We start from the raw sequence: 115,343 nt of genomic DNA, 5'->3' as shown, positions 1-115,343 counted from the left end.
TAAAGATCATTTTTCGTCTAACAACCATTTTGCCTTCCAAGCAGGTAGTTGGTATTGGCACTTTGTGGATGTGGTTTGGTTATGTCTGTTTGTGTTTGTGTACGTGCTGTAGGTGCATTAGTAAGGACGGGGATTCGGAGACAGCCAGCCTGAACTGAGCGCAATAAGTAGAAGGATAACTACTAAAGCGGAGAACATGACTCGACGGCCTAAGTAATGACTCATAGGTTTGTCTCTTTTTTCGGGATTATCTGGGTCTTCACGAACCATTTCGATAAGCGCTTTTGCGAGGTTGAAGATAATGAAAAGCAGCAAAAGGACAAGCGTCAGTTTGAATAGAAATACGGTGGACATAGCACCTCCGGTTTCATCGTTGTTGTTATCAAGACAATTATGGCTATCGAAACGGTTTTGGGTTGCAGTTGGTTTAACTGTGGTTGTGTTTTCTCTTTTGGTCAAACTGGGTTTTTGGCAGCTTGAAAGAGGGCAAGAGAAACAGGCTTTGGAACAAGCCATTCTTGCGCGAGCGGATAGTGCGTACCAAACATTAGGCGAAGTTCTTGAAGAAAACGATTGGAGAGAAGGCAGCATCCTCGGGAAAAAAGTGGAAGCTAATGTTGTTCCTCAGGCGTTTCCCGTGATTTTACTGGATAACCAAACGCATCAGGGCAATGTGGGCTATTTAGCATTTCAGATTGTCTCTATGAGTGATGAATCAGGAACCTATGCATTATTAGAGCTTGGTTTTTTGGAGGGAATAGCAGATCGTTCAGTATTACCAACCGTCACAACACTCGAAGTCTCGACCTTTATCACGGGACGTCTGTACCGAAAATCTGCTAACCCGCTGAGCTCTGAATTAATGCCAGAAGTTGGCGATGCCATTCGTGTGCAGAACCTGAATATCGCGCAACTGAATCAGCTACTTAATATTGAACTTATGCCCGCAGTCTTGCAGCCAGACAATCTAAAAAATTGGCCTTACGACTTTCCTTGGAACCCATTGCCGCTCAACAGCGCCAAGCATTTCGGTTATTCGATTCAGTGGTTTTCGATGGCGGGCGTTTTCTTATTATTGACCTTAATTGTTTTTGTTCGTTGGCAAAGAAAGTTGCGTCACATGGAGGTGAAGCATGACATCTAAAGTAACCAAAGGGCGGCTAATGTTGATTGCGTTGGTGTGTACGTTTGCGCTTCCTGCCGTCATCGCTAAGGTCATTCTCACCCAAGGGTGGTATCAAAGCGGTGTGACCAATATAGGTGTGTTAGTTGAACCATACACAACGTTAGAGCTACTTGGTCAAGAGTCACCACTCAAGGAGCACAGGTGGCAACTCGCTTATGTTTTACCTAATGAGTGCACAGAACAATGCAGGCAGCAGCTTTACCTGCTTCAGCAAAGCCATGTCGCTTTAGGAAAATATCAAGAGCGTGTGGTGCCGGTGCTTTGGCAGACAGAGTTGTCCGATACCGTAGATGTATCGATGACGACAATGCAAATGAATCAATCGGTTACCGCCAAAGTGAAATCCGGACAAATATTAATCGTTGATCCTCTGGGGCAATTGGTGATGTCTTACTCGCCGCAACCGAATGAAGATTTAGTCTCGTTCAACAAAGGTATGTTGGCGGATTTACGCAAGCTCTTAAAATTGTCACGAGTTGGTTAGAAAGGGGCGTATATGAAGTTAATTCAGTTGGTTAAATTCAGTTTGCTCCTAACTTTCGTGGTGATCATGTTAGGCGCATATACTCGCCTTTCTGATGCAGGGTTAGGTTGCCCTGATTGGCCCGGCTGCTATGGGCATCTTGCTGTGCCTCATCAAGAAGAAGACGTAATACGTGCCAATCTTAATTTCCCTGAACGGGCTGTCGAGCATGAGAAAGCATGGCTTGAAATGATTCATCGCTATTTTGCAGGAACGTTGGGTTTGGTCATTTTTGCCATGACAGTGATATCAATGAGGTCTGAGCGCGTGAATCCTACTATTCCGATGCTTCTCAGTATACTGGTGGTCGGGCAAGCACTTTTGGGGATGTGGACCGTGACGCTCAAATTAATGCCAGTTATCGTAATGCTTCATCTGCTTGGTGGCTTTACTTTACTGGTTCTGCAGGCGATTTTTTACTGTCAGTTAAAAGCGCAAAATAATCTCTATTTCTCTCCATCTTCCAGCTCGCTGCGAGGCTTCTCATTATTGGTTTTTCTGGTTGTTTTTATGCAGGTGCTGCTAGGAGGGTGGACTTCGTCAAACTATGCCGCGCTCATGTGCACCTCACTGCCGATTTGTGAGGGAGATTGGATGAGTTATCTCTCATGGAAAGAGGCGTTTTCTTTCTGGCAAACCGGATTCGAGAATTACGAGTTTGGTGTATTGGAGTATCCGGCAAGAATGACCATACATGTTACGCATCGCCTCGGTGCGATGGTCACCGCCACCGTCGTATTGGCTTATAGCATTATGCTCATGAGGCAAGATTCCCATCATTCACAGCGCATTGGAGGATGGTTACTACTCACTTTAGCGTGTCAAATTATGTTGGGCGTGAGCAACGTTGTATTCCAACTTCCTATTTATGTCGCCGTGGCACATAACTTGGGTGCCGCCATTATGTTGAGTCTTGTTTGTGTGAGTCAGTTTTATTTGTGGCAGGGCAAAAAAGCTTGGAGTTACACCGCGAAAGGAGTTCGCTATGAGTAAAGAAATCGCACTGTCGTTAAATGAGCGAAAGCGACTAAGTTCCGTTTATTTGAAGTTAACGAAGCCTAAAGTAGTCGCATTAATGCTGGTGACGGCCGTTGTCGGGATGAGTTTAGCGCCTGTTACTGAGTTTCCTTGGTTGCAGGCGGCGGTTGGCCTAACAGGCATTGGTTTGATGGCAGGCTCCGCGGCAGCGTTTAATCACCTGATTGACCGCCGCATTGATGCGAGAATGGCTCGCACACACAAACGTCCGTTGCCATCGGGTGAAGCTAAGCCGTTATCGGTGATAACCTTTGCGACGGCGTTAGGCGTCATAGGGTTTGTTCTTTTATATGCGCTGGTCAACCCACTGACGGCATGGCTGACTTTGATGAGTTTACTCGGCTATGCGATGGTGTACACCATGTACCTCAAACGCGCTACTCCGCAAAATATCGTAATTGCAGGTATTGCGGGTGCGATGCCGCCTTTTCTCGGTTGGACTGCCGTAACAGGGCACTTGCATGCGAATGCTTGGCTGCTTGTGATGATCATTTTTATCTGGACGCCACCACACTTTTGGGCACTCGCAATTCATCGCGTAGAGGACTATCGTAAGGTGGATATTCCAATGTTGCCAGTGACACATGGTATCGAGTACACCAAAACTTCCATTCTGTTGTATACAGTATTGTTGACGTTGGTTTGTGTGCTGCCGGTGTTGGTTGGAATGGTCGGCGTAGTTTATCTTTTTGCCTCGTTACTACTTAACGCTGGCTTTATGTACCATGCATGGAAGCTAAAATACGCGCCAGAGCCCAATACCGCGATGGAGACGTTTAAATTTTCTATCTATCACCTTTTTGCGTTATTCATTGCATTGCTTTCGGATCACTATATTGGCTTGTAGCCTCTCTTTAAACAGAAAACGCCGCGTGGTTCGCGGCGTTTTTGGTTTTGATAGTTGGGCTTTAATGCAAAGTTTCTAGAGTTATTGAATCTCTAACAATTCAACATCAAAGATCAACACACTTGCTGGTGGAATTGGGCCTGAGCCACTTTTGCCATAACCGAGCGTGCTTGGTACGAAAAGGCGGATTTTTTCACCTTCGACCATGTATTGTAGGCCTTCTTGCCAGCCTTTAATGACTTGGTTAAGACCAAACGAAATTGGCTCACCGCGATTAACGGAGCTATCAAACACAGTGCCATCAATCAACGTACCGTGGTAGTGCACTTTGACTTTGCTTGTCGCGGTTGGGTGAACCTCACCTTCGCCTTTTTCAAGAACAATATATTGAAGACCACTTTCTGTTGTAATGACGCCTTCTTTCTTCGCATTCTCGAGCAAGAATGCTTGGCCTTTCGCAAAGTTTTCATCCGCTACTTTATGGTTTGTCCAAGTACGGTAAATGAAAAAGCCCGCCAGAATGAAAATAATGAGAGGAAACAAAAATTTAGACACATAAGCTCCTTGTCTATTTAGGTTGTTTTAGCAAATAGTTAATGGTTTCTGCCATGGCTTCGACGCTGTCATGACCACCAGTAATGACTTGGTATTTTCCATTAACGATAAAGGCTGGAACGGAGTTAATTTGGCCGCGAGTCGTGAGCGCTTCTGCCTTAGTGATGTACTCAAACAGCGTTTTTTGCTGTGCTTCATCTAAATGGTAAGGGCTGATAAGGTTGCGAGACTCAAAGGCTTTCTCTACGGCGATTTGACGTTCCTCAGCAGTCGCATCAGGACCCATTTGTACGGCAGCAAAAAGATCCGCCATAAATGCTTTGTCAGGTGTCGACTCTAGTTGCATGACTGCAGTGTAGAAGATGATGGCGCTTACTTGTGCACTCTCATTGAAAGTTACATGCATTTTTTCAACGCTTTGCTCAGTTAGCGATTCGATTTGAGGGACAAACTCTTCCATTGAGCGACAGTGGCCGCAAGTTAGGGCAAAAGCTTCTGTCAATGGCGCCAAATCATATTCTTGAAGAGATACAGGCAAAACTTCGTATTGTTTGCCTTGCTGAGGCTGAGTGTTGCCGCTATCGCATGCCGACAAGGCCATCATGGCGGCAATCACAGCAAAGCCTTTCGATATGGTTTTTAACATAATAATGCTCTAAGTAAGAAATTTGCGTTAGTTTATCGGTTAACGATAGTGACTAAAACCATTAAATAACAATAAAGTGAGACGATTGGTAACAGACTTTTCCTGATGTGTAGGCTGCAGGGAGGTATTTTGGCATCGCTTTTTATTTGAGAGATACTTGATATTGATTCCAGTGGCATGAACGCTGCATATACAAACCAATCGGTGGATAAAAGCGCTAAAGATTCGGCGTGTTTTGTCGACACAATGGACAAGAGTTTTTCTAAGTTGGTAGTGGTATGAAGCAGTGGTTTTTAATTGTTTGCGGCATTCTGACTGGGTGCAGTAGCCTTGATCAAGACATGGTTCCTGGCGGGAACATTTTAGATACAGCTCCTAAAACAAACACCGAGCTGAGACATCCTGAGTGGGGCTATCCGAGTGCTTCCAGTGTGGCTTCTTCACCTCGCACGTATCAGACTGAGAGGGCATCAGTAAAAAAGTCGCAAAATGTGACCTCTCTGGAAATGTTTCTGAACAGGCACAATATTCCTCATGAGACACTCAGTGGCGGTCACTTAATGATACGTTTGAAAGAGCAAGTGCATTTTCAAACTGGCTCTGCTCAGTTATCAGCGCAATCTCAAGACTGGATTCGAAACATTGGTCACTATCTAGCAGGAAGAACGGATGTGGATGTCGTGATCGATGGCCATGCCGATAGCACAGGAGCTGCCAACTTTAATGACACGTTGTCAGAAAAGCGAGCTCGTGAAGTGGAAAAGCAACTACTGGCGACGAGTATTCCACGTCAACGCGTGTTTTCTAGAGGTTTTGGCGAGTATGTGCCGCAGTGCAGTAATGCGACAGTCAGTGGCAAAGCTTGTAATCGACGCGTAGAGCTAACGCTGATCGTTGATGAGTAAGGCGGTGGCTGGTCGATAAACTACGTCGTGTTGTTTTCACTGAGCCCTTATGTGTTTACTGGCGTTTCCGTCTGGGAATGAGCAAGAAGAGTGACCCCAAAGGCTAGGCATAGCGCCGAGCAGCTAGACTGAATAGAAAAGAGGCACCTGTATGGTGCCTCTTTTACATCCGCCAATGTTCATAGGGGGAACTTAGGCAAATTCTTTTTCAACGTAAGCGACGATGTCAGATGACTCGTATAGCCACTGTGTTTCGCCATCTTTTTCGATACGCAGGCAAGGGACTTTAATTCGTCCACCGCCTTGCTCTAGTTCAGTTCGATGAGTCGGGTTATTTTTTGCATCACGTAGCTCAATGTTCACTGACTGACGCTTCATTGCACGGCGGACTTTTACGCAAAAAGGGCAAGCTTCAAATTGGTAAAGTGCGTATTGCTTTGCTTTTTCATCAATACGTTGTTGTTCTTCTGCATTGCGTTTAATACCACGAGGTGAGAACACGGCGTTCAGCAATAAGATAACCTTGCCTAAAATCCAACGGATAAACTTCATAATGATCCCTTGATGTTCATTGGGTAATTGTCCTTTAAAAATGCAATCATGATGCTTGTTGCATTGAGCGTGAAGTCTATCAGTTGTTTGAAATGGATAAAACCATGTATTTTATGCGGAAAACAAGCGTTTTAACCTGCCCCAAAAACCGCTAGTCGAAGCTGGACTGGCTTCTCTACCTAGATAAAAGCTTTGCATCAGTTCGGTTCTGAATGCATCAACATCCATGCGTTTTACAACAAGCTCGTGTTGTAATGTATTCTGAGTTTGCTCGGCATGATCGTGCGCCAAGCTAAAGTCCATATTCAAATAGCCTTGAGTATAAAGCCAAAGGTGGGTTATCAAGATAAGGTCTTCTGCGGACTGGTTAGTGAACTTATCCGCGTGCTCATCACCCAAGGAGTCAGTCAGCACTTGCTGCATTTGCTGGGCAGAATGCGCATGTTGCTCATAGTTAGCGCTGGCTTCAATATGCGACTTAGTCAAAAGACCAAGCAGGTGAAGAGTAGGCGCTGTGGTGGGTTTGTTCTCACAAACTTTTGTAAACAGTTGTGACTGTTCTTTTAACCAACGTCGCTTTGCCGCTTTATGTTCTTTAACGAAGGGAATTTCTTTGAATCCCATCTCTTGACTCAGTTCACTAAGAGACGTCATGGCTTTTTAGTTCCTTCACCGTTACTTCGACGTGTTGATCGTTGATATCAACAAAAATAGAGCTGCCGGTAATCATAACAGAAAGGCTAGTGCCTCGGTCAAGGTGCTGACAAATCAAGTCGATAGCGTCGTAGTCAAAGCTTTCTACATTGACGGGAAGCATTGAGAACTTTCCTGACATTTTATCCCACCATACCGTCGCTTTAGTGTTATAAGTGTAAACTTTCACATGCTTTGCTAGGCGAGAGGCTTTCTTGATTCTTTCTGGTTCTGGTTCGCCAATTTCAATCCAGTGAGTAATGCTTTGATCATCGCCAACATGCCATAAATCAGGCTCTTCAATTGTAGAAAGCCCTTTCGTAAACTCTAAATTACTTTGAGCGTTTAAGCAGTAAGCTAAAACACGAGCCAGCATTCGTTGAGGTTTTTCTGAAGGGTGAAGGGCGATAGTTAGATTTTTAGAATCGTAATAGTCGTTATTCATATCGGAAATGGCGATACGAAATTTATAAATAGTCGGTTTAAGAGCCATGGATTTATATCGTTTTTGTTGGCAAAAATAAGTTATAGACAAAAAAATAGCCAGCTTTAGAAGCTGGCTATCGTATCAAATTCTTTAAGAATTAAAGTACTTTGATTTGCTCTGCTTGAGGGCCTTTTTGACCTTGAGAGATAACAAATTCTACTTTCTGGCCTTCAACTAGAGTACGGAAGCCGTCACCAGTGATTGCAGAGAAGTGAGCAAATACGTCAGGACCGTTTTCTTGTTGAATGAAACCGAAGCCTTTAGTTTCGTTGAACCACTTAACTGTGCCAGTAGCTGTGTTAGACATGTCTATTTCCTAAATATCTAAATAATGTAATCTTTCGCCTCAACGGCGCTTATAGCGTGGAAAAATAAATTGCTATTGCGTACCACAGGACGACGGGTTACAAGTAATCCAACGAAATGTGAAAACAAAGAACTTTCTTTCTAGCCGTGTTTGAGTCTAGGTTAATTCCACGAAGAGTCAACATATATTAGTGCTTTATGGACAAATATTTGTATTTAGTCACTATTTAACCAGCATGTTTTTGATTAAATTTCAAATAAATGACGGTGATGTGAAGTTTTTCAGCATAAAATTCAACTAAATCTATAAATTTGACTTATTTATATAATTATTGTCCAATCTGGTTCGACCATTAAGGAGGATTTATGGCAAAACCTAAAACCAGTCCTCAGCCAAATGAGTTACAACACGAGACCGATTTCGGCAGAGGTGAAATCAAGGACAATGCGTTAAAAGCGGTTGTCACCAGTCAATTGTTCAGAACACGAGTCGTAAAAGCGAAAAAAGGTAAAGGCAGCTTCAGTCGGAAAATGAAGCATAGAGGCAAAGAGCCCTATTCAAAGTTCTCCCCGATGTGGATTTTGAATAGGGCTTTTTTATTGAAGCTGGTTTTTATCAAACTATTCAAATTCAATGGTTTAGTGTTAGTTAAATCACTCTTATCTCACCTTATACTGGCTAGCTTTCTTCTTAAAACTAGACGCTGAAAAGTACCAAATAAGTACTAAAACCTACTAAGTTAGATTCATATCAATAGGAGCCGCTTCCTGTCCGACACCGCTCTGCTATATCTTTAGATCAGACAAAACAGCCGAGATTATGGTTTAAAAAGACTGGTGAGAAGTAGGTATGTCATCGACGAGTTATGGTACTTATGGTTGCAAGTGTACAAAAGCGTGTGCTTCTTTGTTACTACTATGGCTGTCTATTTGCCCGATGACGTATGCGCACAAGTCAGAGTCTCATTCTTTAATTGTTGCTAACTCCAAAGCTTGGAAGCCATTCTCTTACCTTAGCCCAGACGGTGAACCCAAAGGCATTTTGATCGACTTCTGGAAAGCGTATGCGGCGGACAACCAAATTGATGTTCAGTTTCTGCTTCTTGATTGGGAGGCTTCTTTACAGGCCGTAAAAGAGGGGCGTGCTGACTTTCACGCGGGATTGGTTTACTCATCGGAAAGAGCCGATTACTTGGATTTTGGCGCAGTTATCATGCCCATTCAAACTAAATTATATGTCAATCAAGACGTGCTTTCGATTGATGTCAAAAGTGTTTTAGCTGGTGAAATGACGTTGCCAATTGGTGTCGTTAAAGGAAGTTACGAGTCTGAGTTTATTAAGACGAATTATCCTAATGCGCCTATTGCAGAGTACATTAATAACGACACGATGATACGGGCCGCTGTCGATAAGAAGGTGCTGTATTTTGTCGCGGACCTTCAAGTGGCTAACTTTTATATGGCAACTATGCCGGGAGCAGGCATGTTTGTTCCTGTAATAAATTTATATAGTAAAGACCTTCGGATTGCAGCAGGGTTGCATAGTTCTGCTTCCATTTTAGATGTCTCTCGAGCGTTTGAAAAAGTTATCGATACAGATCGAGAAAGGATCCTCAATCGGTGGAGTGTGGTGAAAACGGTCTATCCTCTTTATCTCCTACCTATTGCGATTTTCGTTATGGCGGTCGCGACGCTGTATCATATCTTCGCACTCAAACGCATGGTTGCGCTGCGCACAAGACAATTGACGATTGCTAACCAGCAATTGCTGGAGATGACGTTAACGGATTCCCTAACAAAACTCTACAACCGTAGACACTTGATTGAACAATTGGCGATCTTGAATCACTTGCAGCGAAGCTTGACGGTAATGGTATTTGATATTGATGATTTTAAATCAATTAATGACCAATACGGTCATCTTGTCGGAGATAGAGCGATAGTGGCCGTGGCTGAAACAGCAAAATCAATGACTGATGAACGTATGACATTGGCGAGAATTGGCGGAGAAGAGTTCGCACTCGTGACGGCATCGCTCTCTGAGCGAGAAGCGCGCAACTTTGCTCAAATGCTCTGCAAAGCCGTGTACGAACAACCTATTATCCTTGGTGGGCAAGCGATTCATTTGAGCATTAGCTTAGGCTGCGCATACTACCCTGAATTTACTCACATCGTGAATTTACAAGACGCTGATCAACTGATGTATCAAGGTAAGTCTGAAGGTAAAAATCGCGCGGTGTTTCAAGTCATAACAGACAGCCAGGTTCAACCTGAGCTTCGTCAAGTGAATTAGGTCTCGCTAATTCAACTTATACTTCAAATCATCCTCAAGCCTCAAAGTTTTAGTCAGAGTAACGTGGTAAGCGTTAACGATCACGTTGCGTTGTTTTCTTTGAGGCCAATTTGCGTACAAATACTTGCACTTTCATATATATAACCCCCCACCTGCTCACGTTTTTATCATAGAAGCAGTAATTGTTTTAAAGTGATAAGTGATTTCTTGGTAAAGATCAGAACCCCTGTCTACACTCAGTGTAAAGTAATGCATATAAAGCATGATGCATACGGTGTTGTACAAAAATAATTAAAGAAGATAAGAAATAAGTTGGCTTGAGAAGGACGGGGAATGAACAACGAATGCTTTGCTAGGTTCCGAGCTGTCACGGATGAACTGTCAATGAAAGAATCGTTGTCAGTTGGGAAAGACCCTTATGCTCACTATCTCAAAGATATTGTGGGGATTGATTTGTTGTCTCGTGAAGAGGAGTTGCATTACGCCAAACTTAATCGAGCTGGTGATGAAGAAGCGCGCGAAATGTTGATTGAGTCTAATCTTCGACTTGTTGTGAAAATCGCAAAAGGCTACCTCAAACGGCCAGGCAATAACTTTACTCTGCTCGATTTAATAGAAGAAGGTAATATTGGTTTGATAAAAGCGGTCGATAAGTTCGATCCTGAGCCAGGCTACCGTTTTTCTACTTATGCGGTATGGTGGATTCGCGAGAATATAGAAGCGGCATTAATGAACAATGGCCGCACGGTACGTTTACCTGCTCATGTGTGCAAAGAGATAAATAGCCTGGCTTTAAAAAAGCTCGATGCGTCAAAAAGTGAGAGCAAGGAGTTGTCTATTTCTGAACTCTCACGCTGCTCAGGGGTGAAAGCAGAGCGCATAGATGAACTTGTTGCTCTTAGTGGTTTTATTGATGTATCGACCACTGCGGATCTACATCGTGTTCCATTTGTTCTTGAACTGTGTGAAAGTGAGTATACGCCAGATCCACAACAAGACTGTGAAAACCAGTGCTTTACTCAAGCTATTGAAAATATTATTAAAACCTTGCCAGCTAAGTTGCAGAAAGTCTTGATCCATCGATTCGGATTATTTGACCAGAGAGTGAAAACCTTGTCGGAAATAGGCCTGTTATTAAACGTGTCTAACGAGCGTGTTCGTCAGATGCAGATAGAGGCGGTTGAACGCGTGCAGAAACGTCTCCGATTCGATGGTTGGGTTTAAGATTTTTAGCCTCTTATCCTAGCCGATTAATTTACTGGCTTGCTACTCTGTTCTTCCGTAAGTAACAGCAGCTCAAGCTGTGCTTTAGCTGCTGCTTCCAATCTCCATACACTCAATAATCGGTTAAGCGCTGCGCGATAAGCACGACTTTTGAGTAAAAAAGCGAGCGTACTAGTGTAGTTGTTTACGACTCGCGCTTGTGTCTCGACCAATGCGGTTTTGTTTTCGATGTCGATGTGTTGAAGGTTAAAGTCAGGAAGAAACGCACACTCATACCATACCTCTACAATTTCACGAATTTCGAGTTCTTCTTCAGGCACGTCGAAGTCTTGTAAATGGTAGTTTTCTGGTATTGTTGATAAATAAACCACATCCAATTTGTCTGCAACAAATGTATACATCGGATTCCTTAGTGTACGCGCTTACAGAGTAAATAGTCTCATCGTTTACATTTTTGTCAATGACCGTGCTCAATTATGAATGATGAACCACACCACATTCCGAACTTAACTTAGACTTTTTAAGTACTTATCGGTTAACCCGAAATACTTCAAGTTGCCATCTGGCTCCAAGACTAAGCTCATATTGGATGTAGAGATCATGCCCGGATCATTCGTTGAGAAAATAACGGTCTTATTGAGTAGTTTGTCGCTGAATAACCGCTTGAAGTAGTGGGAGTTTTCTTGCTCTGCACCATTAAATGGCTCGTCAATGATAATCAAAGATTGTTCGCAGTTGCCTAGCCCTAATGCGAGCCGCAGTCTTTGTTGAATACCATTTGGTAAACTTTTACAGATATCAACGCTCAATTGAGTGTCCAGGCCTTGTGGCAACCATGTATCGAGCTCAAAGAAACTCACCATTTCACGCATTTTTTCTGTTGGGATTAACCCATTATGCAAGATGAAGTTAGTCTCCAAGGAGCCTTCAAAAATATGCAGGTTAAACGGGATGTAGTTAATCGAGGTTCGGTAGCGATAGCTGTTGAACTGTTTGATGTTATAACCGTCCACCGACACTGAGCCTTGATAGCGTTCCTCTAGCCCAGCGATAATAGAAATGAGCGTCGTTTTACCGCAACCTGTTGGTCCACAAATCACGACTTTTGCGCCCGGTGGAATTTTAAAACCAAGATTAGTTAAACCTGTCGCTGCACCACTATAACGATGGCTCACACCAGAGCCGACGATACTACCTTGAAAGAGGCGAATAGGGGGGCTTTTCTCTAACGTTAGCTTATCGTCATTCATCGCCATAAGGTTGTTGATTTGCGCAGAAGACGCCTTAATGGATTGGAACTTAGAAATAGAGTTGTAGATGCCCATAATAGGCCCCAACGCCTTCCAGACTAAAATTACGGTAGCAAGCATTGCACCTGCATCGGAGGTGCCGTCCATCACGCCGATAACGGCCGCGACGATACTTGCGGTACCAATAACCTGAATCAAACTCCCGCCTGCTGCCTGAACCCTGCTATTAGTCACTGAAACATGTTCTGCATCGTTGGTGCTTTGTAAATGCGATGCGCTAAAGCGGGACTGGATAACACGCAACAATGGCAAGCCTTGGATGGTTTTTATACCACGAAGAATCTCATTCCATTGGTAAGAAACCATGGCGTTGGCGCGAGAGCTCTTGGACGTGGCTTGCGAGTAGATGTAACGAGAATAAACACAGAACACCAACATTAGAATCAACCCAGCCATAACGACTAGCGCCGCGGTACCAGACATAAGAGCAATGGCAATAATGAATACGATAACAAACGGCATGTCGAAGTAGCTTAATGTTGACTCTGCGGTTACCAAGCGGCGGAAAGTGTCGATGTCTTTCAAACGCGCTAACTGAGAAGAGACACCTGCGGTGGATGTCATCGAATAAGGAAGCCACAACAGTTTGGATATTACGTTTTGAGAAATATGCACCGCCAAATCCTTCCCTGATGTGGCGATGATGTTGACCCGCATTTTCTTGAAAAAGTATTCCGAAAACCCAACAATCACAGCAAATAAAGTGAGCCAATAAAGTGTGGCTTGCGAGCTAGACGTCAAGGCGAAGTTGTACACACTCATAATAAAAAAGGGCTGGAGTGCGCCGAGAATACTGACCACGAAGCTGAGGATAATCAGGCTCTTGAGTTCATTGTTGTAGCGATAAAACGCGTATTTAATCCAGTTACTGCGGTCTTGAGATTCTGGTGGTGGCTCTCGGAACAAGCGGGAGTATTCGCTGATCGAGACCAACAAACATGGCTTCTTGCAGAGCGGGTATTCAATGGTGTTGTTATTGGTGTAATCAAACAGGATCAGTTTGCCGTCTTTAGTGCCCAAGAAAATCGCAGTGAGGTTTTCTATCTCAATAAAACAAGGATGAGGGTGCCCCTCGATGTGCTCCAGTGTTTTTAGTTTGGTGACGTCGCAACGGTAACCAAGGCGTTCAATCGTGGCAATAAAACTGTCGCTGTCTTTTGGTTTAGGGATAAAAGCGTCGCTGAGGATAGAAGGTGTGCCTTCCCATTCAAGCGCTATGAGGGTGTAAGCTAAACCACGAATCAAAGGTGACTGATTGTATCGCTCGTCATAACTGCGAGCCTCAAAGTCTAACAAGCGCTGAGGGACATTATTGAAATCAACCAAAATACTCATTGGTCACCTCCGGTAAGTTTGACGCGTTTGAGGCGATGGTTGAGTTTGTCCATCTTATTACTGACGATGATGAGGATTTTGTCGTTGGCGCGATAGGCGGTACTGGTCAAAACCAATCGAGCAAAGTCGTCATCATAAACACAGTCGATGTCGTCGAAGATCAACACACTTTTGTTCGCAAGTAAGGCTCGCACCAACAACAAGGCATAAGCGACTTGGCGAGAGAATGGGTTGCGTAAATGTCCTTTTAGCTCGGTGTAAAAACCAGCGGGAAGGGAATCGATTTGTGCTTTGATGTTCATGGTTTCGCAAAGCGCAAATGCGGTGTTGTTTAAGCTCGGGCGGAAACAAGTCAAGTTGTCGATGATGGTGCCTTCGACGAACGAGCTGGTTTTGTCGACCATGAGCACGCTATTTCGCCAGACGTTGTAGTTGACATCATCGAGCGGTGTCTCGTTGATTTGAATATCGAGCTTGCTGTCGGTGTTTTGCCGCGTAATGCAATTGGCGAGATGGGTTTTGCCTGCGCCGCTTTTCCCCGTCAGCAAGTAAGCCTGACCGTGTTCAAACTCGATGCGTTGCTTTTCCGAATACTTCACCGAGATGCGCTCGACTTCTGTCGTGTCATTTTGTTGTTCTACAGATGCAGCAAGCTCAAGCAGCTCGGCGATACGTTGAATATGAAGCTTGTTCAACTCCCAGCGGCTCACTGTGCGCATCACTTGCTGGTATGGCGCGAAGTAGCGGTTGGTAAGCATGATGATGGCTGCCATGATGCCTTGGCTCGATTGCATGTTGATAACTGCCGTTGCCAAAACCACCACCACACAAGCAATGGAGAGCTGTTGTATGAGCGAAAGGATAAGGCTGAAGTTCGATTCGATCTGCTCGTATTTGATGTTTTCGACTTCACGCTCTTCCACCATTTGTGTCATCAAGCTCTCAACGCGATATTCCATATTGCGCGCTTTGATATCGAGTGGGCTAGAGATGATCTCGATGATTTTCGAAGTAGTTAAGCCTTCGATGTCGGATTTGTTTTCTAGGCTGTTGATTTTTTGCTTGGAAAGGCTGAGTGCGAACACCGCCAAAATGATGGAGGCGAGCAAGATGGTCACCCCTGCCCAGATGTTGATCAGACCGATAATCAGAATGGTCAGTATGCTGACGGCAAGGTTGATCAATGCCCGTACAGATTCTCCGCCAAAGAAGGATTTAATCTCTGGAATGGTGGCAATACGCTCTAGGTATTCACCGGGTTCTAGGCGACGAAACTTCGATATCTCAGCCAAACAGATGGATTGAAACACCTTGTTGGTTAAGTTGGTTTCGAACTGCTTCATGATCACCGACGAAATCTTCTCTTCCTGATTCTTTAAGTGATAGTCGAGGAAGATGGTGATCAAGATAATGGCAAACAGAAGAAATAGCGTGTCTTTGGCTTGGTTAGGTAAAACACGGTCAAAGATAATCAGAATCGAAAAGGGCAGCACCAAACCAAACAGCGTTGAGATCACCGTGGAGAAAGTCAGGTAACACTTGTCAGCAAAGTTAATCTTCTGGGAAAAATGCTCAGTTTGCATTACGACCTCCTTTCTTAATCGATGGTTTGGAGAGAAGGTGTTTCGGAACTAAGTCCTGATTGCTTCTGCCTTCGATATCGCTCATCAACTGCATAATGTTTTCGATGGATTGCACCGACAGCATGCCTTTGATTTGCTCAAGATTGATCGATTCAATGATGTAGTCATAGCGCGCGCTCTCGTAATCACGTAGCGCGCTAAACAGTTTACTTTCCGCTGCCAGTAAGTCGGTAATGGTTCGCGTACCAAGTTGGTAGGCGCGTTGAATGCCTTTGTAGGAAGCGTAGTTGGCTCGGATGATGTTCTCGTAACTGCTAATAGCGCGGGAGAAGTCATTAATGTTGAGCACCGAGGTGTTAACGCTATTGCGCGTCGTGAACAACGAATCTTGGTACAGTAGCTCGGTTCGCTCGATGGCTGTCGACGATTTTTGATAACCGTAGTAATCCGAACCGCCGGAGAAAATCGGCACATTCAAGTTCAAGCCGACACTGGTGGAGTTACTGTCCCCTGTTGCGGTTGGGTCGGTTCGGTCATAGTTGTTCGCATCGTCGTAACGGTAACTGGCAGAGAGCGATACGGTCGGCACAAAGTTTGAACCGCTTTCTTTCAAGCCTCTTCGGCTGCGCTCGACGGTTTTCTTCGCAACCAATAAGTCGTTATTGAGCTTCAAAGCTTGTTCAAGAATCGCGCGTTGTTCGGATTCGCTGATTTCCGCCAAGGGCACGCTTTCGTAGATGTCCTGTGATGGGTTGACTGGGTATTGAACTTGAATCTCTAAACCGTTCAAAATTACGCGTCGGTCTTTCTCTAAGGTTCTTAAGCGATTGGCAATGCCTTCTTTCTGGGCAATTACCTCATACAACTCGCTCGCCGCAGTGTTGCCAAGTTCCACGTTGCGACGCATTTGGCGCTCACGTGTTTCAGACGATTTAAGCTCGACTTTTGTGGCTTTGATTTGCGCGTTGTTTTTGAGGTACTCGAAATATTGCGTCGCGATTTCAGAAATGGTGCTCTGGATTTTGTTCTCATGTTTGATTTCTTCAATGTTGAAATCAAGCTTCGCGGTGCCATATTTGAAGAGGTCGCCAAGGTTAAACACCGATTGGGATAAAGACACGCTGTAGCTGTTCGAGTTGTAGCTTGAACGCGTATTCGGTGTTCCCGTTAATATGGTCTCGTTTTCATTCCATGTGGTATCAGCGGCACCGTTTAAAGAGGGCAGAAACTTAGAACGGCTAATGTCGATGTTGTATTCGTTTTCTTCCACGCCTTTATCACTAGCGCGCAGAGATAAATTGTTTTCCAAGCCGAGCTTGACCGCCTCAAGCAAGGTGGTCGCCATTGCCGAAGGAGCATTGCTCAATGTAAGCGCTGCCAATACGCAGCTAGTTAAGTTTCTGTACCGCCACATACTTGTTGATCACCTTGATGATTTCGTCGTTTTTATAAGGTTTGCTGATCACGTAATCCATTCCAGCTTCGATACAAGCTTGGTGTTCATTACTGCTGGTCAATGCTGTCGCACCTATAATGGTGCAAGGGTGTTGTCCGCTCTCTTGTTCGTATTGTCGAATGCGTTTGGTTGCTTCAATCCCGCCCATGCCCGGCATGATGCAGTCCATAAAGATGATGTCCGAGCGCTGGTTCATGAAGTGCTGAACAGCGTCTGCGCCATCGCCAACGGTATCAGCTTCGTACTCTTGCTTGCTCAAAATACGTTTGAGTAGAATCTGTTGAACACGGTCATCTTCCACAATCAGGAATGAGCTGTTCTCCATCTGATCTTCTGAGGCTTCCGCTTCCATGATTGCCAATAGGTTAGGGATGAACTCATACGGAATCGCAGGAGAGTTCAGAATCTTGTCGACAAAGGTATGGCTCTCTTGTGCTTGCAGAGTGCTAGTAACTGAAAGCAACAACTTGGTGTTCGGGTGATTGCGCAGTTGCGACTTCACCGTTTTGCTCAGTGAGGGCAGCTTGTTTGGCTCGAACGTGTCGGTCAACATGATGGCATCGTATTCGCCAAAGGTTTTTGCAGCAGAGAAGAGCTCGTTCGGCGTACGAATTGGCGTGATCTCTAAGCCCAAGTTGACTAACATTTTGTTCATCACATCAATGCGCAGCTGAGAGTTGGCACACAGCAACAAACGTTTATTGTCGAAGCGAGTTTTCTCGGTGTGGAAGCTCTTGGCTTTTAAATCGAGCTGAATTTGAAAACGTTCCTGATTGCCCGATTGATACCAATGGCTCTCGTAATAGCCATAATCTTTCAGTACGCTTTTCGCCAAATCGTCTTTGGTTGCGGTGTGCTGTTTATGGTCGCTCCAGTGTAGTGTATTGAGCTTGGCAAACGGCACATCCAGTGTGGTTAAGAAGTTTAGATTGATGGTCAAGCGGGTGTTTTCAATGTCTGACGCTGCGCCTGACTCAATGGTGACAAACAGTTTCTTATCGGCTTTGAGTTGGATGGCATTCGATAGCTGTAGGAACAACACCCAGAATAAGCTGGTGGATTGCCCTTCAACACGGTTTGGTAGGTTATCCGAGATAAAGCAGTCTAGCTCACCTTCATTTCGCTGCACTTTGGAACTGATGTGAATCATCAATTCAGACAGCACATTAAGCAGTGAAAACTCTTTCGATTTGCTCTCAGTTCCTTGTGAAATGAGTCGGTTGTAGTTCTCTGCCAATTCAGACAGGGTATTGGCAGCCGAGGTTATATCTTGCGCCATCAACACGCCGCTCTCATCGGTCTCTTGAACAAGATATTGCACGCCGCCGTTAATGGTGTTGGTGATGCCACGAATCTCGTAACCAATCAGAGCATAGAGCTGTTTGTACAGATCGTTATTGCGTTTTTGCTCTTCGAGTTTGCTGAAAATCAGTTTTAGGTGAGAGTAGATCTGACGCTGCTTCGGATTGATGCTCACTTCATTCAGCAATTCTTCCAACCTTTGTAAATCCAGTTGTTTGAGCTCTTGATAAAGCCCATCGAATTCTTGGTCAATGTCGCGCTCATTCGAGCTGGATTTTTTCAGTTTAAGGATTGCCACCAAATTCGATAGCACTGCGATACCAACCAGTGCGACAACGACCACAAACAACCAAATGAAGAACTCGTTTTTCTCCATCATTAGGTCGCTCGCATGGTTGTTAAATATGGTCCGGTAGTTGTCGTCCATTTGTAGGTAGTTATTGGTGAGCGAGAGGTACAGTGCCAACACATCGTCGCGTGTTTTTGAGCTGTCCGAGAAGCGATTGATTGCCAGTTCAAGCTGCGTGTATTCGGTCGCGCCCACCAAGCTAAACTCGGTTTTGTTGAGTGACGCGAGCGACTTAAACTGGTCAACTTCGTCTTTCAGAACCTCAAAATCAAGCTCTGTTGTACTACAATAACGTGCGGTTAAACAGCGTTGAAGCGTTTGAATATCAAACTCGATAGTTTGGTTGAGTTGTTGAGCTTGAACCAACAGAGGCGCGTTTTGCACTTTCTCGACTGAATCCACTCTTTCCCAAGATACATATAAATAAAAGGCGAGGGCAGCCAGCATCAAGCTGAAAGCAATGCTTAGGCGCATAACAGGAACGGAAATATTGTAAGAAGGTTTGCTACTCACCCATTACCTCTCATCGAACGCGTCTTCGATAGCCGACATAACCGGCTTCGCTGCGTATTCGATAACCCGGCGTGAGCCTGTTTTCACGTCTGCGGTAAACTCCATATAAGGGGATAGCTTGTATTGTGTGCCTCCGCGCTCTAGATAGTTTTGACTGATTTGGATCTCGGCGAGGTAGAATTCAGCGTCCTCTTCTTCATAAGAAGAACGGCTGATCGACGCAATTTGACCTTCCAAAAATCCGTATTTGGCAAAGTTGTAGGTATCCATCTTCACTTTGACTGCTTGCCCGATTTCTACAAAGCCCATGTCTTTGCGCGGGATCTTCGCCTCTCCGTGAAGGGCGTTATTGATCGGTGCAATGTCCGCGATGCTTTCCCCCGGCGGTATCACCGCAGAACGGAAGTTGAAATGCACTTTATCCACTACACCGTCAATAGGGGCGTAAACTACTAGGCGATCCACTTTATCTGAGTGTTGAGGACGTAATATACGTTTCAACTTTAAATCCTTGTTTGCTTGAATGATTTGCGCTTGATACTCGGCATTACGATTCTCCACCAAGTCTCGGTACTGCTTCTCTAGTTTGTCGAGTTGGAAGCGCTCATTCATGACCGACTCATCAAGGTTTTCAATCTCACGCACCATGTTTGACTCTTGAACCTGCATATTCAGAACATCGACGTAAGATGCCATTTCCTCTTTGTACAAGGTGTTCTTAATATTGAGTTGCTTGCGGATCAAAGAAAGCTGGTTCTCGGAGCTTTTACGGCGTTTGAGCATTGAATCAATAAGCGAATTCTTATGTTGGATATCGTGAGTGATCAACTCTTCATTGGAACGGTTTTTAGAAAATTCTTGCTGCCAGGTATTCATGTTGACTTGCACTAATTCTGGGTACTTTTCGATGTAGGCAGAAAAATCGGGTTCCACCATATCGCGCAGGCTTTCGTAACGAATCTTGTCTAGCTCAAGCTGAATGATCTCTGTGTTTACCGTATCAAGTTGAGTGTTTCTATCCAGAGAGCGAAGGCGTGCAATAGGCTGACCTTCATAAACCACTTCGCCCTTGCGCACTAGCATTTCATCTAGAATACCGCCTTCAAGGTGTTGCACTTTTTCGATGTCAGATTCGAGTAATAGCTCACCGCGCACCGACACCACAATGTCGATACGAGCCTGAGATGCCACGGCGATAGCCACCATGGAAAGCAAAAAGATAACCAGCAAGGTTTTATGTACGCTGGTCATTGCACTGGCTAGCACGATTGTATCGTCTGCCGTTACCTTCGAAGCTTCGTTGTTCGAAACGAGCGCCTTTTTGAGGTGATGTTCTATTTGCTTATTACTCATGAGCCACCCCTACGATTCACTACCTGTGCGGCTATCGATTGAATTTTCGATTTTTAACAGCTGGCTAATTTGTTTGTTCACGTTGTTAAGCTCGGTTTTAACGTCCTCGATCAATTCATTAGGAGCAGGGAAATGGTGTTTGTTTAAGTGTTCAAGTTTTGCCAACTTTGGTGGTAAGTCGTCATCACATAACAAGACGAGAATGGTCTTTAGTCTTTTTGAATAACATCTGAGTGCTTCAAAACGGTTTTGTTTATGCAGCATCTCAATATCAATCCCTGCGTCACTGAAATCTTGGTAAAAATCGCCTAATAGCAATTGCAGCCCCTTATGGCTGTTGTCGACTGAGCGCAACAGATTTGTCATATTTATCATTATCCCACCGCACTAATTGTTTTAATGACAACAAGTAAGGATCTTTATACTGGGTTTTCAAATTTTTTTGTTTTTATGGAACTCGAAAGGTATGAAAAAAGTTGTATAAAAAAGTTGGTTTCTAAAAATGGTGTCCTTTACTGCCTCTAAATACGATCAGTTAGCTAAAAGCAACGGAGGCTGTAATGGCAGGCGACACTAATCAAGAAAAAGACAATGAAAAGCTTAACGATGCGGTAGAGCAAACAGAAACGAAGGATACGGGGACAAAAGAAGAAAAACAGCAGTCGACCGTCTCTTCGACTGTAGCGACCGGTGCTGAAAGTGCAGATGCTGTTGATGAAGCCAATCGTGCGATGGAAGAAAATCCTAGTGGAGCGGGTACGGAAGAAGAAGCAGTAAGCTCGGGTGGCGCAGTTCAAGAAGAGGATACTGAAAGTAGCAGCGACTCTGACGCTGCACAATCCAATGTTGTTGATAGTGTAGCTTCTAGCGGAGAATCTGGTGACGAGGCTCTGGGCAGCGGTGGTTCAGATTCTGGGGCGGGTGCCCAAGCGGTCGGTGGTGGTGATGCCTCTGGCTCTGAAGGTGGTTCGGACGCAGAAGGCAATGAAGCGCAAGGACAAGCGGTACAAACTTCATCTGCGCCAAGTGCTTCTTCAGACTCTGAAGGTTCTCAAGGTGGTGACGAGCTAGATTCAGAAACCACTGAAGAGAGCTTCGCGGTGGATGTACAAGACACCAGTGAAGAAACCACGACGCAAGTAGAAGACGATTTCGACTCCGAAACTACGAGCGAAACGTTCCAAATTAAAGTCGAAGGTGAAAATGACGCGCCAGAAGTAGGGCAAGATCTGGCATACATCATGGATGAAGATGGCACTATTACCTTCACTCAAGAACAACTTCTTGGGTACGCGAGTGATGTTGATGGCGATGATCTTGCCGCATTCAACGTGCAAGTGGGGGCTAATGCATCGGTTGTGGATAATGGTGATGGCACTTATACCGTCACACCTGAAGCTGATTTTAATGGTGAACTCGACTTAACGTTTGATATCAGTGATGGTCAAGAAACCATTTCTAGCTCGATTGATTTAACTGTTCGTCCAATCAATGACGCACCAGTGCCGGAAGATAAAGCCTTTGAGGTGGAAGAAGACGGCACGCTGATCTTCACTGATGCTGACCTGCTTGCTGGCGCAACGGATATTGAAGGCGATAACCTAACGGTTGAGGGCGTAAGCTACGACGGTGGCGACGGCATCCTGACCGACAACGGCAATGGGACTTACACTTTTGCGCCAAATGAAAACTTCAATGGTGATGTAAACTTCAGCTTTGATGTGTCCGACGGCACAGATACGGTTTCTGCCAACATTGATGTCAGTGTTACGCCAGTCGATGATGCGCCAGTATCTGGCAATCTTGCTTACTCGGTGGACGAAGATGGCTCGATTCGTTTGAGCCAAGAACAGTTGTTGTCGCAAGCTTCCGATGTGGACGGCGATGCACTGACGGCGTCTAACCTTTCGGTAGATGGCAATGCGACGGTGACTCAAAACGACGATGGTAGCTTCACCATCACACCAGACGCAGATTTCAATGGTGATATCGACATCAGCTTCGATATTTCAGATGGCACGAATACCGTTCAAGCAACCGCTGACCTGACGGTTAATCCAATCAACGATCTGCCTGTTCCTCAAGACCAACAATTCAGTGTGGAAGAGGACGGCACGCTGCAATTTACTGATGCGGATCTGCTTGCTGGCGCGACCGACATTGAAGGCGATGACCTTTCTGTAACGGGAATCAGATACGAAGGAACCGACGGCGTCCTAACTGACAATGGCGATGGCACGTATAGCTTTGCACCAAATGAGAACTTCAATGGCGATGTAAACTTCAGCTTTGATGTGTCCGATGGCACAGATACAGTTTCAGCGAGTGTAGATGTGAGCGTTACGCCGGTGAACGATCCTCCGGTGGCTGGTTCAACGTCTTACACGGTTCACGAAGACAACTCTATTACTATTTCTGACGCGCAACTGTTGGCAAACTCTTCGGATTTAGAAGGGGATGTCTCGATTGATAGCGTGAACTATTCTGGCAGCGATGGTGTGTTGCAAATCAATGGTGATGGTACTTACACCTTCTCACCAAACGAAAACTTCAGTGGCGAGGTGAGCCTAGATGTTGTCGTTGTCGATGAAGAAGGTGCGACGGATTCCACTACCGCTGGCATTACTGTTCTTGAGGTGAACGACCCGCCAATTGCAGGCGCGACCAGCCACTCAGTTAACGAAGACGAAGTCATCACCATTAGTTCTGCGCAGCTATTGGCGAACGCTTCTGACGTTGAAGGCGAGGTGGCGATTGATAGCGTGAGCTATAGCGGCTCCGACGGTATCTTTACCGATAACGGTGACGGTACATTCAGCTTCGCACCAAACGAAAACTTCAACGGTGATGTCAGCCTTGATGTGGTCGTGACTGATGAAGACGGTGCAACGGTAGCAACCAATGCGAACATCGATGTATTGCCAATCAACGATGCGCCAGTATCGGGCAACTTGGCTTACAGTGTCGATGAAGATGGTTCTATCACTCTCAGCCAAGAGCAGCTTCTTGCTCAAGCTGGCGACGTGGATGGTGATGACCTAACTGCATCCAACCTGACTGTTGACGGCAATGCGACCGTTACAGCGAACGATGATGGCAGCTTCACGATTACACCAGATGCGGACTTTAATGGTGACATTGATATCCAATTCAACATTACAGATGGCACAGACACTATCCAAGCAACGGCGGATCTAACGGTTAATCCAGTTAACGATCTTCCTGTTCCTCAAGACCAGCAGTTCAGCGTTGAAGAAGACGGCACGCTTCAGTTTACCGATGCAGACTTGCTTGCTGGCGCGACCGACATCGATGGCGATAACTTAACGGTTGACGGCATTAGCTACACAGGCAGCGATGGTGTGCTGACTGACCACGGTGATGGTACTTACACCTTTGCACCAAATGAAAACTTCAACGGTGATGTCAGCTTTAGCTTTGGTGTTTCTGACGGCACTGAAACCGTACCTGCCAATGTGGACGCGAGCGTCACTCCAGTGAACGATCCTCCGGTTGCGGGTTTTACGTCTTACACGGTTGATGAAGATAATGTGATTACGATTTCTGACGAGCAGCTTCTGGCTAACTCTTCGGATGTGGAAGGCGCAGTGTCCATCGATAGCGTGACCTATTCAGGCACCGATGGCGTATTCCAAGACAACGGTGACGGCACTTACACCTTCATGCCGAATGAGAACTTTAGCGGTGATATCAGCCTTGATGTGATTGTGGCGGATGAGCAAGGTGCGATTGACGAAACGACCGCAGGCATTACGGTCATTGAAGTGAATGACCCTCCAGTTGCCGGTCCAACGTCTTACACGATTGATGAAGATTCAGTACTGACATTCAGTGAGTCACAAATTCTTGCCAACGCATCTGATATCGAGGGCGATGTAGAGCTTGTTGGCATCAGCTATGAAGGCTCGGATGGTATCTTTACCGTTAATGGCGATGGTACTTGTAGCTTTGCGCCAAACGAGAACTTCAATGGCCAAGTTCAGTTGGATGTGACCATTCAAGATGAGAATGGGGCCACCGTTGATACGCACATCAATGTCGATGTATTGCCAATCAACGATCCACCAGTATCGGGTGATTTGGCTTACACCATCAACGAAGACAGCTCAATCACGCTAAGCCAAGAGCAGCTGCTTGCCAAAGCGGGCGATATTGATAGCGAGAACCTTGAAGCCATCAATCTATCGACAGATGACAACGCGACGATTCAATACAGCGATGATGGCAGCTACACCATCACACCAGATGAAAACTACAACGGTGACCTAGATCTGACCTTCGATATCATTGATAACGATGGTGGCTCGGTACAAGTTGGTCTGGATATTACGGTTAATCCTGTAAATGACTTGCCACAAGCGCAAGATCAACAGTTCACGGTAGAAGAAGACGGCACCTTGCTGTTCACGGATGCAGACCTATTGGAAGGCGCATCGGATATTGATGGCGATGATCTGTCTATTGAAAACGTACTCTACACAGGTGCGGATGGTGTGCTTACCGATAATGGTGATGGCACTTACAGGTTCGCGCCGAATGAGAACTTCAACGGTGATGTTCAGTTCACATTCGATGTGTCTGACGGTACAGGTTCAACACCAGCATTCATTGATGTCAGCGTAACACCAGTGAACGATCCACCGGTGGCAGGTTCTACGTCGTACACGGTTCAAGAAGATGGTCAAATCACCATTAGTGACGAGCAGTTGTTAGCCAACTCTTCTGATATGGAAGGCGATGTAGCCTTGGCGAATGTTAGCTACTCTGGTAATGACGGTAGCTTCGTGGACAATGGTGACGGCACATATACCTTCACGCCATATGAGAACTTTGACGGTAACATTTCGCTCGACGTTACGGTTATCGACCAAGATGGTGCAACGGATACAACAACCGCAAGCATCGATGTTATCGCGGTGAACGACGCACCAGAAACGTCAGGTATTCAAGCTGAGGTGGATGAAGATAACTCCATCACCATCACTCAAGAACAGTTGCTTGCGAATGCGACAGACATTGAAGGTGATGACCTTGTTGCTAGCAACCTACAAACCAATGATCCAGATGCGACGATCGTAGCCAACGATGATGGTTCTTTCACCATTACGCATACGGAAAACTTTAACGGTGAGTTGGACTTCACTTACAACATCAGCGATGGCGAAAATGATGTTCTGACCACGCTGGATCTGACCGTTAACCCTGTCAACGATGCGCCAGAAGCGGGCGACGAAATATTTATTCAAGCGGAAGAAGACCAAACAGTGGGTGTTTCTCTGCGTGAAGAGCCTGCGTTACGTCTCGACCAAGCTCCTGAAAACGGCATCATTGAAGCAAATCTAAATGACGAATGGGTACAGCTAGAAGTCGGGCAGGAGGTTCCTGTAGACACGGAAGTGCGCTTCATTCCAAATGATGATGCGTTGGCGAACGGTACGCATACCACTCAAATCGGTACCTTTGATGACAATGCAAGTGTTGATGATTGGGGTGATGAAATTGACCCATATACTCGCCAGTTCACTGATGGTGATTTGACCGTAACGGTGCAGAGTAATGATGATCCGCTAGGTGCGTGGAATGGTAACACACACATTGGGCATGGTATTGGCGATACTGACCGCCAAGGCTTGAGTGGTGATGAAAAACTAACTGTGACCGTTGAAGGTCAAGACATCAACGAAATCAGCTTCCACCTAGATGGTCTAGGCGGCTGGTTTATGGAAGAGTCTCGCCACTTTACGGAAGTCGAAATTCGCGCATTCAACTCCGATGGTGACTTGATCGACTCGATGACTTACCACAAAGAAGATCGTGGTAGCTATGAGACGGATTACACCCTAACGGTGAATGAGCCTGTATCTTACTTTGAGTTAGGAACGATTCAAGGTAACGGTACTTACGTGGTTCAAAACATGACGGTATCGCAAACTTGTCATGATGAAGCGGTGTTCACATCTATTGGCGTGGACGGCACGGAAATCACTGAAACGGTAGAACTGAATATCCGAGAAGGTGACAGTGAAATCGAACTGACCGCTGACCTGCCAAATGTGACCATCGATACCGAAGGTTCTACGCAGTTTGCCTCTGTGGTTATCACAGAAGAACAGCTTCTCGCACAAGCGAGTGATATCGATAGCGATGTTCTTGATATTCAAAACCTAGAGCTGGTGGGGGATAACGCGGAGCATGCTACGTTAACCGACAACGGCGATGGTACATGGACAGTCACACCAGATGAGAACTTCTACGGTGAGATTGAGCTTGGCTACCAAGTCACTGATGGTGAGCTAACCGACGACAACATCATCAACATCAACTTCGAAGCAGTAAACGATGCGCCAATCGTTTCTGGTCCGATTGTGTTGTCGACTGATGAGGATGTGGGCATTACGTTTAGCGCGGATGATTTGCTTGCCAATGCAAGTGACGTGGAAGGCGATGCACTGTCTATCTCTGACATCTCTTACAGCGGTGATAACGGTGAGCTTGTCGACAATGGTGACGGCACTTATACCTTTATGCCGAATGAAAACTTCAATGGTGAAGTCGACATCGATTACAAAGTCTTCGATGGCACCGATGAAGTCGATACCCATCTAGATCTGACCGTTATTCCGGTCAACGATGTGCCAGTTCCTGGTGCGCCGCTGCATACTCAAATGCTAGAAAACGGCACCATCATCATCGAAGCAAAAGACCTGTTATCAGGTGCGACCGATGTGGATGGCGACATTCTGCATATCGAGAATCTGCTGCTTGTTGACCAGTCACAAGGTACGTTGACAGACAACGGCGACAACACCTTTACCTTCGAGCCAACTTCGAACTTCTACGGTGAAGTGAACCTGACCTTTGATATCAGCGACGGTCAAGCAAGTGCACCAAGCACTGCGAAGATCGATGTTGAGATCGTCAACGAAGGTCCAGAGGTTAGCGGTCCTGTTGATGCGGTCGTGGATGAAGATGGCTCAATTACCATCACTCAAGAAGACTTGTTAGCGAACGCGACGGACGTGGATGGTGACAACCTTGAAGCGGTGAACCTATCGACCAACGATCCTAATGCAACCATCGTTGAGAACGCTGATGGTAGCTTCACGATTACACCGAGCGAAAACTTCTTTGGTGAAATCGAATTTACTTATGACGTAACTGACGCGATTGAAACCGTCGCTGCGGATCTAAACCTCACCGTTAACCCAGTGAACGACCTGCCAGATGTACCTGATTTGTCCTTCACCACAGAAGACGGCGAAGCCATCACGATTACTGAAGCAGAGCTGCTGGCTCAAGCGACGGACATCGAAGGCGATGACTTATCTGTTGTGAACGTGACGAGTTTAAGCGACACGGTTCAAGTGACAGACAATGGCGATGGCACATACACGTTAACGCCAGAGCAGGGCTTCTTTGGTAATGTTGACCTCACGTTTGATGTAAGTGATGGCACCGATGTGGTGGCGGCAAACATCGACTTGAAAGTTGAGTTCGTCAACGATGCACCAGAAGCAGCACCAATCGTGGCAGACGTGGACGAGGATGGCTCTATCCTCGTGACACAAGAAATGCTGCTTGAAAACGCCAGCGATCAAGATGGTGATGACCTATACGCATCGGCACTAGAAACCAATGATCCGAATGCCTCTATCGTGGATAACGGCGACGGCACCTTTACCGTTACGCCTTCACAGCACTTCAATGGAGACATAGAGTTTACTTATGAAGTAAGCGACGGTGAATTGAGTGTTGCCAATGAAATGACATTGACGGTGAACCCAGTCAATGACATTCCAATTGTTGCGCCTGGCATGTACCACATTGAAGAGGATGGCAGCATCCTGTTCACGCAAGAAGATCTTCTAAGTGGCGCGATTGATATTGATGGTGATGACCTCACCGTTACCAGCATTAACTACTCGGGTGATGAAGGTACTGTAACGGACAACGGTGACGGCACATTTAGCTTCGTACCAGAAGAGCACTTCAGTGGTGACTTGCAGTTCAGCTTTACGGTTTCTGACGGTACTGATGAAGTTGAGCAAGACATTAATGTCCATATCGAAGCCGTGGCAGATGCGCCAGACCTAGTCATCACTGATGGCGATGGTCGAAACGTGGATGATCAAGCAATCTTGGTCGAACCAGGCGGTATTGTTGAAGTGAACATCGCCGCAGCATTGGTTGACCAAGACTTGTCAGAAACGCTGACTGTGACCGTTGATGGTGTTCCAGAAGGTTCGGTGATCAGCTACGACAACGAAGGGGTGCTTAACGATCAAGACAACGGTATCACCAGTTTCAACGATACTGAAATCACGGTTACGTTTGAAGGTGAAACCGCGGGTTACCAAAACACAGCTGGCTATTACAAAGTTGATGAAGACGGCAATATCACGGGCGTTGAAGTGGTGTACGAAAACGCCTCTCAAGTTGGCGGAGGCGGTGACCTAGTTCCGGGACAAGATCAGTTCAGCTTCCAAATCTCGGAAGGGGAAAGCTTCAACCTATTCTTGATCCCTAACGGTCACAACTTCAATGACTTTGCGTCCATGCAAGATGGTCAGTACGAGTTCCGTGCATCAGATGGCTCTCCTGCGAACATGGATACGGTCGACCCACAACTCGTGTTTGTGGGTGCTGATGGTTCTGAAACCGTGATTCAAAGCCAATTTGGTGATGCAGTCTTCCATGGCGGCACAAGCTCAGAGCTCAACCAAGATGGCATTGAACATACTCGAACTACTGTGAACGAAGACGGTGAACTGGTTTACGGCTTTGAAGATCTCTACGGTGGCGGCGATGCCGATTATAGTGACTTCAACTTCACCATTGATGTAGGTGAAGTGAACAGCCAGATCTACAGCGGTGAAGTAACAGTAGGTCCAGATGGTTCTGTAACGCTTCCAACCACAGCAATTGAACAAGAACTACAGATTCAATTGCCAGAAGACTTTAACCAACAGCTAGAAATCAATGTAACGGCAACGGCAACAGAGCTATCAAATAATGATTCTGAAACCGTTTCTCAAACCATCTATGTGAATGCAACAGGTGCCCACATTGAACATGCGCCTGAAGCATTGCCTGTTTCAGCGATGGTTGAAGAAGATGGTTCAATCCTAATTACGCAAGAAGATTTACTCGCTAATGCGCGTGACTTGGATGGAGATCAACTGACAGCACTGAACTTGGCAACGGATGATGAAAACATCACCATCACAGACAATGGCGACGGTACTTACACCTTAACGCCAGATGCGGACTTTAATGGTGATATCACCTTTACGTTCGATGTGTCTGACGGCGATGATGTTGTCTCTACCAACCTTGAGTTATTGGTTTCACCAGTTAATGATGCGCCTGAACCACAAGATCAAGCGTTCACCGTTGGTGAAGATGGTGTGCTGACCTTTACTGATGCGGATCTGCTAACAGGTGCTACCGATATTGAAGGGGATGACCTATCTGTTGAGGGCGTCACTTACACAGGCGCAGACGGTGTTCTTACTGACAATGGTGATGGTACCTACAGCTTTGCACCGAACGAAAACTTCAATGGTGACGTAAACTTTACCTTCGATGTTTCTGATGGCACGGATACTGTGACCGCGAATATCGATGTAACAGTGACGCCAGAGAACGATCCACCGGTTGCAGGCAGTACGGCTTACACCGTTCATGAAGACAATTCGATTACCATCAGTGACGAACAGCTATTAGCGAACTCATCGGATATTGAAGGCGATGTGTTGATTGATAGCGTGAGCTACAGCGGTAACGATGGTGTGTTAGAAATCAACGGTGATGGTACTTACACCTTCTCACCAAACGAGAACTTCAGTGGCGAGGTGAGCCTAGATGTTGTCGTTGTCGATGAAGAAGGTGCAACGGACTCTACCACTGCTGGCATTACTGTGATTGAGGTAAATGACCCACCAATCGCAGGTCCTACCGCATACACTATCGATGAAGACCAAGTTCTAACCTTCAGTGAATCGCAAGTGCTACTGAATGCTTCGGATGTTGAAGGGGATGTTGAGCTAGTTGGCATCAGCTACGACGGTCCAGATGGTATCTTCTCAGTAAACGGCGATGGTACTTGTAGCTTTGCACCGAATGAAAACTTCAACGGTCAAGTACAGTTGGATGTGACCATTCGCGATGAAGATGGCGCAGAGGTCGATACTTACATCACAGTCGATGTCTTACCAATCAATGATGCACCAGTTTCGGGTAACTTGGCGTACAGCGTCGACGAAGACAACTCAATCACACTGAGCCAAGAGCAGCTTCTTGCTCAAGCATCGGATGTAGAAGGTGACGCATTAACCGCATCTAATCTAGTGGTTGATGGCGATGCAACGGTTACGGCAAACGACGATGGTAGCTTCACTATCACGCCAGATGCGAACTTTAATGGCGACATTGATATCACGTTCGATATCAACGACGGCAGCGATACTATTGTTGCAACGGCGGACCTAACCGTTAACCCAGTTAATGACTTGCCGCAGCCGGAAGATCAAGCGTTCACCATTGGTGAAGATGGCGTGTTGACCTTCACTGATCAAGACCTGCTTGATGGTGCAACGGACATCGATGGTGATGACCTATCGGTAGAAAGTGTGAGCTACACTGGCGCAGGTGGTGTCCTAACCGAAAACGGTGACGGCACATACAGCTTCGCTCCAAACGAAAACTTCAATGGCGACGTGAACTTCACCTTCGATGTTTCTGATGGCACGGATACCGTGACTGCGAATATCGATGTGACAGTCACACCAGAGAACGATCCACCAGTGGCAGGTAGCACATCTTACACAGTGCATGAAGACAACTCGATCACCATTAGTAACGAACAGCTGTTGGCTAACTCGTCTGATATAGAAGGCGAAGTGGCGATTGATAGCGTGAGCTACAGCGGCACAGATGGTGTGTTCCAAGACAATGGTGACGGTACGTACACCTTCTCGCCAAACGAGAACTTCAATGGCGAAGTGAGCCTAGATGTTGTCGTGGTCGATGAAGACGGTGCGACGGATTCAACTACCGCAGGTATTACAGTACTTGAGGTGAACGATCCACCAATTGCAGGCGCGACCAGCTACTCAGTGAACGAAGACGAAGTCATCACCATTAGCTCTGAGCAGTTATTGGCGAACGCTTCTGACGTTGAAGGTGAAGTTGCGATTGATAGCGTGAGCTACAGCGGCTCCGACGGTATCTTTACCGATAACGGTGACGGCACATTCAGCTTCGCACCAAACGCCAACTTTGATGGCGATGTGAGCCTAGATGTTGTGGTTGTTGATGAAGACGGCGCAACTGCGGCAACTAACGCAAACATCGATGTATTGCCAATCAACGATGCGCCAGTATCGGGCAACTTGGCTTACAGTGTCGATGAAGACAATTCAATTACGCTAAGCCAAGAGCAGCTTCTTGCTCAAGCATCGGATGTAGAAGGCGACGCGCTAACCGCGACTAACCTAGTGGTTGACGGTGATGCAACGGTCACGGCAAACGATGATGGCAGCTTCACCATCACGCCTGATGCGAACTTCAATGGTGACATTGATATCACGTTCGATATCAACGATGGCACCGACACTATTGTTGCAACGGCAGACCTAACGGTTAATCCAGTTAACGACCTACCACAGCCAGAAGATCAAGCGTTCACCATTGGTGAAGATGGCGTCTTGCTGTTCACTGATGAAGATCTGCTTGATGGTGCAACGGATATCGATGGCGATAATCTTTCGGTAGAAGGTGTGAGCTACACTGGTGCAGATGGTGTCCTAACCGACAATGGTGATGGCACTTACAGCTTCGCGCCAAACGAGAACTTCAATGGCGACGTGAACTTTACCTTCGATGTTTCTGACGGCACGGATACCGTGACCGCAAATATCGACGTAAGCGTGACGCCAGAGAACGATCCACCGGTAGCAGGCAGCACGTCTTACACGGTGCATGAAGATAATTCGATCACCATCAGTAACGAACAACTATTGGCTAACTCATCTGACGTAGAAGGCGAAGTAGCAATCGACAGCGTGAGCTACAGTGGCGCAGATGGCGTGTTCCAAGACAATGGTGATGGTACTTACACCTTCTCGCCAAACGAGAACTTCAATGGTGAAGTGAGCCTTGACGTTGTGGTTGTCGATGAAGACGGTGCGACGGATTTAACCACCGCAGGTATTACGGTACTTGAGGTGAACGATCCGCCAATTGCCGGCGCGACCAGCTACTCAGTGAACGAAGACGAAGTCATCACCATTAGCTCTGAGCAGCTATTGGCGAATGCTTCTGATGTTGAAGGCGAAGTCGCGATTGATAGCGTCAGCTACAGCGGCTCTGACGGTATCTTTACTGACAACGGCGATGGCACATTCAGCTTCGCGCCAAACGAAAACTTCAACGGTGATGTCAGCCTAGATGTGGTCGTGACCGATGAAGACGGTGCAACGGTAGCAACCAATGCAAATATTGATGTATTGCCAATCAACGATGCGCCAGTATCAGGTGATTTGGCTTACAGCGTGGATGAAGATGGCTCTATCACGCTAAGCCAAGAACAGCTTCTTGCACAAGCAGGCGACGTAGATGGCGATGACCTAACCGCGGCGAACCTCACTGTTGACGGCAATGCGGCCGTTGTTGCGAATGACGATGGCAGCTTCACTATCACACCAGATGCGGACTTCAATGGCGACATTGATCTGAGCTTCGACATTACGGACGGCGATGCGACCATTCAAGCCACTGCCGATCTGACTGTGAACCCAGTGAACGACCTACCAACGGTTGGTCAACCACAGTTTGTTACGCAAGAAGACACCAGTTTCACCTTCACCGAAGAGCAACTGCTGCAAAATGCAGGTGATATCGATGGTGATAACCTAACGGTTGAGAACGTTGCTTCTGACAGTGGTACGTTAGTCGACAACGGTGACGGCACGTACACCTTCGCTCCGAATGAAAATTTCGATGGCAACGTGAACGTAACGTTTGATGTCAACGATGGAACCGCTACCGTGCCAGCAGAAGCGAACATTGATGTTCAATCTGTGGTTGATATGCCAGAGCTTTCGATTGCTTCGGACTTGGTGATTGCGTCTGATAACTTCGAGTCTGGCTCGAACGGTTGGAACGCGAACACTGAGAGCTCACAAGGCTTCGAAACGGGCGACATGTTGGGTCGTATTGGTGGCACTGGCGGTGATGAAGCGGTCAGCAAAACCTACGAGATCCCAAGCGATGTCAACGAAGTGAATATCTCGTTTAGCTTCTACGAAATCGATTCTTGGGATGGCGAGTCGTTCCAAATCTTTGTCGGCGGCGAACAGCTAACCACCTTGGAAAACTCCGCGTTCCGTACTCAAGATGGTACGACAACGCTTTACGATTCTGACGGTAACGAAGTAGGTGAAGTGATCCACGGAGCTTCTCAACGTGAAGGCTTCAGTGGTTGGAACGACCAAGCTCACCAAATCAATCTGACGGTTCCTGTCGAGGATGGCGAACTGCAACTTGGCTTCGGTTCAACCTTGAATCAAGACGTTTGGGATGAATCGTTTGGTATCGACAACATCGAAATCACGGTAGCGGACGCGGATTACCAAATCATTGGTACCGAAGATACACCAGTGCCGCTTGATATTGATGCCGCATTGACCGATACCGATGGTTCAGAAAACCTCGCTATCTTGATTGAAGATGTGCCAGAAGGCAGCTCATTATCAGCGGGTGTTGATAATGGCGACGGCACTTGGTCACTACAACTAGGCGAGCTAGAAGGGCTAGAGTTTATCCCTTCTGCGGACTTCAATGGCGATGTGACGCTAACCGTGAATGCAACCTCTACGGATGTGGATACAGGTACAACGGCGACAGCAACGCAGGATGTGACGATTCATATCTCGCCAACCAATGATGCACCAGAAGTAACGGGTGATATCAGCGCCGTCACTGCCGAAGACAACAGCATCACGCTAACTCAAGAGCAGTTACTGGAGCACGCTGTTGATATCGATGGTGACGACCTAAGTGCAATCAACCTGAGCACCAATGATGAAAATGCGACGGTTGAAATGAACGAGGATGGCAGCTTCACCATTACTCCGAGCGAGAACTTCTACGGTGATATCGAATTCACCTACGATGTGACTGACGGGGAAGAAGTGGTTGCTGCTGGTCTCGACTTAACAGTAACACCAGTCAATGACGCTCCAGAGCCACAAGATCAAGCGTTCACCGTGGGTGAGGACGGTCTTCTTACCTTTACAGATGCAGACCTGTTAACAGGCGCGACAGATGTAGAAGGTGACAACCTAACAGTTGAAGGTGTGACTTACACTGGCGCGGACGGTGTCCTAACCGACAATGGCGATGGCACGTACAGCTTCGCACCGAATGAGAACTTCAATGGCGATGTGAACTTTACGTTCGATGTGTCAGACGGTACGGATACGACCTCTGCCAACATTGATGTGAGTGTGACGCCAGAGAACGATCCTCCGGTTGCGGGCAGCACGTCTTACACGGTGCATGAAGATAATTCGATCACCATCAGTGACGAGCAACTACTGGCTAATTCGTCGGATATTGAAGGCGACGTAGACATCAGTAGTGTGACTTACAGTGGCAACGATGGTGTGTTCCAAGACAATGGCGATGGTACGTACTCCTTCTCTCCAAACGAGAACTTCAATGGCGAGGTCAGCCTAGACGTTGTGGTTGTCGATGAAGAGGGTGCTACGGACGCAACCACTGCGGGTATTACCGTTCTTGAGGTGAACGATCCACCAATCGCAGGTGCGACAAGCTACTCTGTTAATGAAGACGAAGTCATTATCTTCACGGAAGAGCAACTGCTAGCGCAATCAAGCGATGTGGAAGGCGACGTGAGCCTAGAGAGCGTCTCTTACAGTGGTAGCGACGGTATTCTAACGGCGAATGACGATGGTACTTACAGCTTCGCGCCAAATGAAAACTTCAATGGTGGCGTAAGTCTAGACGTAGTAGTGGCTGATGAAGACGGTGCAACTGCGACAACCAACGCGAATATTGATGTATTGCCAGTCAACGATGCTCCGGTATCTGGCGATTTGGCTTACAGCGTCGATGAAGACAACTCAATCACGCTAAGCCAAGAACAATTGTTGGCACAAGCAACGGATGTAGAAGGTGATGCACTAACCGCTTCTAACCTAGTGGTTGACGGTGATGCGACGGTTACAGCTAATGACGATGGTAGCTTTACCATTACGCCTGACGCGAACTTCAATGGCGACATTGATATCACGTTCGATATCAATGATGGCAGCGATACTATCGTTGCAACGGCTGACTTAACGGTTAACCCAGTCAATGACTTGCCGCAGCCGGAAGATCAAGCGTTCACCATTGGTGAAGATGGCGTGTTGACCTTCACTGACCAAGATCTGCTTGATGGCGCAACTGATATCGATGGTGATGACCTATCGGTAGAAGGTGTCAATTACACTGGCGCGGACGGTGTCCTAACCGACAATGGTGACGGCACTTATAGCTTCGCTCCAAACGAAAACTTCAATGGCGATGTGAACTTCACTTTCGATGTGTCAGACGGTACGGATACAACCTCTGCCTACATTGATGTGAGTGTGACGCCAGAGAACGATCCTCCGGTGGCGGGCAGCACGTCTTATACAGTACATGAAGACAACTCGATCACTATCAGTGATGAGCAACTACTGGCTAATTCGTCGGATATTGAAGGCGACGTAGACATCAGTAGTGTGACTTACAGTGGCAACGATGGCGTCTTCCAAGACAATGGCGATGGTACGTACACCTTCTCTCCAAACGAGAACTTTAATGGCGAGGTCAGCCTAGACGTTGTGGTTATCGATGAAGAGGGTGCTACAGACTCAACCACTGCGGGTATTACCGTTCTTGAGGTGAACGATCCACCAATCGCAGGTGCGACAAGTTACTCTGTCAATGAGGACGAAGTCATTATCTTCACGGAAGAGCAACTGCTAGCGCAGTCAAGCGATGTGGAAGGCGACGTGAGCCTAGAAAGCGTCTCTTACAGTGGTAGCGACGGTATTCTAACGGCGAATGATGATGGTACTTATAGCTTCGCGCCAAATGAAAACTTCAATGGTGGCGTAAGTCTAGACGTAGTAGTGGCTGATGAAGACGGTGCAACTGCGACAACCAACGCGAACATTGATGTATTGCCAGTCAACGATGCTCCGGTATCTGGCGACTTGGCTTACAGCGTCGATGAAGACGGTTCAATCACATTGAGTCAAGAGCAGTTACTGGCTCAAGCGGGTGACGTCGACAGCGATAATCTAGAAGCAGTGAACTTAACCGCGGTAGCCAATGCAACCGTTGTTGAGAACCAAGATGGTAGCTTTACGATTACGCCTGATGCGAACTTCAATGGCGATATCGACCTAAGCTTCGACTTGATTGATAACGATGGTGCGAGCGTGGAAGTAGGCGTTGACCTAACGGTGAACCCAATTAACGATGCGCCGCAATCAACGCCAGTGATCTTAGTTGGCACCGAAGATACCACCATTCTTATCACGCAGGACATGTTGCTTGCTAACGCGACAGACATCGACAACACCTACGACGAACTGTCTGCTGTCGACCTAGTGATTGATGAGCAATACGGTGACTTGCTAGACAACGGTGATGGTACTTGGTCATTCACTCCGGCTGAGAACTTCAATGGTGATGTGCCAATGTCGTTCGGCGTCAGCGATGGTGATTTAGTGACGCCGGTTGAAGGCAATCTAAACATCGAAGCGGTTAACGATGCACCAGAAGCGCCAACCATCCAGATGCAGGGCGAAGAAGATGTGGTCATGGTGATTGACCCAGCTTACATCGCTGATCAAGTCACGGATCTTGATGGCGACGAAATCAGTGTAGAAAGCATCACGGTTCGTGCTCCTGCAAACGCGACATTAACCCAGCAACCAGATGGTATGTACCACTTGGTGACCACTCAAGACTTTAATGGTTTGGTGGAACTGGGCTACACCGCGACGGATGGTGAAGAAGTGGTTGAAGGCTCGTTGAATGTGGATGTCATTCCAGTCAACGATGCTCCATTCAATGTGGGTAATGCCTTTATGGCTACCGACGAAGATGGCGCATTCACGTTTGACGCTGGCGACTTGATGAATTTGTTCGGCGACATCGACACTGAAAACCTAGTCGTATCACGCATTATCACCGCAGAAGGTGAAGATGGTGGTGAGGTAACAGACAACGGTGACGGTACTTGGACATTCACACCGACTGGTGATTTTTCAGGGGTTTCTGACTTGCAAGTTGTGGTAAGTGACGGTGAGTTTGAAACAGTACTTGATGTACCAGTGTTTGTTCGCCCTGTTGCGGATGGCGCAGTCATCACAACCGACCATGATGGTCCGTTAGTCTTCGGTGAGGACGAAACGGGTCATCTAGGCTTGAATGTCGGTCTAATCGACGATTCAGAAACGCTAAGTAACCTAGTGATGACTGGTTTCCCTGTTGGCTTCGAAGTTACGGATGGTGTGAACACCATTACCATTACGGAACCGGGTCAATACATCGACTTGAACGAGTGGGATATCTCAGACCTTCAAATGACGCCTCCGGCTGACTTTAATGGCGAGTTCTTCGTAACCGTGACCGCAACGACGGTGGATTATGGTGATGAGCCAGAAGAGTTCGAAGATGGCATCGATTCAGGTGACTTCGAAACCCTAGCAGGTGAGCCCGTTATCTTAACCGCTGATGACCTAATCGGATTGGCAGAAAACGTAGACGCTGACGCGGGTGATGAAGTGAAATTCGTTCACCTAGCTGATCGCAGCCAAGGTGAGATTGTCGATAACGGTGATGGCACATGGACATTCAATCCAGCACCAGGCTTTACTGGTGAAGCGGATATCGCTTACGTGATTGATAAAGACGGTGTGCTTCATGATGAGCAAACAGGCGTGGTCGTGAAAGAAGACGCACCACAAGAGAATGCTTCTCCAGAAATCGACAGCATTTCTACCACAGAAATGGCAGCGGATGGCACCTTGTCGTTCACCAATGATGACATGCTATCGACCTTGAGCGATGCAGAAGGCGACAGCTTGAGCATTGAGTCAGTGAGCCTAATGGAAGGTCAAGGTGTAATAGAGACCGATAACCAAGGTAACTACCAATTCACACCAGCAGAAGGTTACACCGGAGATGTTCAAGTTGGCTTCATTGCAACTGACGGTGAAAACCGCATTGAGAGCTTCTTTAATGTCGACATCCAAGGAGAAGGTGAAACCACAACCAGCGAAGGCTACGCACTGGCTGATGATGGTTCACTAACACTCACGGAAGCACAGTTGATTGATGAGCTTGGCATTAGCCCTTCTGCAGAAGTGTTGGATGTCGCCGATGCAAACGATGCTGGTTTCTTCGCGAAATCAGGTGATGAAGAGTGGACATACTGGCCGAATGATGACTTCGATGGCAATTTGGCTATGGATGTTCAGGTTAACGACAACGGTGAGGTATCGACTCAGAATCTGAGCATCCAAGTTGCGGACGATTCAGCGCAAAGCGACGAGCCACAAATCCAAACTGCTCAAGCATCATCAGAGCAGCAAGTCGGCGAAGCGCAACAGCCTGAAGAGCAAGCAGCAAACGGTGCAGACAGTGAAGAGGAGAGCGCAGCTGATGTGACTGCAGCACCAGGCGATACCATTTCTATCTCGGTTCCAGATGAGGTCAGTGGCAACGAATCGGTGGATTATGCAGAAATGTCCGGTCTACCTGATGGCGCATCGGTAAGCAACGCACTGGATAATGGCGATGGCAGCTTCACATTAAGTGGCAACCTGAACCAACCAGTATCGGTTGACCTACCAGAAGGTTACGAAGGTACGAGCGAAATCCAATTCCAAGGTTACGACGAATTGGGCAGCGCGGTAGAAGGTGCGAGTGGCACAGTTGAAGTTGAAGTCGATGATCAATACACCATGCAAGGTTCTGCTCAAGATCAGCAACCAGACATGGCGGGTATGGAATCTGGCGGCAGCGACTGGACAAGTGCAGGAGGTCAAGAGCAAGGTGTTGACTTCACGGATGACTCTGGCAGCTTCGACTCGGATACTCAAACGGGTACTGACCAAGGCAACGATTTCGATCAAAGCTCAATGTAACCAACCATAGACGAGGGCAGTGTCATTGCTGCCCAAACCAAAGCCATGCAGAGCCTACTTTGCATGGCTTTTTGTTGAGTTTCTTTCTGTGAGCTGTAGAAAAAACTTGGAAATTGAAAAAAGTATTCTTAGCTAGTTAAAGAATGAATCACAAGGAGGAGCGACATGTACCGTTATGTCAGTTCGCCAAAAGCATCGAAGTACATAGTGCCACCACCACAGCATCGTGAGTTGTCGAGTATCGATGTGCCGGAGTCAGAACTAGAGATGCGTGAAATTCTGAACAATTGGTTTGCCGATGGATTGGCGCCCATCATTCAAAATGAAGACAATTACATCTCTGCTAATGAGCAACAGCGCTTTGAGCAGCTCAGCCGTACGGTGGGCGTGCTACTGCGTAATAAAGATTACTACTTTGCCACCAAGCGGATTCTTTCATTGTGGGAGCAAGACTGCTTAGAAACGACTTACGTTAATTATCTGATTTTACGTAGTGAGCGCATACCATACTTCGAATAAGTCCCATTTATTGGCTTGAAATAGTGGTTTACATGGTTTTCTTAGTAACTTTTGATACTTGTATTTAACATTTTTGTAAACATCGTTATATTTAAGGCTCATCGTTGTCAGGAGTTTATGGATGAACCTTACGATATCAGGGAAGTTGCAGCTCAGTTTTGTGCTGCTAGCCGTACTTTTTATGGCATCAGCGGTATTCACGTATCGCAACGTCACCACCGTAGAGCAATACGCCTCTTCGCTACTTAAATCCGATTTACCGACCGTAGACACCAGTCGCGGTATCCAACAGTCCGTTCAAGCGTCGTTGTCTTCTATTCGAGCCTACATGTTGTTAGGTGGCGATGAAGAGGCGAGCGCACGTCTGAGTGAGGACGTGCGTAATATCATGGCGTCAACAGACGAGTCGCTTCCGACTTTGCAAGCTTTGATATCTGAACAGGATTTTCAAGCGATTCAAAGCCAGTGGGACGCGGTAAAAGTTTCTTTAAACAAGCTGATTGAACTTAGCCACAGTGATGAGAACTTACCCGCGCACAACCTCTTTATTAACGAAGCGGCACCGATTGCAGAAGTGGCACTTGATCAGCTTCAAAGCTTAATCAATGAAGAGTCAGGAAACCCATTTGGTGGAGACAGAAAACGTCTGTTTAAAGTATACGCAGACAGTTATACCTCGCTCGCCAATGCTCTGTCTGCTCTGCGAGATTTCCTGTTGTACGGGCAGCAAGATCATCTGGACAAATACCACGACTTGATTAAGTACCACAATCAGTCTGTAGCGGAAATCGACAGCAAACTCGACAGACTTACCGATAACGACCAATCACTGTGGTCACTGTTTAAAGAAATGCAGCAACTGTACTTTCCTTTAGCAGAGCAGGTAATTGCATTGCGTCAGTCACCAGAGTGGAACGAATCAAACTTGCTGATGGCGAACGAACTGTTGCCAGCAGCGGATGCCCTAGACCAAAGTTTAGAAACGATCGTATTGGCTCAGCAAAGTCGTGCTGATCAAAGCGGGCAGGGCATTAATCAGTCAATCAAGAACGTACTCACTACCATGCTGATTGCGGCCGCGTTGGTTTTGTTTGCTGCAGTAGCGATTTCAAAATACATGGGCAACACCATTGGTCGCCGAGTGAAAAACTTATCGGAGCGAGCAAAGACGATCGCTTCAGGGGACGTTTCTCAGCCTCCGCTCACTGTTGTTGGGAAAGATGAATTGGCAGACCTTACCGATTCGATTAACCGCATGAACCAATCGTTAGCGAGCATTGTGGCAGGGGTGAGTGAGAAAGCGCACCAAGTGGATACCAGTATGGGGGCTTTGTTGGAATCGGCGCAAGTCACTTCATCGAATGTTGAACAGCAACAGACCAGCATTGTTGAAATGGGAAGCCAATTGGATGAAATCGCTTTAGCCGCGCGAAACACTCTAGATCAAGCCAATCAATCGGTGCAGAAGCTTTCTGATTCAAAAGGCGAGATTGAACAAGGTCGTGATGCTTTAGAGCAAAACAAAGTCACCATGGAAAGCTTGCACGGCAGCATTGAAACCGCGAGCACGCAAGTAACACAGTTAAGCAAAGAGAGCGAAGCTATTGGTCGAGTGACTGAAGTGATTGAAGGCTTGGCAGAGCAAACCAACTTACTGGCATTGAATGCGGCGATAGAAGCGGCGCGTGCAGGTGACCAAGGGCGAGGCTTTGCGGTGGTGGCGGACGAAGTGCGTATGTTGGCGACTCGCACTACTCAGTCGACGACAGAAATCAACGGCATCATCAATGCGATTCAACGCTCGACTAATTCGGTAGTTGAGGAAATTGAACACAGCCAATCACTTGCGGAGCAAGGCGCGGAGCACATTGAAAAAGCGGTAACTCGTTTGCTTGTTACTACTGAGCAAATTGGTTCATTGAATGAACAAATGGCAGAGCTTGCGGCAGCGGCAGAGCAGCAATCTCATGCGACCAATTCGATCACTGGATTAATGTCCGATATTACTCAATCAGTGGATGAGGTTTCGAATAACAGCCAACGTGCATCAGAGACATCATTGCAAGTAAAAGAGCAAGTTACCGAGCTGAATCAACAGATGGCAACTTTCAAAACGGCGTAGATAAGGTTTACATCTGTTCATCGACTTTTGAACGTTAACCAAATAGTAAAAAAGCCCCAATCCTTTTTACACAAAAAGGGTTGGGGCTTTTTGTTGGATGATACGCCGATATTCGTCTACTTGCTCATTGGATTTAGCTATTTAAATCATAGCTAAAACCAAATTTTCTTCACCGAGGTGGAATCGTAATATGACTCCATCGGCAGCAAATACTGCAAAAGAATTTTTAAACTTTATACCAATCCCGGTAAGAGAATCGTTCGTTACTACGATTGGTATCATCCTTCTAGGAGCAAGATTATGAACAAACAAGTAAGCCTAATTGGTCTAGACAGCGAACAATCAGCACAACTAGCTCAACAGCTAAATCAACTGCTAGCACATTACCAAGTGTTGTACATGAACTCACGCGGTTACCACTGGAACATCAAAGGTGCGCAATTCTTCGAACTGCACGTAAAATTTGAAGAGATCTATACGGATCTGCAAACCAAAATCGATGAGCTTGCAGAGCGTATTCTAACTTTGGGTCATACGCCAGCGCACGCCTTCAGCCACTACTTGGAAGCAAGTGAAATTAAAGAACATCAAAACGCGACTTCTGGTGAGGAGTGTATACAAGGTCTGGTTCAAGGCTTTAGCGTTCTACTTCTAAAACAGCGTGAGATTCTACAAAACGCGGGTGAAGCAGGCGACGAAGGTACCGCGGCATTGATGGGTGACTACATCCGTGAGCAAGAAAAATTAATGTGGATGCTTAACGCTTACCTACAAGGCTAAGCGACGCATCACCCGAGCACTCACTTGGGGGCGCATAAATAAATCGGGAATAAGTCAAAGGAGCACGCGAGTGCTCCTTTTGTTTATGAAAGTGCCTAGTTAGTCGTGAATGTGCTTAAAAGACTGAAAATGTTCGAGTAAATCGGTCAGTTCTGTTACAGCAAGAGAGGCGGAGTCGTGGAATTGTGCAGTCGTATTGTGGTGAACAAGACAGGATGGCATTTGGGCGTTGTATGCGGCTTGTAGGTCATAAAGGAAATCGCCCACATAAAGTACTTCATCTGGCATTAATCGCCACTCTTTGGCTAGGACTTGGAGCGATAAAGGATCAGGTTTTGCTGGGTAGCATTCACGAGTGAGGACATGTTCAACATCAATTCGGTTATGTTCCAACTTACGCTGCGTAGCGATCAAACAGTTGCGCGTTACTATCGCGGTTTTAACTTTATGCTGATGTAAGTATGCCAAAAGCTCGTGGCAACCCAGCATCGGAGATGATTGCTCAGCATCAGAAATTTCATGATCAAAGATAACATTGTGGGCATGCTCTCTCTGATGTGGATGGTCAAGCTTATCAACAAAATCCAATAAATCTTCGTTTTGTGGACAGCCTAGTTGCTGACGAAGATCTTTGAAGTTCATATCGGAGCTGACGAGTGTATTGTCTAAGTCGAAAATAACGGCTTTGACTCTTTCAAGTTTTAATGGAAAAGGAACCATGATGACCTCGTACGACTTAAACCAAGCTATCTTTCTAAAAACAAAAGGTTACTGTTAATTTTAGATTCAAACGTGTTACTTGTACGAAAATAAATCACTGATACGTCACAAATTAAATAGTCTCAATGATGTTGGTGTTTGATTACTTCTCTTCAAGACGGAAAATTTTGCCTGTATCTGTTGAAAAATAGACATAGCCATCCGGACTGATGGTGATATCTCTGACTCGCTCGCCAAGATTCTCCATCAATCTTTTTGATTCGGTGAGCTTGCCATTCTCAATAGAAACCACGTTGATGTGCGCCAGCTTCAAGGCACCGGCGAGGATTTTTCCATCCAACTCTGGGTACTTATCACCACGATACACCACCATATTGCTTGGCGCGATAGACGGAATATAAACCAACTTTGGGTCTTCCATATTCGGTAAGCTTTTCGCTTCTCCAACGTCTAACGGTCCCCAATACTCTTTACCCTGAGAGACTCTCGCCCAGCCGTAGTTTGCACCTTTCCTAATCAGGTTGATTTCATCACCACCACGAGGGCCATGCTCAATCGACCAAAGCTGTTTTGTTGCTTTGTCGTAAAACATGCCTTGTGGGTTACGGTGCCCGTAGCTCCATATTTCAGGGCGAGCCTCAGAAGTCTTGAATGGATTATCTTGTGGTACCGAGCCATCAAGATTGAGGCGAAGAATAGTGCCTGCATGGGTTTGAGTGTCTTGCCCATTATCGCGTTCGCCACGGTCCCCAATTGAGAAGTAAACCTTGTCATCGACAAACGCAATACGGCTGCCGTAATGACGGCTGGTGTCCGTGATGGCGTCGGCGACAAAGACGTCTTTCCAATCCACAAGTTGATTGTTTTTCAATTGTGCGGTCGCTAAGGCCACAGTATTTCCTTTATCGGTACGTTTGCTGTAAGTAAAGAAAAGTTGTGGATTTTGTGGAGCGGTATTCGGCACTAGAGCTACATCTAATAAACCAGCTTGCCCACTGGTGTTCACATTCGGTACTTTGAAGAGGGTTTGCTGTTTTCCCGACGCAATATTAAGTAATGAAACGGTGCCGTTTTTTTCATTCACGATCATTTGTTGCTTATCGAGAAATTCAATTCCCCATGGGATTTGAAACCCATTGGCAACCTCATTGGCACGATAGTCCGCAGCATCGATAGAAAAAGCTAGGCAAGCGAGTAGGGTCGCAGTGATAGTTCTCATGGTTCCTTCCAATATGAATCCAAGATACTTAAAAGCTAACACTAAAAGAGGACGTTTGGCAGGGTATGCGAATATAAAAAATCCCCAATACGAGATCGGGGATTGAATTAAGACTAGAGAATTGTTTACTTAGCGAGCCTACATCGCTTCTTCGAAGATCTTAGAGATCTCTTCGTGCGTTGCTTGTTTCGGGTTAGTGAAACCACAAGCGTCTTTTAGCGCGTTGTCCGCTAGGGTTGGGATGTCTTCTAGCTTCGCACCAAGTTCTTTAATGCCTGATGGGATGCCGACATCTTTAGCGAGCTCAACGATAGCATCAATGGCCGCCGCAGCACCTTGCTCTGCTGACATACCTTCAACATCAACACCCATTGCTTTAGCAACATCACGTAAACGCTCTGGACATACTTGCGCATTGTAACGTTGTACGTGAGGTAGAAGAATTGCGTTACATACACCGTGTGGCAGGTCGTAGAAGCCGCCTAGTTGGTGCGCCATTGCGTGAACGTAACCAAGAGATGCGTTGTTGAATGCCATACCTGCCATGAACTGTGCGTATGCCATTTGCTCGCGAGCTTCAAGGTTTTCACCGTTTTTCACTGCTGTGCGAAGGTGAGCTTGAATCAGTTCAATTGCTTTGATTGCTACCGCGTCAGTGATTGGTGTCGCAGCGATAGATACGTAAGCTTCGATTGCGTGTGTTAGCGCATCCATACCTGTTGCGGCAGTAAGAGACGCAGGTTTAGCAAGCATCAACTCGGGATCATTCACTGACATCAATGGTGTTGTGTGTTTGTCCACAATCGCCATCTTAATGTGGCGCTCTTCATCTGTGATGATGCAGAAACGCGTCATTTCAGAAGCAGTACCAGCCGTTGTGTTGATTGATACGAGAGGCAGCATTGGTTTTGCGGATTGGTCAACGCCTTCGTAATCGCCGATCTTGCCGCCGTTTGACGCTACTAAAGCGATACCTTTTGCACAATCGTGCGGTGAGCCGCCTCCGAGTGAGATAACGAAGTCACATTCGTTTTCTTTTAGTAAAGCTAAGCCATCATTAACGTTGGTGATAGTAGGGTTTGGTTGAGTGCCATCGTACACAACGGTTGCTACGTCGCGTTCAGTGAGAAGGTCTTGAACTTGTTTGACTACACCGATTTGGTTAAGGATCTTATCCGTAACGATCAAACCTTTTTTAAAGCCTTGAGATTGGATGCTGTCTGCTGCGTCTTTTAAACAACCAGCGCCCATTAGGTTTACCGTAGGGATAAAAAATGCACTTGTCATATTGGATAGCTCCGTCGTTATTTTTAATAATCTTTCTTAATTTGCCATTTACTGTCGCACACTCGTTTCCAGATTGAAGTTGATCTGAAGCAAGTTTACCTATTTAGAGGTATTTGCAAGAGAAAAACTGTGACAGTGATCTTGTTGCACAGCGTATAGGTGCAACACAGATATAAAGTAGAACAAATATGAAACCATTGACGCAATCGATTGGCAGAAATTGATATCTAATACGGATATATCTCTAAATTAGACTAAAGTATAAAAAATCCCCATTAATAACTTAACTATCAATGGGGATGGGAGGTAGGTTTATAAGTTATCTATCAATAATTAGGCAATTTCAATCAGCTTTGATACTAACTTTTCGATACCTGATGCCGCTTGAGAGATATTCTCTGCCAACATATAAGCAGGGGTTGAGAGAACGAGGTGTGTTTCATCAAAAACGATATCCTCGACAGAGCAAGTGATGTGTTCACCGCCCATTTGATTAAATGCTATCGAGATCGCTTCATCGTTGCCTACGGTGCCTTTCACGCCTTGATCATAAATCATCGGAATAATGACAGGAGAAATACACAGATAACCTGCTGGCTTTTTCGCATGAGCGAATGAGCGACATGCTTGAGCTACGTGTGTATTAATCGAGCACTCAGCCCCTGATACTGCGAAGTCAGTGAGGTTTTTAGCGGCACCAAAACCGCCAGGTAAGAGTAGGGCATCAAACTCATCTGGATTCAATCTTGCAACATCATCAATATTGCCACGTGCAAGGCGTGCAGATTCCACCAACACATTTCGTGTTTCGTCCATCTCTTCGCCAGTTAGATGATTAATCACGTGTAATTGATCGATGTTAGGAGCAAAGCAATGCCATGATGCACCTTCTTTTTCAATGGCATGGAGTGCTAATACGGCTTCATGTAGTTCTGTGCCATCGTAAACACCTGAACCACTGAAGATAACTGCGACTTTTTTCATTTGAGAATTCCTTTAGTCTGAGGTTTCCGTTTGTTGCTCTGTTTCTTTTAGATGCTGAGTGCTCGAATCAGTTTCGGCGATTTCGCTATCGTCGTCTTCTTCATCATAGTAGCGCACAACAAAAGGTGTAAGCATAACACTCGAGGGCAGAAAATGTTTCATATCGACTCCAACTGCGTAATGGAGTGATTTTTATACTGATTTTTATAAAACAGTACGTTGAACCTGATCATTTTTGAGTTAAGCTGATGTTTCCTTTGGCATTCGTGAGTGGTAGGTCACATGAAATCAGTGCAATTTCGTTTCACACTTTATGGTTGTATTGCCATCCTCTCTTGGAGTTGTTTACTTGGCATTGCCAGGTTGGTAACCGAGAGCCTAGGTCCCGTGGGCGGGGCGGCCATGTTGTACTCTCTCAGTTCTATTTTCCTTCTTATCGTAGTTGGCATTCCGAAGTTATCGTACTTTTCTCCAAAGTATCTCGTGCTTGGTGGCGCGATGTTCGTTTGTTATGAAATATTTCTCGCTTTATCTCTGGGATATTCCAACTCGCGTGCGCAGGCTATTGAGGTGTCGATTGTCAATTATCTTTGGCCAGCTCTCACCGTTTTGTTTGCGGTCTTAGGCAGTAACAAAAAAACAAACTGGCTGCTTTATCCAGCGGTTGCGCTGGCGTTTATCGGAGTCGCGTGGACGGTGAGTGGTGAGAATGGCTTATCCGTTACTCAGATTATGTCCAATGTCAGTAGTAACCCTTTGGTGTACTTTATGGCTTTCGCAGGAGCAGTTATATGGGCCTTTTATTGTAATTTAACCCAGAGGCAGCAATCCAAGCATAACGCGATTACGTTGTTTTTCATTGCTACTGCTGTTTCGTTATGGGTGAAATATGCGTTTGCTGATGAGCCAGAGATGACTTTTTCATTGGAAGCAATGGGCTACCTTTTTGCTTCTGCGGCGTTGATGGCTGGTGGTTATGGTTTGTGGAACATCGCGATTGTTGGCGGAAACATGGTCTTTCTTGCGACACTTTCTTACTTTACACCCATTTTCTCTGCGCTATTTTCTTCCATTATTCTTGGTGTGACGTTGAGCCCGAGCTTTTGGCAGGGGGTTGTGATGGTTACGGTGGGCTCTTTGCTTTGCTGGGTTGTCACCAAGGAGAAGCGTGAAGCTGCAGGTTAAACCAAAATTATCTGGTTTTATCTTTGCGCTGTATGCTCAAATGACAGAAAGAAAAAAGCTCCCTCGGTCGGGAGCTTTTTCTTTCGTGCTCTAACAGTTTGCGACGTTTAAATGGAGTTGCAGTTTAAATCTGTGTTTCGACAGACGTTTCGTTAACTGAGTACGAGTTTGTTCCAACTTATCTAATGCGATGGTGTCGTCATCGACGTGCAAATCGATGTTAATACGAAGCTCTTGGCCCACTTTAGTGATACCCGCTAACTTCAGCTGGTGGTCAGATGTTTTTTCTATCTCTAGTACATCATTGCCAACGACCTGACATAGCTCTTTGCTTGGTGTCATCATTAGTAGCTCACGTAGTGCACCAACCAACATATCAAAAGGAACTTTCAGAAAGTAGAAGCCCATTAGCACCATCATCATAGGATCGGCATAAACCGCATATTCAGCGAATGGCGTTAGTGATACAACCCAAGCAGCAACAAATCCTACCGTCACCGCTACACTTAATAGCGTATCCATCTGCCACTGTTTTTTCTCTGCTTCAATCAAGCCTGATGAGAAGCGACGGCTGCGTTTCGCCATAAACCACCAAGCGTAACCACAACCGATGACGTTTACGATGCCGAATAGAGTGGCAATAGAAGCATCGACTTCACGGCCTCCGGACATCAATGCTGAAATTGCAGAGTAAAGAGAAAAGCTTACAACCACTAAAATAACAGCCGCTTTTATCGCAATAACGATTGGCTCTAAGACCGCTTTTCCAAATGGGAATACAGATTTTGAGGGCTTGTTAATATAGTAGGAAGCGGCCAGTGACAATAAAGTTAACAGTAAGCTGACCAAAGAGTAAACACCGTCAAAAACGATGACAATTGATCCTACAAGCAAGCCAAGTACCATACCACCAGCAGCGAACCCAGATGCTAAAAGGGCTGAAATGGTTAGAATACGGTTTTCGTTTTTGCTTGTCCTGTCACACATAAAAGATGCCTTTAAATTTTAATACCTTACTATTCTTCTCGCATAAGGTAATTTAGGCAACCACTAAGTGAGCAGGTTCTAATCTAAAAAGTTGCGTTTTTGTTTATGTTCTTATAAAACAATGACTTGCTGCATGATTGTGGTGCCAATAAAATTGGCGCTCACTGATAAAATGTTTAGAAGTCAAATAAATACTCGCTCAATTTATCCGCTAACCATGTCATTGCTGGGTGCTCAGTTTGACCGTTAGGTGAAAACATACAGTAGTCTTCTTGTGTCAATCCGTATGTATGCTTGATAACGGCGAGCTTTTGCTGGCGAAGGTAATGGCGGATTAATGGTTCTGGCAGTACACCCCAAGCGTCTTCTTCTAAGATGGTGTTGAGCATGTAGTCAAAACTCGAAAAGCCAATGTATCGAGTCGAGAAAGGCTGCAGTTCAGGGTTGTCTTTCTCATTTAGGTACACCATCAACGCTTGCATCTGGCTGCGCAGATCTTCGTCTGAGACTCGGCGCATCTTACTTAGGCGGTGTTCTGCACTGCATACTGACATCATACGTATCTTGCCTAGTGGGTTATACACTATACGAGGATCGTCGACGCGCTCATAATCAACACCAAAGGCAAAATCCACTTGGTGGGTACTGACTAAGTTGGCTAAGTCGCCACTGGATGCCAAGATTAAGTTGAAGGTTGTGGAAGGGAAGCGGTTATTCAGTGTATGAGAAAGCTCCTGCCAGAGATCATCAGGTAAGGAGTCGTCACGTGCAACCCAAACTTCCGCGTTAAAACCTTCTGAGATTTGAGCACAGGTTTTTCTTATCCGCTGTGCGATGATAAGTAGGTGTTCGCAATCTTTGTAAATGGCTTTCCCAGCTTCAGAGAGAGTGAGCTGGTTGCCAGTTCGGGTAAACAACTCAACGTTGAGATCTTTCTCTAAAGCCTTAATCGACATACTGAGTTTGGTGCGATTACAATCGAGTTGCCTTGCTGCTTCAGAAACAGAACCACACTCAGCGATGGTGCAGAAGGCTTCTACTTGAGTTAAGTTCATGATTTGACACAACCAATAAATGAATTCAAATAATTTGGGTATTATGCAGATATGCTCCCAAAGCCGTGAAAGATTATCGAAAAAAACGCGAATCCGCCAGATAAGTCTATGGTCTTTTAACGGTTTTGCGGTAATCTATGTGGGTTACAAAAAGTGAACATGGAGGCCACGATGGCACAAGATTGGGACGGCTTAGCAAAAAACTGGGAATCAAATCCAGCAACAGAGCAATTTGCGCAGTCGGTGTTTGAGCAGTTACAACAGCTAACTCAGCTTGATGGCATTAAAGTACTAGATTTTGGATGCGGAACCGGGCAGTTAAGTCAACGATTGTCACCGATGGTTAAAGATATCGTAGCATTAGACGCATCGGAAGCCATGATTGAAGAACTCGATAAAAAAGAGCTTGCCAATGTAGAACCTGTCGTAGATGCATTGTCTCGCGGCTTGGTCGCTCAGCATCCAGCGTTTCGTGGACAGTTTGACCTAGTAGTTGCATCGTCAGTTTTAGCGTTTGTGGAAGACTTAGACGCGTCATTAAAAATCTCGCATTCTTTACTTAACCACGGCGGTTACTTTGTTCATTTTGATTGGATTGCAGAATCTGAACAAGACGGTTTTACCCTTGCGAAGTCTAAACGTGCTTTGAAAGATGCAGGTTTTACTGAGGTGGAATCGCAACACGTTTTTGACATTACATCTGACGGTAAAACAATGTCGGTATTAATGGGGCTTGGTCGCCGTTAAGACTGAATAAAGAACACCACATGATAAAAGCGAGCTACCTAGCTCGCTTTTTTCTTATCGGTTGAGGGTATGTACTCAAGTTAATCTCACTTGTTCTTCAACCTGTCGCTGCGGGTGTAAGCAAAGTGGTTCTCTAACAACCAAGTGTTCTGAGGTTATTTTGGGGCGACTATCCTGCGTATCTCCTCCAATACTTCAGGGTTGGCTATTGCGCCTAAATTTTCTACGCTCCGATTGTTAACGACTTGCTTAACGGCTAACTCAACCAATTTTCCCGAACGGGTCTTAGGTATATCGCTTATTGCGTAAATTGCACTAGGTACATGTCTTGGAGAACATGCAGATTTTAGCTGTGCTTTGATGGAGGCGATCATCTCGTCGTTGAGCTCTATCCCTTTCATTAATTGGACAAACAGCCATATTTGTTCGTTGCGATCGACTTCTTTTCCTACTGCGATGGAATCTAGAATACCGTCTATACTGTTCACTTGCTGATAGATTTCGGCTGTGCCGATTCTTACGCCACCGGGATTCAACGTGGTATCACTTCGACCATAAAACACGTATCCACCAACGCTGGTTTGTTCAACATCGTCGCCGTGGTGCCAAATATTGTCGAACTTATCCCAATAAGCACGATGATATCTTTCCCCGGTGTCGTTCCAAAAGCCAGCGGGGAAGTTGGGCAATGAATTGGCACAAACCAACTCACCGCGCTCTCCAATTACGCTATTACCTTGTGGGTTAAAGACTCTGACATCGACCCCTAATCCCGCTGATTGGCACTCTCCTCGATAAACGGGAGAAATAGGGTTGCCTAACACAAAGCAGCCACAAATGTCTGTCCCGCCTGAGATCGATGCGAGGTGGATATCTTCTTTAATGTGCTGATAGACATAATCAAACTGTTCTGGATACAGAACTGAGCCCGTTGAGCAAATGGTTTTCAGACTTGGAAATGCATCACTTTTCGGCGGAGAAAAAGAAACTTTTTCCAATGCCTCTAGGTATTTCGCCGAAGTTCCAAACAGCGTCACTTCGGCTTGTTCAGCGAGGTCCCAAAGCACGTTATGAGCGGGATAAACAGGGCTACCATCAAAAATTACTAAACATGCGCCGCTCGCGAGTGAAGAAACGTGCCAGTTCCACATCATCCAGCCGCAGGTCGTGTAATAAAACACTCTGTCGTTAGGTTGGATGTCGCAATGCAGTTGGTGCTCTTTCAAATGGTTAAGCACTGTTCCGCCGACGGAATGAACGATGCATTTCGGTTTGCCTGTCGTGCCTGAAGAATAGAGCACAAATAGCGGATCGTTAAAATTAACACGAGTAAAAGTTAGCGCTTCGGGTGTGTATTGATTCAGGACGTTTTGCCAATCTTGAGTGCAGACGTCGCATTCAAAAATGTGTGGTTTAAGGTAGCTAATTTGGCAAACCTGTTTAAGACCATCAAGATGATCCGCAATATGCTGGTTTTTCTCAGACATATCGAAAGTTTTGCCATTGAATGTATAGCCATCACAAGTAAACAGGATTTTAGGTTTCACTTGACCAAAGCGCTCCAAAACGCTTTCAACGCCAAAATCAGGTGAGGTAGAAGTCCAGGTTGCCCCTAAACTGGTGGTGGCTAACATGGCTATCACCGTCTGAGGTAAGTGAGGCAAATAACCAGCGACGACATCACCTTGCTTGATTCCACATTCTTTCAACCATTGCTGGACACTCGAAACTTCTTCACACAATTGTTTCCATGTGTAGGTTTGCTTTTCTTCACGTTCATTTTCAAACCAAATCGCGAGATCATCGGGTTGGTGACACGCGTAGGTTAGCAAGTTTTCGGCGTAGTTAATTTGTGCGTTTGGGAACCATTTTATGTCTCTATTTTTGACGGGTTGCTGCCAGCGACTTTCTGCTTGCTCCTTTACGGTCTCTCCTTGAGTACCAATGACGTCGCAGAATAACCAGACTTCTTGCCAAAATTTTTCCACATGATCGAGCGACCATTGATGCAGATCGGCGAAGTTTTCAATGGTATTTCCTTGTCGATTAATGTGTTTAATAAACTGTGTGATGTTGGCTTCTTCGATACGACTTTCGCTCGGTTGCCATACTTTGCTGCTCTCGCGCATAGGTCCCTCTATAACAAAGTGGTAACAGATTTTAGTTTGAGAGGAATACACGATAAAGTCAAACAAGCTAGATATTATATCGTGTCATAAAAATCATGCAGTTACGACGTGTTGTAAACAATATGTTACATCGAATCGATACTGAGAAAATCGTGTAGGGATTGGAAGCTCTTAAGACTGCAGATAGGCTTAATGTAAAGGATTTGTTAATGGAGATGTGCCATGACTCAGTATCGTTCTAAACCCGTAAACCAGGAAGGCAGGGTTGAATGGAGCCGTGAAGAAGACGCCATTTGGCGAGATTTGGTAACACGACAAATGGGTGTGATCCAAAACAGAGCTTGTAAGGCTTATTTACACGGTTTAACGCTGCTTGATTTACCTCAAGACCGCGTTCCTCAATTGCCAGAAATTAATCGTGTCTTGATGGAGACAACAGGTTGGCAAGTGGAGCCCGTTCCTGCGCTTATTGACTTCGACCGTTTTTTTAATCTGCTCGGTAATAAGCGCTTTCCCGTCGCCACATTCTTGCGTACCAGAGAAGAGTTCGATTACTTGCAAGAGCCGGATTTCTTCCACGAAATATTTGGTCATTGCGCGATGTTAACCAACCCAGATTTTGCTGCATTTACCGAGCATTATGGTCAACTAGGGCAAGCCGCTACACCAAAACAAAGAGCCTATCTTGCTCGTCTCTACTGGTTTACCGTAGAGTTTGGCTTGGTGAAAGAAGGGGACAAAACCAAAATTTACGGTGGTGGTATTCTCTCATCTCCTGGCGAAACCCTCTACGCATTAGAGAGTGATGTAGCAATTCGCGACCCATTTGAATTACAAACTGTGTTGAGAACGCCCTATCGTATCGACATCATGCAACCGAAGTACTACGTGATTGATGACTTTTCTCAGCTCTTTAAAATCAGTCAGTTAAATTTATTGAAACAAGCCGATCTAGCGATTGAAGCTGGACTGCTTCCTCCACTTTTTGAACCAAAGGAACCTGCTCATGTTGAATGAACAAAAATGCGAAGCTTGTAGTATCGATGCCATTGCACTAAGCAAAGAAGAACAACAATCTCTGCTGCTGCAATTGTCTGATTGGCAGATCATTGAAAGAGAAGACATACCTCAACTAGAAAAGGTGTATAAATTCAAAAACTTCAAACAAGCATGGGCTTTCAGTAACAAAATCGCGGAACTGGCAGAAGATGAGTTCCACCATCCTTCTATTTTGTTGGAGTGGGGTAAGGTCACCGTAACGTGGTGGAGTCACTCTATCAAAGGTCTGCATAAAAACGATTTTATCTGCGCATCAAAGTGTGACGCACTAGTATCGGCAGAGTAGGACATTACCTCACACAAAAAATGCCCGGTTTTATGCCGGGCGTTGTGTTTCTAAATGACTTTTACATTGCTTTATAGGTTAATTCGGAAGACGGATGTCGTGCCAGATACTTCATTGCTAACAGCGATAAAATGACCACCATTGCGAGTAAAGTAATTAATGGATTCTGGGCCTAAATCGCGTGCTTTTGGATTGTATGTGTCGTTCGTGCATTCGCCATCTTCCACTTGTGTACACACTGGCTGATTGTAATCGCGACGGTTTACGTAATGTAGGAACTGTGCTTTTTTCGGATCGGTAATGTCATAAGTCATAATACCGCCTTGGCGCTCTAAACCGATAAACGCGTAATGGTGACCGTTGATTTGTGCTACTTCAATCGCCTCTGGCTCAATGCCTTTATCATCACTTCGGTCATCGCCACTGTGATTGTTATCGTTGGTACTGTTGAAGTTCTTGCCTTCATTCAGCAGCGCGATAGTCGCGAAATCGTCATCGCTATCAAAGACCAACTTGCCGTTTTCATCCCAAATCGAGAATGAACGCGCGCCAAATGCTTGAACCTTATCTTGTGCAGAAAGCGTTTGTTCCGGCTTAATCACTTTTAAACGCGCGAGTTGTTTGTTGTCTTTTAGTGCCTCTGCCAATGGGTGTTCTGCTGCTACTTTCAGCTTCTTACCGCGCACTTCGTCAACATGATTTAAACAGGTTCCTTGCTCAGAAGTGTATTCATCTGTTCCAAGGAAATCGTCTTCATCCCACATAAAGCCTGCTTTGTCGCACAGTTCTTGAGTGGTTTTGAATCCGTACTCACGGCCGTCGCCTTCATTTGCGGATACGATGTAAGTTGTCCCATCCACTGAGTAGCTGTCGATGGTGTCAGGCATAAATAAGCCAACCAGTTGTGGGTAGCTTTTCAAGTTTCCAATAATTTTGTCTTTGTTGGATGCATCGAGTTTAGCGTCCGACCAAGACTTCTCACCTAAGCCAACAATTTTTTCTACCGATTTGCTCACTGGATTGACGATTGCCATGGCGTTATTTTCTTGTAGCGCGACATAGATTTTACCGTTATCTGCAAAAGTGAGGTATTCAGGCTCTAGATCTTGTGCGATGGTGGCGTTTGGCCCCGAAATACGCACATTCATTGGAAGCTCTACTTTTCGTGAACCATCAAACTCGTTAAAGCCAATTTGTGTCACTTCTGCTTGAGTAACGCCAAGGTTCAGATCGATCAAAGTGACGCTACCTTCAGGATCGACGCTGTAATCGCTGTTTGGTTCGCCCTCATTAGCGGTTGCGATGTATCGGCCATCTTTCGAGAAGCCTACCATGTCTGGCAAAGCGCCTGTTGGAAACGTCATGACTAATGACAAATCGTCGGAGCGGTACAAACCAACAATACCATTCGCTTGTTTATTACTGTTTTCAATCGCAACCGCGACCAAACCATTGAATACAGCGACACTGTTTGCAGCGCCAATTTCAACGCCAGCTGCTTCGCCAGCGCTGTTGAGATCAATGAATGCGGTTTGCGTTGGTACGCCGTTGTCATCCATAGAAAGTACATCGACACGTTTTGCTTCAGCATTGACCACATAGAGCTTATCCGTACAGGCGTCATAACTGACGATTTCAGCTGCCGATGTGTCGAATGGGGCATCAGCAACGGATGTCCCGATAAACGTTAACCCTTGAATTGACGTTTCCCCAGCAACGGGCGCAGTGGTAGGTTTGCATTGTGTAGCGAATGAAGCCACGGTATCTTCGGGTTGTGATGAACACGCGATGGCAAGTGATGACAATGCGAGTGCACCGATTGCCTTTAAAGGGGTGATCATGATATCTCCTTATCAATCCGATAGGTTGTCAATCAGCATGGGCTTTAAGCTGCTGTCCATTTCCGCAACTGGAATGATGGAACGCTGAATGACGTGTGATTTGGTAAGGCTCTGAATATATGTATGATTGATGACTCTTATATTGGCTTTTTATGAAACTAATATGTCATCAAAATGATGAAGTAGGGATAGAGGAATAATGGAATTAAAATCGTTTTTAGATTTGTTGGCAGCTTCACCAGAGCAGGTCGAATTTGAAGCAACGATGGCGGTGATCGAAGATAACTATACGTTTGAGCCAACCGCTTTTGTTAATGGTGAGACACAAAACAATGCAGGTGAGAACAACGGTTCGTGTAAGATCTTCGCTTTCAGTTTGCTAAACAACCTAGACAAAGAAGCGACGCTAGCCTGCTTTGGCCGTTTTTATCGTGAAGATGTATTGCAGCATCCAGAGAATAGCGATCACCAGAATATTCGTAATTTTATGGTAACAGGGTGGGATGGTATTAAGTTTGAAGCACCCGCTTTAACCGCTAAATAAACACCAGTCAGAAAACGCAGAACAGTAAGCCAGTCGTATTATGCGACTGGCTTTTTTTCTAGACATTTTCGGCACAAACACAGCTGGTTGGCGCTTGGCTTGGGTAAATCACGGGTTTCAATAGTAAAGCACCAACAGGTTTCTTTGCCTGCGGCGATATCACAATGGGCTTGAGTCCCGCACTCAGGACAATTGTGTGTTGAATCTTCCCCTGCGATTTGTTCGATAATCGTATCTCGTTGGAGATCGGTTTTGTCTTTCCATTGGATGATTTCATCCATCGTTCGGTGACAACCAGAGCATATTCCGGCGTTATTTTTACATGCTGCTCGACAAGGTGACTTCATTGCTTTCTCGTTCTCATTTTTTATGCCGCGTACTCTAGCACAAAGCGAGTCAAAGCCGCCAAAATAAACGTGAGTGCGATTTGCTGGTGAGGAGAGGGCGGCAGTGATATTCTTGGACGAGTTACCTAAAATCTTTGTCACTTATGTTAGAAAAAGAAAACCTCATTAAACTCGCTAGAATGCAAATGCCATTTGGGAAATATGCAGGGCGAGTGTTAATCGACCTACCTGAAGAATACTTACTGTGGTTCGATAAAAAGGGCTGGCCAAGTGGCGAGCTAGGGGATTTGCTCAAGCTGTGTTTAGCGCTCAAAATTGAAGGCTTAGATAGTGTTGTGAAGCCTTTGAAGCGTATGTAACTAGCCACAGAAACTCCCACTTTTAATGAAAAGACTTATTATGAATTTTGATATCGATGCACTGAAACACCACCAATTGGTCGAAGATGGTAAATTAGAGGGATGTTACATTCATCAGCCAGCTCAAGGTAGCCAGCAAGATGACAAAGCTGTTTTGGCAGAGCGCCAAGCGTTGGAAAAAATGGGGTATAAGGTAATACAGGTTAAAGCTAAAGGCGGGACAACAACGTTTGCCGAGGCGATGCAAAAGCTTGCGAAGGAAACTGGTCACCTGCCTAAGGAGTAAGTGAGTGTAACCTGCCACAGCTTCCCTAGTTATTCCACGATACCATGTGTTTTCATCAAAAGAGCCAGACCGTTAGGCTGACTCTTTTTTGCTCCAAACCCGTTGAGAGCTTAAACATTGATCGTATCAATAAATTCCGTCAGTAGAGAAACCAGTTAGTTGCATAAATAACGAGAAGGACTAGAAGACCTAGAAGGAATGGGAAGGTTAGCATCATTGCGAACTTTTTCTTGAAGCTTGGTTTATCGAATACCACGCCTTCGGCCTCCCTTACTCTTCGCTCTTCATCAAAATGCCATTTAATAGCTAAGTAGGCTCCAATACCTAGTACAATAAGCTTAAAAGCTCCAGCAAAGTACGGAAAGAAGTTAGCCCAACTGTCGTTCATTATCCATCTCTCTCAAATTAAATATGGGCTTTACGGTAGCAGAATCCAAGGTTTATGTTTAGTGCTCTCCCAATGTCAGGCGCCCTGGCTAGCACAAGCCTACTGCTCGTGCTAACTGACCACAACTCTCTTTACAATATACTTAGTTATTAATAATTTAATAGAAAAGGACTAGAACACTTATATCAGTGGCGTGTCTGTATGGTTTGTAACGTTTTTTCCCCATTCCAATTTACCTCGTTTGATCGTCTCTTTGCCTAATAGTTCCCATTTATAATGATCTTGCGTGGTTCAAGGCCCATTTCATCCAATGTTACCGTTGTCAGCCCATCAACATGTGCAGTATAGGGTCTGAGTTTTGAGTGGATACAATCTTCTCGGATTAGCCACCATATCGTTCACGATGACCAACAGCCAAGGTCAGGTCACGCGTTTGTCTCACAGCCTAAAATTGCAAGTGAGAACCGCGGTCACGGTAAAGAATTTGTTTTGTATCATCTTGGGTTTGCCATCATGCCAAGATTTATGATGGAGAAAGAGTTAGCTCGAGGAGATTAAGTTCGCATCCTATTTGATGTACACGACTTGGAGAACCCGACTTATGCGGTGTACTAACTACTAACTAATAGAAAGCTTCGATGCCGCTTCGAGTTGAGTTCTTGAAGAAAAAGGCCGGTGCGTTTGAATAGCATCGAACGCCACCTATTAAACGCAGTATTCTCGAAAGCAAAGCCCACCGAAAAGCGGGCTTTGTTCTCTTTTAATAACGAGAATAATAACTAGTAGTTAGCTTGAATGCTGACACCGCTATAGTTTGAGTAACCTTGAATCATGACGTTATAACGTCCACTTTGTGTCGCGCTGACCGTACATGTTTCATTGTTACCGTATTTGAAAGGTCGGCAGTCCCATGCATTCAGTGTCGGTTTTGCACCAAAACGGAGATACAAATCCGCATCACCGCTGCCACCATACATTTGTACTGTTAAGCGCTGCCCAGCTTCTACATCAACATAGTAATACGCTACTTGACCGCTTGAGCCACTTAAACCGCTCACTGGCACGCCCGAGGTTAACTTGCCTTCTGGATCCGGTGTTGGATCTGGGCCACCACAGTCTTGCCCACAATCAGTATCCGTTAAGCTATAAAGCAGCTTGTTCACGCTGCCTCTTGTGTCCGTCACCTTTCCGCTTGTTGCGCGGCTAACGATCAAGTCCTCTACTTGACTTGGAGACAGTGAACTGTTTTCTTGAAGATACAATGCTGCTACACCCGCCACATGTGGCGTCGCCATCGAAGTACCACTAATGGTTTTGTAACCACCGTCATACCACGCAGATTTGATTTGTGAGCCTGGTGCAAACACATCCACACAACTGCCCCAGTTTGAAAAACTCGAGCGTGCATCCGTGCTAGTAGTTGAGCCGACAGTCACACCAGTAGCAACGCGCGCTGGAGAGTAGTTACAAGCATCAGCATTCGAGTTACCTGCTGCTAGCATAAAGCTGACACCTGACTGAACCGCACTTTGCACCGCGCTATCGAGAGCGACAGATTGACCGCCACCTAAACTCATGTTGGCGACTGAAGGTCCGGAAGCGTTCGCAGCCACCCAGTCCACACCGGCGATAACACCAGACGTAGAACCCGATCCGCTACAGCTCAATACTCTCACGCCGACAAGGTTGACGTTTTTCGCCACACCATACAAGCTGCCGCCAATGGTGCCCGCCACGTGTGTGCCGTGTCCATTACAGTCACTTGCATCTGCATCATTATCGACAAAGTCATACCCAGAAACCGAGCGCCCACCAAACTCAACGTGTGCATTGTTCACACCAGTATCGATAACATAAGCCGTTACACCAGTTCCATCAAAGTTGGCACTGTAGTTGTTATCGAGTGGCAAGTTACGTTGGTCGATTCGGTCTAGTCCCCAAATGGCATTGGTCTGATTTGCGTCTGCCGAGACTATTGGGTCAAGCGATAGGATTCTGTCTTGCTCAATGTAGTCCACACGAGGATCAGAACGCAGATCTTTCAGTTGCTCAGGACTCAAGTTAGCGACAAATCCACTTATCGAGTGGTCAAAAACCGACTCCACTTGTATCGAATACAAACCAGACATGCGGTCTACAGACTGTTGCGTGAATTGCTCGAATTCCGGTGAGCTGCTCGCCATCATTTGCGGTTGTTGAAATACCACAATATAGCGATCTGCAATGGCGATGTCGTCCGGTGCAAGCATCAAAGTGGCAGGCAATGTGTCGGGAGCTTGTTGTAACTCTGCACTGTCCGCAATCTCATTGGGTTGCGAAAAAGCGAGAGAAGAATGAAAACAGAGCGCGGAGGTGATACAACAACTTAGTAGTTTCTTTAACATAAAATGTTCCTTGAAATCATAGTCTTGTTGATTTTACCTAGTACCAAACTGTCAACACGAAAACACAGACAATCAGCGTAGTACGCTCAATACGTGCTGCAGTGACGTTACACAAATCAAACTAGACAATGAGCAATCATGTGCATAGTTGAGAATGATTCACATACTCAGAAACATGATCAATAACTAAGCTTTATTGAAATTGAAATGCAAAGATTCATTTAGATTTAGAGCAAAATCCCTAAAATAGAATAATTCTACACACCTGGCTTATTGCCTGTTATGTGCACTATTCTTACCGATAATTTACGCAATAAAAACCTAACTATTCTTTCATTGGTCATGACTCAAATCGGTTGATAGATGTTAATATAGCCACCTGATTTCTGATGTTTTTTAACTCATGGCTACTATCCAAGTTCAATGTCGTTTCTGTAATAAAACAGAGCCCGTCCGTGAACATGGAAAAGGGCATTCTGTCTTTCCTCGTTTCAGGTGTATCGAGTGTCGAAAGGGCTTTCAACTCGATTAAGTTTACGAAGTCCGCAAGCCAGATGTAAAAGAAAAAATTGTCGATATGTTAATGAATAGCTCTGGAGTTTGGGAAACAGCACAAGTGTTGAATGTCGCATACAACGCGGTATTGAGCACTTTAAAAAAATCTCGCCAAGGTAAGTAACCTCAATACCTTTCGATAGAGCAAATATAAGACTAATTTGTAAACTTGAAAGGCTAGCTGCATTGGTTGAGGAATATGAGGAAAAACACTTCCCCATTTAAGAACTGCAACACACCTTTGCTCCTTCCCGTGCCAGTGACGCTCAATCTCACAAATCACAGTGAGTGGGTTTGACCTACTTTTCCTTGTCTGTGTAGTGTCTGGGAAGTCGGAGGACTATCATCTTATGCTTTTAAACGCCGTTAATTTTCATACGCATTGAGCGCTTGTAGCAGCAAAGGTTTAACGGTGGGGTAAATTTGATTTAAACGCAACTGGTAGAAATCAAACGCTTCTTTCCAAGACTCTTCGTTCTGCCAGTCAAGAGTTATTACAGGTAGCGAGATTTTTAGCTTCTCTGGGACAAATTCAGAGTCCTCCGGCAATAGTGGCATCAATGACTCTCGCCTAGCATACAGGTACTCAAACAAGTATTGCCCAAGTGCGTCATTTCTGAATCTCACAAAGACACCCACCTCATTGGGTTTAGAGCGGTAAGTTGTTATCCAACTATTGTGTGCCCTTGGTGGTAACTCGAACCATAAGTGCCCCTTAGTCGAAGGGGTTGGTAACCTTACACTAGTGTCATCAAGCTCAAGATAATTAAGCAATGCACTCCAATACTCATAGGATTGACTAGAACCTTTGTTTGTGACTGATTCATTTTGCTCGTTGGTGGATTCCAGTTTCTCAGTAACTTCACTACTTACTTGATTAATCGAAATCACTCGGCGCTCAGTAATTTCAGTTTTGCGCATCACTTGAGGATTCACGAGCAGTTGTTCGCCTGGCATGTGGAAGATCTGCACCTCAACCATGGCAAAAGAAAACTCCATTGATGCATACGTATTAAGAAAGTCCTTTATCTCAAAAGCCCCCTCTCGAATACCATCGCCCACTACCAATAATAAGAAGCGGCCTTTTGAGAGGTTTCGCTGGACCGTATCAATGAATGAGGCTTCTAATACTTCATGGCCATCCGCCTTAACCAATTCAAAAAGCGACAGACCACCATTAATTGCACAAACCTTAGTATCAAGTTCGTCGTAGCTCCAATTCATCAAGTCTTTAGCGTAATCGAGTATCTGTCCAATCACTTCTCTACGAGATTGAGGATTACGATAGAGTTTGGTTTCCGCGATGACCAATCGGCCCGATGGCGTCACATAGATGCAGTCCACTCGACCCGACTTAGTGGCAAGCTCCATACACACTGGTACCGCACCGATATAGTCCGCATCAATCTCATAAAAGGGTAATAGGTCAGCGTTAGCAAAGATAAGTTGCTGTAACCACTTCTCATCGTAGATACCTGTTGCCTGCAACTCGACTCGTTGAAGCCTCTGAACGCTGCTTTCGGGGGATACGATGATTGGACCATTGCTCATGAAAGAACTCCGTTGCTACCTAAAAACGCTGAGAAAAACAAACCGTAAGATTAGCCCAACGTATTACTTTACGGCGTTTACGAAGTCTCATTTTCCTACTTTGACTTGCTGACTTCATTAGTCAGCGAGCAGTTCAGCACTCCCATGAGAGCAAGCTATTGAACTGTCGTGATGCAGTCAGATGGGAAGGCGTGTTGGCTAACTCAATTCTGCCCCATTCCTTTTCAGCGCAGATATAGTTAATATTTTGGAAAAAGGATATTGGCCAAGTTTTAGTAATACGAAATGAGTCCAATGTATACGACCGAATATAGGGTGCCTGAACTGTATTTCGAAAGCGTTCAACAGCTAATCGAGTAAAATAAAAGAAACGGCATAGTGATGTGAATTGGCCGTACGAGTACTCATGTGAGTACTCTCTACCAAAGAAAGCGTAAGGCAATAACGCCTGATAATGTCAAGGATTCCCGTTAGAGTCCTTTTTTTGCTTTATAAATCATAAAAATGTACATACGGTAAAGTCAGGTTGATATAAGTTCAACCTGACATATTTCAAAACAGACTACAGCTGCGTGACAAAAGAACCACTTGGCGTGACTGGCAAGTATTTAGCGTAGAAGTCTAAGTAGGCTTGCTTTGGATCTAAGTCTTTAAACTGTTCTGGGTACATTGCTTTAGCGTAGAACTGCAGCATCGCGCCATCGAGAATAGTACGACAAGCGCCGTGGTAAGCCGCATACATGCGATTGTTCTTAACCGCTGCAATAGATGACCAGCCAATGCGCTGTTTAAATCCGGCTAAACGCTGCTTCGCAAGTGCCTCATCGACCCCTTGCCCCATCACCATTGCATCATCAGAGCTGCCTGATTCATACCCCGTCATGACAATCACATCAGGGTTAGCAACGATAATTTGTTCTGGGTTGAGTTTTCCCCACCATTCAACAAACGGCGCTGAAATATTGTCTCCACCCGTCATGGTAGCAATCGCACCCCACATATTTTTGCCGAAGGTATACCCGACTTCATTCACGCCAGCAGCACCATACTCGGTATAGACTTTTGGTTTTTCTAGGTTGGCAGACTCAAGTCGCTGAGTGATCATTTCTAGGTTTTGTTTGTATTCATTGGCGATTTTTTCTGCACGCTCTTCTTGACCAGTGATCACACCAATCAGCTGTGTACTTTTCAGGTGGCGCTCCAAAGTTTGTGCGTTGTAATCGACGACAACCACAGAAATTCCCGCATCTTCGATACGTTCGATTTCTGAGCCAAGGCCTTTGTATTGCCAGTCAGCGAGCATCAGGACGTCTGGGTTTAGACTAATGACTTTTTCCGCAGAAAACGTATTGGTATCGACACGACCAATTTCAGGAATTTTGTCAAGAGAAGGGCTGTGTTTAACGTAAAGCTCCCAGTTTGCAGAGCGTGCCTGCCATATGTACTTAGACATACCAACCACGTTGTCATACGCGGCTTCTGTACCAATGGCCATATAGTCTTCTGGATAGAAACCGACAACCGCGCGCTTGGCTGGTGCGTCGAAGGTAACTTCTCGACCTAGTACGTCGGTAACGGTGGTGATTTCTGCAAATGCCGAAGCACTGACAGTAAGTGCAGCAAAACTGAGTAGTGTTTTATACATGGTAACTTAGACTCTTTTCTATATGCCAGTGTCCACTGGATCCCTTATCTTGGTTGCCGATAATAAGCTTTTTATTAATCTTTATGCAAATTATTATCATTTTTGTTAGTATGCTTTCTCAATTTAGTACTCGGCGCGGTTTGCACTGAACAAGCGGCGATGCAGTAGAAAAAGAAAATCTATCCTTTAGGAAATCAGGTAACGTTAGATGCAATCCGAAGCTGTGTTACAAGCCATTGAAAATCAGAGAAAGTATGAGCGGAAACGCTTTGTTGTACTGAGTGTTTTTTGTCTTATTTTGGTCATCTCTTTTGTGCTCGATATCATGACAGGGCCATCAATGTTGGATGCAAGCCGGGTTCTGTATGCGATTTTAGAGTTTATCGGCTTACCGTCTCAGGTTGATGCCTCCACACAAGTCATTGTGACCAACTTGCGTTTGCCGATTGCACTTATGGCGATTGTTGTCGGTGGTTCGCTCGGGGTTGGTGGCGCTGAGATGCAGACGTTGTTAAACAACTCGATGGCAAGTCCTTACACGTTAGGTATGGCTGCGGCTGCGGGTTTTGGTGCTGCAATTACGCTTTATTTCGGTTCATTGGGCTTAGATAGTAATTACGCTGTCCCGCTCGGTGCCTTCATCTGCTGCATGCTTTCTGCGTGTTTTCTTTTCGCGTTGGCCTCAATGCGCCATATCAGCTCAGGTCAGCTAATACTGGCGGGTATTGCATTATTATTTCTTTTTCAGTCGCTATTGTCGTTGGTGCAGTTTGTCTCGTCCCCAGAATTAAGTCAGCAAATCCTATTTTGGCTGTTTGGTAGCTTGTCGAAAGCCACGTGGGGGAACTTGTTGATCACCTCGTTGGTTGTGGTGGCTGGTGTTACTCTGTTACTCAAAGATTCTTGGAAATTAACTGCCCTGCGTTTAGGTGAAGAGCGAGCAAAAAGTGTCGGTGTTAACGTCGCTAAGCTGCGCTTGAAAACATTATTTATCGTTGCCTTGATGACAGCAACGGTGACCAGTTTTGTTGGCATCATTGGGTTTGTTGGTATTGTCGCGCCTAACATTGCCAAAATGTTGGTTGGCGAAGACCAGCGATTCTTCTTACCTCTTTCATTCCTAATCGGCGCGTTTCTTCTTTCGACTGCGTCTGTTCTTTCAAAAGTGATCGTGCCCGGTGCGTTGTTCCCAATCGGAATAGTGACTGCGATTATTGGCGTACCGTTCTTCTTTTGGCTGATTATCGCGAAGCGAGGGTAACGATGCTGACAGCTAAGCAAATTAACATTCAAATTGGCTCATTAAACCTGGCTAAAAATATCGACTTTGAACTCAAGCCGGGTCAAGTAACCGCAATTCTAGGGCCAAACGGAACAGGTAAAAGTACGCTGCTTAAAGCGTTGTTTGGTGACATCAAGTTGGAGTCCGGTGAGGTCAATTATGGTGATAATTCGCTAACGCATAATTCGCTTTCACAGTGGCGAAGCCAGTTTGGTTATATGCCACAAGACATCAATTTAGACGTGAATCTAACAGCGATTGAAGTTGTGTTGCTTGGGCAGTTAGACGCGCTGAGCTTGAGAGTGGGCAATGACACGCTGCATAAAGCGCTGGGTATATTAGACCAGATAGGACTTTCGCATTTGGCAAACAAAGACGTGAGCAAGCTCAGTGGTGGTCAACGGCAAATGATTCTCTTCGCACAGGCGTTAATGCGTGAGCCCAAGATCATGATGTTGGATGAGCCAGTCAGTGCGCTCGACCTTCACTATCAACACGTACTGCTTGAACATTTGGTAAGCCAGACTCGAGAGCGAGAGTATGTCACGATCATGGTGTTACACGACCTTAATTTGGCTGCGCAATATGCAGATAACTTGTTGGTACTGAAAAACGGACATCTGGTGGCAAGTGGTCATCCGAAAGCGATCTTAACTTCAGACCTTGTGCAGAGCATTTATGACGTTCAGGCTCAAGTGATTAACGACGAACATGGCGTGCCATTTATCCGTACTACGCGAGCGTATTAGATCTGGTGAAGTGAAACGGTTGTAAAAAAGCCCTCTCATCAACGGCGACGAGAGGGCGGTATACGGTTAAGTAACTAGATCAAAAGTGCCTAGAACTATTCTTCGTTCGAGACGGTGACTGTGAAGTCCCAGTGATTATCGAAAAAGCTTCTAACCAGTTCAATATTGGTTAAAATGGGCGTTGTTTATCAAATCAGGTAAGGGATATAGTCCTCCTACCTAACTTACCGTCAGTTTCTAGCAGGTACACCTAGCCCCAAGATTTTGTTCATTGCCGTCTCAGAGAGTGAACGGTCGTGATAGCCAGAGTCACTTTTCCACTGAGCTAGTGTATTGTTTTTAATTGTCTCAACAGCTTCATTCCTAGGGGGTCAACCGTTTAGCTTTTGGGGCTTGAACAGTTGCAAAATTTGCAACTGTTGAAAAGGTAATTAAAGATGCTGATTTGTTTCTGAATAAGAAACAAACCCCGACTGACACCAATTGTCCAACAGCCTGTTGGACAAATTAGTCAAAATCAAAAATGCCCCAAACAGTGTTACGTCAGTTGTTGAACACTAAAATGGTTTCTATTAGTTTCCCTCAATTTATCTAATAACAACTAATTCCAAGAACAAATTTTTGTCCCAATAGCATCCTTATGTGTCCTTTAAGCCACTTTTGAGCGTCTATCCTATTGCATAAAATGACTCCATTACAGCAAAACTGGAGCACAATTATGAAAATCACACAAATTCGCAATGCAACACAAGTCATCGATTATGCAGGTAAAACATTCCTTATTGACCCAATGTTAGCGCCAAAAGGCACTTACCCTGGATTTGAAGGAACAGCAAATTCACACTTACGCAATCCAACAGTTGAATTGCCTCTGCCTCTTGAAAGCATCATCAATGTGGACGCTGTTCTTCTAACTCATACTCACCCAGACCACTGGGATGAAACAGCGGTGAATGCGATACCTAAAGATAAATTGATTTTTGTACAGCACGAAGGTGATGAAACTATTCTTCTATCACAAGGTTTTACCAACGTTAAAATCTTCTCTGAAGAGACTGAATATCACGGTATTTCATTTACACGTACAGTCTGCCAGCATGGCTCTGATGCAGCATTCCAACATGATCAAATGGCTGAAATTTTGGGTGAAGTGACAGGCGTGATTTTTTCCCATGCCGATGAAGAAAAGTTATATGTGGTTGGTGATACGATTTGGATTCCAGGTGTAGAAGAAACCATGAAAAAAGAACAACCAGGTGTCGTTATTCTCAATACAGGTTGGGCGCATGTACTGGGCTTTGGTCCTATTATTATGGGTAAAGAAGATGTACTAAAAACACACCAAGTGCTACCTAAAGCGAAAATCGTTGCGACTCATATGGGGGCGGTTAACCATGTATTGGTGACTACTCAAGAAATGCGCGAATACGCAGCTGCAAATATGATTAGCGATTTTGTGTTTGTTCCAGAAGATGGTGAAACAGTGATAATCTAGTTTTGATGTCATAAAGCAAACCTATGGCCTGCGTTTATGAACCGCACAGAGTAGTGTACTAACATTGCTCTGTGCATTTTACTTTGGAAACGAACTATGTATCTCAATGAAAACCATAAAATTCCTTCCGTTGCTGTTGTTGTTTTCAATCGCTTTAGCCCGTTTCATATTTCTGTCCCTAGCATTGTGTTTGGAAGAGATACCCTTAATGAAGCTTTTTTCGAGCTTAAATTTGTCGCTGGAGAGGAAGGACCGATTTTATCTGATATCGGTATGGAAATTCATACCGAGGCGCAGCTTGATTTCCTAGAGTATTGTGACATCATCGTTGTACCTTATTGGAGAACAATTGACGAGCGCCCTAATGAAAAGTTACTCAATGCTCTCTGTCGTGCTCATGCCCGAGGCGCATTGGTTGTCGGTTTATGTCTTGGTGGTTATGTTCTCGCTTATGCTGGCTTATTAGCGGGGAAACGAGCTGCGACACATTGGGAATTAGAACAGGATTTTAGTCAACGCTTTCCAGAAGTTTCGCTCGATACGAATGCCTTATATGTTGAAGATAGCGGGGTGATAACCTCAGCAGGTACTGCCGCAGGTATCGATTGCTGTCTGTATGTTTTCCGAAAATACTACAGCAGTACGATTGCGAACCGAGTAGCAAGAAGAATGGTTGTGCCTCCATACAGAGATGGTGGGCAAGCTCAGTTTATCGATCAACCTATACCTGTGACGACATCTGATTCACGTATCAATGCATTAATGGACAATATCAGGCGTGATATCAATCAAAAATATTCACTGGATGAGCTAGCAGATTCAGTGATGATGTCCCGCCGAACTTTTACGAGAAAATTTAATAGAGCTACAGGTATGTCATTTGGAGAATGGCTGACGGCTGAGCGACTAAACTTGGCTCAGGATCTACTTGAATCTACAGATTTGTCTATTGAACAGATTGTTGCAAAAACAGGGTTTAGCTCAGTTCTCATTTTCAGAGATAAATTTAAAGAGCGTTATGAGGTAACCCCTAACCGATGGAGGAAAACGTTCCACCAACAGCCTTAGACAAATATTCAGCGTTCCAACTAAGGTTTGCCATACATTTCCTCATGTCAATTCCGATTATTAGGGAGGTTAGCGTAGCTCATTAATGTCCAAAATTTTGTTACACATATGTCCGCTATGTTGTCCGCTATGTCTTCTAGAGGATTAATTGGGGTGTGGTAATTTTACAACGTTGGATTTGGGTTATTGTTAAAGTTTGCAGACTTTTGATGCAATGTTATGCGAACTTATGTCGCAAGTAGTCCTTTAACTCGTTGATAGTTGGTTCACACTATGAAGACTTATCTTGCAAGCATCACAACTCCTGCTTTACCCCTACTTATCAAGTAATTACCCTACAAATATAGCTCAGAAAGCGATTGGTACTAAATAGTGGTACTAAACATGCGCTATCTTACTCAACGTTCTTCTTCAGGTATCTGGTACTTCCGTTATCAAATTCCCGCCCGATTTCGATCTTTTTTCCCAAATGGGCGTGAAATAAAGAAATCGCTATCCACTCGTTCACTCAATACTGCTAGATTAAAAGCATCTAAATTGCAGCAGGTCATATGGGAGAGAATGGAGTTGTTAGAAAAGCACAGCAGTGATTGACGCAAGGTGAGAAGCACAGTGCTTAATCACGCACCTTTAGATGATGCCTACATTTCGCAACAGCTAAATGCCATCAAACGGCAAACTCTCTCGAAGCTATCGACCTATATTCAGTTGCTTGAGCGCAACCCCAACTTGTTGAGAGCACAGAAACAGCGTATTGAGTTGCGCAAGAGTGACAGCGACATTCCATCTATCGATATCATTGAGTCGATCTATCCACGCGACGCCAACCCCATAGAGATCGCAGAGGAGCTAGTTTCGTTGAATGACTATGCTTTTGACTTGAACACGCTGCACTATCGTGAAGATATGAAGAATATTCACATAGCGATGGGACAGTTTTATCGAGACTATCAGCGTTGTCTAGACTCGCTGAAACAGCTGGCTCATTAGTACGGCTCCAGTGTTGGTATCTTGAACACCAGTCAGTGCAACAAAAATGTGTATCGTCGAGGAGAGTTTGCGATCAAATAGCAATACGGGTTCTTCATCTCTCTCTGCCTGAATTAACTCCGACACAATATGCTGATAAATTTCATAAAAGCGGTATAGATATCACAAACGTTCACTCTCTGAAACATTGATGTATCGAGTTAAACAGTTGCTAGGAGGGCAACTGAGCTTAAGAAATTACAATGCACAGGTGGGTGAAACTTACGCGATGATAAAAGCGTTGAACAAGCTTACAGGGTTAGGTATGCCTGAAACTTATCGTCTTGACTAAGAAATACACGAAATGGGGCAGCTCTGTCTCTAAACTTAATTACGCAACAAAGCCGTTTTTGAATGATCAAGTCCTCTGAATACGAGTTGGGATATTGTTCCTTAATACTTAGGATTAACCATAGACTCACACTCTATTGCTATTGCTATTGGTAAAGTAGAAACAATACTCGCCTCTTATGCTTTTTTATTCTTTGGAGTAGTGATCAAAGCCACCATGAATAGAAACTAGGAACCTTTAAATAATGAAAATGTCAGAAACACCTTTAGTGATTGCCTTGTTTACGGCTTTTGCCGCATTGCCATCAATGTCTGCGCTTGCAACAAGCGACCTTTATATCAGTGGTATCACAGAGCAAACGACGCCAATTTCCAAGGCAAAAGAGCCACTTTCATTTCAAGAAGCTCAAACAATCCGTAATCGTTTTAGTGTGCCAAATTGGCAGGCTGCTGGTGACGATGGCGTGTATATTAATATGCATTTTTCTTCTTTCTTCCCAGTGGATACCGTGCTTCCAACGCATCCTGTACGAGATTTAGAGCGTGATATTAAACCTCAGCTTTCTAATTTGACATACCAATACAAAGATGGCTCTACCTCCAAAACACTTGATGAGTTTGTTCACAGCGACCAAAGCCGTGTGCAAGCGGTAATGATGGCTCATAAAGGTAAAGTCGTTTATGAAGCGTATCCTGGTATGAACCCTAATGATCAGCATATTTGGATGTCTACTTCGAAGACGACAGTGGGTACAGTCGCAATGATGCTTGCACAAGAAGGTGTGTTGGACCTAGATAAGCCAATCACTTCTTACGTGGCAGAGCTAAAGGGTACTGAATGGGAGAAAGTGAGTGTTCGCAACGCACTGAACATGTCTACAGCTCTTGATCTGGAAGAAACTACGGCCGCCTTCTCCGATCCAAATAGTTGGATTGAAAAGTTTTTTTCTTCATTGTTTACCCCTGTAGGTGATACTTGGATTGAAAAGTTAAAAACCGTTAAGCCGGTTGAGGGACTGAATCCAGGAGATAAATTCCAATACTCCACAGCTGTTACTCAAGCTTTAGTGTTAGCCGTTGAGCAAGCGACCAACAAAAAATGGGTAGATTTGTTTAATGAGAAAGTTTGGTCGAAGGTTGGTGTAGCCGGCCCGTACTCAGTGGGTCTTGCGGCAAATGGTACTGCGGTAGCGGGTGGCTTTAACAGTACAACACCAGAAGACATGCTTAAGTATGCGATGATCTATACCCCAAGCTGGAATAAGGTATCAGACTCTAAGGTTATTAGTGATGAACTGCTGAAAAATATTCAGACGCTAGGTCAACCAGAAGCATATCAAGGCACGACTGAGCAAGGCTACTCAGCTGATTGGTTCGGTGAGAAGGCAGAGCGTAACTCAGCGCAATGGGATGCAGTGTTTGCTGATGGCGCTATGTTTAAGCACGGTAATATGCACCAAGGCATTTACGTTGACCCAGCCCGAGACTTCGTTGCTATCGTTTTTGCGACCTCGCCGAACGACCGTGATGATCACGCCCCGGGTTACTTAAGAGAAGCAGCAAAGCAACTCTCAGGTAAATAAGTGTCTAGCGGCAAGTTGTTATGACTTGCCACTATATTTACTTGTCTAAGTCGACTTTTATCTTTTCGCCTTTTTCTAAGATCTCATACATATTCCACTCCTGATGAGACCAATTGTCTCCCCACTTATACTGGAATACAGTATCACCATTGGTTACATCAATGGTGACTTGATATTCAGTGGCATAGCCGGTCATTTCTCCATCAATTACTCTGTTATTAGCATCATGCGGTATGTTGTATGCGACAGAGGCTAATTTTAGCATCCCATTTCTAACGGACGTAGGCGCCTCTAATTGGTTTAGGAAATAATTAGCATGAAGATATCGGTCTTCAGGGTTGATTCTTCCCCTGTTTCCGTATTGGGTTTGGCTATCTACAGTAGAAAAGTCCAAATTAACATTGGGTCTCCAGTTCTCTTGATGCTTGGCAACAGATGGCTGGTTGGTCATCACAGCGTTAGCTTCTCCTCGATAGAGTTTCACACCATCTTTGTCATGCTCAATGATGAGTCTGTCTCCACTCGCATCAGTCAATGAGTAATGCAGTGTTGGCGCAACGAGTAGTGCATCGGATTGTGATCCGCACCTACGAAACTGGACATTTCACTAAGCGACTTTCTCATACCTAAAGTTATGCGCATTTTCGTAATTTAAGTGATTACTCTAAGTAACTTTTGTCCAAGAGAGTGCTGGCGCAGTTCAAAGCAGACACTTGCTTTGGGTTACTCGACTCCGAGTAACTTTATTGTTATGTTTCGCAAAAAATATATGGAGAATCTTCTGCGCGTTATTTTTCCAGATGCCGTGCAGAGTAATGTATTGATCGGCTGGGGTAAAAATGAAAACCAAAATAATAATGTCGTTTCTACTCGCTACATTGTGTGTCAGTGTCAGCGCCAGTACGAATGAGCCGAAATACCATTCTGCGCTAACAGTCAAAACGGTATTCAGTGAAGACAGAGATAAGCCAGTAGAAGTCTACTACTGGTATCCCACAACGAATGAAAAAAACAACTTCACGTTTGGTAGGGGTAACATTTTTAAATCAGTCGAAACGCAGTTAGATGCCCCGTTAGCAAGTGGAAAATTTCCCGTTGTGCTTTTGTCGCAGGGCGGAACACGGTCAGCATTTTCCCATAGTGGTTGGATAGCTTCGGGCCTAGCGAAACAAGGTTATGTCGTTGTTGTACCAAAGCCTCCTGCACCAAACGAAATCAATGCAGAAATGGCTGTTGATGAAATCACATTCAGAACCAGTGATTTGGTGCTTGGGCTGAACGAATTAAGTTCGGTCGGGATACTGTCCGGAGGCGTAGATACTGATGCAGTGCAGGGTGTCGGCTTTTTTCTGGGCGGGACATCTATGCTGATGCTCTCCGGAGCGCAAATAAGCCCGGAAAAATATCGAACATCGTGCCACAACGTCACCAATGTAGACTGTCATTGGTTACGTGAAAATAACGTTGATATTACCAACATCCCGGATCAAAAATTCCCCCGATTTCAGTCTGAAAGCAAACTGAAATCGGTCGTCGTTATCAACCCTGAGCTAACGAAAACTTTTGTCCATGAAACTCTGGCCTTGATGAACAATGCTATCACCGTGGTGACGCTTTCTGATCGGCTACATCCCGCACTGACACCAGCCGAATCACTTGTTGCTCTTCCCAATGTGACATTTCAAGAGATTCCCAGTGCGAGTCAGTTTAGTGCGTTCGCAGAATGTACTGAGCGTGGCATTAAAATTCTCGCATCAGAAGGGGAGGAAGCACTTTGCCAGGAGCGTGACGAGGTTTCCAGAAAGGATAATCACCAACAAATTTTGGATGTAATTCTGGCTGGCTTAACAAAGTCATAAGAGTGCAACAATGCGGAGCTTTCTTACACATTGTGTGCTTGGACCTGCAAAGCGAGAAGTAAGTTTTTCAGGCTTGTCCCCACAACATATTGCAAGACATACTGATGACTGTATTACTTGCCCTAATTAAGTACTTGTACCAGCATTTTAAAACTCAGAAGAACACACAAAATACCAACGATTTTCTTAAGAACTTTATTTGGGAAATACTCTGCACAACGCACGCCGAGGCTAGTAGTTAAGTAGCTACTAATGGAGAAGCTGAGCATTGCAGGAAGGTATATGTATCCTAATACTAAGTTGTTCCAATCTGTGTTTCCCCATCCGTTTAACATGTAACCGAGGCTTCCTGACAGCGCGATAGGGAAACCTATCGCAGCAGAGGTACCAATAGCACGTTTTACCTCAAAATTTTGCTGGACAAGATAGGGGATGATCAACCCCGCACCGCTTATAGAGACAAGTGCTGATACAGAGCCAATCACCGAGCCTACAGTGATATTACCGATAGCCCCATGTGGGTTAGGGTTGTACTCATTTTCAGTGTTGAGAAACATCTTATAAGCAACATACAACATGAATACGCTGAAAAAACCTGCCAGATAGATCCCCTGTAGATACGATGCTACGAATGTGGCGCAAAATGTTCCGACTAGAACTCCGCTCAACATTTTTACTACCATTGTCGAGTCTACATTCTCTTTTTTGTAGTGAGCGCGCATGCTGCCCAATGTTGTAATAATCATCGAAGCCATTGATGTCCCTAACGCAAGATGGACCACTTCTGTATCAGCTATTCCCTGTAGTGAAAACAGAAACGCAAAAATCGGGACGGCCATTCCACCACCACCCACACCAACGAGTCCAGCGAGAAAGCCAATGCCCAAGCCTGCTGTAATGTAATAGATAATAAAGATAGGTTCGTTCATGATGGTTCTGCCTTCGATAAAATGGTCGTTGCTAAAATGTTACTCGAACGCTAACTTGCTATGGTAACGTTAAGAGGACAGAAAATAATGAATAATGGCCAACATGGAATTGAGTAAATAAAGTGACAAACTCTGACTACAGCGAATGGAAAAATGGAGCCGCACTGATCGCTAAGGAGTGGCAGCATGAAAGGAGCGACTTCAACCATTTGGAGCAACGGCCACATAATTGGCACAGTCATCATCGAGGCCAGCTACTGTGTATAGATGAAGGGCTAATACAGGTAAAAACCGATGAAGGAGCGTGGATACTACCACCTCACCGAGCTGGTTGGATCCCCCCGGGTGCGATGCACAGTGTTTATTTTTGTGGTTCTCTGAAAGGTCGTTCATTACTGTTTACTCCAGAGAGCTGTGAGCGGTTTCCAATGAGACCTTGTGTGATCCACATGAGCGATGTCTTGAAAGCCCTATCGGTTAGGGCATCGATATGGAGCAAAACAGACGAGCTATCCATACAGTCTTTACGTATTCTTGCCGTAATATCCGATGAAATCGTCAATAGCCCTCATGAGTCACTCCACATCCCCCTGCCCAGAGATCCGAGACTGCAAAAAGTTACTCAAGCAATTTTAATAGACCCAAACAGCAAATATTCTGTGGAGCATTGGGCAAAGATCGGGGCAGTCTCATCTCGGACGTTAAGACGATTGATTCGAAGTGAGTTAAACATGAGTTTTAGTGAATGGCGGCAACAAGCACTGCTAATACATTCGTTAGAAATGATGGCTCGCGGAGAATCAGTAGGAGCGGTTGCACATGCTTTGGGTTATTCGACACCCAGTAACTTTATCGCTATGTTTCGTCGGGTCTATGGTGATTCACCCACGCGTTACTTTTCGAGTCGTGGCATATAGTTGCCAAGAGCTTACCTAAATTAGGTTCGTTTTTATGTACTGAGGTTTTGCATACATTTACTCACCCAACATAAGCAAGTGCTTCTAGCTTCTTTCTGCCCAAATGAGCTGAAATCAATTTCGAAGTGGATAATAGAGTTCAAGATTTTAAAATACTTAATCTAATGGAAGGCAAGACCACACTCTTACGGTTATTGACAACATAAAGGGGGGAGAATGTTCATTCCTTTGCTTTAAATCTACTTCAAAATTACCCGTTCAACTTGTGCCATACAGGCTCTTTATCGTCTCCCTCAACCACACGATTTTAGGGTTCTGGTTATTGCGCTTGTGCCAAATCATAGTAAATGGAATCAGTAGCTTGTGCTGATAGTCTTCGGTAATTGGGATAGGCAACGCTATTAAGTTGGGGTGAAGCTGTTCGCAGTATCGCTGACAATACTTTGGTGCTGTGGTTAACATTTGATGGTCGGGCTTTTCTGCAACAAATAAAGCTTGCTCGAAACTCGCCATCGTTAGGCTAACGTTTCGAGTATATCCCTGTTCAGCCAAGATCTCATCCAATGCCCAACTGTCATTTTTCTCCCATGCTACATTGATGTGGGCATAGCTTAAGAAAGTATCCAAATTCCACTCTTGCTTGAGCGCAGGATGATCTTTGCGGACATACACCATAGGTAAATCTGAAAACAGCACTTCGAAATTAATAAAATACGGGAGCAGTTCTAACGACTCTTTGGAGCGAGGATGGCTTTCACGGCCAGTAAAACCAATATCCACTTCACCGATGGTAATGGCGTCTAACGAGTCGTAATCCCAGTTATGGAACTTTACCGTTGAGTCTGGATAAAAATCATGGATTCGTTTGGTCAGTTCATCCGCCATGATGAGTGACAATGGCGACTCTACTCCAAGATGAAATTTAACCCCGCTTGGCGCATCATCACCTCGGTGTGAAACAATCTGGTTACCGATCTGCATCCAGTCTGACAAAAGCACTTGCACGTTTGTCGCGAGATTTGTTGGCTTTAGGCCTTGCGGCGTATTCACAAAAAGCGGGTCATCAAACCAAGCGCGCAATTTGCCTAAAGACTTACTCACGGTTGAGGGAGTTACATTAAGTTTTTTCGCCGTTTTAGTAACACTCTGCTCTTGCAGTAGCAATTGCAGAGTGAGCAGTAAATTAAGATCAAGTCGGGCAAGAGATTTCTTCATGAGGCTCACTAACGTTCTGATTTGGAAATAATAATATTATGGAGAGTCCAATAACGCTACTAGCAACCAACGCTATCATTAACATAATCACAGCCGACACACCTAACGTCGCCATCAACCAAATGTAAAGTGCAGACCAAGAAACCTGACCTATGCCAAGCATAGAGCTTGCAAGTCCAGCTTTGCGTGAGAATTGGCTTAACGCTTGACTCATCGCCACACCAAACCCCATAGGGAAACTCATGCTGAGCAGAGTGAATCCTACCATATAAAGTGTCGGACTATCGCTATTCAAGTGAGCCGCGAGAATAACGATAGCCGACAGGAAATTGGTCATTTGTGCAGCGAACATCAATGTGGTTTGTTTGAAGTAAGACAAAGCAAATGGTACTGAAAACGATGTTGCCATACCTACCATTGCGAGTAGTGCCATCGTGGTTGAGTAATCGCCTCGAGTAAAGCCAATCGAATCCATTATTATCATTGGTGACGTATTTACATAAGAGAGAATCGCTGTGACGCCTAAAGATGTGTAAATAACGCGCGATATAAAAAAACGGTTATATAGTGATTCGTTCGAATCTTCACTCACATCTAAAAGTGTGCGCTTGGTTTTAGGCAAGGTTTCTTTTAAGACAAAGCAAGCAATTAAGCCTATCGCAATACCCATCATCGCCATGGCAGTGAATAACACGGGCCACGGAAACTTGATCATAATCAGATTGCCGATCACGGGGGCAAGTACTGGGATAGAACAGATAATTCCATTGAGCATCGATAGAACCTTAGCTCGCTTTGGGTCACCTAAAGTGTCGCGCAAAATGGCGAAGGCCACTACATAGCAACATGCGGCACCTACACCTTGAAAGAAGCGCATTATTAGGAAGCTATTACTGGTCTCAGCAGAGCCCGCGAACATTGATGCAAGGGTAAAAATCACTGCACCGCAAATGGCAACAGGTTTGCGTCCAAAACAATCAGCAGCTCGCCCAACAAAAACCATAGTCGATGCTAGACCAGCAAGGTAAATAGAAAAAGCAATATGAAGCTGTGATTCGCTCGCAGACAGGTCAGTGGCGATTTGTGGTAAAGCAACCAAGTAGAGATCTATTGCCGTAGGATAAAGCAACACAAAGGCGAAGCTACATATCAGATATCGGGGCAAATTAATTTGTTCCATTACTACCTCGTGAAGGAATTGGGCTTACGAGGATGATATGCAACATTACTCATCTTGGCGCGTTACCTTTCTGACAACAGGTATTTCCATATACGACATCAGCAACGATTGTGGCTATAGCAGTTAAACTTGCCCTAAGAAGAACCGTGGTATCGTGCGAAAGTAATCTATACAACCGAGTCCACTACATTAGTTAAATAGACAACGATGGACATTAGTGACCTAGGGCTTTGCTCAAGCTGTATTCTGCTCTCAAAACCGCAGGGCTAAATAGTGTGGTTAAGCCTTTGATTCGGATGTGGCCTGCTTTTGCAATCTCTTTCCCCAAAATACAATGTGTTTTGTCTTTACAGGATTCAGAAGGTCTGACTCTTTTTCCCTTTGTTCGTCGCGAACGCTACCATCGTGAGTTGTAGAGCCTTGGTTATAGAAACCATTAACTCATGTTAGTGAAAGGAGATTCCTGCTTCCTATAGTGCTTCTTTCACCAATCTTCTGTTTGGGCCATTATCTCTAACATCCAGACGCGAAATAGCATAAGATACACGGCCTTTACTAGCACTGAGCCACTCATCGTAATGACAGATAAAACACAGCAAGCGACATTTGCCGATCTTGGCCTGATTCCAACCTTAGTCGAGCGACTAGAAGCGTTAGAATACAGCCAACCGACGCCCATTCAATCTCATACCATTCCTTATATCCTTGAAGGGAAAGACATTGTTGGCGGTGCCAATACGGGCTCTGGTAAAACCGCTGCTTTTTCGCTTCCAATTCTGCAAAAAATTGTTCGGCAAGATGAATCAAATAATCGCCGTGGTAACTTCGTTTCTCACCTGATTTTAGTTCCAACTCGTGAGCTGGCATCACAGGTGGCATACAACGTCAAATCTTACTCATACCATCTTAGAGATAAGATCAAAACGGTTGCCGTATTTGGTGGTGTGTCGGTGAACCCACAAATGCTGGCGCTTCGCGGTGGCTGTGACATTATCGTAGCTACGCCGGGTCGATTACTTGATCTGGTATCCAGTAACGCGATTAAGTTGGACCAAGTAAAAACGCTCGTGCTCGATGAAGCTGACCGTATGTTGAGCCTCGGATTTACCGAAGAACTCAATAAGATTCTTGCGTTACTGCCAGAGAAGAAGCAGACGCTGCTATTTTCTGCTACTTTCCCTGATAAAGTCACGACGCTGTCTCAGCACTTGCTCCGCGACCCTGCTGAAGTTCAGTTGCAGAGCGCAGAAGCCAGCACTTTGGTGCAACGCGTGTTTAGTGTAAATAAAGGTGAGAAAACGGCGGTACTCGCGCACTTAATCAAACAACATCAGTGGCGACAGACTTTGATTTTTGTGAATGCTAAGAATGCCTGTAACCATTTAGCTCAAAAACTGTCAAAACGCGGTATTACTGCTGAAGTTTTCCATGGTGATAAAGGGCAGGGCGCTCGTACTCGTGTACTTGACGGTTTTAAGTCTGGCGAGATTCAAGTTCTTATTGCCACCGATATCGCAGCACGTGGCCTTGATATTGAAAAGCTGCCAGTGGTGATTAACTTCGATCTCCCGCGTAGTCCTGCTGACTATATGCATCGAATAGGGCGTAGTGGTCGTGCTGGTGAAGTGGGTCTAGGGCTATCTCTTATCGATTACGATGACTACCACCATTTCAAAGTGATAGAAAAGAAAAATAAATTCCAACTTGAACGTGAGCAGGTAGAGGGCTTTGAAGTGGAAGACGACCAAAGTGAAGCCTACTTTTTACCGATGAAGCCGCGAGCAAAGCCAGCAGGTACGGGTAAAAAGAAGAAAAAGCGTAATCAATAGAAAACGTAAACTACATGTGAGTTTACTTATGGGAGGCGTTGGAGAAGGGGGCGCACTAGCTTGAGTATTCTCTTCTAGCCATTTCTTTAAAGAACAATAGAGCCTTGCTGGAGCTACCAGTAGGGCTCTATTGCTTTTCAAGGTTATGTACTATCGACGCGTCGGACGTCCACGAGGTGAGCGTTTTTTAAATGCGGATGCAGCTTTAGCTTGTGACTTGAGGATAGAGTCAACGGTTAGCGGCATTGGCTCTTTAGGTTCAAGACCATGAGGGAACGTACGAGCTCTCGGTGGTAAATCATATTCTTCTTCACTTGCGCGTGGCATGCGCTTAAAGCGATAAAGGTAAAAGTTTTCTAATTTTTCTCTCGCCCATTCGGTCTTCTTTAAATACTTCACACTACTTGCAATCGAAGGCTTAGTGTTAAAGCAATTAAAGCGCATTGCTGTATCTAGAATGTCCCAGCCATAAAAATCCACCAACTCTTGCAACATAGTTTCTAGCTTTAACCCGTGCAGTGGGTTGTTCCGTTGCAGTTCGATTCTTTCTTCGTCAGTCATCATTTTAGGGGCCTTACTCATCAAAGGGTGGAGTTTAGCAAAGTATACATTACAGAGATATCTATAGTTAGGCAGCGATGGTTTGGGTTGCAACTCGATTTGATGTTGTTAGTGCGTACTTGCATGAGCAAAATTAACCAATTACCTGTGTGAATTCAGACATGTTTTTCTACCCTGAAAAGCACAGGTGGGGTTGCGACTGTTCCTCTTCTTGAATTGCTGTTCAAAAACTCTCACTAAAGATCGGCGTACTCTAATATAATGTTAAATATTTGTGTAACAAGTGAGATTTTTGTTGTTCTTTTACTAATGTCTAATATTCCTACCGATAGCAATACATGCTTAATAGGTTCAAATCAAAAATTAGCCATACCACTTTCTTGGTGTGGCCTCGATGTTTGATGTGGGTGTTGTCTCGTATTGGTCTGTATACCAAGCGAAACTCTAGTTGGCATAGTTCAACGTTGAAATATAACAAAGGATAGCTCAATGTCTGACTCAAGTAAGACCTTTTACAGGGATGTGCGCAAAAAACCGCATGAATTTGAAAGTCGTGAAGACTTTCTAAACCATGATTTAACCATCATGAGCTTTCGTCGCTGGGGTATTCATTTGCCATCACGTGATTACAGTATTGAAATCGAAGACTGGGTGCCTGCATTAGCCGCCACCATTGGTAAAGTGGTTATGGTAACCGCCATGGTTGCCGCCTTTGCGGCTCAATTTGGCTTATCTCCCGAGTTCGTTGCAGAAAACGTGCGTTACGAACTGCTTATTGCGGGCGCTCTGTTCGTTATCCTGTTTTCTGCCATCCTAAATCCGAACGCAAACTTAGCCGGTACTCACGGCCCAATGATACCACTGATTCCTATGATTGCTGCCGCTGGGGGGCATCCTCTGGCTCTCGGTTTGATGGTATGTGCTTTTGGTTTAATTCTCGCTTTTACTAAAGGCGGTTCTAAACTCATGACCCTGACTGGCATTGGAGTTCGAGGAGGGTTATTGATCTACCTAGGCGCTGTTGGGTTGCTCGGACAGATTAATAAGACGGAAGCGTGGGCTGCTAGTACGGATCAAGGTTACATTTCGTTTGTTGTCATTGGTCTAACGGTTATGGTTTATGCCTACCTAGCTAAGATCAACAAGCGTTGGTTGGCAATCCCACTGTGCTCTGCACTCGCGGGTATTGTTGCTTATTTGATGGGCGCTGAGTTTGCTTTTACCACTGAGCCGGGCCTGCCTAATTTCAGTCCATTCTATTGGTGGGGTGAAGATACAGGCTGGCAACTAGGTTGGCCAACCTTAGAGCACTTTATTGCCGTGACTCCATTTGCGCTACTGGCAGTCGCTATGTGGTCCCCTGATTATCTTGGCCATCGTGTGTTTCAAGAACTTAACTACCCGAAAGAAGCGAAAGGCGTACTCATGGATGTCGACGACACGATGGTCGGAGCGTCTGTTCGTCAGGGAGTTGGCTCACTATTAGGTGGCGGAAACCTAGCTTCTTCTTGGGGAACGTACATGATTCCAGCCGCAATTGCTAAACGTCCTATTCCAGGTGGCGCACTGTTAACGGGTTTCATGTGTATTGCCGCCGCGGTAATTGGTTACCCTATGGATCTAGCGATGTGGGAGCCTGTTCTGCGTGTTGCTTTGATTGTCGGTGTATTCTTACCGCTTTTAGAAGCGGGTATGCAGATGATCCACAAGCATAAAGATTCACTCAGTGCCGGTATCTGTATTTTTGCCTGTGCATTCGTTAATCCAGTCTTTGGCTGGGCAATCACGATGCTGCTGGATAACCTTGGACTTATCGGCGACCATGAGCGTGCCAACGAACTCTCGCGCAAAGATAAATACCTGATTCCTGGCACTGCGTTTATCGTTTGTGCAGGCTCCCTTGCTGTTGTTGGTCAGCTTCCAGGCATTCCAGCCCTTATAGGTTAATCGAATTACGCTCTAAAGGCATAGTTGGAGTGGTAAGTAAGAGGGCTTTCTCAAGCTATGCCTATTTCTCAAAAGTAAAAGGTTTGGACTGTGTAGTTAAGCCTTCAAAGCGCATGTAGGGAAAGTAAGGCGCAAACAAAAAGCTACCTAGTAATAGGTAGCTTTTTGTATAGACATTTAGCCTACGAAGTCGTGACTAAATAATTGATTCAATGCCATATTTTTCGCCGTAGTGTTCAACGACAAAATCAATGTCTTTGTCACCGCGACCGGATAAGTTGATCAGAATTGAGCTAGTTTCTCCTTGCTTCGCGAGTTTAATCGCGTAAGCGACAGCGTGTGCGGATTCAATCGCTGGAATAATCCCCTCTTCGCGAGACAGTTCAAAGAATGCATCAATCGCTTCGTCATCACTGATTGAGCCGTAATTGACACGGCCAATGTCTTTTAAGTAACTATGCTGAGGCCCAACCGATGGGTAATCTAAGCCACTTGCTACAGAATAGACTTCCTGAGGTTCGCCTTGCTCATCTTTAAGCATGTAAGACTTAAATCCGTGCATAATACCTGGCTCACCGAGTGTGAGTGTTGCAGCATGCTCGCCAACCTTTTGCAAAGAACGGCCCGCGGGCTCGACGCCGTGAATAGCGACTTGTTCATCGTCTAGGAAAGCAGTAAATAGCCCCATCGCATTAGATCCTCCCCCAACACATGCAACGAGATTATTGGGTAGCTTACCAGTCATTTCTTTGAATTGAACTCGTGCTTCGTTACCGATAATTGATTGGAAATCTCGTACCATTTTAGGGAATGGGTGAGGGCCAACGACAGAGCCTATCGCATAAAGTTGTGTATCAGGATCTTTCAGATAAGCTTCGAATGCAGAATCTACTGCTTCTTTGAGGGTTTTGCGCCCATGAGTGGCAGGAAGGACATTAGCACCAAGGATTCTCATGCGGACGACATTCGGATGTTCTTTGGCGATATCAACTTCACCCATGTAAATATCGCATTTCAAGCCAACCAATGCCGCGGCTGTAGCAAGCGCAACACCGTGTTGCCCTGCGCCAGTTTCAGCAATCAGCTTCTTCTTACCCATCTTTTTAGCGAGAATGGCTTCCCCTAAGCAGTGGTTAATTTTATGTGCGCCTGTATGGTTTAAGTCTTCGCGCTTTAGGTAGATGTCTGCTCCGTATTTTTTAGACAAGTTTTCCGCATGGAAGATTGGGCTAGGTCGTCCAACAAAGTGCTTATACAGACGAGCGAGTTCCGCTTTAAATTCAGGATCTTTGCAGCATTCCTCATAAGCTGCGTTGATGTCATGCATGATTTGTTTAAGCTCAGGTGGAACAAAGCTACCACCGTATTCACCAAAGTATCCTTCTTCGTTGGGCATAGTGAGATCAAACGAGTTTTTCATTATTTACATCCTAGTTAACGAAAGTATTGATACTTTTATAACCAAAATTTAGAAGTGGTTGTGTGATCAGTTGCTTAAATCAGAATTCGCGATCTAGTGAACTAGTTAAAAAGTACAATTTGTGTGGTTGGTAACGGGTTGGGTACAACATAAGGTGGGGTTTAAGAGGCGCAAAAAAGCCCCGAGAGATCCTAGGCTGTCATAAGAACCTCTCGAGGCAAACAGAGTGTTGGAAATACACTCTGCGATGGTGTCTGGAAACAAAAGTTAGATTCGTTTCCTTTGCCAGATATTAGGGTTTTAGAATGAGCTGATGTCAGCAAAATGTCACAAGTTAATCGCGGTATCTAAAGCTTATTTTTTATTTTTGAACAATGGGTTAGAAAATAGACTACAACAGACTAACCTACCGTGTGTTCTGCATCTTTTAAATTGAACATGATCTTTCTTTGTTTCGAATCGACGTCTTTAACCAACACGTGCACTTTAGTCCCTAAAGTAAACGTGGTGCTCTGGCTGGAAATTTTTTGTTTGACTGCATCAAATTCGAACTCACCATTTTGAAAACTTGATAAAGGAATGAGACCTTCGATTCGGTTTTCCTCTAACTCAACAAATACCCCGAAGTGTGTGACTCCAGACACCGTCCCCATGAAGTGTTGCCCGATAAATGGCTTCATGTAATGACATTTCAGTGCTGACTCAACCTCTCGACTCACTTCATCTGCCTGACGAGATTGATGCGAACAGTGCACGCTCAGTTGCTCGATTACTTTTGTATCGTAAGGGTAGTTGTTCGCAGCACCTGTCAATTGACGAATAGGTTTTAGTTTCATGAGCAGACTGCGTAGCTTGCCTGTTTTTTGCTCTCGAAGTTTAGCGCGAATGGCGCGGTGAACGAGTAAGTCTGGGTAACGACGAATTGGCGAAGTAAAGTGTGCGTATGCGTCATAGGCTAAACCGAAGTGACCCATATTCTTCGGCGAATACTCGGCTTGACTTTGAGAACGTAGCAGTAGGGTACGAATCACATCACACTCATCCAAATCTTGCACCTGTTCCAGTAATGCGTTGTAGTCATGAGAAGTTGGTTTATCACCACCCGCAAGCGTTAGCCCTTTGTCTGCAAGCATCATTCTTAATGAGGACAGTTTTTTCATCTGAGGACCAGAGTGCACGCGGTATAAGCTCGGTATTTTTTGTTGCTGCAAAAATTGAGCGGTGGCAACGTTGGCACACAGCATGAATTCTTCGATCATTCGGTGGGCATCATTTCGAACTACAGGAACGATGGACGCGATTTTCTTTTTATTGTTTAACGTGAATGAAAGCTCTTGCGTGTCAAAATCAATGGCACCACGGACTTGACGTTGACCAGATAGGTTCAAATACAAGCGATGGAGATTCACCAGATGCTGTTTAATGTTTTGTTTTGGGTTCTTACCTTGGTATTTTTTTGCTTCCGCTGATTGGGAAACAATGCGGTAAGCTTCGTTATAAGTTAAACGAGCATGCGAGTGAATGATCCCTTCAGAAAACTCTGAATCTAGCATGTTACCTTCGTCGTCAAAGGTCATCTCACATACCATAACCAATCTGTCTTCATTCGGGTTAAGCGAGCACAAACCGTTAGATAATGTTTCTGGTAGCATTGGTACAACGTATCCGGGGAAGTAAACGGACGTTGCACGAGATTGCGCCTCAAGATCTAAATGGTCGTTTGGCTGAACGTAGTGAGATACGTCTGCAATCGCGACGAATAACTTCCAATGCCCGTTGTCCATTTGGTATGCGTAAACGGCATCATCAAAGTCTTTCGCGTCGTCCCCGTCGATAGTGACGAACGGTAAATCTCGATAATCCACTCGTGACGTTTTGTCTTTTTCGTCTACGTGATTGCCAAATGCGGAAGCAGCGTGAAGAACTTCATCATCCCAATGGTCATTGATGCCATGTCGACGTAACGCCAATTTAACTTCAATCCCTGCTTCTCCTGGACGCCCTAATACTTCAGCCACTTCAACTGTTGTTGATTGTCTGTGATCTGGATAGGCCGTGACTTTACAATGAACGAGTTTACCGGCACTTTTGGCGATAAGATCATTTGGTGTGACATGAATGGTTTGAGTCAGTTTCGCGCTTTCTGGCACTAGATAGAAGTTCGAACCTTTTCTCTTTAACAAGCCCACGATGTGGGTTGTTTTTCGTTCCACTATTTTGATGAAACGATGATTTGAGCGTCCTTGATGCTGAGCATTGCCTTTCAGAACCAGTACGATATCGCCATCAAACACATGAGTAAGTTGGTGTTTAGGTAAGAAAAGGTCTTTTTCATTACTGTCGTAAGTGACAAATCCAAAGCCGTCTGCGTGAATGCTGACCTTTCCAGAAACCAAAGCGGTTTGATCGACTTTTTTATAACCACGGCGATGCGTGAAAATCAACTGGCCATCGCGCTCCATAGCGCGTAAACGTTTTTTTAAAGCGTCTTTTTGTGGTTTCTCATCTAAGCCAGTAGAGCGAGAAATTTGCTCGTGACTTAAGTGATTTTTAACTTTATCGAATAGGCTAAGGATAACGTCTCGGCTAGGGATAATGTGCTCGTAATTATTAGAATTTATTGATTGTGCGGATATATTTAATTTCATTTTTTTCTCTTATATTCGCCAATCGCTTTTATTTTATAAACTTTATTTATATGAGCAAAGCATGAGGCGAAGTGATTCAGATATGAATCAGATTAATTTAATTCCAAACTGGAATTGCAAGATAGGTAGTGTGATTACCTAAAGATGTATACCAAAGTGACTTTATTGAAAGTGATTAATGACGGTGTGGGAGAGGTAAGTGATTTGGGTATATAAACTTAGATAGAGAATAGTAAGGGCGGCGATAAGTGGAAGGGGATGGTGGCACCAACAACGTTGATGCCACACAAAGAATTACAGTGCAGTTACTTCAGCAGCTTGTAAACCTTTGTTACCTTGTTCAACAACGAACGATACTTTTTGGCCTTCAGTAAGAGTTTTGAAGCCTTCAGAAACAATAGAACGGAAGTGAACGAATACGTCATCACCGCCATTGTCTTGAGAAATAAAACCAAAACCTTTAGTTTCGTTGAACCATTTTACTGAACCAGTTAATTTATTAGACATAGATACCTCTATATTTGATTGTTTTAAATATTGAATTTTTAGCTAATATCAAGTGCTACTATATGATTTTAGAGATAACTATTTTGTCGCAGGAACGTAAACGAGGAATTCGATGTGGAACTGAGAGAAACTTTGATCTTTAATTACATTAATAGCTCTTTCCGTAAGAGCTGATGTGCAGTATACCGACAAAATTAATAAAGGCTAGCCTTTTCTTTTTTTATTTTTTAATTACACCAAGCGCATTGCATTCAAAGCATACGCTTGGTGTATAAGACGGTATGATGTTATAGATGGTGCTGAGCGCTTAGTGTTTTCTGGTTGGGCCGTTACGAACGATGTCTTTACCATTGTCATATACGTGCTGCGAAACCCAGCGGCCAAGGAGCAATTGGTGCTTTTCTCCTAATACGGCAACAAATGGACGGCCATCGGTATTAGAGGTGGCTAGCGCAACGCCAGTGACACCTTCAAGACCCAGAGCGCCGCTTTCTACTAAATGCAGAAATGCCTCTAACTCTTCAATCGTTTCGATTACATGGTTATCAATATTCATTGTATTCAATCTCTTCGAATTGCATTGCGGTCGCGTACTCTACCTAAGTTAAGCGTGGAAACCAAGTTTCTGCGTGAGTCATGTAATGAGAGAGCCAAGCCCTGCCACTAATCATCGATAGTTAGTCTCGATAGTCCGGAACTTGTCTAGATTCAATAAAGGTGACAACCCTCGCTGGTTAGACATGAGTCACATAATGTTGTCTGGCTTATGTCAACAATACTTTTGTTATTGGATAGGGTGAAGGGGAGTGCAATAATTTGTGAAACTCTTTTCCTAAAGGTTGTTATGAAGAAAGTCCTGATTACCGGTTTTGAGCCTTTTGGTGGTGACGCCATTAACCCCGCTTTAGAAGCGGTGAAGCGATTAGAGGCTGTGGCAATAGAAGATGCCATGATCGTTACTTGCCCAGTTCCTGTGATTCGGCATGAGTCAGTGAATACCGTTATTGATGCAATAGAAGCGCACCAGCCAGATTGTGTGATTACCGTTGGGCAAGCGGCTGGACGTGGCGTGATCACCCCAGAGCGTGTCGCAATTAATGTGGATGATTTTCGTATTCCAGATAACGCTGGTCATCAGCCGATTGATGAACCCGTAGTGGCTGACGGCCCAGATGCTTACTTCTCGACGCTGCCGATAAAGCGTGTTGTTCAAACGCTGCAAAAGCAGGGGATACCTAGCCAGATTTCTAACAGTGCCGGAACATTTGTATGTAACCACCTTTTTTATGGCATCCAACATTATCTAAAAGACAAACCAATTCGTCATGGGTTTGTTCATATCCCATTATTGCCAGAACAAGCAGTAGATGGCAGTCAGCCTTCCATGTCTCTGGAGATGATAGTCGAAGGGCTAAGGCTAGTGGCTCAAGTTTGTATTGCCAATGAAAACGACATATTGATCAGCGGCGGGTCGATTTGCTAGTAAGTGTTTTACAGTCCACTAAGTGTCTGAAAGCTAGTAATAAGTTCATCGTTTGATGTTGTAATAAATGTTAGCTTTGTCAAATTTCACAAGTAGCGAAAGGAGTAGCATTGAATAGTCAGGTTGGATGTTGTTCAAACTGGCGTTCCCCTAATACAGGAGGTGTTAGGGGCTACCCTTACGAAAGGCGAGTTATCATGAAAAGCAACAAAAGTAAGTCTATCGCACTTATCTCTGTCGTTGTTTTCGCATTGGCTATCGCTGCGCTTAAATTCGAAAACACGCTCGGAGTTCTTCCCATCGTAGTCGCTATTATCGCGTTTTTTACCTGCGTCATTTACACCAGTATGTATCTTTCTGATATGAAGCGTTCAGAGTTGATAAGTCACTCTGATCATTCTCAAAAAATGTGTACCCACGCATCACGCAATGAGCTTGATGAGCGCGATAAAAAGCGTTGAAGCGAGTCACATTCTCCGTATACTTTGCGGGAGCATTAATGCACTAACGTGTCGGAGATAAGCATGTCAAATCGAGTACCAACCAACATACTGACCGGATTTTTGGGTGTCGGTAAAACGACCACGATTTTAAATCTACTGAAGAACAAACCGGAAAACGAAAGCTGGGCGGTTTTGGTCAATGAATTTGGTGAGATTGGCATCGACGGTGCATTGATGACCGACCAAGGAGCGCTGATTAAAGAAGTGCCGGGTGGCTGTATGTGTTGCACGGCGGGCGTGCCAATGTCGGTCGGTATTACCGCGTTACTGCGCCAAAAACCGGACCGTTTATTGATTGAGCCGACAGGCCTTGGTCATCCAAAACAGGTTATCGCGACGCTTACCTCAGAACAGTATGAACCTTACGTTGATCTAAAAGCGACGATCGCTCTGGTTGATCCGCGTAACTTAAGTGATGAGAAATATCTTTCTAACCAAAATTTCGTGGACCAGTTAGACAGCGCAGATGTGGTTATAGGCAGTAAGGTTGACCTTTGTACCAGTCACGACATTGATGTGTTTAATGACTGGGTGACGGACCAATCTCCCTCAAAAGTATTCAGTAAGCTTATTCATGACGGTGAGTTACCGATAGAAGTCTTGGATATCGAACGAGTTTACGGCAGCGCTTCTTCCCATATTGAGTCACACCATCATGACCATGCTCACCAAGAGCCTCAATTCCAGTTGCCGCCTGGTGAAGCCTTTGTGCGTAAAGAGAACAAAGGGCAAGGGTATTTTAGTTGCGGGTGGTTGTTTGGGGCAGAGTACACGTTTGATTTTGATAAACTTTTCTCAATGCTTTCGGAATTAACGGCGGAACGTGTTAAAGCGGTGGTCAACACAGATCAGGGGTGTTACGCGTTTAATGTTGCCAACCGAGTCGTGTCGGTGAATGAAATCAGCTTAGAAGGGTTTGAATCACGATTAGAAGTGATAGATTCTCAGCTGTTGCCATGGGATGAACTTGAGCAAATTCTCCTTCAGTTGTCTGGCATCAAGCGTTAAATCGAACAAATGTTAAACGGAAACGGTGAACCAGCAATCTGTCTGCGTTCGCCGTTTTTGCTTTTGTAGTGTTTCAATGAGAAAAGTGAGATAAATCACTCAAATTCGGGTATAGTGCACGGCTAAATTTTTAAAGCTATTTTTAGTGGTTTGTTTAAGGAATACGCTCAATGTCATTTTCATCTCAAGGTTTTGCGCCAGAAGTGGTTAAAGCACTGGCAGAATGCGGTTATGAAAAGTTAACGCCAATTCAACAGAAGGCGATTCCAATGGCTCGCAAAGGCCATGATATTTTCGCTACAGCACAAACAGGTACTGGTAAAACGGCTGCGTTTTCTCTGCCTATGATTCAGCAGTTGTTAGACAGTAACCGTAGCGCTTCTCGTAAGACTGCTCGTGCACTTATCTTGGCTCCAACTCGCGAGCTTGCTGAACAAATTGCTGACAACATCAAAGCTTATACGAAGTACACCAATCTGTCGGTGGCGGCGATTTTCGGTGGCCGTAAAATGTCTTCTCAGGTTGCGGCACTGGAAAATGGTGTTGATATCCTTGTGGCTACACCTGGTCGATTGGAAGAACACATCGAACAAGGTAATGTCTCGGTGGCACACGTAGAGTTTTTGGTGTTTGATGAAGCAGACCGTATCTTGGATATGGGCTTTATTCATGCAGTTCGTAAGATCATGCTGGATGTGGATACAGACCCACAAATCATGATGTTTTCGGCAACGACTTCAAGCCAGCTAAATCTGTTAGCGAAAGACATTCTGCGTAAACCAAAACGTATCGAAGTAGAGCGTGCAAATACTACGGCACAAACAGTTGCTCACGTGCTATATCCAGTTGATCAAGAGCGAAAAACGGAACTGCTTTCAGAGCTAATTGGTCGCAAAAACTGGAAACAAGTGTTGGTATTTGTGAACTATAAAGAGACCGCAAACGAAGTGGTAAAAGAGCTGAAACTTGATGGTATCAAAGCGGTGGTTTGTCATGGTGACCGTGCTCAAAGCGCTCGTCGTCGTGCGCTAGAAGAGTTCAAGTCTGGCAAAGCACGTGTCATGGTGGCTACCGATGTCGCTGCTCGAGGTCTAGATATTGAAGACTTACCTCACGTTGTGAACTATGACATGCCTTTCCTAGCGGAAGATTACGTTCACCGAATTGGTCGTACGGGTCGTGCAGGTAAACAAGGTCATGCTGTTTCATTTGTAAACCGAGATGAAGAGCTCACGGTGGTTCAGGTTGAAAATCTAATCCAGCAACGCATTCGCCGTATTGAGCTTGCAGGCTATGAACCAAAACAGCGTGAATCTTACATTGAAAAGCTGCACTCAAAACCAGCATTCAAGAATCGTCAAGGTCGTCGTAATAATCCGAACCAGTCGGCAACAGACCAAGGGTCGGCAGAGCGTCGTCTTGCTATGGTGAAGCGCCTGAAAGCGCGTCGTGGCGCAAAGTAAATTACATCAGTTTGTGATGAAAAGAGCCCCTCAATTGAGGGGCTCTTTTTGTTTGCCGTTTCGCGTTAATTTAGGCCAAGCATATTGGGTTCACCACGATAAATAATGCGATCGTTTCCTCGGTGAATACCAAACGTAACAATGACGGGTGGGTTTTCCTCTTCACTTGTAGAGCTATCCCAATCGTATTTCAGCCAAGGGATGCGATTGCCTGAGCTGTCTAAATCTAGGTGGAATTGTATTTGCTCGCGCGCTGAGTCAATTTGGCTTGCAACGATATCGGTCATCCTGCCAATACTCATCGTTCCAACGCCAGAAAGAAGGGCGTTGTTTGCTGGCGCATGCGACCAAATTGGCGTGCTGAAGTAATATTCACCATTCGCCGTTGTTGAGCTGTCATCGAAGTTAGTCGTAAATCGACCGTTTTGCCAAATTTCCACATCAAGTGGCACTTTGATCACCATGCCTTGGTTGCCACCTACATCTTGAAAGTTCAAACGACCGAATCGAATGTCCGGTTGTTGAGTGAGCACTTCGCTGTTATCAAAGAAATTTACCTCATCAACGGCTTTAGTCGTGACTATACCTATTTTGCTGCTGTCACTGTTAGTCCCATTATTAAATGGACCATCAGGGTATTGTTTATCGGTTGTGTTCTTTTTCCAACATGGGCTATTGTTACAAGTCGCGTTGGTTGAGGGCTTCTCGATAACAAACGTTCCAACACTCGCGCTACCCAGTAGTTTCCAGTCTACCTTCTTAGGCTTAGGCGGCAAAAACCGTTCGGAGTATGAGCTTAGCTCGCCTAAATCGAAATGTTGTTGAAGGTTAGATGAAAAGTGGACGTAGTTCTTCACGTTTTCTTTATTCGCATTGAGTGCGACAACATCGTAAGTGACTTTTTCAAAAGGTTGATTCATGTAAGCAAAAGTTTGGCCATGTGGGTAGTGCCATCCTTGGTCTTGCACTTGAAAATATTTTGGGTAAAAACGACCGATGTAACGATAGCCTTCGTTAACAGTCATACCTAGATATTTACTTTCTAGGTTTGCTTTTACTCTCAAGCTCCCGACTTCTTCCCAATATAATCCATTAAAGACGAATTGATCATTCTTGGCTGAATTATGCGCCTGAGCCAGTGAGTAACTACTTTTTAGCAATTTCGAGGTTTGGTTCGCTGTCTCTGATGGCGTATGTTGCTCACTCGACAAGACAACGGATGCTGCTGGAGCGTCATCAAGCGTAAAATTACGGGTGATAGAGGCATCACAATAACGTGCTGATTCAACAGAACCACTTACAGAGCCGTCAGTTTGCCAAATGATCGGCTTCACTGTTAGAGAGAAAAGTTCTCCGGCGGCAATAAACCCATCTCCTTGTTCAGAGGTGCCAGAAGGCAAAGCACGTTGGTTGTCACAGATAGCCAGTGTCCATGGTCGCGAGTACACATTAAATGTTCCTTTCACTTCCACTTTGCCTTCTTCTGGGCACTCTTCAAATCCCTCACATTCAAAATGATCGGACAATGTCACTTCAAATATGCCGGACTCGTTCGTGATAAGACCATGTTCAGACAAGCCGTCTTTAAATTCCGCTGAATAGCTAAAGTTTCCTTCACTTCCTCCTAATGGTTGAACCAATGGATGAAAAACCTTAGGAGTACCATTGTAGTTGCTTGCCACTACAGGTTCGCCTGTGGAGGCACAAGCCAGCAATCGCGTATGCACGTTTTCTGGTTTACCTGCAATAACGCGTATTTCATTTAAAGTGGCGCTTTTCGTCTTTGAGTAGGCCTCAAACATAAATGGCGTAAACATAAAGCTAACCGTTTGATGCTTGCTGGTGTCTTCTGCCATAGTGAAAGTCAGCGTGTAGTTCGTACCTAACGCGATGGTATCAATATCGTTCGGGACCACTCGAACAACGAGCTCACCATTGTCGTCAGACATAAATTGGTTTGCTTTTAATATCTGCTGACCTTTGACCACCTCTAAAGTGAACAAGTCAGGGTGTGATAGGGCAGCACTGACTTCTGCGCTTACAACTTCTCCATTATTGGTTGTTGTTGCTGTAAATTGCGGAAGATCGTCGCCGCACATCAGTGCCATGTCGTCCGATGGTGTGACGCTTAGGTCGAAGTCGTTCTCCGATGGAGGTTGCATGCTGCAATTCGGAACATCTTGAGGGGTGATCGGACAGAGCTGAGAAGAGTAGTGACAATCAGTGTCGCCCAATCCACAGTATTGCGTGTATCTGTTGTCTTGTGCTTTCGTTTGTGCACTTCCTGGCGTTTGTTGGATTTCACCACAAACTTGACTTGGCTGATTTGGAGCGTTGTTGAAGTTCAATGTTTGGAAGTATTTAATTGCTGTAGTAGAGCCATAGAACGAACCGTTCAATGCGGCAGATGCTCCTTTAGTCTCAGTAGTGCCGTAGATCTCCATGTCATCAATAAGCAGAGAACTGTGCGCCACAATGTCACCGACGACAAAATGATCTTGTAAAGGATGGTTTGTTTTTAGGTGTAGTGTGTCGCCTTGTGATTCGACCTTACCGCAGATGTTTGCATTGAATATATCGGTCGTGCTGTGTGTCGAAATATCACCAATTATGGTGTTGTACGCTCCATCAATGTGAAGTGTCGAACCTGTTAGCTTAATATTCCCGTCTATGAGAATGTTATGCAGCTTTGTTGGGTAAGCCGATAGAAGATCACCATAGATAACAGTGTGCTTATTTTGGTAATCGTCAATGCTTGAAGCTTTCTCATTGTTAACCGTTAATCCGGTAGCGAGTGCGTGTAGAGAGATACGCTTATTGGGTTCACCAATCGTATTGTTCCCCTCTAACACAATGCCATGAGCTGCTTCTAGCGTTATCTCTTTTTCCGGTAATGAGGAGACAATTTTGTCACCTGCGGGTAGGACTAGTTTCCCTGTACAGTGATAAGTCGTACCATCACTTCCGATACTAAAACTCTTGTGTGAGCAAAGTTGACCTAACTCAGATAGATCTTTGACGTCATAAGTGGTGGCGTGTGAGGCTAGTGGTAAAACAAGAACCGCAGCGAAAATACTGCAAAGACGCATCATCAAATGTCCTAAAAAAGTGGAACAAGATGGCATCAAGCGAGCGTGAGCAAGTGCTCACAGAAGTTGAAATGTCGGCGGTGTTTTTGGTTTTTAATCCGCTTACTTATTGAACTTTGGCTATTTTTATTTCGTATGTCATACCAAAGCATAGTGGTGTTATTAGAACGTAAGTATGTGATTAGTTCAATAGCTAAGTGTGACATGAGTCGCTTTATTCATGTAACTATTTGTTGGTAAAAGATAATAATTAACCATGTTGGTTCAGAATCAGTAGCTTGAGCGTCCTGATTCTGAACAGAACTTAATCCTAGGCTGCGTGAACAATGAGTGGCGCCATTTGATATAACTCTTCTAGTATGGCTTTCGTTTGTCTCGAATAGACCAGACGATCGCGATCGCCTACGAGTTGAATGGCTCTGACTTTACCTGCAACCAGACATTGCCTAATGGTGCGTAGAACCATTTGGATATCAATTTCTGAGGTACCATCAAGGCTGTTTTTGGTTTTTAGGGAGCCAAGGTCGATACTGAGGATTATTTGGTCGCAATAGTCGAGGTAATTGCCGATCAACTGCTTTACATTATTGCGATGACGAAAAGAAAACTCTTTATCGGTTACCCAGTCACAACCTTGATCCTCCGCGTATTCCCACGTTTCTTGCTTTGTATCTTGTTCGCTAACACCAGCAAAAAATAATCGCACGTTTTGATAGCGAGAAAGAGCAAAATGGAATGCGGAGCCTAAACGTGGTTCAAGTGTTGGCTTCAAGTTCATGTCATGTCCAATATTTACCACACCCACTTCGTCTCGATAAGACACGACCACAGGTAACATGGACAAGATTGCCTCGGTACAGTTAGTTACTAAAACAGGAATTGAGTGGCGAGAAAGCGAAAGGCTTAACGCTTCCTGAAACTCGCCATTTTCCAGCTTGTCGTGGTTGAAGTGACCAAAGTTTTCAGCGGTTTCATGATCATGCTGTTGGTACAGCCAGTCGCTAGCATTTTCTAAACTTTGATCAGCTAATTCAAACGCGCCCTTAGACATGGGTGGCAAATACTCACACACTGTCATAAAAGAAAAAGGGTAATGCTGCGGCTGTTTCACGGTGTGGTGGAGTTTATAGCGTTTGAAAAAGCTTAACATGATGAATTACCTTTCTGGTGGTAGTGCCCTTGCCGCTTGCAACACATGCAAAATAATGCGCTGCTTATCCTTTTCGACTCGGTGGGCCGGAGCCATCACCGATACCGCGCCGATCAGTTTGCTTCCTTTCATCACTGGTGCACTGATGCCAGAAACACCCGGGTCAATTTCAGAAGTACTGACGGCATATCCGTGTTTACGGATGGTTGTGAGCTCTTGTTCCCATTCGTCTCGTCGGTGATCTTGATTAAAGTATCTCAAGATTTTCTCGCATCGACTTTGAGGCATAAAAGCGAGCATCACTTTAGATGAGGCACCACGTAGCAGAGGTTGACTTTGACCCTGGACGAAGCTGCAACGCAGCGCCTGCATACTTTCTTTTTGTCTGACACAAAGCGCGCGATACCCTGCAGGTACCATATAAGCGGCCATTTCCCCTGTTTGTTGTACCAACCGAGCCAGTATGGTTTCGACCATATCTAAACCATGCTGTGCGGTCTCATAGCTATGCATGAGCAGCAATGCTGCCGGGCCAACGACAAATGTCTTGTCGTGTACGCTTTCTTCAATCAAGTTCCACTCTTTGAGTAGCTTCAAGTGTCGGTAGAGACTGCTCAAAGGAACGTTCAATTGCTCGCTTAGCGTTTTCGCAGAAACTGGGAATGGACTAACTGCAACTTGCATTAACAACTGCAGTGCTTTTTCGTTTACCTGGTTCGCATTAGCTTTGTTTGTCGTCATGAGAGTGTTGTAACGTGTTATATGAATTACGACAAATATAATTCTTAATCACTGAGAAAAGAAAAATAATTTTAATGGGTAATTCTCGTAGAGTGAGAATTTGACGACTGAGGGCTTACCTCGGTACCGATAGGCTCAAAAATGATGTCGTATTGACGTCTCAGGTTTGAGTCGTTTGATGCTAAATTGGAACAAGAGGGATTAAGACATTGTTTAGTTTGCGGTATTACCAAGTGTTTCGCATACTGAGTTAATCTAAATAAATAATATTATAAACGAGAGTTGCTAGTGGGTATCAGAATCCAGATACCATCTCAGTAAATCGGTTTTATAAAAGGTTACTTTTATATGCTGAATAAGGCGCTTTTTAAAAAAGCCATCATTTTTTTGTTGCCCATTCCTTTGATTGTTGGCGAGGTCTTGTATTTAGCTCGTGAAAGCGTGCAAAACAACCTCAATCATCTATTAGAAAAAAATGTTCAAATCGCAGACGAAATTTTATTCCAAATAGAGACCGAAAACCGCACGGCTTTGTTGCATCCTAGACGATGTGAAGAGCTTCAGCAAAACTTGATGTTTGAACGAGATATCGAAGAAATGCTGATTGTAAAAGATGGGATCATTACGTGTTCTTCTAAACTGGGCGTAATTTCTAAGCCGTTAGCCGAGCACATTACATTTCCTGAGGGACAAGCGTTAGCACTGGGAAACGTGGATAGCGTATATGACCAATTTTTGCTCGTCGTGACCGAAGGAGAGCGAGGTTATCAAGCGGTGACGATTATTGATCATGACTACTTTAATGCGAAGATAGGATTTAATAACGATTTACGTTTAAAACGCTCTACCTTATTTATCCATGACCAAGTTGCACCTGAAGAAGCGTTGAGAACGGGAAGTAATCCTATTGGCATCAAATCGTCGCAAATGTTTGAGTATGAAGCTTTGAGTGAAGCTAGCGATCTATTTGTCAAACAGAGAACACTTTCCTATTTTTTGTATTCAATTCCAATCATTTTTGTTATCTATCTTTGCTTATATGCGTTAAATAAATTTATCGATCCTCATCGAAGCTTGGTTCTGGATTTAAAGAAAGCCATAAAGAAAGGCGAGTTGACTCTGTATTACCAGCCCCAGATTAACGTCGATACTGGTCAACTATTTGGTTTTGAAGCCCTAGTGCGATGGGAACATCAGAATAAAGGGTTCATTTCTCCTGATGAGTTTGTACCAGCGGCGGAGCAAAGTGGATTGGTCTTTTTGCTCACGGATTACGTTCTCGATAAAGCGGCAGAAGACTTTAGTAAATTAGACTTTAATCAGTCTGTTCACCTTGGTATTAATGTGCCGCCCGGTTACTTAGTTGGGCCAAACGCGATTAGAAAGATTCAACTCATTGATAGGAAGTTAAGTCGAAATAACGTCTCATTAGGCATAGAGATAACAGAACGTCAACTCATTGATGCTGAAGCCAGAAAGTGTATCGCAGCGCTGCGAGTACATGGCATTGATGTGTTAATCGACGATTTTGGTACCGGTCAAACCTCGCTGGCGTTTCTGCAGCACATGCGTATTGATTACCTAAAAATCGATAAATGTTTTGTCGAAACTATTGGTATACCTAGCCTTAGTGCTTCTGTTTTAAAAGCTATTGTTCACTTTGCGGAAGAGCTGAAAGTACAACTCATCGCTGAAGGTGTAGAAACAACGGCGCAAGCCGACCATTTGAAAAAGATGGGAGTGCGATATCATCAAGGATATTTTTACTCCAAGCCTTTACCTTATGATCAACTTGCTCAGCGAAGTCATTATGATTGGTAAACGTTAGCCCGATAACATTGGTCATTGTCATCAAAAACAAACTCTAACTCATTCTTGATGCTATCCAAGCGGTCTTCTTGGTAATGAGATACATACAATAGCTGGCTTAAATTCTCTCGGGCGATGAGCTCAAGTGTATTCTTAACTAAACGCCTGCCAAGAAAATCCAACCCTTGATATGGCTCGTCCAAAATCAGTAATGTTGGTTGTTTAACGATGGCTCTTGCAATCAACAACAGGCGCTGTTGACCATACTCTAATTGCTTGAATGAGGTTTTTCGGTATTGGCTCATATGTAGGATGTCGAGCCATTCGTTTGCGATGTCCACTTCTTTACGAGTGGGTTGGTTATACAACCCTATGGAGTCGTAAAAACCGGACAAAATCACGTCTAGCGCACTGCAGTTAACGCGGTATTGAAGGTGTAACGCTGAAGATACCATACCTATGTGCTGCTTAATTTCCCAGATTGTCTCGCCAGACCCTCGCTTTTTACCAAAGATATCAATGTCATTGCTGTAGCACTGAGGATGATCACCAAAGATTAACCCAAGCAAGGTGCTCTTCCCACAGCCATTTGGGCCTTTGATCTGCCAATGCTGACCTTTGTCTATTCGCCAGTTTAAGTCAGTAAAGATCTTCTTATCAGTGTATTCAACAGACCCATTTGTTAGTTTAAATATTGGGTTGTCGAAGTGTGTCGAGTGCTGATGCTGACGTATCAAGTTCATCATTTCTTCACTCTGTTGCTCGGACTGAGATTTAATTTGTTCAATGATTGGATGATTATCCCAACTGGATTTATCCATCGTACTGTCCAGCTTTCCTGCACTGAAAAGCGCAACGCGATCAATCCACTCAGGCATATCAGACTCGCGAGAAAACGTGACCAGTAGCTGTACGGTTTGAGAAAGCGAGTGTAAATAGTGAGCGAGAGCTGCTCGATGGGCAATATCTAAACCAGTAAATGGGTTATCTAGCAGTAACAAATCAGGCTGTGTTGCTAAAGCGCGAGCTAGCATCACTCGTCTTGTTTCCCCAGTAGAGAGAACACGAAAGCCACTGTGTTTAAGGTGAGTTAGGTCGAGGTCGGTAATCAGTTGATCTATTAAATTAGCGTCTTGGCTGCACTCCTGAATGAGTGAGTAAACGGTACTGCCTTGATCGATACGATCAAGAAAGTCTGTATCGTCCTTTTCTAATTCTCTTTCCAGTAATCGCTGTTGCTCTGATAACGACACTTGAGCAACGGACAGCCCATCAAGCTCAAGTTTCCCGCTTATTGGTGAAAGTTCACCACAAATAAGGTCTCCAAGTAGAGCTCCAATATCCCCATCCGCGCTGAATATTCCCCAAGATTGTTGAGTATCTATTTTCCAATCGTCAATAAATAGGTGAGCCATGTTCCCTTGAGCGGCAAGCTGACTAAAACGAATAGTCATATGTTTGTCTTCCTTGTTTTCGTTGTAATCGTTTATTTATAACAATTTACGAACTCAGTAAGGAAGCGCTTTTGTGTATTAATTTTAATCAATGCAGCATCTTGTGCGCACTCAAGGGTAGTGCTATTTGAGAGTGAAACCGCCACTATGTTTGCAGGTAATAAATTGACCTATCAGTAATTTTATTGAATTTTACAATGAGCTTATCATTATGCGCATAAATGCTATGCTGCTACACTCATACTTGCCGTTTATTTAATTAATCAATGTAAGGACACATGTTTATGAGTGAAACGGAATATGATTACCCTTCGAGTTACAGCCTAGTTTCTATCACCGATACGTCCAGCTATATCAAATATGCCAGTGAAAACTTTAATGAAGTCGCGGGGTTTGGTGATGGTGAACTTATCGGTAAGCCTCACAATGTTGTACGCCACCCCGACATGCCGAAACAGGCTTTTAAAGATTTATGGACGCACCTAAAAGCCGGAAAACACTGGATGGGAATGGTGAAAAACCGACGTAAAAACGGAGGGTATTATTGGGTTGATGCGTTTGCTTCTCCTATCAAATCCAATGGTGAAGTTGTTGAATACCAATCGGTTCGATTTAAACCTGAGCGTATACACGTTCAACGAGCGGAAAAAGCGTATTCAAAACTTCGGAATAACGGTAAACCATTGCAAATGTATCTTCCTCGTACGCGTTTGTGGATGAGATCAGCCTTCTTTCTTTTCATTTCCAACCTTCTTGGCTTGCTAACTCTACAAATGAATCAATCACCAGCGGTGGCCTTTGGCATTGCTGCATTACTCTCCGTTTTCTCAATTTATGTATTAACCAGGCCAGTTGAGAAGCTTGCTAGACAGGCTAGGCAAGACTTCAACAATCCACTAATGGAGTATATTTATTGCGGAAAAATTAACGATCTGGCTGAAATTGAGCTGGGTATGAAGATGCGTAAGCAATTTGCAGATGCGCTATTAGGGCGAGTCGGGGTGTCTGTAAAAGACTCTTGCGAAGAAACGCGTGCAAGTGCCAACAGTGCTGCGACTAATAGCCAGCAAGTGACGGAAAACTTGAGTGCACAGAAAGTAGAGATCGACTCGGTCGCTACAGCGGTCAACGAGATGCAAGCCTCATCATCTGAGATATCAAATAATGCTCAAGCGACTGCCGATGCTACGCTAGAAGCGCAGAACACGATGACAGATAGCCGTAGCGTTATCGATAGTGTTAACCACTCGGTACTAGAGCTGGTGGATGAGCTCGGCGAAATCTCTAAAGTGGTCATGCGTTTGAACCAACAAACCGAGCAAATAGGAACTGTTGTTGAAGTGATCAATGATATTGCTGAACAAACCAACTTATTAGCGTTGAATGCAGCGATTGAAGCGGCGAGGGCTGGCGAACAAGGGAGAGGGTTTGCAGTCGTTGCGGATGAAGTGAGAACCCTTGCTAAAAGAACACAGGAATCGACAACAGAAATTAAAGCGGCCATTGAAGGAATTCAAAAGGGCAGTAAATCAGCGGTTTCTGCGCTAGAGAAAGGTAATGAAATGTCGACCGGAACGGTAACATTATTAGGCACGGCTTTAGAGAGCATCCAACAGCTACAATCTCTCGTTCAGGATGTAGTCGAGCGAAATCAACAAATTGCGGTAGCGATAGAAGAACAGGTTTACGTAACGGATGAGATTAACGAAAACATCCAGTCGCTTAACCTAAAGTACAGTGAATCGTATGATCTGATGACAGAAACGAATCAGATGAACTCTAAAGTGCAAAGTTGTACCAATGACCTATCTGAAATGATTAAGAAGTTTGCTTAAACACTAGAAAATAGAAATAAAGAGCCCGCTAATTTTTAGCGGGCTCTTTATTGGAATGTGGTGAAGTTCTGGGGCCGTATACGACTAGGGGTTCGAACCTCCGTCATTTTACAAGCACTAAAACGACGAGAGCTCGCAATAAATGCGAGCTCTCTAATAAGTGGCGGAGAGATAGGGATTTGAACCCTAGATACGCTATTAACGTATGCCGGTTTTCAAGACCGGTGCTTTCAACCACTCAGCCATCTCTCCGTTGCGGAACGTATAATAGGGAGCATAGTCCGACTTGTAAAGTGCTGAATTATAATAGAAGTACTGTTTGCTCGTTTTATAGCCGCTGGTGAAATTTAAACAGTTTGAAAATGGGATAAAAAAGAGACAAATAGTAGCAATTTATAGAGTTTTTACTTTATATTGGCGCAAGTCAATAAAATGGTGTTTTATTGCTATCTTTATGATATTTAAGAAATAACTTGCTTTTAGGGTACATGTGTTCGCCCGAAAGTATTTGCAAGACTTTGTGAACTAATTCAAAATTAACTGGTATAGCCAGTTGTGCTTAAATTTTTTAAGGGTGTTTATGAAGGTCACAAATCTATTTAAAGACAAAGTTGATGCGATTTCTGCTCATCAATCCGAGTTTATGAATTGGATGTCTCCAACGTTACGCGATTATTGGAGTGACTTTTTGGGAAAAGCGCAGAATAGCTTTCTTTTCTCGAAAGTTCGTGATCACCAACAGCCAGCTGTTAACGAAGAGGTTGCGCCTCAACCTGCACCAATCGTAATGGCACCTGAGGCTCAAAAGCTGTATGACGAGTTAAGTGAAAAAATTGGTGAAGTGATTCACACTGGTGACTGGGTGCATGTATCTCAAGAACGTATCAATCAATTTGGTGCGGTAACGGAAGACATGCAGTGGATTCACACAGATCCAGAACGTGCGTCAGTTGAATCTCCATTTAAGACAACCATCGCTCATGGCTTTTTAACATTAGCATTGTTGCCTAAATTGACTGACTCAGTGGACCCTGATAAGCCAATGTTCCCAACAGCCAAAATGGTCGTTAACTTAGGCTTAAACCAAGTTCGTTTCCCTTACCCTGTTAAAGCAGGAAACAACGTTCGTGCTGTCAGCACGTTGACAAAAGTAACGCCGATCAAAAAAGGTTTGGAGATCGAGCGTGAAATTAAAGTGGAAATCGAAGGTATTCGTCGACCTGGTGCTGTTGTCGTTTCTGTTATTCAACTGCATTTCTAATTCCAGAGCCAGATAGAAAACATATAAAAAGAGAGCATTAATATGCTCTCTTTTTGGTTTTATTGATTAAAGCTTTTTACTGGAGTGTAACCGTAATCAGCAATCGCTTTTTGTCCTTGTTCTGAACGAAGGAAGGTGACGAATCCTTTACCTGGTTCGCTAATCTTGTTGACTTTGTAGAGTACTAGGAATGGCCGCGCCAATTTATATTTGTGATTGCTAATGTTTGCCGAAGTTGGGTCAATACCATCTAATTGAATCGCTTTTATTGAGCGATCTACTGATCCCACAGAAATAAACCCAATTGCACGAGTATTATGGTTCACGATGGTTTTTACCATGCTGTTGCTATTTACAACCAAGTTGTTCGGGCTGATATCTGAGACGAGGCGATCATTTACGATTTTGGTTAGTCCTAGCAGACTTTCAAAACTGTAGCGTGAGCCTGAAGACGCCTCTCTAGTGACAACAGCGATAGGTTGATCTGCACCACCAACCTCTTTCCAATTCTTGATTTTACCTTTGTAGATATCAAACAGTTGTTGTTGAGAAAGGTTTTTTACAGAGTTTGTACGGTTTACAACAACAGCTAGGCCATCATAAGCGATAGGATATACGTTGAGATCTTCACCTTTTTCGCTTTCTGTCAGATAGCGAGAGCTCATCCCAATCTCGGCCACGCCTTTATTAACCATTGTAATACCCGCACTAGAACCAATACCTTGAACTGCAATGTAATCGTCCGGGTGTGTTTTGTTGTATTCCTCTGCAAGTACATCCATTACGCGAGCAACCGAGGTTGACCCAGAGATATTAATTTCTTTTGCAATGGCGGGGAGGGAGACTGCTATGGCCAATAACGTCGCCACAGTAAAACGTAACATATTAAACTCCATATACGGTATAAAGCAGCGTTTATGATATTGCGTTCAGGTTACACTTTTGTGAACTGTCAGGTCTAAACAAGGGAATTCTTTCTAACCAAGAGGTGATGTAGGTAGCGTTTCCAAGCAAAGTGAGATGATAATCTGAGTAAATGAGAATATAGCCACCCTTTGTTTGAGGTAGGCAGATAATCACCATCGATGGTGGTGTAAAGGTTATATACTAGGATCGACAGCTCTAACTATCATCCATCGGGAGAACGTTGATGTCAGTGTCCCAAATGGCGACAAGTCGTTTATACAAATCAGTTCAATCGCTCTGCTCTGCGCGTAATGCTAACCTGCCTGTCGAGCAGGGTAAGTGCCTATATGAGCCAGTGGAGAATGGTGTCGAGCTTCATAGAGCGCATTTTCTTCTTGATTCACAGCACAGCGAATATACCTCTCCCGTCGCGAAGATCGTGTTTGATGAGGGCAATCAGCTTTGGTATTTCTACGTCCCAACGTACCGCAACGAATTATTAAGGTGGATACCTTATAAGCCACTTCCATACAGTCAAACGCTCGAAGACCTACTCACCGAGTTGGAAAGCGATCCTCAAGCGTGTTTTTGGGAATAGGGAACGCTCCAACTCTAACAGCTGTCAATGTCACCATGATTTATGCTTTGGATTTAACGACTTGGTTTCTAAAGTCTTTCGGTGTCATGTTGTAAATCGATTTAAATGCTGTACTGAAATGCGCTGCACTTTTAAATCCAGATTCAAACGCTATTTCTGTTATAGATTTTTCTGACATGCGCAGCTGGGTCGCGGCGAAGTTGATCCGCTTCACTTTTAATATCTGTGAAAATGAAAGATCCTCTGCGGCGAGGCGGCGTTTTAAGGTCGCGATAGACATGCTCATATGAGCCGCTAAGCCTTCCAGAGTGATATCTTTCTCGATATTGTTCTCAATATACTTGATGGCCTTTTGAGAGTCGCTTAGGCTGCTTGCATCATCTATGATTGATAGGATGTTTGGCTCTACCTCCACCATTAACGACAGCAGTGCCATTGCGATATGACCTTGTGTGTAGTCTGGAGCATTGCGACTCGCTAAGTTGACCAATGTGTCTTTTAGTTGTGCTACTTCGCTGCTGGTTTGCGCTGAAAAAGGATAGAAGCGCCTTTCTTCCGTCTTGGAGCGTAGCATTGGGTGTGCTTTTTTAAAGTCACAGAATAGATTTGGGTTGAAGACTAGAGCCAGTGCTTTAAAGCCATCTTCACTAGGAATGGCTTCTGCGCTGCTCAAATCAGAGGAGTTGTAGAGAGTAAAATCTCCAGCTTTAAGTTCAAACTGTTCACCATTTGGTTGATGAACTAATAGGGCACCTTCTTCAACAACATATAAGCCATTATGTGTTGCGGTGTAACGCTCACTTTTGCGCGCAGTGAAGTGATTAAAGCGAATGATCTCAATGTTCGGCATATTCGTTCTTATCATTTTTACATAACAAATAAAAAAGGCGCTCAATAGAGCGCCTTTTAACTTCATTCGGTATTATTCACTTACAGTCTGTTCTGCTTGTGCTGCTGGTTGTTCAGCAAATACCTGGGTTGGCTTTGCAACTAAACTGCGGTTCTCTTGGTTTACGTCCGCAAGGACAATTTCCAATGTATCACCAAGTTTGTATACGACCTCTTTATCGATAGAGATGGTACCGTTGTCGCCATTGCACTCAATTCTTTCTTTATTATCAAGAATTAGTGCACCAGGAATAAAGGCTGCTGCGCCATTTTCGAGAAGTCGGACACGTGCACCAGCACGATTAATATCGAAAATCTCACCTGTGAAACAAGTTTTCTTGTTCGGCTCATCAGCAAGCGTACGTGCATATAACCAATCTGAGACATTTCGCTCAGCAATTTTATGATGTTTACGGTGCAAAGCTAGTTCTTCACCGACTTGATCATCAGGTTTTTGCACGGGCTCTTTGCCTAGGATGACGGCCTTCAACATGCGATGGTTGATCATATCACCGTACTTACGAATTGGTGATGTCCAAGTCGCATAGATATCCAGCCCCATAGCGTAATGAGGAAGAGGCTGATTACCCACTTCACTGTAGGCTTGGAACTTACGAATACGATTATCTAGGTAAGAGGTTTCTTGCGCAGCCAACCAGCGACGCAATGCAGCAAAGCCTTCTAGAGTGGTAATTGAGTCCGCTGTGAATTCCAGTTCACCTTCTGGGTTGACAAGTTGAACCACTTCTTCAATCTTCTCAGTCTTAATGCCAGCGTGAGTATTGAAAACACCTGTTTCAAATTTATCGCGCAGTGTACGACCAGCACAGATGTTTGCGGTAATCATTGACTCTTCAACCAAGCGATTTGCACTGCGGCGCATATCTGCATGGATAGCAACCACATCGTTGTCTTCACTCAGCTCAAAACGGTAGTCAGGGCGGTCTGGGAAGACCACTGCGTTTTTCTCACGCCATTCAGCGCGAGCAAGGGAAAAGTCGTAAAGGTCGCGCACAATCGTCGCGATCTCTTCAGATGGTTGCCATGCTTCTGAGCTGCCGCTTTCTAGCCAATCAGACACATGATCGTATGCTAGGCGTGCGTGTGATTTGATGTTTGCTGCAAAGAACTTGATATCGTCGCCAATTACGCCGTCTTTATTTACGGTTACGGTACAGCAAATAGCAGGGCGGATTTCGCCTTCAATCAGAGAGCATAGGTTGTCTGCTAGATCGCGAGGCAGCATTGGAATATTACGGCCCGGAAGATAAATAGTATAGCCACGCTCACGTGCTACTTTATCCATTTCATCTTCTGGTGTGATGTAGGCGGTTGGATCTGCGATAGCGATAGTCAGTTCGAAATCGCCAGATTCGGTTTTCTTCGCGTACAGCGCATCGTCCATATCTTTGGTTGATTCACCATCGATAGTCACGAAAGGAACGTGTGTCATGTCTACGCGTTCTAGATCGGCGTCGTCTTTTAGTTCCCAGCTTTCGATGCCTGCTGGCTCAGAGTTTGGTAGATCGTTTTGAGCAAGCGTTACCCACCAAGGTGCAATTTTGTCGTTCGCGTCTGTGATTTTTTCAGAAATTTCCACGAAGAAAGAGTTATCGCCTTTTAGAGGGTGGCGAATAAGATGTGCGACAACCCAATCTCCCTCTGCGAACTCGTCAGGTTTGAGACCTTTCTTTAGTTTCGCTTTAAGAGAAAGCTTTTTAAGCTGCGGGTGATCAGGTGCTACGTTTAGCTTGCCTTTGAACATTTTGACTCGACCAATAAAGCGAGTCACGGCTTGTTCTAACAGCTCTTGTGGCTCAGCAACTTCGCGTTCATTTTCTGTGCGGATAATGGCGACGACTTTGTCACCGTGCATGCACTTTTTCATGTACGCAGGTGGGATGAAGAAGCTAGTCTTGCTGTCCACTTCCAAAAAGCCAAAGCCTTTATCTGTGGCTTTTATTGAGCCTTCTTTTTTCGGCAGGTTTTCTTGGATTTTCTGCTTAAGCTGAGCGAGTAGTGGGTTATCTTGAAACATCTTTTCTTAAATTACCTATGGAGTTGGGCACACTATAATCATTGCGAGCTATTATTACTACCTGTGGAGCGCAATTTCGCCGTGAATTTTGCTGATCGAATTGCAGGAAATCGGCTTAAATATTGATGAAAAACTCATCTGCGAGCTGTGCAAATCTACGGGGAATGGTGGGGCTGGTGGAAAAATATGCTAAAAATGCCATTATTGAGAATAAATTGTGATGTAATTCAATTTTTTCTGGCTTTTTTTATGCTTTTAAGGAATAATCCGCCTCCCTTAGTCGTCCCTAATGGCTTATCGCGGTTGTGTACTGTGCTGTGTTCCTGTCTGAATGGAATCAGTAACTGGATGAATCAGTATCGAATTGGAAGAGCATATGGGACTGTTTTTTTGTTTAATTAAGTAGGATCCCAATGCAAGATTCTGTTATTCAATTCAGCGATTTATCTCTGAATGATTCTATCCTTTCTGCTCTAGACGGAATGGGTTTCGTGTCACCAACTCCAATTCAGGCTGCGGCAATCCCACACCTGTTGGAAGGTGCTGACGCGCTGGGTAAAGCTCAAACAGGTACAGGTAAAACGGCAGCGTTCTCTCTGCCTCTTCTAAATAAGATCGATCTCAACCAACGTAAACCACAAGCTATCGTTCTTGCGCCAACGCGTGAGTTAGCGATCCAGGTTGCGGCTGAAATGAAAAACCTTGGTAAGAACATCAAGGGTCTTAAAGTTTTAGAGATTTACGGTGGTGCTTCTATCGTAGATCAGATGCGTGCTCTTAAGAGCGGTGCACAAGTTATCGTTGGTACTCCAGGTCGTGTACAAGACCTTATCAACCGTGAACGTCTACACCTAGATGAAGTAAACACGTTTGTACTAGACGAAGCTGACGAAATGCTAAACATGGGTTTCGTTGATGACGTTACTGCGATCATGGAACACGCACCAGAGTCTGCTCAACGCGTTCTATTCTCTGCAACAATGCCTCCGATGCTTAAGAAAATCGTTGAGCGTTTCCTACGTGAGCCTGTAATGGTTGACGTTGCTGGTAAGAACCACACTGTAGACAAAGTTCAACAGCAGTTCTGGGTAGTGAAGGGTGTAGAGAAAGATGAAGCGATGTCTCGTCTTCTTGAAACGGAAGAAACTGATGCGTCAATCGTCTTCGTACGTACTCGTCAAGACACTGAGCGTCTAGCTGATTGGCTATCTGCACGTGGCTTTAAAGCGGCTGCTCTGCACGGTGACATTCCTCAGTCTTTACGTGAGCGTACTGTTGATCACATCAAACAAGGTGTTATCGATATCCTAGTTGCAACTGACGTTGTGGCACGTGGTCTTGATGTTCCACGTATTACGCACGTATTCAACTACGACATCCCATTCGATGTTGAGTCTTACATCCACCGTATCGGTCGTACTGGCCGTGCTGGACGTAAAGGTAAAGCGATCCTTCTAGTTCGCACTAACCAAATCCGTATGCTTCGCACCATCGAGCGCGTAACTAAGTCATCTATGGAAGAGATTCAACTTCCTCTACGTGACCAAGTTGCTGAAGCTCGTCTAGCTAAGCTAGGTGCTGAGCTTGAAGCAGAGAAAGAGCACAAAGCTCTAGACAAATTTGCTGAGCTAGTAGAGAAACTACAAACTTCTCTAGAAATCGACCCAGCAACGCTTGCTGCTATGCTTCTTAAGCGCCAGCAAGGTAAACGTCCTCTGTTCTACATTGGCGAAGATCCAATGGTTGAAGCGATTGAGCGTGATAAGCAACGCCGTAAAGAGCGCCGTGAAGGTGGTCGTGACGGCGGTCGTAACTTCAACAACCAAGATTGGGATACTTACCAGCTTCAAGTTGGTCGCGAGCAAGGTGTTCAAGTTAAAGACATCGTTGGTGCTCTAGCGAACGAACTAGGTCTAGGTAAAGGCTCTATCGGTGCGATCAAGCTAGCACAAGGCCACACATTCGTTCAGCTACCAAAAGCAATGACTTCTGAAGCTGCGGGCAAGCTAAGCAAACTACGCATCCGTCAACAAGATGTTGGTGCTGTAGTATGTGACTTCGATGACTTCCGAGAGTCTCGTGGTGGTCGCCGTGACGGTGGTCGTCGCGATGGCGGTCGTCGTGATGGCGGCGGTTACCGTGGCAACCGCGAAGGCGGCAACCGTGGTGGTGATCGTCGTGAAGGCGGTCGTCGCGAAGGTGGCTTCCGTGGTAACCGTGACGGCAACCGCGATGGTAACCGTGAAGGTGGCGAACGTCGCTTCGATCGTAACCGTGGTGGTGATCACCGTGGTAACCACCGTGGTGAGCGTGGTCACGGCCGTGGTCGTCGCACTCAAGAAGCATAATCACGAATCAGTGATTAGAGCAATTGATTAAATTGCCGTAAGAATTGAAAGCCGAGCGAAATGCTCGGCTTTTTTATGCGCGTCGAATACGGCTTTGTTTTTCATCGTGCTTATTTACCCAGGTTATTACTTCGTTTAAGGGTAGGGCTGGGCAGAACAAGTAGCCCTGAATGATGTCGCAGCCACGACTGCGTAAAAAATGCAGTGTATCCATGTCTTGAACGCCTTCTGCGACGACTGAATACCCGGTGCCAAAGTCGTCCAAGCTGATCTTAATACCCAATCCTTTGATTTGGTGAATTAGGGGGTTGAGCTCAACAACTCTATCAATCGCCATCGTTTCAGTAATCTCTAAGCTTATAAGGTCAGCAAATTGAGGGTTTACCTTGAGCAGTGTTTCCAAGCGGTTGAACAATAAATTAGACGAGAGATCTTTTGCAGATAAGTTAACGTGTACAGGAAGCTTGATGTCTTTTTCTATAAAGGTCTGGAGGTCTTTTTCAACTTGGTTGAGGACCCACATGGTGATGTTGTGCACTTGATTACTTCGCTCCGCGATGGGGATGAAGTCGTTAGGCGAAATCGTTTTACCATTTTCATCATGCCAACGGATCACTGCTTCAAAGCCGACAGCTAAGTTAGTATGTGCGTCAATCAACGGTTGGTAGTATAGCTGGAACTCCTCTTTTTCCAGCGCACATTGAATACGAGAAGAGATTTCGAGCTGGTACTTGGCCCCGACGTTCATGTCCTCATTATAAAATGCAAAGAGGTTGCCATTTCGTTTGGCGTGATACATGGCAATGTCCGCGTGCTTTATCAATAGATCATTGGACAGAGCGTCATAAGGGTAGGTACTGACACCGAAAACAACGCGGGAAGAGACTTGAAACTCATCTAAATGGAAGCGATTAGACAGTGCTGAATCTAACTCTTCGATGAGACTTTTGCCTGTTTCCTCGCATGCTGACGAGGTGAGGATGACAAATTCATCGCCACCAACGCGGAAAATTTTGTCACTGCCTTTAAGTTTCTCTTGGAGACGTTGCCCAATTTGAATCAGTAGTTGGTCTCCACAAAAGTGTCCCATAGCATCGTTGACTTGTTTAAAGTTAACGACATCGAAAAGGATCACTGAGAAAGGGTCTCCAGACTGTATTCTATCTTCGATTAACTCAAAGCAGTATTTACGGTTAGGGAGTCCAGTAAGTGCATCGTGAACGGCATTACGCTTCTCTTTTTCAGCAACGGTATGAAGTTCTAGTATGGAGTCGTTGCTCCATTTGATAACCAGCACCACAAAAATGCTGCCACCGAATAGAATGAGAGAAACTCCGGTTTCCAAGAGGGAAGCGATAGGTTTTTGCATTATAGCGTGTAAAAAAGCGGCATACGCAAAAATGAAACAGCTGATTAACAACAATAGGAAAGTCCACCCGGGTACATCAGTTCTCGAGCAGATGTTTTTTGTCATCTGCCATCCCCAGCAGAGCAAAATCAAACCTAAGATCACTAATAGAAATGCAATAGTGGGCACATTATTACCCCGATTTATTGATTGGTTTATTATTTTTGTTCACCCAATAAACAACGTAGCTCATATCTCTGAATTTGTACAAATTGACCTATTCATAAATTATGTTTAACAAGTCATATTTTTTAGTCTTCAAATAAAATCAAAACTTGCTACAGATCAACAAAATTTGTTCAATCAAATCGCTTTTACTAAAAGATTGTTGAAAGATTAAAAAATTATTGAATAATAGAGGGGCAAACAAGAAGTACGCAGCGCACAAGCGCTATTACAACCTCTGCTCTACAACAGGATAACTATTTCATGTCTAATTCGTTTGTACTGGTGATCAACTCTGGTAGCTCTTCATTAAAATTTGCTGTTATTGATTCTGAAACCGGTGAAGCTTTGGTATCAGGTATTGGTGAGTGTTTTGGCCTACCTGAAGCTGAAATCAGTTGGAAATATCAGGGAGAAAAAACCGTTGAAGCAATTCCTGCTGGCGGTAACCATCATCAGTACGCTGTTGAGCGAGTGGTAAAACTACTCGAGACTTTGGGTTTGAGCTCAAAATTTGTAGCTGTAGGCCACCGCATTGTTGCTGGTGGCGAAACCTTTAAAGGCACAGTAAAAGTCGATGAAAAAGTTATTCAAGAAGTTGAGCGTCTTGCTGAGCTAGCGCCACTTCATAACAAAGCGAATGCAGAAGGCATGCGAGCAGCAATGGCAGCATTCCCTTCACTGCCTCAATTCGCTGTGTTTGATACTGCTTTCCACCAAACAATGCCTGCCAAAGCGTTTATGTACGCGCTTCCTTACGAGCTTTACGAAGAGCATAAAGTGCGTCGTTACGGTGCTCACGGCACAAGCCACTACTACGTAAGCCGTGAAGCGGCGAAAATGCTAGATAAGCCGGTTGAAGAAAGCAGCTTTATCACCGTGCACTTAGGTAATGGTGCATCAGTGAGTGCGGTTAAAAATGGCGAATGTGTTGATACAAGTATGGGTTTGACGCCGTTAGCTGGCCTAATGATGGGTACTCGTTGTGGTGACCTCGACCCAAGTGTTATCGAGTTCCTTTTCCGTAAAGGTTGGGAAAAAGACGAAGTGTTCGAGATGATGAACAAGAAGTCAGGCTTCTTAGGTGTATCCGGTGTAACAAGTGACGCACGTGGTGTACTAGAAGCCATGGAAGCGGGTAACTCACGTGCGAAGTTGGCATTTGAAATCTTCACTTACCGTGTTGCGAAATACATTAATTCTTACCTAGCTGCTCTGGATTCATTAGACGGCATCATCTTCACTGGTGGTATTGGTGAAAATTCACTACCAATTCGTCGTGAAATCTTGAAAAACCTAAAACTGCTAGGTTTTGTTGAAGATGAGAAAGGCAACGAAGAGGCAAGATTTGGCAACGCAGGTGTTATTGCAACATCTGAGTTGCTCGGTGCGAAAGCACTAGTTATTCCTACCAATGAAGAGTGGGTAATCGCTCAACAGTCGGTGGAACTGCTGTAAAACGGCAAAAATTTTGGGAACTAAGTCAAAGCCCTTTCCTTTATGGAAAGGGCTTTTTTTGATCCAAATATATCCTTTCTCCATACAACTATCCGCATTAATACGGATCTCTAATAGCTGCCAATTGCCTTAATATTGATAAATATATAAACAACTTGGGCGGTGAAGAAATTTCAGTATACTGCGCTTAAGTCATACCAAAGAAAAATAGCCTTATGTCATGTAGGTATCTCAGCTCGGAGACAGGAATTGCGTTTGAAGAACGATCAAACGAAATCGTATCTTTGCAGGCTATTGGGCATATAAATAATAAACCGTTGACTAGTTCGAAGATTAGTCAAATGAGAGAAAGTCATGTTTTTTAATAAGTCGCTTCAGCAAGAAAACCAACGATTAAAGCAGGATCTGCAACGCTTGCAGCAAATCCAACACAGTTTAGATGAAGAAATGCTTCGCTTAACGCTGGATAAGAAAGGTTGCATTACCTCTGTAAATACAAAACTTCACCAACAACTCTTTTTCACTGATGCAGATATTTTAGCGAAACCGATTACCGAGTTGGTGCCATCAAATTCGCGCAATACAGAGCACTTTCATCGAATGAAGAGAGCCGTTCAAGACAAAGTATTTTGGAATGGCGCGATGCAAGTACTTAAAGGCAACGGCGAAGAAGCGTGGTTACGAACGGTTATCCAGCCTGTTTTAAACGAACATCAAGAAGTCGAAAGCTTTTTTGTGTTTGCTTCTGAGCTTACGCGAACGATCAAAGCATCGCGTGAGCAAGAGGACATGCTGAATGCGTTGAGCCGTTCTATGGCGGTTATTGAGTTCACGTTAGATGGTAATGTATTAAAGGCCAATGATAATTTCCTTAGTACGATGGGTTATACACTGGATCAAATTAAAGGGAAGCATCATCGTATGTTCTGCGATCAGGAAGAGGCTGGTTCTGAAGCTTATCGCGAGTTCTGGCAACGTTTGGCAAAAGGACAGTTTGCTTCAGACCGATTTAAGCGAGTTAACCGTTACGGTGAAGAGGTATGGTTAGAAGCCTCCTATAACCCTATCCATAACGATAGAGGAGAGCTCTACAAGGTCGTCAAGTTCGCGACCGACATCACCCAGCAGGTGATGCAAGAGCAGCAAATGGCTCAGGCTGCGCAATTGGCTAATGAAGTTTCTCAAGAGACCGGAACACAAACACTGCAAGGTCAGCAAGTGATAGGTTCGACGCTAGAAAAGGTGCAAACACTGTCTGACCAAATGCAGCAAGCGAATACGGCCATTGACGAGCTCAAAGCGCACTCATCACGCATTAGTGAACTGGTTAATAGTATCAGTGGTATTGCTGACCAAACTAACTTACTGGCGTTAAATGCGGCGATAGAAGCAGCTCGCGCGGGTGAGCATGGTAGAGGCTTTGCCGTGGTGGCTGACGAGGTCAGACAGCTTGCCACAAGAACCAATGCGACCACGGATGAAATTGTCACAATGGTAACTGAAAACTTAGAGCGAACCGATAATGCTGTCCAACTGATCGCCAAATGCCAAAAAGAAGCACTAGATACGCTAAAGCTTTCAGAAAAAGCGGGGAATGTGATGAACGAAATACAAGATGGCGCTAGCCGTGTCGTAGAGGCTGTGGAGCAATTTAACCGCTCATTGTAGTGGGTTCTTCATGCTATCAATGGCTTTTTTCAGTTCCGATATAATCAACTTGTTTACTACTGCTGCTCATCGCCAATAAAGCGCTTTTTTTGGTGATGAGAAAGCCATTTATTTCCCTCCTTAATATTTCGTATTTCTATCTTAACGTGTCGCTATTTTACAATACTGTTAATAAAAAGTAGCGTAATTTAATGTCCTGTTAACTTGGTTGCGAATCACAGTTGGGGGAGACCTACTTGGACTTACTAAATTTCACCATAGATAACTTAGCGCTGCTAGGTACGCTTACCATGGAGCACATCTCTTTGGTCGCTCTGGCTGTTGGGCTTGCCATCCTAACTGGCGTACCTATCGGCATTCTTATCACACAAAATGAGCGCGTTGCGAAAGTGGTGCTTTACGTAGCGTCCATCATTATCACCATTCCTTCAATCGCACTGTTTGGTTTGATGATTCCTCTCTTATCGACCATTGGTCATGGGATTGGCTACGTGCCCGCCGTGATTACCGTACTGCTTTATTCTCAGCTACCTATTATTCGCAACACTTATACCGCCATTCACAACGTAGAACCGTCACTCAGAGAGGCAGCTCGCGGCATCGGGATGACGCCTTTTCAGCGTTTGAAAATGGTGGAAATTCCGTTGGCGATTCCGGTGATTATGGCGGGTGTGAGAACGGCAGTAGTAATGAATATTGGCGTTATGGCGATCGCCGCGTATATCGGAGCAGGAGGGTTGGGCGTGTTTATCAGCCGTGGCATATCGCAAAGTGATCCTCGACAACTGATCGTTGGTGCCATCGCCGTTAGCCTTCTGGCTATCATCGCGGATTACGGATTGATTCGACTACAAAAAAGATTAACGCCACCGGGCCTGACTGCAGCTC

The 115,343-nt window shown here is 44.8% G+C and carries 87 protein-coding genes, 1 tRNA gene and 4 pseudogenes (2 of these 92 cut by a window edge); 46 read left to right on the top strand and 46 right to left on the bottom strand.

Annotation, left to right across the window (positions count from 1 at the left end; genetic code table 11):
• Positions 1 to 112, top strand: the 3' end of a protein-coding gene (locus NB463_RS19620; RefSeq protein WP_114322885.1) for a cytochrome c oxidase subunit 3. Its footprint begins 773 nt before the window's first position; the window shows 112 of its 885 coding nt (coding positions 774-885); its start codon lies beyond the left edge, outside the window; the stop codon is at positions 110 to 112.
• Positions 113 to 117: 5 nt separating this feature from the next.
• Here the strand turns inward: NB463_RS19620 and NB463_RS19615 are convergent, their stop codons facing one another.
• On the bottom strand, positions 118 to 354 hold the full coding sequence (locus NB463_RS19615; RefSeq protein ID WP_193621618.1) for a DUF2909 family protein: 237 nt from the start codon (positions 352 to 354) through the stop codon (positions 118 to 120).
• Here NB463_RS19615 and NB463_RS19610 point away from each other — a divergent pair.
• From NB463_RS19610 to cyoE, 4 genes are read left to right on the top strand one after another with little or no spacing between them, the layout of a single operon-like run.
• The gene (locus NB463_RS19610; RefSeq protein WP_405054836.1) at positions 347 to 1,144 is read left to right on the top strand and encodes an SURF1 family protein; all 798 of its coding nucleotides are present in this window, start codon (positions 347 to 349) and stop codon (positions 1,142 to 1,144) included. The two genes, NB463_RS19615 and NB463_RS19610, sit on opposite strands and share 8 nt — an antisense overlap.
• Positions 1,134 to 1,670, top strand: coding sequence for a cytochrome oxidase biogenesis cluster protein (locus NB463_RS19605; protein ID WP_258432087.1), 537 nt, complete (start codon positions 1,134 to 1,136; stop codon positions 1,668 to 1,670). Before NB463_RS19610 ends, NB463_RS19605 begins: the two co-directional genes overlap by 11 nt.
• Positions 1,671 to 1,682: 12 nt before the next feature.
• Positions 1,683 to 2,702: a COX15/CtaA family protein gene (locus NB463_RS19600; RefSeq protein ID WP_237284339.1), complete on the top strand. Its 1,020-nt coding sequence runs from the start codon at positions 1,683 to 1,685 to the stop codon at positions 2,700 to 2,702.
• Positions 2,695 to 3,594, top strand: a complete 900-nt coding sequence (gene cyoE, locus NB463_RS19595; protein WP_258432086.1) for a heme o synthase — start codon at positions 2,695 to 2,697, stop codon at positions 3,592 to 3,594. The genes NB463_RS19600 and cyoE overlap by 8 nt, the downstream gene beginning before the upstream one ends.
• A gap of 81 nt (positions 3,595 to 3,675) precedes the next feature.
• Here cyoE and NB463_RS19590 read toward each other — a convergent pair whose 3' ends face one another.
• The gene (locus NB463_RS19590) at positions 3,676 to 4,149 is read right to left on the bottom strand and encodes an FKBP-type peptidyl-prolyl cis-trans isomerase (RefSeq protein WP_005391162.1); all 474 of its coding nucleotides are present in this window, start codon (positions 4,147 to 4,149) and stop codon (positions 3,676 to 3,678) included.
• 13 nt (positions 4,150 to 4,162) lie between these two features.
• Entirely contained in the window at positions 4,163 to 4,795 is a 633-nt protein-coding gene (locus NB463_RS19585) for a thiol:disulfide interchange protein DsbA/DsbL (RefSeq protein WP_258432085.1), read from the bottom strand.
• Positions 4,796 to 5,073: 278 nt separating this feature from the next.
• Between NB463_RS19585 and NB463_RS19580 the strand changes: the two genes are divergently transcribed.
• Positions 5,074 to 5,700: an OmpA family protein gene (locus tag NB463_RS19580; protein ID WP_258432084.1), complete on the top strand. Its 627-nt coding sequence runs from the start codon at positions 5,074 to 5,076 to the stop codon at positions 5,698 to 5,700.
• Between the two features lie 192 nt (positions 5,701 to 5,892).
• Here the strand turns inward: NB463_RS19580 and NB463_RS19575 are convergent, their stop codons facing one another.
• The 4 genes from NB463_RS19575 to NB463_RS19560 all read right to left on the bottom strand — a co-directional run bounded on the left by NB463_RS19575 (position 5,893) and on the right by NB463_RS19560 (position 7,739).
• Positions 5,893 to 6,252: a glutaredoxin family protein gene (locus tag NB463_RS19575; RefSeq protein WP_258432082.1), complete on the bottom strand. Its 360-nt coding sequence runs from the start codon at positions 6,250 to 6,252 to the stop codon at positions 5,893 to 5,895.
• A gap of 111 nt (positions 6,253 to 6,363) precedes the next feature.
• Complete coding sequence (locus NB463_RS19570; protein WP_114322891.1) at positions 6,364 to 6,906, bottom strand: hypothetical protein; 543 nt, start codon at positions 6,904 to 6,906, stop codon at positions 6,364 to 6,366.
• On the bottom strand, positions 6,893 to 7,438 hold the full coding sequence (locus NB463_RS19565; protein ID WP_005391156.1) for a YaeQ family protein: 546 nt from the start codon (positions 7,436 to 7,438) through the stop codon (positions 6,893 to 6,895). The genes NB463_RS19570 and NB463_RS19565 overlap by 14 nt, the downstream gene beginning before the upstream one ends.
• A 91-nt stretch (positions 7,439 to 7,529) precedes the next feature.
• Positions 7,530 to 7,739 carry a cold-shock protein gene (locus NB463_RS19560; RefSeq protein WP_005375625.1) on the bottom strand — a complete coding sequence of 70 codons (210 nt, stop codon included), beginning with the start codon at positions 7,737 to 7,739 and terminating at the stop codon, positions 7,530 to 7,532.
• A 365-nt stretch (positions 7,740 to 8,104) separates the two neighbouring features.
• Here NB463_RS19560 and NB463_RS19555 point away from each other — a divergent pair, with 365 nt between their 5' ends.
• The 3 genes from NB463_RS19555 (at position 8,105) to NB463_RS19545 (ending at position 11,255) form a co-directional block, all read left to right on the top strand.
• On the top strand, positions 8,105 to 8,446 hold the full coding sequence (locus NB463_RS19555) for an alternative ribosome-rescue factor A (RefSeq protein WP_085344318.1): 342 nt from the start codon (positions 8,105 to 8,107) through the stop codon (positions 8,444 to 8,446).
• A gap of 142 nt (positions 8,447 to 8,588) precedes the next feature.
• Positions 8,589 to 10,031 carry a transporter substrate-binding domain-containing diguanylate cyclase gene (locus tag NB463_RS19550; RefSeq protein WP_258432080.1) on the top strand — a complete coding sequence of 481 codons (1,443 nt, stop codon included), beginning with the start codon at positions 8,589 to 8,591 and terminating at the stop codon, positions 10,029 to 10,031.
• Between the two features lie 333 nt (positions 10,032 to 10,364).
• Positions 10,365 to 11,255, top strand: a complete 891-nt coding sequence (locus NB463_RS19545; protein ID WP_053809551.1) for a sigma-70 family RNA polymerase sigma factor — start codon at positions 10,365 to 10,367, stop codon at positions 11,253 to 11,255.
• A gap of 26 nt (positions 11,256 to 11,281) precedes the next feature.
• Here NB463_RS19545 and NB463_RS19540 read toward each other — a convergent pair whose 3' ends face one another.
• From NB463_RS19540 to NB463_RS19510, 7 genes are all read right to left on the bottom strand, one after another.
• The gene (locus NB463_RS19540) at positions 11,282 to 11,656 is read right to left on the bottom strand and encodes a hypothetical protein (RefSeq protein WP_053809550.1); all 375 of its coding nucleotides are present in this window, start codon (positions 11,654 to 11,656) and stop codon (positions 11,282 to 11,284) included.
• Between the two features lie 105 nt (positions 11,657 to 11,761).
• The gene (locus NB463_RS19535; RefSeq protein WP_053809549.1) at positions 11,762 to 13,900 is read right to left on the bottom strand and encodes an ATP-binding cassette domain-containing protein; all 2,139 of its coding nucleotides are present in this window, start codon (positions 13,898 to 13,900) and stop codon (positions 11,762 to 11,764) included.
• Positions 13,897 to 15,483 (bottom strand): ATP-binding cassette domain-containing protein, encoded by a 1,587-nt coding sequence (locus NB463_RS19530; RefSeq protein ID WP_258432078.1) that lies wholly within the window; start codon positions 15,481 to 15,483, stop codon positions 13,897 to 13,899. Before NB463_RS19530 ends, NB463_RS19535 begins: the two co-directional genes overlap by 4 nt.
• Positions 15,473 to 16,897 carry a TolC family protein gene (locus NB463_RS19525; protein WP_258432077.1) on the bottom strand — a complete coding sequence of 475 codons (1,425 nt, stop codon included), beginning with the start codon at positions 16,895 to 16,897 and terminating at the stop codon, positions 15,473 to 15,475. Before NB463_RS19525 ends, NB463_RS19530 begins: the two co-directional genes overlap by 11 nt.
• Positions 16,872 to 19,103: an ATP-binding response regulator gene (locus NB463_RS19520; RefSeq protein ID WP_258432076.1), complete on the bottom strand. Its 2,232-nt coding sequence runs from the start codon at positions 19,101 to 19,103 to the stop codon at positions 16,872 to 16,874. Before NB463_RS19520 ends, NB463_RS19525 begins: the two co-directional genes overlap by 26 nt.
• A gap of 3 nt (positions 19,104 to 19,106) precedes the next feature.
• Positions 19,107 to 20,456: an HlyD family type I secretion periplasmic adaptor subunit gene (locus tag NB463_RS19515; RefSeq protein ID WP_053809545.1), complete on the bottom strand. Its 1,350-nt coding sequence runs from the start codon at positions 20,454 to 20,456 to the stop codon at positions 19,107 to 19,109.
• Between the two features lie 9 nt (positions 20,457 to 20,465).
• Positions 20,466 to 20,834 (bottom strand): hypothetical protein, encoded by a 369-nt coding sequence (locus NB463_RS19510; protein ID WP_031777210.1) that lies wholly within the window; start codon positions 20,832 to 20,834, stop codon positions 20,466 to 20,468.
• Positions 20,835 to 21,016: 182 nt separating this feature from the next.
• Between NB463_RS19510 and NB463_RS19505 the strand changes: the two genes are divergently transcribed.
• The 4 genes from NB463_RS19505 (at position 21,017) to NB463_RS19490 (ending at position 43,115) form a co-directional block, all read left to right on the top strand.
• Positions 21,017 to 39,694 (top strand): tandem-95 repeat protein, encoded by an 18,678-nt coding sequence (locus NB463_RS19505; protein WP_258432074.1) that lies wholly within the window; start codon positions 21,017 to 21,019, stop codon positions 39,692 to 39,694.
• 165 nt (positions 39,695 to 39,859) lie between these two features.
• Positions 39,860 to 40,213: a hypothetical protein gene (locus NB463_RS19500; protein ID WP_005375589.1), complete on the top strand. Its 354-nt coding sequence runs from the start codon at positions 39,860 to 39,862 to the stop codon at positions 40,211 to 40,213.
• A 121-nt stretch (positions 40,214 to 40,334) separates the two neighbouring features.
• Entirely contained in the window at positions 40,335 to 42,335 is a 2,001-nt protein-coding gene (locus NB463_RS19495) for a HAMP domain-containing methyl-accepting chemotaxis protein (protein WP_258432071.1), read from the top strand.
• Between the two features lie 300 nt (positions 42,336 to 42,635).
• Positions 42,636 to 43,115 carry a Dps family protein gene (locus tag NB463_RS19490; RefSeq protein ID WP_258432070.1) on the top strand — a complete coding sequence of 160 codons (480 nt, stop codon included), beginning with the start codon at positions 42,636 to 42,638 and terminating at the stop codon, positions 43,113 to 43,115.
• 99 nt (positions 43,116 to 43,214) lie between these two features.
• On the opposite strand, the gene NB463_RS19485 is transcribed toward NB463_RS19490, so the two are convergent.
• The 5 genes from NB463_RS19485 to NB463_RS19465 form a co-directional block, all read right to left on the bottom strand.
• The gene (locus NB463_RS19485) at positions 43,215 to 43,835 is read right to left on the bottom strand and encodes an HAD family hydrolase (protein ID WP_046873693.1); all 621 of its coding nucleotides are present in this window, start codon (positions 43,833 to 43,835) and stop codon (positions 43,215 to 43,217) included.
• A gap of 142 nt (positions 43,836 to 43,977) precedes the next feature.
• A complete protein-coding gene (locus NB463_RS19480; protein ID WP_074189933.1) occupies positions 43,978 to 45,054 on the bottom strand; it encodes a PQQ-dependent sugar dehydrogenase in 1,077 nt (358 codons plus the stop codon).
• Between the two features lie 138 nt (positions 45,055 to 45,192).
• Positions 45,193 to 46,341 (bottom strand): L-threonine dehydrogenase, encoded by a 1,149-nt coding sequence (yiaY, locus tag NB463_RS19475; RefSeq protein ID WP_005391135.1) that lies wholly within the window; start codon positions 46,339 to 46,341, stop codon positions 45,193 to 45,195.
• Between the two features lie 333 nt (positions 46,342 to 46,674).
• Entirely contained in the window at positions 46,675 to 47,325 is a 651-nt protein-coding gene (gene elbB / locus NB463_RS19470) for an isoprenoid biosynthesis glyoxalase ElbB (protein WP_074189934.1), read from the bottom strand.
• Positions 47,326 to 47,337: 12 nt separating this feature from the next.
• Positions 47,338 to 47,487 (bottom strand): hypothetical protein, encoded by a 150-nt coding sequence (locus NB463_RS19465; protein ID WP_006742043.1) that lies wholly within the window; start codon positions 47,485 to 47,487, stop codon positions 47,338 to 47,340.
• Between the two features lie 120 nt (positions 47,488 to 47,607).
• Between NB463_RS19465 and yddG the strand changes: the two genes are divergently transcribed.
• The gene (gene yddG, locus NB463_RS19460; RefSeq protein WP_074189935.1) at positions 47,608 to 48,510 is read left to right on the top strand and encodes an aromatic amino acid DMT transporter YddG; all 903 of its coding nucleotides are present in this window, start codon (positions 47,608 to 47,610) and stop codon (positions 48,508 to 48,510) included.
• Positions 48,511 to 48,600: 90 nt separating this feature from the next.
• Here yddG and NB463_RS19455 read toward each other — a convergent pair whose 3' ends face one another.
• On the bottom strand, positions 48,601 to 49,497 hold the full coding sequence (locus tag NB463_RS19455; RefSeq protein ID WP_005391129.1) for a cation diffusion facilitator family transporter: 897 nt from the start codon (positions 49,495 to 49,497) through the stop codon (positions 48,601 to 48,603).
• 176 nt (positions 49,498 to 49,673) lie between these two features.
• On the bottom strand, positions 49,674 to 50,552 hold the full coding sequence (locus tag NB463_RS19450) for a LysR family transcriptional regulator (protein ID WP_006742040.1): 879 nt from the start codon (positions 50,550 to 50,552) through the stop codon (positions 49,674 to 49,676).
• A gap of 171 nt (positions 50,553 to 50,723) precedes the next feature.
• Here NB463_RS19450 and NB463_RS19445 point away from each other — a divergent pair, with 171 nt between their 5' ends.
• On the top strand, positions 50,724 to 51,299 hold the full coding sequence (locus NB463_RS19445; protein WP_006742039.1) for a class I SAM-dependent DNA methyltransferase: 576 nt from the start codon (positions 50,724 to 50,726) through the stop codon (positions 51,297 to 51,299).
• 155 nt (positions 51,300 to 51,454) lie between these two features.
• Here NB463_RS19445 and NB463_RS19440 read toward each other — a convergent pair whose 3' ends face one another.
• Positions 51,455 to 53,428: an acetoacetate--CoA ligase gene (locus NB463_RS19440; RefSeq protein ID WP_258432069.1), complete on the bottom strand. Its 1,974-nt coding sequence runs from the start codon at positions 53,426 to 53,428 to the stop codon at positions 51,455 to 51,457.
• A 222-nt stretch (positions 53,429 to 53,650) separates the two neighbouring features.
• On the opposite strand from NB463_RS19440, the gene phhA reads away from it, so the two are divergent.
• Both phhA and NB463_RS19430 read left to right on the top strand, forming a co-directional pair.
• Positions 53,651 to 54,445, top strand: a complete 795-nt coding sequence (phhA, locus tag NB463_RS19435; RefSeq protein WP_005391119.1) for a phenylalanine 4-monooxygenase — start codon at positions 53,651 to 53,653, stop codon at positions 54,443 to 54,445.
• Positions 54,435 to 54,773 (top strand): 4a-hydroxytetrahydrobiopterin dehydratase, encoded by a 339-nt coding sequence (locus NB463_RS19430; RefSeq protein ID WP_104976512.1) that lies wholly within the window; start codon positions 54,435 to 54,437, stop codon positions 54,771 to 54,773. Before phhA ends, NB463_RS19430 begins: the two co-directional genes overlap by 11 nt.
• Before the next feature lie 71 nt (positions 54,774 to 54,844).
• On the opposite strand, the gene NB463_RS19425 is transcribed toward NB463_RS19430, so the two are convergent.
• The gene (locus NB463_RS19425; protein WP_258432066.1) at positions 54,845 to 56,614 is read right to left on the bottom strand and encodes a choice-of-anchor I family protein; all 1,770 of its coding nucleotides are present in this window, start codon (positions 56,612 to 56,614) and stop codon (positions 54,845 to 54,847) included.
• A 199-nt stretch (positions 56,615 to 56,813) separates the two neighbouring features.
• On the opposite strand from NB463_RS19425, the gene NB463_RS19420 reads away from it, so the two are divergent.
• Positions 56,814 to 57,158, top strand: a complete 345-nt coding sequence (locus NB463_RS19420; RefSeq protein ID WP_258432065.1) for a HopJ type III effector protein — start codon at positions 56,814 to 56,816, stop codon at positions 57,156 to 57,158.
• A 38-nt stretch (positions 57,159 to 57,196) separates the two neighbouring features.
• Here the strand turns inward: NB463_RS19420 and NB463_RS19415 are convergent, their stop codons facing one another.
• Complete coding sequence (locus NB463_RS19415) at positions 57,197 to 57,505, bottom strand: cysteine-rich CWC family protein (RefSeq protein ID WP_082244968.1); 309 nt, start codon at positions 57,503 to 57,505, stop codon at positions 57,197 to 57,199.
• A 143-nt stretch (positions 57,506 to 57,648) separates the two neighbouring features.
• On the opposite strand from NB463_RS19415, the gene NB463_RS19410 reads away from it, so the two are divergent.
• On the top strand, positions 57,649 to 57,864 hold the full coding sequence (locus NB463_RS19410) for a DUF3820 family protein (protein ID WP_005375557.1): 216 nt from the start codon (positions 57,649 to 57,651) through the stop codon (positions 57,862 to 57,864).
• Between the two features lie 40 nt (positions 57,865 to 57,904).
• Positions 57,905 to 58,150 carry a hypothetical protein gene (locus tag NB463_RS19405; protein WP_046873683.1) on the top strand — a complete coding sequence of 82 codons (246 nt, stop codon included), beginning with the start codon at positions 57,905 to 57,907 and terminating at the stop codon, positions 58,148 to 58,150.
• Positions 58,151 to 58,289: 139 nt separating this feature from the next.
• Here NB463_RS19405 and NB463_RS19400 read toward each other — a convergent pair whose 3' ends face one another.
• Positions 58,290 to 58,538: a hypothetical protein gene (locus NB463_RS19400; protein WP_046873682.1), complete on the bottom strand. Its 249-nt coding sequence runs from the start codon at positions 58,536 to 58,538 to the stop codon at positions 58,290 to 58,292.
• Between the two features lie 779 nt (positions 58,539 to 59,317).
• Positions 59,318 to 60,922 (bottom strand): S8 family peptidase, encoded by a 1,605-nt coding sequence (locus NB463_RS19395; RefSeq protein WP_258432059.1) that lies wholly within the window; start codon positions 60,920 to 60,922, stop codon positions 59,318 to 59,320.
• Positions 60,923 to 61,325: 403 nt separating this feature from the next.
• Between NB463_RS19395 and NB463_RS19390 the strand changes: the two are divergent.
• A pseudogene (locus NB463_RS19390) lies at positions 61,326 to 61,693 on the top strand (IS1-like element transposase); the annotation flags it as partial.
• Between the two features lie 150 nt (positions 61,694 to 61,843).
• On the opposite strand, the gene NB463_RS19385 reads toward NB463_RS19390, so the two are convergent.
• Together NB463_RS19385 and NB463_RS19380 are read right to left on the bottom strand one after the other, a co-directional pair.
• Positions 61,844 to 63,028, bottom strand: coding sequence for a hypothetical protein (locus NB463_RS19385; protein ID WP_258432058.1), 1,185 nt, complete (start codon positions 63,026 to 63,028; stop codon positions 61,844 to 61,846).
• A 562-nt stretch (positions 63,029 to 63,590) separates the two neighbouring features.
• Positions 63,591 to 64,673, bottom strand: a complete 1,083-nt coding sequence (locus NB463_RS19380) for an ABC transporter substrate-binding protein (RefSeq protein ID WP_053807791.1) — start codon at positions 64,671 to 64,673, stop codon at positions 63,591 to 63,593.
• Between the two features lie 208 nt (positions 64,674 to 64,881).
• On the opposite strand from NB463_RS19380, the gene NB463_RS19375 reads away from it, so the two are divergent.
• The 8 genes and pseudogenes from NB463_RS19375 (at position 64,882) to NB463_RS19340 (ending at position 72,170) form a co-directional block, all read left to right on the top strand.
• The gene (locus NB463_RS19375; RefSeq protein ID WP_258432057.1) at positions 64,882 to 65,934 is read left to right on the top strand and encodes a FecCD family ABC transporter permease; all 1,053 of its coding nucleotides are present in this window, start codon (positions 64,882 to 64,884) and stop codon (positions 65,932 to 65,934) included.
• Between the two features lie 2 nt (positions 65,935 to 65,936).
• On the top strand, positions 65,937 to 66,704 hold the full coding sequence (locus NB463_RS19370; protein WP_053807789.1) for an ABC transporter ATP-binding protein: 768 nt from the start codon (positions 65,937 to 65,939) through the stop codon (positions 66,702 to 66,704).
• 718 nt (positions 66,705 to 67,422) lie between these two features.
• A complete protein-coding gene (locus tag NB463_RS19360; RefSeq protein ID WP_053807788.1) occupies positions 67,423 to 68,199 on the top strand; it encodes an MBL fold metallo-hydrolase in 777 nt (258 codons plus the stop codon).
• 96 nt (positions 68,200 to 68,295) lie between these two features.
• Positions 68,296 to 69,267 carry a GlxA family transcriptional regulator gene (locus tag NB463_RS19355; protein ID WP_047009328.1) on the top strand — a complete coding sequence of 324 codons (972 nt, stop codon included), beginning with the start codon at positions 68,296 to 68,298 and terminating at the stop codon, positions 69,265 to 69,267.
• A 384-nt stretch (positions 69,268 to 69,651) separates the two neighbouring features.
• Positions 69,652 to 69,861, top strand: coding sequence for a DUF6538 domain-containing protein (locus tag NB463_RS23980; protein WP_368043220.1), 210 nt, complete (start codon positions 69,652 to 69,654; stop codon positions 69,859 to 69,861).
• A gap of 18 nt (positions 69,862 to 69,879) precedes the next feature.
• Positions 69,880 to 70,257 carry a hypothetical protein gene (locus NB463_RS19350; protein WP_053808948.1) on the top strand — a complete coding sequence of 126 codons (378 nt, stop codon included), beginning with the start codon at positions 69,880 to 69,882 and terminating at the stop codon, positions 70,255 to 70,257.
• Between the two features lie 148 nt (positions 70,258 to 70,405).
• Positions 70,406 to 70,588, top strand: a pseudogene (locus NB463_RS19345) (IS5/IS1182 family transposase); the annotation flags it as partial.
• Between the two features lie 244 nt (positions 70,589 to 70,832).
• Entirely contained in the window at positions 70,833 to 72,170 is a 1,338-nt protein-coding gene (locus tag NB463_RS19340; RefSeq protein ID WP_053808949.1) for a serine hydrolase domain-containing protein, read from the top strand.
• Between the two features lie 37 nt (positions 72,171 to 72,207).
• Here NB463_RS19340 and NB463_RS19335 read toward each other — a convergent pair.
• Positions 72,208 to 72,723 (bottom strand): annotated as a pseudogene (locus tag NB463_RS19335) (linear amide C-N hydrolase); the annotation flags it as partial.
• A gap of 304 nt (positions 72,724 to 73,027) precedes the next feature.
• Between NB463_RS19335 and NB463_RS19330 the strand changes: the two are divergent.
• A complete protein-coding gene (locus NB463_RS19330; RefSeq protein WP_258432056.1) occupies positions 73,028 to 74,029 on the top strand; it encodes an alpha/beta hydrolase family protein in 1,002 nt (333 codons plus the stop codon).
• 122 nt (positions 74,030 to 74,151) lie between these two features.
• Here the strand turns inward: NB463_RS19330 and NB463_RS19325 are convergent, their stop codons facing one another.
• On the bottom strand, positions 74,152 to 74,958 hold the full coding sequence (locus NB463_RS19325; protein WP_074189960.1) for a sulfite exporter TauE/SafE family protein: 807 nt from the start codon (positions 74,956 to 74,958) through the stop codon (positions 74,152 to 74,154).
• A 122-nt stretch (positions 74,959 to 75,080) separates the two neighbouring features.
• Here NB463_RS19325 and NB463_RS19320 point away from each other — a divergent pair, with 122 nt between their 5' ends.
• On the top strand, positions 75,081 to 75,875 hold the full coding sequence (locus NB463_RS19320; RefSeq protein ID WP_258432055.1) for an AraC family transcriptional regulator: 795 nt from the start codon (positions 75,081 to 75,083) through the stop codon (positions 75,873 to 75,875).
• Positions 75,876 to 76,133: 258 nt separating this feature from the next.
• Here NB463_RS19320 and yidZ read toward each other — a convergent pair whose 3' ends face one another.
• Both yidZ and NB463_RS19310 read right to left on the bottom strand, forming a co-directional pair.
• Entirely contained in the window at positions 76,134 to 77,090 is a 957-nt protein-coding gene (gene yidZ, locus NB463_RS19315; RefSeq protein WP_167427617.1) for an HTH-type transcriptional regulator YidZ, read from the bottom strand.
• Positions 77,065 to 78,270, bottom strand: a complete 1,206-nt coding sequence (locus NB463_RS19310) for an MFS transporter (RefSeq protein WP_309303498.1) — start codon at positions 78,268 to 78,270, stop codon at positions 77,065 to 77,067. The genes yidZ and NB463_RS19310 overlap by 26 nt, the downstream gene beginning before the upstream one ends.
• A 578-nt stretch (positions 78,271 to 78,848) precedes the next feature.
• On the opposite strand from NB463_RS19310, the gene NB463_RS19305 reads away from it, so the two are divergent.
• Positions 78,849 to 80,099 carry a DEAD/DEAH box helicase gene (locus NB463_RS19305; protein ID WP_258432054.1) on the top strand — a complete coding sequence of 417 codons (1,251 nt, stop codon included), beginning with the start codon at positions 78,849 to 78,851 and terminating at the stop codon, positions 80,097 to 80,099.
• A 150-nt stretch (positions 80,100 to 80,249) separates the two neighbouring features.
• On the opposite strand, the gene NB463_RS19300 is transcribed toward NB463_RS19305, so the two are convergent.
• Positions 80,250 to 80,663, bottom strand: coding sequence for a VF530 family DNA-binding protein (locus NB463_RS19300; RefSeq protein ID WP_005391068.1), 414 nt, complete (start codon positions 80,661 to 80,663; stop codon positions 80,250 to 80,252).
• Between the two features lie 486 nt (positions 80,664 to 81,149).
• Between NB463_RS19300 and NB463_RS19295 the strand changes: the two genes are divergently transcribed.
• Complete coding sequence (locus NB463_RS19295; RefSeq protein ID WP_258432053.1) at positions 81,150 to 82,607, top strand: DUF3360 domain-containing protein; 1,458 nt, start codon at positions 81,150 to 81,152, stop codon at positions 82,605 to 82,607.
• Positions 82,608 to 82,803: 196 nt separating this feature from the next.
• On the opposite strand, the gene trpB is transcribed toward NB463_RS19295, so the two are convergent.
• From trpB to NB463_RS19275, 4 genes are all read right to left on the bottom strand, one after another.
• Positions 82,804 to 84,027: a tryptophan synthase subunit beta gene (trpB, locus tag NB463_RS19290; RefSeq protein ID WP_258432052.1), complete on the bottom strand. Its 1,224-nt coding sequence runs from the start codon at positions 84,025 to 84,027 to the stop codon at positions 82,804 to 82,806.
• Between the two features lie 401 nt (positions 84,028 to 84,428).
• Entirely contained in the window at positions 84,429 to 86,675 is a 2,247-nt protein-coding gene (gene rnr, locus NB463_RS19285) for a ribonuclease R (protein WP_258516030.1), read from the bottom strand.
• A gap of 294 nt (positions 86,676 to 86,969) precedes the next feature.
• A complete protein-coding gene (locus tag NB463_RS19280) occupies positions 86,970 to 87,182 on the bottom strand; it encodes a cold-shock protein (RefSeq protein WP_005375644.1) in 213 nt (70 codons plus the stop codon).
• A gap of 307 nt (positions 87,183 to 87,489) precedes the next feature.
• Positions 87,490 to 87,738, bottom strand: coding sequence for a hypothetical protein (locus tag NB463_RS19275; RefSeq protein ID WP_005375646.1), 249 nt, complete (start codon positions 87,736 to 87,738; stop codon positions 87,490 to 87,492).
• 288 nt (positions 87,739 to 88,026) lie between these two features.
• On the opposite strand from NB463_RS19275, the gene pcp reads away from it, so the two are divergent.
• From pcp to NB463_RS19255, 4 genes are all read left to right on the top strand, one after another.
• Positions 88,027 to 88,665, top strand: a complete 639-nt coding sequence (gene pcp, locus NB463_RS19270) for a pyroglutamyl-peptidase I (protein WP_257890192.1) — start codon at positions 88,027 to 88,029, stop codon at positions 88,663 to 88,665.
• A 197-nt stretch (positions 88,666 to 88,862) separates the two neighbouring features.
• Positions 88,863 to 89,126 carry a hypothetical protein gene (locus tag NB463_RS19265; protein ID WP_005391057.1) on the top strand — a complete coding sequence of 88 codons (264 nt, stop codon included), beginning with the start codon at positions 88,863 to 88,865 and terminating at the stop codon, positions 89,124 to 89,126.
• A 63-nt stretch (positions 89,127 to 89,189) separates the two neighbouring features.
• Positions 89,190 to 90,176, top strand: coding sequence for a CobW family GTP-binding protein (locus NB463_RS19260; protein ID WP_053808957.1), 987 nt, complete (start codon positions 89,190 to 89,192; stop codon positions 90,174 to 90,176).
• A gap of 170 nt (positions 90,177 to 90,346) precedes the next feature.
• Positions 90,347 to 91,639: a DEAD/DEAH box helicase gene (locus tag NB463_RS19255; RefSeq protein WP_053808958.1), complete on the top strand. Its 1,293-nt coding sequence runs from the start codon at positions 90,347 to 90,349 to the stop codon at positions 91,637 to 91,639.
• 65 nt (positions 91,640 to 91,704) lie between these two features.
• Here NB463_RS19255 and NB463_RS19250 read toward each other — a convergent pair whose 3' ends face one another.
• The 3 genes from NB463_RS19250 to NB463_RS19240 form a co-directional block, all read right to left on the bottom strand.
• On the bottom strand, positions 91,705 to 94,731 hold the full coding sequence (locus NB463_RS19250) for a DUF6701 domain-containing protein (RefSeq protein ID WP_258430817.1): 3,027 nt from the start codon (positions 94,729 to 94,731) through the stop codon (positions 91,705 to 91,707).
• 307 nt (positions 94,732 to 95,038) lie between these two features.
• Positions 95,039 to 95,878: an arginase gene (locus NB463_RS19245; RefSeq protein WP_258430816.1), complete on the bottom strand. Its 840-nt coding sequence runs from the start codon at positions 95,876 to 95,878 to the stop codon at positions 95,039 to 95,041.
• Positions 95,879 to 95,884: 6 nt separating this feature from the next.
• The gene (locus tag NB463_RS19240; protein ID WP_005391048.1) at positions 95,885 to 96,619 is read right to left on the bottom strand and encodes an IclR family transcriptional regulator; all 735 of its coding nucleotides are present in this window, start codon (positions 96,617 to 96,619) and stop codon (positions 95,885 to 95,887) included.
• A 348-nt stretch (positions 96,620 to 96,967) separates the two neighbouring features.
• Here NB463_RS19240 and NB463_RS19235 point away from each other — a divergent pair, with 348 nt between their 5' ends.
• The gene (locus NB463_RS19235) at positions 96,968 to 98,440 is read left to right on the top strand and encodes an EAL domain-containing protein (RefSeq protein WP_257890010.1); all 1,473 of its coding nucleotides are present in this window, start codon (positions 96,968 to 96,970) and stop codon (positions 98,438 to 98,440) included.
• Here the strand turns inward: NB463_RS19235 and modF are convergent.
• Entirely contained in the window at positions 98,428 to 99,882 is a 1,455-nt protein-coding gene (gene modF, locus NB463_RS19230) for a molybdate ABC transporter ATP-binding protein ModF (protein WP_309303485.1), read from the bottom strand. The two genes, NB463_RS19235 and modF, sit on opposite strands and share 13 nt — an antisense overlap.
• Before the next feature lie 284 nt (positions 99,883 to 100,166).
• On the opposite strand from modF, the gene NB463_RS19225 reads away from it, so the two are divergent.
• The gene (locus NB463_RS19225) at positions 100,167 to 101,717 is read left to right on the top strand and encodes a methyl-accepting chemotaxis protein (protein WP_186437707.1); all 1,551 of its coding nucleotides are present in this window, start codon (positions 100,167 to 100,169) and stop codon (positions 101,715 to 101,717) included.
• A gap of 161 nt (positions 101,718 to 101,878) precedes the next feature.
• Here NB463_RS19225 and NB463_RS19220 read toward each other — a convergent pair.
• Positions 101,879 to 101,969, bottom strand: a tRNA-Ser gene (locus tag NB463_RS19220).
• A gap of 328 nt (positions 101,970 to 102,297) precedes the next feature.
• Here NB463_RS19220 and NB463_RS19215 point away from each other — a divergent pair.
• Positions 102,298 to 102,978 (top strand): MaoC family dehydratase, encoded by a 681-nt coding sequence (locus NB463_RS19215; RefSeq protein WP_005391037.1) that lies wholly within the window; start codon positions 102,298 to 102,300, stop codon positions 102,976 to 102,978.
• Positions 102,979 to 103,037: 59 nt separating this feature from the next.
• Here NB463_RS19215 and NB463_RS19210 read toward each other — a convergent pair whose 3' ends face one another.
• Complete coding sequence (locus NB463_RS19210) at positions 103,038 to 103,862, bottom strand: phosphate ABC transporter substrate-binding protein (protein ID WP_005391035.1); 825 nt, start codon at positions 103,860 to 103,862, stop codon at positions 103,038 to 103,040.
• A 266-nt stretch (positions 103,863 to 104,128) separates the two neighbouring features.
• On the opposite strand from NB463_RS19210, the gene NB463_RS19205 reads away from it, so the two are divergent.
• On the top strand, positions 104,129 to 104,482 hold the full coding sequence (locus NB463_RS19205) for a DUF3024 domain-containing protein (RefSeq protein ID WP_104970115.1): 354 nt from the start codon (positions 104,129 to 104,131) through the stop codon (positions 104,480 to 104,482).
• A 40-nt stretch (positions 104,483 to 104,522) separates the two neighbouring features.
• Here NB463_RS19205 and NB463_RS19200 read toward each other — a convergent pair whose 3' ends face one another.
• On the bottom strand, positions 104,523 to 105,332 hold the full coding sequence (locus NB463_RS19200) for an AraC family transcriptional regulator (protein ID WP_258430815.1): 810 nt from the start codon (positions 105,330 to 105,332) through the stop codon (positions 104,523 to 104,525).
• A 72-nt stretch (positions 105,333 to 105,404) separates the two neighbouring features.
• On the bottom strand, positions 105,405 to 107,408 hold the full coding sequence (rnb, locus tag NB463_RS19195; protein WP_258430814.1) for an exoribonuclease II: 2,004 nt from the start codon (positions 107,406 to 107,408) through the stop codon (positions 105,405 to 105,407).
• A 413-nt stretch (positions 107,409 to 107,821) separates the two neighbouring features.
• On the opposite strand from rnb, the gene NB463_RS19190 reads away from it, so the two are divergent.
• Positions 107,822 to 109,756: a DEAD/DEAH box helicase gene (locus NB463_RS19190; RefSeq protein WP_047009310.1), complete on the top strand. Its 1,935-nt coding sequence runs from the start codon at positions 107,822 to 107,824 to the stop codon at positions 109,754 to 109,756.
• 73 nt (positions 109,757 to 109,829) lie between these two features.
• Here the strand turns inward: NB463_RS19190 and NB463_RS19185 are convergent, their stop codons facing one another.
• Positions 109,830 to 111,230, bottom strand: coding sequence for a putative bifunctional diguanylate cyclase/phosphodiesterase (locus tag NB463_RS19185; RefSeq protein WP_258430813.1), 1,401 nt, complete (start codon positions 111,228 to 111,230; stop codon positions 109,830 to 109,832).
• A 363-nt stretch (positions 111,231 to 111,593) separates the two neighbouring features.
• Between NB463_RS19185 and NB463_RS19180 the strand changes: the two genes are divergently transcribed.
• The 4 genes and pseudogenes from NB463_RS19180 to NB463_RS19170 form a co-directional block, all read left to right on the top strand.
• Positions 111,594 to 112,787 (top strand): acetate/propionate family kinase, encoded by a 1,194-nt coding sequence (locus tag NB463_RS19180; protein WP_258430812.1) that lies wholly within the window; start codon positions 111,594 to 111,596, stop codon positions 112,785 to 112,787.
• A gap of 354 nt (positions 112,788 to 113,141) precedes the next feature.
• Positions 113,142 to 113,921 (top strand): annotated as a pseudogene (locus tag NB463_RS23975) (PAS domain-containing protein); the annotation flags it as partial.
• Positions 113,919 to 114,455 carry a methyl-accepting chemotaxis protein gene (locus NB463_RS23970; RefSeq protein WP_374044833.1) on the top strand — a complete coding sequence of 179 codons (537 nt, stop codon included), beginning with the start codon at positions 113,919 to 113,921 and terminating at the stop codon, positions 114,453 to 114,455. The pseudogene NB463_RS23975 and the gene NB463_RS23970, both read left to right, overlap by 3 nt.
• Positions 114,456 to 114,745: 290 nt before the next feature.
• Positions 114,746 to 115,343, top strand: the 5' portion of a protein-coding gene (locus tag NB463_RS19170; protein WP_005391019.1) for an ABC transporter permease. Its footprint extends 5 nt past the window's final position; 598 of the gene's 603 nt are visible here — the first part of the coding sequence; it begins with the start codon at positions 114,746 to 114,748; its stop codon lies beyond the right edge, outside the window.

It is taken from the genome of Vibrio sp. RM-41-2B (assembly GCF_024744415.1).
In the GTDB taxonomy this organism is placed as follows: Bacteria; Pseudomonadota; Gammaproteobacteria; order Enterobacterales; family Vibrionaceae; genus Vibrio; species Vibrio diabolicus.
This window is presented reverse-complemented; position numbering and strand designations above follow the sequence as displayed.

Excerpts from the sequence above, each read along its gene's own strand:
- NB463_RS19615 (WP_193621618.1), bottom strand. The coding sequence starts at position 354 with ATGTCCACCGTATTTCTATTCAAACTGACGCTTGTCCTTTTGCTGCTT.
- NB463_RS19605 (WP_258432087.1), top strand. The coding sequence starts at position 1,134 with ATGACATCTAAAGTAACCAAAGGGCGGCTAATGTTGATTGCGTTGGTG.
- NB463_RS19600 (WP_237284339.1), top strand. The coding sequence starts at position 1,683 with ATGAAGTTAATTCAGTTGGTTAAATTCAGTTTGCTCCTAACTTTCGTG.
- cyoE (WP_258432086.1), top strand. The coding sequence starts at position 2,695 with ATGAGTAAAGAAATCGCACTGTCGTTAAATGAGCGAAAGCGACTAAGT.
- NB463_RS19585 (WP_258432085.1), bottom strand. The coding sequence starts at position 4,795 with ATGTTAAAAACCATATCGAAAGGCTTTGCTGTGATTGCCGCCATGATG.
- NB463_RS19580 (WP_258432084.1), top strand. The coding sequence starts at position 5,074 with ATGAAGCAGTGGTTTTTAATTGTTTGCGGCATTCTGACTGGGTGCAGT.
- NB463_RS19575 (WP_258432082.1), bottom strand. The coding sequence starts at position 6,252 with ATGAAGTTTATCCGTTGGATTTTAGGCAAGGTTATCTTATTGCTGAAC.
- NB463_RS19570 (WP_114322891.1), bottom strand. The coding sequence starts at position 6,906 with ATGACGTCTCTTAGTGAACTGAGTCAAGAGATGGGATTCAAAGAAATT.
- NB463_RS19565 (WP_005391156.1), bottom strand. The coding sequence starts at position 7,438 with ATGGCTCTTAAACCGACTATTTATAAATTTCGTATCGCCATTTCCGAT.
- NB463_RS19560 (WP_005375625.1), bottom strand. The coding sequence starts at position 7,739 with ATGTCTAACACAGCTACTGGCACAGTTAAGTGGTTCAACGAAACTAAA.
- NB463_RS19555 (WP_085344318.1), top strand. The coding sequence starts at position 8,105 with ATGGCAAAACCTAAAACCAGTCCTCAGCCAAATGAGTTACAACACGAG.
- NB463_RS19550 (WP_258432080.1), top strand. The coding sequence starts at position 8,589 with ATGTCATCGACGAGTTATGGTACTTATGGTTGCAAGTGTACAAAAGCG.
- NB463_RS19545 (WP_053809551.1), top strand. The coding sequence starts at position 10,365 with ATGAACAACGAATGCTTTGCTAGGTTCCGAGCTGTCACGGATGAACTG.
- NB463_RS19540 (WP_053809550.1), bottom strand. The coding sequence starts at position 11,656 with ATGTATACATTTGTTGCAGACAAATTGGATGTGGTTTATTTATCAACA.
- NB463_RS19535 (WP_053809549.1), bottom strand. The coding sequence starts at position 13,900 with ATGAGTATTTTGGTTGATTTCAATAATGTCCCTCAGCGCTTGTTAGAC.
- NB463_RS19530 (WP_258432078.1), bottom strand. The coding sequence starts at position 15,483 with ATGCAAACTGAGCATTTTTCCCAGAAGATTAACTTTGCTGACAAGTGT.
- NB463_RS19525 (WP_258432077.1), bottom strand. The coding sequence starts at position 16,897 with ATGTGGCGGTACAGAAACTTAACTAGCTGCGTATTGGCAGCGCTTACA.
- NB463_RS19515 (WP_053809545.1), bottom strand. The coding sequence starts at position 20,456 with ATGAGTAATAAGCAAATAGAACATCACCTCAAAAAGGCGCTCGTTTCG.
- NB463_RS19505 (WP_258432074.1), top strand. The coding sequence starts at position 21,017 with ATGGCAGGCGACACTAATCAAGAAAAAGACAATGAAAAGCTTAACGAT.
- NB463_RS19500 (WP_005375589.1), top strand. The coding sequence starts at position 39,860 with ATGTACCGTTATGTCAGTTCGCCAAAAGCATCGAAGTACATAGTGCCA.
- NB463_RS19495 (WP_258432071.1), top strand. The coding sequence starts at position 40,335 with ATGAACCTTACGATATCAGGGAAGTTGCAGCTCAGTTTTGTGCTGCTA.
- NB463_RS19490 (WP_258432070.1), top strand. The coding sequence starts at position 42,636 with ATGAACAAACAAGTAAGCCTAATTGGTCTAGACAGCGAACAATCAGCA.
- NB463_RS19485 (WP_046873693.1), bottom strand. The coding sequence starts at position 43,835 with ATGGTTCCTTTTCCATTAAAACTTGAAAGAGTCAAAGCCGTTATTTTC.
- NB463_RS19480 (WP_074189933.1), bottom strand. The coding sequence starts at position 45,054 with ATGAGAACTATCACTGCGACCCTACTCGCTTGCCTAGCTTTTTCTATC.
- yiaY (WP_005391135.1), bottom strand. The coding sequence starts at position 46,341 with ATGACAAGTGCATTTTTTATCCCTACGGTAAACCTAATGGGCGCTGGT.
- elbB (WP_074189934.1), bottom strand. The coding sequence starts at position 47,325 with ATGAAAAAAGTCGCAGTTATCTTCAGTGGTTCAGGTGTTTACGATGGC.
- NB463_RS19465 (WP_006742043.1), bottom strand. The coding sequence starts at position 47,487 with ATGAAACATTTTCTGCCCTCGAGTGTTATGCTTACACCTTTTGTTGTG.
- yddG (WP_074189935.1), top strand. The coding sequence starts at position 47,608 with ATGAAATCAGTGCAATTTCGTTTCACACTTTATGGTTGTATTGCCATC.
- NB463_RS19455 (WP_005391129.1), bottom strand. The coding sequence starts at position 49,497 with ATGTGTGACAGGACAAGCAAAAACGAAAACCGTATTCTAACCATTTCA.
- NB463_RS19450 (WP_006742040.1), bottom strand. The coding sequence starts at position 50,552 with ATGAACTTAACTCAAGTAGAAGCCTTCTGCACCATCGCTGAGTGTGGT.
- NB463_RS19445 (WP_006742039.1), top strand. The coding sequence starts at position 50,724 with ATGGCACAAGATTGGGACGGCTTAGCAAAAAACTGGGAATCAAATCCA.
- NB463_RS19440 (WP_258432069.1), bottom strand. The coding sequence starts at position 53,428 with ATGCGCGAGAGCAGCAAAGTATGGCAACCGAGCGAAAGTCGTATCGAA.
- phhA (WP_005391119.1), top strand. The coding sequence starts at position 53,651 with ATGACTCAGTATCGTTCTAAACCCGTAAACCAGGAAGGCAGGGTTGAA.
- NB463_RS19430 (WP_104976512.1), top strand. The coding sequence starts at position 54,435 with ATGTTGAATGAACAAAAATGCGAAGCTTGTAGTATCGATGCCATTGCA.
- NB463_RS19425 (WP_258432066.1), bottom strand. The coding sequence starts at position 56,614 with ATGATCACCCCTTTAAAGGCAATCGGTGCACTCGCATTGTCATCACTT.
- NB463_RS19420 (WP_258432065.1), top strand. The coding sequence starts at position 56,814 with ATGGAATTAAAATCGTTTTTAGATTTGTTGGCAGCTTCACCAGAGCAG.
- NB463_RS19415 (WP_082244968.1), bottom strand. The coding sequence starts at position 57,505 with ATGAAGTCACCTTGTCGAGCAGCATGTAAAAATAACGCCGGAATATGC.
- NB463_RS19410 (WP_005375557.1), top strand. The coding sequence starts at position 57,649 with ATGTTAGAAAAAGAAAACCTCATTAAACTCGCTAGAATGCAAATGCCA.
- NB463_RS19405 (WP_046873683.1), top strand. The coding sequence starts at position 57,905 with ATGAATTTTGATATCGATGCACTGAAACACCACCAATTGGTCGAAGAT.
- NB463_RS19400 (WP_046873682.1), bottom strand. The coding sequence starts at position 58,538 with ATGAACGACAGTTGGGCTAACTTCTTTCCGTACTTTGCTGGAGCTTTT.
- NB463_RS19395 (WP_258432059.1), bottom strand. The coding sequence starts at position 60,922 with ATGTTAAAGAAACTACTAAGTTGTTGTATCACCTCCGCGCTCTGTTTT.
- NB463_RS19385 (WP_258432058.1), bottom strand. The coding sequence starts at position 63,028 with ATGAGCAATGGTCCAATCATCGTATCCCCCGAAAGCAGCGTTCAGAGG.
- NB463_RS19380 (WP_053807791.1), bottom strand. The coding sequence starts at position 64,673 with ATGTATAAAACACTACTCAGTTTTGCTGCACTTACTGTCAGTGCTTCG.
- NB463_RS19375 (WP_258432057.1), top strand. The coding sequence starts at position 64,882 with ATGCAATCCGAAGCTGTGTTACAAGCCATTGAAAATCAGAGAAAGTAT.
- NB463_RS19370 (WP_053807789.1), top strand. The coding sequence starts at position 65,937 with ATGCTGACAGCTAAGCAAATTAACATTCAAATTGGCTCATTAAACCTG.
- NB463_RS19360 (WP_053807788.1), top strand. The coding sequence starts at position 67,423 with ATGAAAATCACACAAATTCGCAATGCAACACAAGTCATCGATTATGCA.
- NB463_RS19355 (WP_047009328.1), top strand. The coding sequence starts at position 68,296 with ATGTATCTCAATGAAAACCATAAAATTCCTTCCGTTGCTGTTGTTGTT.
- NB463_RS23980 (WP_368043220.1), top strand. The coding sequence starts at position 69,652 with ATGCGCTATCTTACTCAACGTTCTTCTTCAGGTATCTGGTACTTCCGT.
- NB463_RS19340 (WP_053808949.1), top strand. The coding sequence starts at position 70,833 with ATGAAAATGTCAGAAACACCTTTAGTGATTGCCTTGTTTACGGCTTTT.
- NB463_RS19330 (WP_258432056.1), top strand. The coding sequence starts at position 73,028 with ATGTCGTTTCTACTCGCTACATTGTGTGTCAGTGTCAGCGCCAGTACG.
- NB463_RS19325 (WP_074189960.1), bottom strand. The coding sequence starts at position 74,958 with ATGAACGAACCTATCTTTATTATCTATTACATTACAGCAGGCTTGGGC.
- yidZ (WP_167427617.1), bottom strand. The coding sequence starts at position 77,090 with ATGAAGAAATCTCTTGCCCGACTTGATCTTAATTTACTGCTCACTCTG.
- NB463_RS19310 (WP_309303498.1), bottom strand. The coding sequence starts at position 78,270 with ATGGAACAAATTAATTTGCCCCGATATCTGATATGTAGCTTCGCCTTT.
- NB463_RS19305 (WP_258432054.1), top strand. The coding sequence starts at position 78,849 with ATGACAGATAAAACACAGCAAGCGACATTTGCCGATCTTGGCCTGATT.
- NB463_RS19300 (WP_005391068.1), bottom strand. The coding sequence starts at position 80,663 with ATGATGACTGACGAAGAAAGAATCGAACTGCAACGGAACAACCCACTG.
- NB463_RS19295 (WP_258432053.1), top strand. The coding sequence starts at position 81,150 with ATGTCTGACTCAAGTAAGACCTTTTACAGGGATGTGCGCAAAAAACCG.
- trpB (WP_258432052.1), bottom strand. The coding sequence starts at position 84,027 with ATGAAAAACTCGTTTGATCTCACTATGCCCAACGAAGAAGGATACTTT.
- rnr (WP_258516030.1), bottom strand. The coding sequence starts at position 86,675 with ATGAAATTAAATATATCCGCACAATCAATAAATTCTAATAATTACGAG.
- NB463_RS19280 (WP_005375644.1), bottom strand. The coding sequence starts at position 87,182 with ATGTCTAATAAATTAACTGGTTCAGTAAAATGGTTCAACGAAACTAAA.
- NB463_RS19275 (WP_005375646.1), bottom strand. The coding sequence starts at position 87,738 with ATGAATATTGATAACCATGTAATCGAAACGATTGAAGAGTTAGAGGCA.
- pcp (WP_257890192.1), top strand. The coding sequence starts at position 88,027 with ATGAAGAAAGTCCTGATTACCGGTTTTGAGCCTTTTGGTGGTGACGCC.
- NB463_RS19265 (WP_005391057.1), top strand. The coding sequence starts at position 88,863 with ATGAAAAGCAACAAAAGTAAGTCTATCGCACTTATCTCTGTCGTTGTT.
- NB463_RS19260 (WP_053808957.1), top strand. The coding sequence starts at position 89,190 with ATGTCAAATCGAGTACCAACCAACATACTGACCGGATTTTTGGGTGTC.
- NB463_RS19255 (WP_053808958.1), top strand. The coding sequence starts at position 90,347 with ATGTCATTTTCATCTCAAGGTTTTGCGCCAGAAGTGGTTAAAGCACTG.
- NB463_RS19250 (WP_258430817.1), bottom strand. The coding sequence starts at position 94,731 with ATGATGCGTCTTTGCAGTATTTTCGCTGCGGTTCTTGTTTTACCACTA.
- NB463_RS19245 (WP_258430816.1), bottom strand. The coding sequence starts at position 95,878 with ATGTTAAGCTTTTTCAAACGCTATAAACTCCACCACACCGTGAAACAG.
- NB463_RS19240 (WP_005391048.1), bottom strand. The coding sequence starts at position 96,619 with ATGACGACAAACAAAGCTAATGCGAACCAGGTAAACGAAAAAGCACTG.
- NB463_RS19235 (WP_257890010.1), top strand. The coding sequence starts at position 96,968 with ATGCTGAATAAGGCGCTTTTTAAAAAAGCCATCATTTTTTTGTTGCCC.
- modF (WP_309303485.1), bottom strand. The coding sequence starts at position 99,882 with ATGACTATTCGTTTTAGTCAGCTTGCCGCTCAAGGGAACATGGCTCAC.
- NB463_RS19225 (WP_186437707.1), top strand. The coding sequence starts at position 100,167 with ATGAGTGAAACGGAATATGATTACCCTTCGAGTTACAGCCTAGTTTCT.
- NB463_RS19215 (WP_005391037.1), top strand. The coding sequence starts at position 102,298 with ATGAAGGTCACAAATCTATTTAAAGACAAAGTTGATGCGATTTCTGCT.
- NB463_RS19210 (WP_005391035.1), bottom strand. The coding sequence starts at position 103,862 with ATGTTACGTTTTACTGTGGCGACGTTATTGGCCATAGCAGTCTCCCTC.
- NB463_RS19205 (WP_104970115.1), top strand. The coding sequence starts at position 104,129 with ATGTCAGTGTCCCAAATGGCGACAAGTCGTTTATACAAATCAGTTCAA.
- NB463_RS19200 (WP_258430815.1), bottom strand. The coding sequence starts at position 105,332 with ATGCCGAACATTGAGATCATTCGCTTTAATCACTTCACTGCGCGCAAA.
- rnb (WP_258430814.1), bottom strand. The coding sequence starts at position 107,408 with ATGTTTCAAGATAACCCACTACTCGCTCAGCTTAAGCAGAAAATCCAA.
- NB463_RS19190 (WP_047009310.1), top strand. The coding sequence starts at position 107,822 with ATGCAAGATTCTGTTATTCAATTCAGCGATTTATCTCTGAATGATTCT.
- NB463_RS19185 (WP_258430813.1), bottom strand. The coding sequence starts at position 111,230 with ATGACAAAAAACATCTGCTCGAGAACTGATGTACCCGGGTGGACTTTC.
- NB463_RS19180 (WP_258430812.1), top strand. The coding sequence starts at position 111,594 with ATGTCTAATTCGTTTGTACTGGTGATCAACTCTGGTAGCTCTTCATTA.
- NB463_RS23970 (WP_374044833.1), top strand. The coding sequence starts at position 113,919 with ATGCAAGAGCAGCAAATGGCTCAGGCTGCGCAATTGGCTAATGAAGTT.